This is a genomic window from Micromonospora sp. NPDC005161, from assembly GCF_053599855.1.
On the sequence record NZ_JBSFYQ010000006.1, the window covers coordinates 57,672 to 172,316 of the forward strand.

Genomic DNA, 114,645 nt, shown 5'->3' on the forward strand with positions numbered 1-114,645 from the left:
GGGTTCACGGTTCTCGCCGCGAGCTCGCGCCGCCCACCACCGGCGGAAATCGAGGACGTCACCGTCGAGTTCGACCGCGGATCAACCGCCGTGCCCCTGCGCGATATCGAGCCGGGCCGGTACTTCGGCATCGGCAACCTGTCCGGACCCGGCCTCGTACAGGTCACAGCGGTGATCCACCGCGGCGGAGCGCGCCTGACGGTGCCCCTCCAATGGTCGGTATCCGCACCGGCGGCCGCGCGGCCGCCGTCCCGCGACCGGCTCGCTCCGATCGCCAACGCTGCCGCGGCCGCCGTGCTCGGCCTACTGGCGGTGCTCGCCGGCTGGCGCCTGACGGCCGTGCGGCGCCGCCGGCCGGCAGCCATGCCCACCGGCGAAGTTGCGCAGAGGATCCGGGAGGATGCCCGATGAGGCGAACCGTTGTCGCCGCCGCTCTCGCCGTGGCCTTGATGGCCTCCGGGACGGCGAGCCCCAGAGCCGGGACGGCGTCCGCCGATGCCGGCCCGACGGCCTCCGCGGAACGTGCCGGCATGGTGCGGGCCATCGTCGTGCTCAGGTCCCAGGTCGACCCGAACACGGTCGTGGCGCCGAGCCGCCACCGGCGCACGGTCGCGCTCGTACGTGCCCTGCGCGCTCGGGCGGGCGCCGATCAGACCGGCATGCTCGGCCTGCTCGCCCGGCGACGCGGGCAGGGCCTGGTGGCCGACGTGCTGCCCCTGTGGGTGGTCAACGCGGTCGCGATAGTCGCCCAGCCGTCGGTGATCGCCGAACTCGCGGCACGGCCCGACGTGCGCGAGATCCGCCCCGACCGTACGGTCCAGGCCCCGCCGTCGACGGCCGGCCCGTCGACCACAGCCGCCCCCGTGGAGCCGAACATCGCCGCGGTCAACGCCCCGGCGCTGTGGAGCCTCGGCCTCACCGGCCAGGGAACGGTGGTGGCGACGATGGACACCGGAGTGGACGGCAGCCATGCGGAACTCACCGCGAGCTGGCGCGGCGGCAGCAACAGCTGGTACGACCCGAACGGCGAACACCCGGCGACGCCGACCGACGTCAACGGGCACGGGACGGCGACGATGGGCGTGCTGGTCGGAGGTTCCGCGGGGGGCACGTCGATCGGCGTCGCGCCGGGCGCGAAGTGGATCGCCGTCAAGATCTTCAACGACCACGGCAGCACCACCACCTCGCGGATCCATCTGGGCTTCCAGTGGCTGCTCGACCCCGACGGCAATCCGGCCACGCCGGACGCACCCGACGTGGTCAACAACTCCTGGAGCGGCAGCATCGGCGGGTGCAATCTCGACTTCCAGCCGGACCTGCGCAACCTGCGGGCGGCCGGCATCCTGCCGGTCTTCTCCGCCGGCAACTACGGGCCCGATCCCTCCACCGTGCTCAGCCCGGCCAACAACCCGGAGGCCCTCTCGGTGGGCGCCGTCGACGACGGCGGGGTCATCGACCCATCGAGCAGTCGCGGCCCGTCCGCGTGTGCCCAGGCGATCGCGCCGCGGCTCAGCGCGCCCGGCGTCGGCGTTCGGACCACCGACCTGTACGGCGGCTATCGTGACGTGTCCGGCACGTCGCTGGCCGCGCCGCACGTCGCCGGGGTGCTCGCCCTGCTGCTCGGCGCGTTCCCCGACCTCGGCGCGGACCGCCAGCAGAGCGCGCTGGAGAGCGCCGCGGTGGATCTGGGGGAGCCCGGACCGGACAACACGTACGGGCACGGCAGGGTGGACGCGCTCGCCGCCTACCAGTGGCTCGCCACGGCGCCCGACTTCAACGTGGCGGCGTCGCCTCCCGAAGCGACGACCGTCCCGGGCGGCACGGTCACGTACACCGTCGCCGTCTCGGGCGTGCACGGCTTCGCCGGGGACGTGGCGCTCGCGCTCGGCGGCCTCTCCGGCACACCGGCCACCTGGACGATCACCCCGGCCGTCATCGCGGGTGGAACGGGCTCCGCCCAGGTGGCCGTCACCACGGCGTCCACGATCGCGGCCGGGACCTACCCACTGACCCTCACCGCCACCAGCGGCGGACTGAGCCGGACGGCGGTGATGCTGCTGGTGGTGAGCCCGCCGCCCGACTTCGGCCTCGTCGCCGCGCCGACCTCCGCCGGCGTCGTCGCGGGCGGCAGCACCGGTTACACGATCGGCGTCACCGGCCTGAACGGGTTCACCGGCACAGTCGGGCTGAGCCTGAGCGGCCTGCCGGCCTCGGTCGGCACGGGATCCTTCTCGCCGTCGGTCGTCGTCAGACCGGGCAGCGCGAGCCTGCGCATCGCGACGTCGGGGTCGGCGCCGCCAGGGACGTACGCCTTGACGGTGACGGGTACGAGCAGCTCGAAGAGCCACTCCACCGGGATCACGCTGGTGGTCACCCCGGCACCGGACTTCTCGCTTACTGTCTCGCCGTCGGCGGCGACGGTGCAGCGGGGCCAGACCGCCACCTACGCCGTGTCGACCTCGGCGATCGGCGGATTCGCTGGCACCGTGGCATTGTCGGTAACCGGGCTGCCAACCGGCTCGTCGGCCAGCTTCACGCCGAACCCCGTCGGCGCCGCCGGCGCCTCCACCCTGCGGGTGAACACCGCCAGCCGGACCCCGCGCGGCACGTTCGCGATGGTCATCACCGGCACCAGCGGCTCGCTGGTCCACCAGGCCACCGCGACGCTGATTGTCCGCTAGCAGGAGGCCGACCACGCCAACCCGGAGCGTCGTGCACGTTCTCAACGCCGCCTATCCGAGCTGCGTCCCGGGTGCCGAGGGCGGCTGCAGCTCGTCGAGCGGCACGGCGGGGTCGGCCAGTCGGTCGAGGTCGACCGGCTGGGCTGTCGCGACGAGCCGCCGGATCGACGGGACGACGTCCCACACGTTGACGTTCATGCCGGCGAGCACCCGCCCGCCGGCGGTCCAGAAGGCGATGAACTCGCGCTTGGCGACGTCGCCCCGGACGACGACCCGGTCGAACGCCTCGGGCGGGGCGTGTCCGACGTACTCCATTCCCAGGTCGTACTGGTCGGTGTAGAAGTAGGGCAGGTCGTCGTAGCTGACGGGCTGCCCCAGCATGGCGCGGGCCGCCGCGGCGCCGCCGTGGAGTGCGTTGGCCCAGTGCTCGACGCGCAGGCGCCGGCGCAGCACGGGATGGTAGGCGTTGGCGACGTCACCGGCGGCGTAGATCTCCGGGTCGGCGGTGCGCAGGGACGCGTCGACGACGATTCCGTTCTCGACGGTGAGGCCGGCCGCGGTTGCCAGCTCGGTGTTCGGCTGTACGCCCACGGCGACCACCACGGAGTCGGCGGGCACCTCGGTTCCGTCGGCCAGCAGGACCGAGGAGACTCGACCGGTGCCGCGGATCTCGCGGACCTCGGCGCCGAAGTGGAAGGTGACGCCGTGGTCCCGGTGCAGGTTGGCGAACACCTGGGCGATCTCGTCGCCCAGCACCCGGCGCAACGGCAGCGTGGCCGTTTCGACGATGTCGACGGTGGCGCCGCGCTGCCGGGCGGCGGCGGCGACCTCCAGGCCGATCCACCCCGCTCCGATGATCACGACGTGCGCGCCGTCCACCAGCGCCGCGGCGATTCGACGGCTGTCGGCGAGGGTGCGCAGCCGCAGCACCCCGTCCAGGTGGACGCCGGATGCCGCGAGGTCGCGGGGTCTGGAGCCGGTCGCCAGCAGCAGTTTGTCGTAGCGGATCCGCTGGCCGTCGGCGAGCTGGACCTCCCCGTCGGAGCGATCGACGGCGACGGCACGCACGGCGGTGCGCAGGTCGACGTCGTGCTCCGCGTACCACCCGGCGTCGTGCACGTACACGCTATCGGGTTCGGCGCCTCCGGTCAGCAGACCCTTGGACAGTGGCGGCCGCTCGTACGGTCGCTCCGACTCGTCGCCGATCACGACGAGCCCGCCCTCGAAGCCCTCCTCCCGCAGCGTCTGCGCGGCCCGCGCGGCGGCGAGCCCGGCTCCCACGATCACGAACGTGCCGGTCTTCGACATCGGTCCAGCTCCTTTCGAGGTGCGTCGATCAGCGGGGGCCGACCCCGGCCAGGGTGAAGAACTCGGCGCGCGAGCGGTGGTCGTCGCGCAGGGTGCCGAGCAGGGTGGAGGTGATGGTGCTGCTGCCCACGGCCCGGACGCCGCGCAACGTCATGCACAGGTGTTCGGCTTCGATGACCACGCCGACGCCGCGCGGGCGCAGTTGGGTGGTCAGCCAGTCGGCGATCTGTTTGGTCAGGCGTTCCTGGACCTGCGGGCCGTGGGCGAACAGTTCGACCACCCGGGCCAGTTTGGACAGTCCCAGGATGCGTTCGCCGGGCAGGTAGCCGACGTGCGCGACGCCGACGAACGGCAGCAGGTGGTGTTCGCAGACCGACCGGATCGGGATGGCCCGGGCCAGCACCAGTTCGTCGTAGCCTTCGTCGTTGTCGAAGGTGGTCAGCTGGAACTCGCGCGGGGTGAGCAGCTCGGCGTAGGCGCGGGCCATCCGGCCCGGGGTGTCGGCGAGCCCGTTGGCGGACAGGTCGACGCCGAGCGCGGTCAGGAACTCCGCCGCCGCCCGTTCGGCGGCGGCCGGGTCGCGGCGGGGACGCTCGTGCTGCACCCGAAGGGCGGTGACACTCACCTCAGCGACCTCCCACGCCGGGGGCCGCGGGCGCGGTCAGGACCAGTCGGGGAGCCGTGCGTGATCCAGGTGCCGAGTGCGGCAATGCCCATCAGGAGTTCTCCTTGTCTGTGCTGTTGTGGCCCTGCGCCCGGATGGTCTCGTCGGCGACGTGCACGCCGTACCGGTGGACCAGTTCGCCGCCGAGGTGACCGGTGACGGTCAGCCTTGCGGAAGGTCGAAGGCGAAGCTGGATATTTTCACCAACGCTCATTGGTGTTATCGATCATGCTGCCCCTGCGCGGCAGGAATTTCAATAGCCTTCGCTGGTGATAATCTCGGCGCTGTGAGCACGGGCGAGCGCTGGAGCGCGATGGCCTCGCTCGTCGACCGGTCCCGACGGGCGCTGTACGACTACGTGTGCCGGGCCGACCACCCCGTCACCCGGGAGGAGGCGGCCGAGGCGCACGGCATGTCCCGCAACCTCACCGCGTTCCACCTCGACAAGCTCGTCGAGTCCGGTCTGCTGCGGGCCCACTACCAGGGGCCGACCGATCAGCCCCGGGGCCGCGGCCGGACGCCGAAGGTCTACGAGGCGGCCGGCGACGGCGTGGCGATCACCGTTCCCGAACGCCGCTACGAGCTCATCGCCGAGATCCTCGCCGACGCGGTCGCCGACGACCCGCACGACGCCCCCGAGGCGGCGCGACGGCACGCACGGCGACGCGGCCGGGACATCGGAGCACGGGTACGCGACTCCGGCGAGGATCTCATCCCCGTGCTCGCCGGACTCGGCTTCGAACCCGAGACGCTCAGCGACCATGTGCTGCTGCGCAACTGCCCGTTCCACGCCCTCGCCACCCGGCAGACCGCCCTGGTGTGCGGCCTCAACCACGCGTTCCTCACCGGCATGATCGACGGCGCGGGACGCACCGACCTGCTGCCCCGGCTCGCGCCGCGTCCCGGGGCCTGCTGCGTCCGGTTGGACGGCCCGCCGGAGCACCTCTGAGAACACGCCCCAGGCCTGAAACTGTCGGAGGTCGCCCGCACCGGCTCGGCTGCGCCGGCTCGGCTGCGCCGGCGCAGTGCAAGGTCATGCGAGGACGCGTGTGCGCGTGGACCCGGGGGCGTGGTCCTGCGCGTCGAGGTCACGCAGCGCGAAGCGGAGGTGTTCCCACTCCTCGTCGATGATCACCTGAAGGCAGTGCAGGACCGGCTCCTGGTGGTCGGGTGACCATGCGGTGGGCCGTGGTTCGGCGAGCAGCTCCGGAGTGATGGTCGCGAGGAAGTCCCGAACGCTGGCCTGCCGCTCGGCACGCACCTCAAGGAGCTCTGCGAACGTCGGCTGCTCCGTCGAGAACACCGACATGTCGAAGCCGTCGGTCTCGTACTCGACGTGCGGCTGGCCGAGCGGGTGGAAGGGCTGCGGCAGGCGCAGGATCGCCTTGCCCAGCCACGCGTCGGTGGCGAACGCGAGATGGCGCAACGTCTGCGCGAACGACCACTCGCCGCCGATCGAGACGTCGGCGGCACCCTCGGGCATGGACATCACCCGGTCGACTGCGGCCGCCCAGGCCCGTTCGGTCGCCGCCCGCGCCGCGCGGAGGCTGGTCGGGTCCGTGGCCTGCCTCAGCTCGCGCCCGGGGAACCGCCGGTTGAGTTCCGCCTGGACGAGCGGCGCGACGTCGACACCGTTGACCAGGAGCGCACCGTCGGCCAGCCACGGCGCATCGATGTCGAGCCCCCGCACGTCGACGCCGCGCATCACGGCGCCGGCCAGCGTCGACCTGGTGAACCTCGAACCCCGCAGGTCCCTGTCGACAAACGTCGCGGCGTCGTCCCGGGCCATGGCGTCCTCCTACCCTCTTGGCGATCGCGGCGATGCAAGCGCGCCTGTCCGACAACCCGTCGCCCTCCGGGCCGCGGTCGTCGGGGCGGCGCGCGTACCAGTAGTCGACGTTGGACGCCGCCGACGAGCCCTGCTCCGTCAGGCGTCCTTGACGAAGACGATCCCGTCGGTGCTGGCCACGTGGGCCGGGTCGAGCGGGGAGTAGCCGAACCAGGGGGACACCCGGGCAGCGGGCGTCACCGTGGCGAGGGCGGAGGCCAGTCGGCCGGCGTCGACGACGTGACGGTCCTCCGGCAGCGTGTACAGCAGTCCCTCGATGGTGTCCGGGGGCGGGGAGTCCACGCCATGGTGGCGGATCGTGCCGAGTGCTGTGGCGAGGAAGGCGTACCCCTGGCCCAGGTGGGCGTCGACGATCGCGCCAGCGCCCCACCATTGGACCGGCAGGTCGCCCATCCGCATGCTGCTCCTGTCCCGCTGAAGGTGGCCGTTGTGGGCGTTCACCAGCGCCGGGCCCCGCTCGGCGATGGCGAGCAGGTTGGCGGCCATCATGGAATCCCGTACGCCGAGCAGCCTCGCCATGCGGCTGGGTGACGTGTCGGCCATCGCGAAGTGGTAGCGCAGCAGGCCGATGGCGGTGCGCCCGTACAGGCGTGCCCGGTGCCAGTCCTCGCGTGCGGACGCCGCGATCAGGTGGGGCGTCTGCGCGTCGAGCAGCGCTACGAGCTCGTCGGTGAGCAGCCGCAGGTGTTCGGCGTCGGGCGTCCGCCCCACGGTCTGGGACGGGTCCATCATCGCGGCGGGGTTGGTCCACCGGTCGTCGGCGCCGAGCAGGCGATCGAGCGTCTCCGCGGTGCAGGGAAGAAGGTCGGCGTCGACCCAGGTGGTGACGTAGGCGTGAAGTGCGGTGAGGGCCTGCCGGGGGCTCGCGGCGCCGGTGATCTCCAGCGGGCCGTCGAAACCGGCGAAGCGCAACCGCTCTGCCACGGGCCGGCCGTCGTTGTGCGCGCGCATCCAGCGCACCAGCTCTCGGTTGCCCGCGAAGGCGCCCCATTCGTGGCTGAAGCCGTGCTCCATGGCCTCGTCGAGGTTGCCCGTGCCCGAGGTGACGTAGTCGTCCACGATCAGGCCCATCAGGCAGTCGCTCTCGATGGCGATCGTCCGGTAGCCCTCCTGCTCGACGAGTTGCCGGAAAAGATCGTTCCGCAGGTCGAGCAGACCTCCCGCGCCGTGGGTCGGCTCACCCAGGGCGAGCAGCCGTGGTCTGGCCGGAAACAACGCCATGACGGAAGAAGCGTCGACGGCGTGGACGGCGTCTGTGATGCCAGCAGTCATGCCTTGAACGGTATCGTTGAACCAACGGTGCAGACTTTTCAGCAGATGTCAGCAGCACGGCGAGGCAAAACCCTCAAAGCGGTAGCTGGCTGTTGGGGGCGTCCCGGATGGCGAGTGCGGCTTGGACGAGCGCGGCGTGGGTCAGCGTCTGGGGGTAGTTGCCAAGATGGGTGCCGGTTGCCGGGTCCAGCTCTTCGGGATAGAGGCCCAGTGGGCTGGCGTAGCCGAGCATGGTCTCGAACAACTCGACCGCCTCGGTGCGGCGCCCGGTGCGGGCGAGGGCTTGAACCAGCCAGAACGAGCAGGGCAGGAACGCGCCTTCGGTGCCCGGAAAGCCGTCAGACCCCGGCGGATAGCGGTAGAGCAGCGGGCCGCCGGCGGAGAGTTGGTCCCGAATGGCGTCGATGGTGCCCTGCACGTGGGGTGACTCGACGCTGTCCATGTTCAGCAGCGGCAGGACGAGCAGGGCCGCGTCGAGGTCCTCCGAGCCGTATCTGCGCATGTAGCTGCCCGCCGTGGGGTCGAAGCCGGATGCCCGGACCTCGGCGGCGATGGCGTCTCGTGCCTTCTGCCAGCGTCGACGTTGGCGGTCTGGCAGGGCGTGCGTGTCGGCGATGCGCAGCGCGCGGTCCAGTGCGAGCCAGCCCATGAGCTTGGAATGGACGTGTTGGGCAGGTTCGCGGACCTCCCAGATGCCGGCGTCGGGATCCTGCCAGCAACGGGCCACCACGTCGGCGAAGCCGCGCACCGCCCGCCACGTCTCGCTGGAGAGCCTCTGCCCTGCCTGTGCGAACGCCCAGGCGGCGTCGGTCACCCAGCCGTAACCGTCGAGCTGGTGTTGCCCGGCGGCGCCGTTGCCGATCCGTACCGGGACGCTGCCGAGGTAGCCGGGCCAGCCGGCCAGGTCCCGTTCCGCCGGCACGTGGCGCCCGTGCAGGGTGAGCACCGCCGGCAGGCGTGGCCGCTCCAGCCGGCTGGCGTGCAGCAGCCACGCGAGGAAACCGTGGGCCTCGTCGGGTTTGCCCACGCTGAGGAAGGCACTGACGCCGATGCTGGCGTCCCGGGGCCAGACATAGCGGTAGTCCCAGTTCCGTATCCCGCCGGGATCCTCGGGCAGAGACGTTGTGGGTGCGGCCACTGGGGCCCCCGAGGGCGAGTACGTCAGCAGCCGCAGGGTCAACAGACTTCGTACGACGTGTTCCCGGAAAGGCAGTGACCCGTCGATGTCGGCTGTCCAGGACCGCCAGCGGTCTTCGTCCTCGCTCAGCAGGTCCCAGGCCGATGCCGGCTCGACGTGGATCAGCGGTTCGCGATGGGCCACGGCCAGCACGAGTGTGACCGGACGGCCCGGCGTGACCCTGATCCGGGTAGGCCGGCCTGGTTCGATGGTGAGCCCGGGTGTGCTGCCCAGCGAGACCGCGAGGGACCCCCACTCACACACCAGGGCCTCGCGCCGGCGCTGGATCCGGGGCCGACGGTGCCGTACACCGAAGCGGGGATCGAACTCGATGACGGCGTCGACCGCCGCGTCAGCGGCCGACAGACGCCGCACGATCAGTGTCGTGGGCAGCAGGCGGCCGCTGACCTCGGTCACCATGGCCTCGGTGAGGGTGAGCCGGCCGCTGCCCACCGCCCATGTCGTCTCCAGGGTGGCGGTGTACTGCCGGTAGCGCCGTTCGATGACCGTGGCTGGCCCGGCCGGGCCGACCCGGAACGTTCCCGCGTCGGCGCCCCCGATCAGCCTGCCGAACAGGGGCTCGCCGTCGAAGCGAGGCACGCAGAGCCAGTCGATCCCGCCGTCACCGGCGACGAGGGCAGCGGTGCGCGTGTCACCGAGCAGCCCGTAGTCGCTGATCGGCGCCGGGTCCCGGGGACAGTTCGTGTCGTTCGCGCCGGTCATGGAGATCGCCGCCGGACGGGTCGTGCGGCGCGGGTCAGTCGGCCTGTAGGAGCAGCCCGAGGACCACCCCGTAGAGCACGTGGACGGCGGCCACGACCGCGGGAGTCTGGATGCCGTAGTTGACGGCGAACAGGCCGGGCGGCTCCAGCACGGCCGTGGTGGTCAGGCCCGCCCGCTGGGAGGCCATGCGCGGGTGTACGCCCGGAAGCAGCGGTAGGAGCACCGTCAGCGCGATCCCGACGTGGATGGTCCCGAGCAGCGCCCCGATCCACCAGGTGGCGCGGTGCAGCAGGGCGAACGTGGCCGCGTAGCCGAGGGCGAAGCCCTGACCGGCGCAGAGGTGGATGAAGAACCCGACGACTCGGGCCCGGTCGGGATCCTCGGTGACGAGGGTCCCGAGGACCAGCGGAAAGTCGAGGCGGGTGAGGCCGGCCAGTTGGGCAGTGGTCAGCGCCGCGGTGAGCACCGCGGTGGCGACCAGCCCGAACAAACCCCATCCGGCCCAGTCCATTTCAGCGGTGCGACCGGGCCTGAACGGCCGGACAGTGGTTCCGAGCCGTCGGCACGCGGCACCGTGACGTTCTCTCGGTCATCGGTCCGTCCTTCGGCTGAACAACGTGAAAGCTCTATGGTCCTGATCTGGACGCCCGCGTCGCACCACCTCGGACGACAGGGGCCGCGCCGGCTTTTCACCATAAGTCACCGGGATACGGCATGTTGCCTGCTCGCCGAGATGGCGCCGGGACGGCGCCCACGGACCGATTCGGGGTGCGACGTTCCCGCGTCGAGGACGCGGTGTTGATCAGGGGCGTCGTGTGGCGCGCACGACGACGTCGTGCAGCGGACCCGCGTGGCCGCCGGGGCCGGTGACCGTGCGGACGTGCTCCTCGGCGGTGGTGATGTCCCACGCGGTGCTGTCCAGGCCTGCGGTGATGTCCGCGAGGGTGACCGATGCCTCGGCGGGAGGGTGGTGCCCGTGCCCGGTGGCTCCCGGGGTGTGCAGGTGCCCGACGATCAGCAGGGTGCCGCCGGGGGCCACCCATGCGGAGAGGCGGTCGTAGAAGGCCAGTTGCGGCATCGCCGGGTGCGCGTAGTGCGTCGTGACTAGATCGAACCGCACGCCCGGGTCCCAGACGGTCAGGTCCGCTTCGACCCACTGCACGCGCTCGGACACCTCGCTGTTCGCCGCGCGCTCGGCGGCGCGGGCGAGGGCTTCGGGGGCGATGTCGACCGCGGTGACATGCCAGCCGTGCGAGGCGAGCCACATCGCGCCGGCGCCGGTGCCGCACCCGGCATCCAGCGCCGTGCCCGGGACCAGGCTGCTGGTCTCGCGGGCCAGGTACGGCTGCGGCGTACTCCCGGCCATCACCGCGGGTCCGTCCCGGTGCGCCTGGTGCCAGTGCCGCTCCCAGTAGTCCTTGTCGAATCCGTGCGTCATCGGGCCACCCCTTCACCGTCTTCGCGTGTCCTTGACGACTGTGGCCGGCAGTCGAGCGATACGCAAAACTTCTTGCCAAATGGCAAAATGGGGGTATGGGCAACGACCTGGACCGCACGCTCGACGCTGTCGGGCCGAGGCTGAAGCACCTGCGGCTCCGCCGCGGCCTCACGCTCACCGACCTCGCGGAGGAGACCGGCATCTCCGCCAGCACGCTGTCCAGGCTCGAGGCGGGCCTGCGACGCCCCACCCTCGAGCAGCTACTCCCGCTCGCTCGCGCCTACGGCGTCACTCTCGATGAGCTCGTCGACGCGCCACCAACCGGCGACCCCCGCATCAACCTGCGCCCCATCGCCGGCGGCGACGGGTCGACCATCCTGCCCCTGACCCGTAGGCCCGGAGGCATCCAGGCCTACAAGTTCGTCCTCCTGACCGGGGCCGACGACCGCGAACCCGACCTGCGCACCCACGAGGGCTACGACTGGGTCTACGTCCTCAACGGCACGCTGCGCCTGGTCCTCGGCGAGCACCATCTCATCCTCAAACCGGGGGAGGCCGCGGAGTTCGACACCCGAACCCCGCACTGGTTCGGGTCCACCAGCTCCGGTCCCGTCGAGTTCCTCAGCCTCATCGGCAAGCAGGGCGAACGCGCGCACGTCCGCGTAGCACCGGGATCAGGCCCCGAGTAGGGGTGCACGGGCGGCCCGAAGCTCGTCTGCCGTCAGGTTCGGCCGCCCGCCGGGATGTCGGACGGTTGCCCCGGCCGCGGCGACGGCGTATCGGGCGGCGACCGGGGGCGGGTCGCCCCGCAGTAGCGCCGCGGTCAGCGCGGCGACGAGAGCGTCGCCGGCTCCGGTGGTGTCCACCACCTTCTGAGCGGCCAGCGGGACGAGCAGGTGCCCGTCGCCCCACTGCTGGTCGCGCCAGACGAAGAGGTTCCCGGCGTCCACGCCGAAGGCGAGCAGCCGCGGCCCGGCCGCCAGGATGTCGCCGGCGGCGGTCAGCAGCCGGTCGATGTCGTCGGTCGGCGCTGCCGTCCACAAGCGTGCTTCGTGCGCGTCGGCGCGGACGACGTCGGCCGCGGCTAGCAACGCCGGGCCGTCGCTGTCGTTGGCCGGTGCACCGTCCAGCACCACAAGCCGACCAGCGTCGTGGGCCAGGCGCGCGGCGGTGAGGGCCGCCACGGGCGGCTGCTGCAACTGCACGAGTACGGCGTCCGCGGCGCACAGCAGCTCCGCGGAGGCTTCGACGTCGGCCGCGGTGAGGAGTACCTCGTCGGTCAGGTGTTGCAGGTACCGCCACCGCCCGGCTCCGTCGAGCGCCTCCACGATCAGCCCGGTGGAGGTGTCGGGCCGGCGGGCCACCTGAGTGACGTCCACCCCGTCCCGGGTGGCCTGCGCGAGCAGGTGGTCGCCGATGTCGTCGTCGCCCGCCACGGCGACCAGCGCCACCGTCACGCCGAGCTGGACGAGCGCTACCGCCTGGTTGGCGCCTTTGCCGCCCAGCATCTCGCGCCGCCCCCGGACGTCGGCCGCCTGGCCGACCTCCGGCCAGTGGTCGATCTCGAGGACGAGATCGCGGGCGAGTTGGCCGATCACCACCGCGCGGGGACTGCTCATGTCGCTGTTCTACCCCGTACCGGTCATGGCTACCGGTTTGCCGAGACGCGTGGCCGGCCCGACGCGGCCCTAGTCGGCGGGCGAGACGCGGCAGTGGGAACCGGTGGCATCGACACTCCAGTGTCGGCCGGCCACCGCCACACGGTGCAGGCCGACCCGTCCGAGTTCGTCGGGGACGTGGGCGTCGGCGAGGAGCCCGTCCTCGCCCGGCTCGAGGCCGAGCATCGTGCGCAGAAACAGCAGGGGCGCCCCGCTGGCCCAGGCCTGCGGGTTGCAGGCGGTGGGGTACGGCACGGGCTGGCGACCGAAGGACCGGTCGTAGCCGGAGAGCGCCTCGGGCAGCCGGTGATCGGAGTCCCGGGAGGCCTCCAGCATCGCCATCGCGATCCGGTTCGCTTCCTTCCGGTAGCCGTAACGGGCCAGCCCCGCGGCGATGATGGAGTTGTCGTGCGGCCACACCGTGCCGACGTGGTAGCCGATCGGGTTGTAGCCGATGTCCAGGGCCGACAGGGTGCGTACGCCCCATCCCGAGAACATCTCCGGAGACATGAGCTGTCGCGCGACCTGTCCGGCTCGATCCTCGGGGACGATGCCGCTCCACAGCAGGTGACCCATGTTCGAGGTCATCGAGTCGATGGGCCGTTTGTCGCCGTCCAGGCCGACGGCGTAGTGGCCGCCCCGTTCGGGGATCCAGTAGTCCCGGTTGAACCTCTCGCGCAGGCCTGCGGCCTCGGCGCGCAGGCGGTGGGCCATCGGGGGGTCGTGCCATGGCCCGTCGGCCAGTTCCGCCATGCGCAGTTTCGCGTCATAGGTGTAGCCCTGTGTCTCACAGGTGGCGATCGGCAGGACGGGAATCGTCCCGTCGGCGTACTGCACACCGTCGGGGGAGTCTCGCCAGCACTGGTTGCCGAGGCCCTGGGTGGAGCGGGTGGCGTACTCGACGTAGCCGTCGCCATCGCGATCACCGTGACGGTCGATCCACCGCAGCGCGGCCTCGGCGTTCTCGCGCAGCCGGCACACCAGCTCGGCGTCCCGGGTCCATCGCCAGTATTCGGACAGGAGGATCAGCCAGAGTGGCGTGGTGTCGGCGGCACCGTAGTAGGGACGGTAGGGCTTGATGCCCAGCTGGCTGAGCTCACCCGAGCGGTACTCGTGCAGGATCTTGCCCGGCTCCTGGTCGGTGAAGTCGTCGAACACTCTGGCCTGGTGGTCGGCCAGCACGATGAGTGCTCCCCGGGCAACCTCCGAGCCGCAGGTTATGGTCTGGTACGCCGTGATCAGCGTGTCGCGGCCGAAGGTGGTCAGAAACCACGGCAGACCCGCGGAGAAGAGGACGACCGATTCGCCGGCGATGGTCTTCTCGAGCCGCATGGACACCAGGTCGATCGCCGACCTGTGGTAGACGTCGCGCAACAGATCCGCCTCCGCGTGCAGACGCGGCTTCTCCGCCGCCCACCGCGTCGACGGGTCCTCCGGCCCATGATCGAACGTCTCGCCGAACCCGCGCACCACGGGCCGGCGGTCCTCCCCGCCGCACCACAGCGGCACACGCAACTCACAGCTCCACTTCTGTCCCCGCTCGAGGCGCAGGTTCCATACCAGGGCATCGCCGTCGACCAGGTCGGGAGGTGGGTCGGCTTCGACGCTCACCGAGGCGGCGTAGCTGCCGTTGCGGTAGTGGAACCCGAGTGCCGAGGCGTCCCGTCCGTCCTGGCGGGTGATGTCCGGGGTGCGGTCGCGGCCGGACTCCTTGATCTCGAACAGGTCGGCGAAGTCGGTGCCGACCGCCAGGCGCAGCCGGATCGATGTCGGCTCGATGCCGAAATAGCGCAGTTCGACGCGCTCATAGAGGCCGTCGCCGACGAAGCGCTGCCGCCGCACGCCGACCCGATTCGCGGGCAGGTGGGGCAGGTCGGCATTCGCCAGGAAGAACGCCGCCGAGTAGGCGTCGACGGTCCCGGAGGAGAGCACCAGCAGCGGTGCGTCGTCGATCGTCAGCTCCCACTGGTTGAGGAACCGGGTGTCGTCGTGGACGAGACCGCCGATCGAGCCCCTCGGCACGTTTCCCGCGGCGTCGGAGAACATGAACGTGCGGCCCTCCAGCACACCGACCGCGTCGGGGCCCAACTCCGGAGGCAGGTCTCGGGATGCGCCGCTGGACACCCGCCCCGCCGACATGTACGGCCACGGATCCACGGGCGTCGGCCGCCGTGATGTCGCGGTCACCCACACCTCCTCAGGTTGCCTGACGTCACCGCACCGGGTTCCCGGCCACACGCAAGTCATCCCGCCGCATTCGCTGCCAGTGGCGCCGCGCGAATGCGGACGTCGAGCGCCGGGTGGGCGGTACGGGCCCGACTGCCCGGTTCGGTCCGGTGACGTCCACCGAACGCCGCCGACATCCGACGATGAACGGGATGGCCCGGCCATCGGCGACCGACGATCATGCCTTCATGAATCCCGCTCCGGGCGCCGTCTCCGCCGATCCGCTCCGGCCCCGCCGAATCTGGTACGTCGTCGCGGCGCTGATCGCCGCCGGCGGTGTGCTGGCCGCCGCGGTGGCGCTGTTCCTCGTTCCGTTCGGGGGTGAACTCGGGCAGCCGGTCACGTCCGGACAGCCGTTCACGGTGCACCTTCCCGAGGGCGGGAAGGTGGTGTGGGCCAAGGCCAGCGGCCCGGACGCACCGGGTGTGAGTTGCGCACCGGCACGGGTGGAGGCCGAGGAGCTCGAGGAGTGGCAGATGGTCTCGATGCGTTTCGACGACCTCACCCTGGAGGCGGACGGCGAACGCTGGCAAGCGGTGGTGCTGGTGGGCGCCAGGCCGACCGGCACGTACACCCTGACCTGCACGGCCTCGGCGGCGGACGGGACGCCGTCGCTGTCGATCGGCGATCCTCCCCGCTTCTACGGCGCGCGTTCGGAGGCGCTGGCCGGGCTGGCCGCCTCGATCCTGGCGCCCCTCGGCGTGCTCGTCGGCGCCGCGTTGGCGGTGGTCGTCGCGGTCCGGCGGCGGGCAGAGCGGGAACGGGCTGGTCACGCTCGTGTTGGCCCGGTCGGCCCGTGACATGATTGCGCCCATGGGTAAGCAGCAGGACGTCGGCGGGCCCGACCGTCAGAGCGGTTCAGGCACCACCAACCATCCTGTGACCGGTGGCAGCGCGGACGCGCAGCTCGCGCTCGCGCAGGACCCCGCCACGCCACAGATGACCCTCATCGATCTGGCGTCGGACCCGTCGGCGGTGGTTCGTAAGGCGGTCGCGTCCCGGACCGACGCACCCGCGCAGGCGCTGCGATCGCTGACCCGGGACGCTGATCGTCAGGTCCGGGAGGCCGTTGCGAGAAACACGTCGACCTCGGTCGGCAATCTCCTGCGTCTCGTCAAGGACGCCGACCGGTGGGTCCGCTGGGCGGTCGCCGGCAACCCGGCCTGCGATGAGTCGGTTCGCCAGGTGATGGCGGCGGCGCCCGACAAGGAGCTTCGCGGTCTCCTCGCGGAGACCCGGGGGTTGGAGCCCGACCTGGCCGCAAGGTTGATCGACGACGTCTCACCCGAGGTACGGGAACGACTCGCCACCCACACCCACGACCCCGACGTGATCACCGCCCTGATGGCCGACCGCACCGCGCGCGTACGCAAGGGGGTCGCCCGCAACCCGCGGACCACCGCCGCGCAGCGCAGCGTGCTCGCCCAGGACCCGGTGGTCGACGTCCGCGCCGCGCTGGTGCGGGCGGTCGAGCTGGACGAGGCGGATCTGGAACGCCTGGTCGACGACCGTTCGGTGCAGGTCCGACTGGCGATGGCGAAGTCCGAGGTCATCCCGTCGCGGATCCGGCACGCTCTCGGGCGTGACCCTGACGAGACGGTGGCCGACGCGGCGCGGAGCTTCCGCCCGGGAGCGGGCAATTCGCCGGTGGTACGGGCGCCACGCGTCGGTCACCGGCGCTCCGGGACCGGCCCGGGTCGCCCGGGCGGCGCCACGCGTTGAGGAGCCGGCGGCCGCGCCGGACCGGTGACCACCGGGCCGAAGCGCGGCCAGCTACGGGCCGACCGGGACTGTTAACCTCCGGGGTTCCATCACGGGGGAGGTACACGATGGGTGGTCCGACGGAATCGCCGACCGAGCATCTCAGCGAGCTGCTCGCAGCGTCGCCGGTCCGGGGCGGCCGGCGTCGCCTGCCGTGGGCGCTGGGCAGCCTGCTGGTCCTGCTGCTGCTCCTCGGTGGCGGGCTGTACGCCGTCGCGCCGCTGCGCGACCCGCTGCCCGCCCCGACGGTCGAGCTGACCCTGCCGGCGTCGATGGCCATTCCCGGTACGGCGCCGCGACTGCCCTGGCCGCGTACGGGCCAGGCGATGATCTCGGTGGACGGGCTCGGGACGATGGGCGCCTTCGGCGGGTCGAAGCGGCTGCCGATCGCGAGCGTGACGAAGGTTATGACGGCCTACGTGATCCTCACCGAGCACCCTCTCGCTGTCGGTGAGCAGGGGCCGAAACTGACGGTCAGTGCCGCGCAGGCGGCCGCGTACCCGGCCGAGAATGCACGCGGCGAGTCGCTCGTGGAGGTGCGGGCCGGGGAGGTGATCACCGAGCGGCAGGCGTTGCAGGCGGTGCTCCTGCCCTCGGCGAACAACATGGCGCGGATCCTCGCGGCCTGGGACTCGGGCAGCGTCGCCGCCTTCGTCGAGAAGATGAACGCAGTGGCGGACGACCTCGGCATGTCCGACACCCACTACACCGACCCCTCCGGCCTCGACCCGGAGACCGTGAGTACGGCGCGGGACCAGGTGATCCTGGCGAGCCGGGCGATGGCGTTGCCGGCGTTCGCCGAGATCGTCAAGCAGAAGCAGGCGACCATTCCGGTGGCCGGCACGGTGCGGAACTACAACGAGCTGGTCGGCCGCGACGGTGTCGTGGGCATCAAGACCGGCTCCACCGACGAGGCCGGCGGCTGTCTCGTCTTCGCGGCGGTGGTCACCGTGGGCGGCCGGAAGCTCCGCGTCGTCGGTGCCGTCCTGGGCCAACCCGGCGCCAACACCCCGGTCCAGCTGGACCGGGTGTTCGCGGTGACCCGGTCGTTGCTGCGCTCGACAGCGGCCGCGCTCGCTGTCCACACGCTCGTCGAGGCCGGCGAGCAGGTTGCCACCGTGCGCGGCCCGCTGGGTGCCGGCAGCACCATCGGCGCCGGCGAGAAGGTCGAGGTGGTCGGCTGGCCCGGCCTGCGGGTACGGCTTGACGCGCAGATCCCCGAGGTGTCGTCGCGGATCGCCGCTGGCGCCGAGCACGGCCAGCTCACGGTCACCGCCGGCGTCGGCGAGCCGGTCGTCACGACGCTGCGGACCGGCGCCGCGATGGAACCGCCGACCAGCTGGGAACGCATTCGCCGCCACCGCTGAGCGTCGGACGAGACGTTCGACGCTCAGCGGTGGTGTGCCGCTGCCGTCAACCGACGGTGGCGGTGTAGAAGGCGCTCGGGGGTCGCCGGCGAGGGACGGCTTGACGTGGGCGCTCCGGAGGTGCAAGCCGTGTGGCCAGCGCCACAACCAGGGTGCGGGACGTGCGGATCGGTGAACTCGCCGCCAGGACCGGCGTGTCAGTGCGAGCCCTGCGCTACTACGAGGAGCAGGAGCTGCTGATCGGGGCGCGCAGTAGCGGCGGCCAGCGCCACTACCCCGACAGTGCCGTCGACCGGGTCAACCTGATCCAGATGCTGTACGGCGCCGGCCTGTCCAGCAGGACCATCCTGGACCTGCTGCCCTGCGTCGACGCGAACGTCAACACCCCGCAGTCCCGCGCCCTGCTCAACGCCGAACGCGACCGCGTCGAGCAGCAGATCACCCAACTGACTCAGGTCAGAGATCGGCTCGACGCCGTCATCGCGTCCAGCGAGAGCCCGGCCAGCGGCTGTACCCGGATGGAGGCCGAAGCGCCGTAGCGGGCCCGGGTCCTACGAGATGGTCTGTGGCGCGGCCTCCGGCTGCCCGCCGGACGGTGCCTGGTCGAGCGCGTGGCCACGGACGCCGCGCGTCAGCAGGTAGCCGATCATCCAGAACTCGCCAACCGTCGCCGGAAGGACGAGAGCGTCGGCGACGGACTGAGCGCCAGGAGCGAGGTATCCGACGAACGCGCTGAGCAGGTATCCGATGCCGCCGCCGACGAGGATGTACCCGAGCGGGCGTGGCATCCAGTTCGAGCGGAGCACGCAGCTGCCCATGGGGATGAGCCACAGGCCGAAGAACAGCCCCCCGACGGCCCACAGGTTTCCGCTGATCAGGTAGAGGAGCTGGACGGTGGCTGCCGCATCGCCGACGGGGTCGAGCGCGATGTCGAGCGCTGTGCCGAGCAGCGCCGCGCTGACGAGGACCACGACCGCGTTGATGAGGCCGAACGCGGCGATGGCGCTGGCGGCGCGTGCGTCCGCGGTGCGGAACAGCCGGTAGAACCAGACGGCGGCGAGGGCCTGGGTGACGACGATGAGCAGTTCGAACGCGACGCCGGCCCGGGCGAGTGCCTCGTGCTGGACCAGATTGTCGAGCGTCGCGCCGGGGTCGTCGGCGTTGAAGAGGCGCGGCCGGATGAGCAGAAAGCCGAGTGCGCCGGAGACGGCCAGGCCGAGGTAGAGCGTCCCGGCTGCGCGGGCGGTACGGGTCAGGGCGGGCATCGTGGCTCCTTCGGGGAGGCCGTACCGGATCGTGGAGTGGTGGTGACTCCCTTACAACGTAAGGCAACCATACGATGTAAGGTGCTGGCAAGAGTGGGGGGACAGATGGCAGCGAAGGCGGCTCGGCAGCCGCTCAACCGTGAGCGCGTACTGTCGGCGGCGGTCGCCCTGGCGGATGCGGAGGGAATCCCGGCCCTGACGATGCGCCGCCTCGCCGGCGACCTCGGTGTCGAGGCCATGTCGCTCTACCACCACCTGCCCGCCAAGGAGGCACTCCTCGACGGCGTCGTGGAGACCGTGATCGCGGAGATCGACGCCGCGGTTGGCCGCCTCTTCGCGAACGGTGACGACGGAGACTGGCGTACGCGACTGCGCGGGCAGTTCCTCGCGGCGCGGCAGATCATGCTGCGTCACCCGTGGATGCCAGAGCTGTTGGGCTCGCGCCGTGCCATCCCCGTCGGCCTGTACACGTACTACGACGGGGTCGTGGGAACCCTTCTCCGGGCCGGGTTCTCGCACCACCTCGCGCACCGCGCGTTGCACGCGTTCGGCAGCCTGCCGCTCGGGTTCGCGCAGGAGATCTTCAGCCCGGCGGCGGGCGCGAGCATGGAGGCCGACATGGCGGAAGCCGACCTGGCCGCGATGGCCTCGGCCCTGCCGCACCTGACGGCCATGGTGGCGACCGAGATGCACGACGGCACCGACCCCACGCTCGGCTGGTGTGACAGCCAGCTCGAATTCGAGTTCACCCTCGACCTGCTCCTGGACGGGCTCGAACGCCTCCGCGGCCAGGCCGCGACAAAGAGCTAATTCACGACAGACTCTGCGTGTCGGGCAATGGCCGAGGCCTGTGCAACGATCGTCGGGCGCCCTGTCGAACAGCCCTTCCCGCCGGCCCGTCCACACTGTCGTGGACCGACACGGGGGAGGGCGCCACACCTCGTACCCCTTGGAGAGCACGATGCCCCTCTCCCCGGCGCGGGTCTTCGCCGCGCTCAATGCCGTGCTGCCCCCCGACCAGGCGTCCCCGGTCATGGGCAAGGCCGTCGTGCTCGGCGGCAGCATCGCCGGACTGCTGGCCGCCCGGGTGTTGTCCGACTACGCGGAGAGCGTCGTCATCATCGACCGGGACGACCTGGAGGTGACGGGCGGGAGGCCCGGCGTGCCACAGGGGACGCAGCTGCACGCGCTGCTGCCCGGCGGCTTCGTCCAGTTCGAGCGCCTCTTCCCGGGATTCCGCGAGCAGGCCCTGGCCCAGGGAGCGATCGAGGCGCCGCCCGCGGCGAGGCGGAACTACCTCGACGGCCGTCTCAAGGTGATCGTCCCCGACGACGCCGACAGCCTGGCGGGCAGTCGCCCTCTCCTGGAGGGGCTGATCCGCCAGCAGGTGCTGCGGCTGCCGAACGTCAAGACGGTCACCGCCCGCGCCACCGGTCTCGTGTTCGACGGCGCCGTGGCGAGCGGTGTCCGCTGCGAGGTCGGCGGGGTTCCCGGGGTCGAGAGCGGCGACATCGTGGTGGACGCCATGGGGCGTTCGAGCAGGCTCTCCGACTGGCTGGAGCAGGCCGGTTGGGACCGACCCGCCACACGGCGGATGACCGTGCACCTGAACTACGCGACCGCCCTGTTCCGACGTCCCGAGGCGGACCCGGCCTCGACGGTCGTGCTGGCGCTGCACACGCCGAAGATGTCGCTGGACGTGGTCGGTGCCGCGTTCTTCGCGATCGAGGGCGGCCGGTGGATGGCCATGATGGCCGGTTACGGGGACAGCCGCCCGGGAAGTACGGCGGAGGACTTCGTCCGTCGGCTGCGGGAGCAGTTCCCACCGGAGTTCGGTGCGGTCGCCGGAAACGAGATGCTGGGCGACGTCCAGACCTACCACCATGCCGACAGTCGCCGGCGGGACTTCCACGCGGTGCAGCGTTTCCCGGCGGGCCTGGTCAGCGTCGGTGACGCCGTCGCGTCGTTCAACCCGGTGTACGGGCAGGGGATGACCGCGGCGGCTCTGCACGCGGCCTGCCTGTCGACGTACCTGCGGTCCGGCCCGGATCTGAGCGCGCCCGCGCGCCGGTACCTCGCCCTGCAGAAGGTCGTGGTCGACGCCGCCTGGTCGACGTCGACCTCCGCCGACCTGGCGTTGCCGCACGTCGACGGCCCCTACCCGCGTGGCTACCGGTTCTCCAACTGGGCCAGCGATCAGATCGTCAGGGCGACCGTCACGGACGTGGCGACCGCGCGACGGTTCAATGAGGTCGTCTCCATGCGCAAGCACCCGCTCGCGCTGGCCGCACCCCGCGTGATCCTGGGCGCCCTGCGCGCCAACCGGCGGGCGCGCTGATCGGTCCGCCCGAGGTGGCGTCACGCGGCCGCCGCGCGCGACTACTGCTGCTGAATCTTGCGCAGGATGTCGACGACGAAGCGGTGGTCGTCCAGCTGCGGAAGGCCGGACACGCCCATCCAGCCGACCACGCCGGTGCCGCGAACACGCAGTGGCACCGCGCCCCCGGCGGCCGCGTAGCGGGAGGCCGGCAGGCCGTACTTCTCCGCCAGCGTCACCTGCTTGTCCTGGCAGAGCCGGGCCATGTACAGCGACGAGTGCTCGAACCGCATCACCACGCGCCCCTTGCGGCGCAGCCACACGTCGTTGTCCGCGGTGGAGCCGGGCAGGCCGCTGTGGAACAGCTGGCGCCCGGCCCGCCACACACCCACCGCGATCGGGAGCCGCTGCTCGCTCGCGGCGGCAACGGCGAGCGTCCCCAGCTCGTACGCGTCCGTCTCCGACAGGCCCGCGAGCTCCAGCTCGCTCTCCTCGCGCAGCAGCTCGTCCAGCGTGGGCCACGGGTCGTGGTCAGATGGCATGCGTACCTTCTCCTCGTCGAGTGGGCGTACCTGCTGATTGTCGCAAACCCGCTGGTAGTGGGTTCGAGGAGGCAGCGCAGCGGACCGTCGTGACCGACGTGGCGGTCACCAGGCGCAGGGGGCGTAGTCCTTCAGGAAGCAGCCGTACAGGTCTTCGCCCTGCTCGCCGCGGACGATCGGGTCGTACACCCGTGCCGCACCGTCGACGAGGTCCAGCGGGGCGTGGAAGCCCTCGTCCGCCAGTCGCATCTTCGTCGGGTGCGGCCGCTCGTCGGTGATCCAGCCGGTGTCGACGCTGGTCATCAGGATGCCGTCGGTCAACATCTCCTGTGCGCTGGTCCGGGTCAGCATGTTCAGCGCGGCCTTGGCCATGTTGGTGTGCGGGTGCCCCGGCCCCTTGTAGCCACGGCCGAACTGGCCCTCCATCGCCGACACGTTCACCACGTACTTGCGGCGGGCCTTCGCGGCGGCCATCACCGGTCGCAGTCGGCTGACCAGCACGAATGGCGCGGTAACGTTGCACAGCTGCACTTCGAGAAGCTCGACTGGGTCCACCTCCTGCACCCGCTGGACCCAGCTGTTGACCGAGTCGAGGTCGGGTACCAGACCGCCGGCGTCGATGGCCGTGGACGCCGCGATCCGCTCCGGCGAGGCGGAGCCGCTGGTCAGCGCCAGCGCGGTCAGCGCGTGCGGGGTGAGCGCGGTCGACTGCGGCCCGGCGGTCAGGCTGCCCGCCGGGGTGCCCTGGCCGCCCGACTTGGCGAAGGTGATCAGCTCCGGCAGCGGGCCCTCCGGCAGGGCGGCGGCCTCCGCCGCGACGAGCTGCGAGTATGCCCCGGGCGAGCGCCGTACGGTCTGCGCCGCGTTGTTGATCAGGATGTCGAGTGGTCCCTGTGCGGCGACCGAGTCGGCGAGGGCGATCACCTGGGCCGGGTCGCGCAGGTCGATCCCGACGATCCGCAGCCGGTGCAGCCAGTCCGCGCTGTCCGGCATCGCGGCGAACCTGCGGACCGCGTCGTGCGGGAACCGCGTCGTCACGGTGGTGTGCGCGCCGTCACGCAGCAGCCGCAGCGCGATGTACATGCCGATCTTCGCCCGGCCGCCGGTGAGCAGCGCGCGCCGGCCGGTCAGGTCGGTGCGGGCGTCCCGGCGCTCCCGGTTGAGCGCGGCGCAGGACGGGCAGAGCTGGTGGTAGAACGCGTCCACCTCGCGGTAGCGCTGCTTGCAGACGTAGCAGCCGCGCGGATTGTGCAGGACGCCAGCCGTGGCGCCCGCGGTGGGCGAGGCGAGCGGGATGCCCTGCGTCTCATCGTCGATCCGGCCGGGGGCGCCCGTGGCGGTGGCCGCCGTCACCGCGCGGTCGGCCGTCACGATGGCGTCGCGCCGCTCCTCGCGTCGCCGCTGCTTGATCACCTTGTAGAGCTTCGCAGTGGCGCGCTGCACCCGCACCACGTCGGGATGATCGGACGGCAGAGCTTCCAACGCCTCGAAGACACCGAGACAGGTCTCCAGCTGGCTCCGGTCAATCCCGGGTTGACCGATTTCCGTACCGTTGTCCGCCGTCATGCGTGTCTGTCTCGTCCCGTTCCCTGCGCCGGATCCAGCCGGCCCACCCCAAGTCCGACCCGGAACTGTACGCACCGCAGGGCCTCCGCTGCACCCCACACACCCTGCTCGCCCCGAAGCCGCCCGGGGTCAGCTCTCCGGGTGGCGCCGGACGAAGTCCTGGTAGGTCTCGTTGGCCAGCTCCTGCTCCCGAACACGGGCGGTCAGCTCCGCCTGGCGCAGCTCGACCGCCGACCGGGCCTGAGCGAGGCGCAGCTCGTGTCGCCGGTCGCGTGCCCGGGCCAAGGCGCGGACCACGGCCCACGCGATCCAGCCACCGCAGGCCACCAGTCCGGTCAACGCGAAGGCAAGGAGGAAGTCCATCTCGACATCCTTTCCGATCAGTTGACGTCCCGGCGTGCCGCGAGCCAGATCCCCAGGCCGAACATCAGCACCACGTATCCCGCCAGGACGGCGGCGGGCAGCCCGGCGCCGGTCGACTCGATCACCCCTGGCGTGCCCCCGTCGAACTGCGATGGGGCTCCCAGCGCGCCCGCCAGCGCGCCGGAGCTGGGGGCGAGCAGAAGCTTCTGGACCGTCTCCAGCGGGCTCAGTACCAGGGCGAGGCCGCTGATCGCGTTCTCCAGCACCAGCGTCCACACCAGGCCGACGGCGATGGCCGTGGCGGTGCTGCGGAACACGATCGCGAGGAAGTAACCCACGCTGGCGTGCGCGCTGCAGATCAGCCAGGCGGCCCCCACGGCCCCCGCCAGGTCACTCGTCGCCGGCCAGTCCAGGCCGCGTCCCTCGATCAGCGCGAGCAGCGCGGTGACCCCGGCCATCGCGGCGAAGGTGAGCGCGACGAGCAGCAGGGTCAGGGCACAGAGCGCGACGGCGTGCCCGGCGAGCACCTGCGCCCGCCGGGGACGCTGGGTGAAGATCAGGTTGAGCGTGCCCCAGCGGTACTCGTTGCCCACGACCAGAGCGCCGAGGATCACCACGATCGCCCCACCGAAGAGCGGGAACAGCCCGATTCCGGTGGTGACCAGCTGGCCGGGCAGCACGGCGTCCAGCAGGGACGCGGCCGAGGCCGCCTGCTCCGGATCGCCGGCCAGCGCCAGGTGCACCAGGTACGGGACGCCGACGCCGAAGGCGAGCGCCAACACGATCCAGGTGAGGGTGACGGTCCAGACCGCCGGCCGTTTCCGGTCCGCGAACCAGGCCGCGCGTACCGAGGCGATCACCGGTTGCCCCCCGTCATGGTCGTCGACTCCTCCCGACCGGCCCGGTCCGGCCCGGTCAGCTCCAGGAACGCCTCTTCCAGCGAGTGGCGCACCGGCCGCAGCTCCCGTACGTCGATGCCCGCCTCGACCAGCCGCCGGTTGAGCTCCGCGGCCAGCGCCGGATCCGCGCTGACCCGTAGCCGGCCGTCGACCGTCTCCACCCCGCGGACGCTCCGGTGGTCACGCAGGCACGCGGCGGCCTTGTCGACCGGATCGGCGGCGATGAGCAGCTCCCCGGCGCCGAGCGCGGCGCGCAGCTCGTCCGAGGTGCCGTCAGCGACGAGGTGGCCGCGGTTGATCACGGCGATCCGGTCGCAGACCTGCTCCACCTCACCGAGCACGTGGCTGGAGAGCAGCACGGTGCGCCCGCGTTGCCCGAGCGACCGGAGCAGCTCCCGGATCTCCGACACGCCGGCCGGGTCGAGCCCGTTGGTGGGTTCGTCGAGGATCAGCAGGCTCGGGTCCTTGAGCAACGCGGCCGCCACCCCGAGCCGCTGCTTCATGCCCAGCGAGTACGTCCGGAACGCCGAGCGTGCGCGTCCGGTCAGGCCCACCTCGGCCAGCACCCGGTCGGCGGCGCTGTCGGGCACTCCCGCGTAGCGGGCGGCCAACCGCAGATTGTCCACACCGGACAGATGGGGATAGAACGCCGGTGACTCGATCAGGGCACCGACCCGGGCCAGCTGGTCCGGGGTGCCAGGCGGCTGGCCCAGCACCCGGATCCGGCCGGAGGTCGGTCGGACGAGCCCCACCAGCATCCGCATGGTCGTCGTCTTGCCGGCGCCGTTCGGGCCGAGGAAGCCGAAGACCGTCCCCTCGGGCACCCGCAGGTCGAGGCGGTCGACCGCGGTGACGTCGCCGGGATAACGCTTGGTGACGTCGTGCAATTCGATGGCGAATCGGTCATTCCCCAACGGATTGCCGCAATCGTCGGACGGTGTGGCGGATGCCGCCGAGGAGATTTTCCATCGTCTTCATCTGACGGTCCTCACTGATTCCCGACCCACAACACACGGTTAATTGTGCACAGTCAACTAACTGACCGTTAAGGCACGGTCGCGGTGGCGGTGGGGCACCGCCAGCCTCGGGATCGCGCCACCGGCCCGCCTTTGCCTGGAACGATGTAAAAGTCTCTGACCTGCGGAGGTGCCGATGACGCCCACAGAGTAGCGGAGGTTGATCGGTGCCGGAAGGCCCGCAGCGGTGGGGTGCGGAAAAATTTCCCCTAGCCGCAGCTCAGTGCACTCCAATTGACTCCCGCCGCTGCCCTCGACGAAACAATCTGTTGACGAATGAATTGACCATGGGCAGCATGTAGACACTTTCGAGTCGATGGTGATCGCTGGCATAGGAGCCCGGATGAGCCTGCCGCGGGACGGTGCGGAGAACCTGGAAGTGCGACCCAAGCTGCGACACGACGTGGTCTTCCTGGACGCGCCGGCCGGCGCCTACCTGCGCGGGCCGGACACCGCCTTCCTGATCAAAGGAAGGTCCGCCTTCCGTTGGCTGACCTCGTTGAGCCCGTACCTGACCGGGGAGCACACCCTGGGACAGCTCACCGCGTCCCTGGACCAGGGCCAGCGGCAGACGGTGCTCACCCTGGTCCGCGCGTTGCTCGCCCGTGGCTTCGCGAAGGACGCCGGCGACCGTACGGAGCTGGCCGAGGCGGTGGGCCGGCGGTTCGCCCCGCAGATCGAGTTCATCGACCACTTCGCCGACGATCCCACCGGCCGTTTCCTGCGCCTGCACACCGCCCGCGTGGCGCTGGTCGGTGGGGGAGCGACCCTGCTGGCCGCGGCGAGCGGCCTACTCCGCAACGGGTGCCTCCACCTTGACCTGTACCCGTACGACGACCCGTCGCGCTACGCCGAGGCGTTGCGGCCGGAGGTGGAGGAGCTGCGCGACGACGGTCTGGCGGCCGCGCTGCGAGTGCACGACGGCCCGGTCGAGCTGAGCGGAGCGGACGCGGTGGTGTACTGCGCCGACCGGACGGACCTGGCCGGCCTGGCCGAGCTGGCTCGCACCTGTCACCGCGACGGCCCGCTGTTGGTTCCGGTGGTCTGGGACGACGAGCGGGCGGTGGTGGGGCCGACGGTCGAACCGGGCGGGACCCCCTGCTGGCTCTGTGCCCAGCTGCGGCTCACCGCCGCCGCCGATGCCGCCGTCGCCGCCGAGTTCTGGCGGCAGCTCGCCGTCGGCCCCGGCGCCGACGCGCCCGCGCCGCTGCCGGAGGTGACCGCGCGGATGGTCGGCAACGCCGCCGCGTTCGAGCTGTTCCGGGTCCTCACCGGCGCGCTGGCGCCGGACACGGCCGACGGCGTGCTGCTACTGGACCGGTCCACCTTGGAGGCCGCCCGGGAACGGGTGCTGCCGCATCCGGCCTGCCCGGTCTGTCGGGACGTCGACGTGCCCGAGCCGGCCGGGGCGGGCAGCTCCGACGACGAGACCTACCAGCGTGCCCAGGCGTTGGTGTCACCGAACGCCGGCGTCTTCACCCGGTTCGTGGACGACCCGCTGGAGCAGGCGCCGCTGAAGACGGCCCGGTTGCGGCTGCCCGGCCGGCGTGGGCCACGCGAGGTGACTGCGTTCGACGTGCACACCGTGCTGAGTGCCCGGCTGGCCGCCTACCGGGTGGCGGTGTGTGACCACGCCGCCCGGTACGCCGACCCACGCGCCGGCGTCCTGGCCTCGGCCGAGCAACTGCGTGAGCGTGGCGGGCAACCGGTGCCGTGGACCGAGCTGCACAGCGCGACCGGCGCGGTGCCGTACGACCCGCGCCGAGCGGTCCGCTGGCTGCCGGCGACCGTGCTGGGCCGTCCGGAGAGGGTGTGGGTTCCGGCGGCACTGGCCCTGCCCACCTCCGCTGCCAACGGCGAGGGCCTCGCCGAGCGGACCCACGCCGGCGCGGCGGCCGCCGACAGTCTCGACGGCGTCATCGATCAGGGCCTCGCGGACGCGCTGGCGTACCACGCCCTGACCGCGGCGATGCGGGGCGACGGTGGTCTCGCCGCGCTCGGCGAGGAGGAGCTGGTCGCCGACGAGGACACCGCGTTCGTGGTGAAGGCGGCCCACCGCTTCGGCCACCAGCTCGCGGTCTTCGCTCTTCCCGGCGCGGCACCGGCGCACGCCGTGCTCGCCGTCAGCGAGGCACCAGGCGGTGGGGACCGCGACTGGCGGCTCGCCGGCGGTTTCGACCCGGTCGCCACGCGGCTCAGCGCCCTCCGCGACCTGGTCGGACGAATCCAGGTGCGGCACTTCGAGGGGACCGACGCCGACCTCGGCGATCCGGTGCTCGCGGACCTCGATCCGGCGACCCTCACCGGCCGCGCCGCCAACGGCACCGCGGCGGTCGGCGGCACCGACCGGCACGCGGTGCTCGCCGCCCTGGCCGAGCGGGGGATCAGCGCGCTGCTGGTCGAGACCACCACCCGGGACCTGCGGGCCAGCGGCGCGTTCCGCAGCGGCGTGGTCCTGCTGCGGCACGACGGCCTGGCGGCCGATTGAACCACCACACCAGTGGTCCGAGCGAGGCACGCACCGTGGAAGGAGGTGGAAACATGCCGATCACCCTGAACGACGAGCTCCGCGAGCTGGAGACCGAGACCTTCGAGATCGAGGAGGTTGAGGACGGCGGCGAGGCGCTCGCCGCTACCAGCTCCAGCTGCTCCTGCTCGAGCTGCTGCAGTTGCAGCACGTCGAGCTGCTGCAGCACCAGCACCAGCACCTCCAGCTGCGGCTGACCGGGTGAACGGGGTTGATCCCCACAGCGCTGACGCAGTCCAGTCCCCGGTGGGACGTCGCATCTGAACGCACCAACCGCCGCCGGCCGACACCGGCGAGTAGCCCCTGCGTGCCTCCGCTGGCTCCACCGTGGTGGTGCGGACGCAGACCCACCACGACTGGCGCCGACCGCGGCTCAAGGAGAGGCCCGTGACACAACCCCTGTCATCCGCCGCGCTGTCCGAATCGGTCCGCGGCGAACTGCGGGACCTGCAGACCGAGACGTTCGAGGTCGAGGACATCGCCGATCTGTCCGCTGACCACATGGACATCTGCAGCAGCAGCACCAGTACGTCGAGCTGCTCCAGCTGCAGCACGTCCAGTTGTTGCAGCTGCACCTCGTCGAGTTGCAGCAGCACCAGCTGAGCCTCGGCGCCACCGGCCGCTCCGGACGGTCGGACGACGCAGAGGCCCGCATACGCCCCGAGGGGAGGTAGAGGGAAATGCCGGATCTGACGGAGGAACTCCGCGCGTTGGAGACCGAGACGTTCGAGATCGAGGACGTCGACGCGATCGACGCGATGGTCATGGACTGGTCCAGCTCCAGCTGTTCCTGCTCCAGCTGCTGCAGTTGCAGCACATCCAGTTGCTGCAGCAGCAGCACCAGCACCGGATGCGGCGGCGGGTAACCGCACCGCAGTCGTCCCCGCCGGCGAGCCACGCCGGCGGGGAGCCCCGGTCCCGACACCAGACCCGCAGCGACCGCAGACAGGTGAACCGCATGATCGTCGATGTCCGGACCACCTCCACCGGGTGGGACGCCAGCCTCAAGCAGCTCGGCGAGGCGTTCCACGAGCGGCTCCAGAACCACGCTGGCCAGCCGGCCGGCGACGGCCCGTCACCCGCCGGGATCACCGTCCGCATCGCCGCCCTCGGCCTGACCGACGCGTACGCCGACGGCGGCGAGGGGCTCACCGGCGACGTGGTGCCGATCTGGCTGCACGGCGCCACCGCGCTGGTCGGCCCCCGCTGGACCGGCGCCGGTGACCCGGTGCCGACCCGACCCGGGCCGTGCCCGCTCTGCGTCCAACGGCGCTGGCAGGCCATCCGGCTCCGGGAGGAGCGGCACGCCCTGGAGCACGGCGCTCAGGTCGGGACGGTGGCGCCCCTGCCGCACCTCACGCCGTTCGCGGTCGACGCTCTCTGGCAGCTGTTCCGGCAGGCGTGCCGCTCCCGGGCCGACCGCCCCGGTGTGGCGCGGCTGCACCAGCTGCGGATGGACACCCTGGAGGCGACGCTGGTCGAGGTGCTCGCCGACTCCGAATGCCCCGCCTGCGCGACCACCCGTGCGGACACCGCCGAGGCGGCGGTGATCCCGCTGACCCGCCGGCCCAAGCCGGACCCGACCGCGTACCGGCTGCGTGCGGCCGGCGAGCTGGACCTGCCGGTCGCTGCGCTGGCCAACCCGGTCGCCGGGGCGCTGGGCGGCAACGCGCTGCGGGTGTACAACGCCACCGCCACCGCACCGGTCACCGGCTACTTCCGGGTCCGCAGCCGGTACGACCTGCACGAGATGTGGTGGAGCGGGCACGACAACAGCTACGGCGGCAGTGAGACGTACGCGCTGCTGGAGGGGCTGGAACGCTACGCCGGCCAGTTCCCGCGGGCCAAGCGCACCGAGGTCTTCGACAGCTACGCCAACCTCGCCCCCGACGCGCTCGACCCGGCCGGCCTGGGCTACCACCCGGCCTTCTACCAGGGGCACGGGCTCTACTACACCCCGTACTCGCCGGACGAGCCGATGCACTGGGTCTGGGGGTGGTCGCTGCGCGACAGCACGCCCCGCCTCGTTCCCGAACAGATCGTCTACTACCTGGACCGCCGCACCGACCAACGCAAGTTCGTTCAGGAGTGCTCCAACGGCTGCGCCAGCGGCAGCTGCCCGGAGGAAGCGTTGCTGCACGGCATGCTCGAACTCATCGAGCGGGACGCCTTCCTGCTCGCCTGGTACGGCTCGGCCCGGCTGGCCGAGATCGACCCGGCGACCTGCCGCGACGAGCGGGTGCACTTCATGCTCGACCGGGTCGACCTGCTCGGCTACGACATCCGGCTCTTCGACACCCGCGCCGACCTGCCGGTCCCGGTGGTCACCGCGGTCGCGGTCAAGCGCGGCGACGGGCTCGGCCAGCTCTGCTTCGCCGCCGGCGCGAGCCTCGACCCGGACGACGCGGTCCGGGCGGCGCTCTGCGAGACCGCCTCCTACGTCCCCGGCTTCGACGAGCGGGTCGCCGCCAGCGAACCCGAGCTGCGCGAGATGGTCCGCGACTACACCCGGGTCACCGAGCTGAGCCACCACGCGCTGCTCTACGGCCTGCCGGAGATGGCGCGACACGCGGCGTTCCTCCTGGACGACCCGCCGCTGCGGACCATGTCGGAGCTGTACGGCGACTGGCTCGCCGTCCGACCTGACCACGACGACCTGCGCGCGGACATGACGTACCTCGCCGGCCTGATCGCCAGCCTCGGCGGTGACGTCGTCGCCGTCGACCAGACCTGCCCGGAGCAGGAGGTCGCCGGGGTGCACACGATGGCCGTCGTGGCTCCGGCCCTGGTCCCCATCGACTTCGGCTGGCAGCGGCAGCGGGTGCTGTGGAGCGACCGGCTGGAGCGGTACCTGGCCCGGGGCCGGCACGGACCGGACGGGCTCGGCGCCACCGGCCGCAACCCCCACCCGCACCCCTTTCCGTAGGAGCAGCGACATGCAGCAGGAGGCCCGCGAGGTCGTCCGGGACTACACCGAGGCGGTGTTCCGCCGGGCCCGGACCCCGATGGAACCGCTCAACCACGAGGTGGACTGGGCCGACCAGCCGTCCCGGCACAAGAGCTACCCCGGCGCGTCCCGGCTGCCGCTGCCCGCCGAGCTGCCCGAGCTGCCCACCCTGAGCGACCTGCACACCGGGGAGAACCTGCCGGCGACCACCCGCTGGTCGCTGGCCGGGCTGGCCGCCCTGCTGCGCCTGTCGTACGGGGTGCTGGACCGGCGGATGACGGTCAACTGGAACCAGGACGTCGCCAAGCGGGCGCACCTCGAGCACGCGGTGTGGGGACGCGGCACCGCGTCCGGGGGCGGGATGTACCCGGTGGAGCTGTACCTGGTGGTGGGGGCGGGTGGGCCGCTGCTGCCGGGCGTCTACCACTACCACACCGGAGCGCACGTGCTGGAGCGGCTGCTGCTCGGCGACGTCACCGGCACCGTCCGCGCCGCCCTCGGCGCCGACGGCCCGGGGACCGCCGGCGACAGCTACCTGCTGGCCGGTATCCGGTTCTGGAAGAACTCGTTCAAGTACAACAGCTTCTGCTATCACGTGGTCACCCAGGACCTCGGGGCTCTGCTCGGCTCCTGGGACCTGCTGGCACCGGCGCTGGGCGTACCCCTGCGGCGGTTGCTCTGTTTCGATCCGGCGCCCCTGGACCGGCTGCTCGACCTGGACAGCGACGCGGAGAGCATCTTCGCGGTCGTGCCGATGGACTGGACCGGCGCCGACACGCGCCCACCGGTGGTGCCGGCGGACGCCGTCGCGCGGGTGCGCGCCCGGTACCCCGCCTTCGAACGGTCCCGTCGGGTGCGGGACTTCTCCGCGGTCACCGCGGTCCACCGGGCGGCGGCCACGTCGGCCGTTCCCGCCCCCGACACCGTCGGTTCCGCCGCTCCCCGGGACCTGCCGGGCGAGCCGGTCGCGCTGCCCGAGCCGGAGCTGGACCGGCTCAACCGTCCACTGTCGGCGGTGTTGGCCAGCCGGTCCAGCAGCTTCGGCCGGTTCCGTCGGCCGCCTGAGCTGACCGCCGCCGACCTCGGCACCACGCTCGCCTTCGCCGCCGCCGCCCGGCGTTACCCGGCGGACATCAAGCGAACCGACGGCGGGCCCGAGCTGACCCGGCTCTGGGTCTTCGCCAACCACGTCGACGGGCTGCCCGGCGGCGGCTACGCCTACTGCGAGCGGCGGCACGCCTTGTTGCCGGCCGGCCCCGAACCCGAGGACGGGATGTCCGCCTTCCTGCAGCAGCAGTACTTCCTCACCAACTACACGATGGGTCAGGTCGGCGCGGTGCTGGCCATCTCCGGCCGGCCGGACGCGGTCCTCGACGTGTTCGGCCCCCGTGGCTACCGGATGCTGAACGCCGAGGTCGGCACCGTCGCCCAGCGGGCGTACTGCGCGGCCACCGCGCAACGCCTGGGCTGCGGCGCGGTGCTCGGCTTCGACAACGTCGCCATGAACACCGCCCTCGGGCTGGACGGCACCGACGAACGCACCGTGCTCTTCCTGCTCCTCGGGCGGCATCCCGAGGCCACCGCCGACCTGGCGTACCGACTGTGACGACCCCGTCCCGCGCCGCTCCGCCGACGCCAGCGGCGGACGCCCGATCCGTGACCATCCGTCGACGAAGGAGAAACCCGTGACGGTGTCCCTGCCCGCACCCCCGGTGACCCCGGTCTCCTGGCGGATGCCCGGGGTGTTCATGCTGCGCACCGCCGGACTGCCCATCGAGGTCGCCGACCAGCTCGCCTTCGACCGGACCGCCGACTGGTCCCGCCGCGTGCTCGACCTGGAGGACCGGCTCCGGGTGACCGGCCGGGACCTGGCCGACGCGCTCCAGGTCGCGGTGGGCCGGAACCTGACCGATGACGGGCTGCGGCAGCGGCTGATCCGGCTGCGCCGGGACGTGTTCAACCTCCGCCCGCCCCGACCGGCCGACCCGTCGGCCTGGCCGGTCGCCGCGTTGGGGCCGGACACCCACCGGGACCTGGCCCACTGGCTGGAGACCTTCGCCGCGTACCGCCGGGAGTTGGCCGCCGGCCCGGCGGTGCTGGACGACGAGTTGGGGCGGCGGCGGACCGTGCTGCGTGCCCTCGCCGACGACCCGAACCTGCGCGGTGGCATCCTGCTCGCCTCCCCGTCGCTGGACCGGTACCTCACCGGCTACCTCACCGGGACCGGCCCGCTCGGCAAACGGGCCCGCCGGGTGGAGCGGTCGCTGCTGGAGTACGCCTACCGCGCTGCCGCGAAGACCAGCCCGTTCAGCACCCTGACCACCGTTAACGTCGGCACCCTCGAAACCGGCGCCGGCCGGCTCCTCGACGTCGCGCCGAGCACCGACGCGCCGAGCACCGACGCGCCGAGCACCGACGAGGCGGTCACGGCGACGCGGGGCAGCGCCCGGCTCAACCTGGCGGCGCTGGGTCGCCTGTCGAGCATCGTGCTCGCCGACGAGACGCTCCGCGCCGACCTTCCGGTGACCGTGACCAGCGGTTGGCGCATCGCCCACGGCCGGCTGCGCTACCTGCGCCGCCGCCGGACCAGCTCGGAGGACGGCGACGCCGCGATCACCCTGGAGTCGATCCACGAGTCGCTCTTCGTGCTCCCCACCGGCCGGGTGCTGCACGACATCCTGGACGCGCTCGACGGCGGACTGGTACGACGGATGGACGACCTGGTCACCGAGCTGACCAGCGACGGACGCCCGGCCGAGGAGATCGCCCAGTACCTGCACCACCTGCTCCGGGTCGGTCTGCTGGTGGTGCCGAACCTGCAACTGGACATCCACGCCGACGACCCGGTCCAGGGGTACGCGGCGGCGCTGCGGCGGATCGGCCGGGACTGGTCCGACCGGCTCGCCGAGCGGGTGGCGACGGCGAACCGTCTGGCCACCGCCTATCCGGTGGCGGACCTGCCCGGGCGTCGCCGGGCGCTCGACGGGATCCGTGACGAGCTGATCGCCGCCCACACCGACCTCGGCCGCCCCGATGTCCCGGCCCCCCGCACCCTGGTCTACGAGGATGCCACGCGGCACACCGGCGCCCCGGTGACCGCCGACCGCGAGCGCTGGGAGCGGGAGGTCCTACCCGGCCTGCGGGCGCTCGCCCGGATCATGCCGGTGTTCGACATCAACCTGCCCCGCCGGCTGGCCACCAAGGGCTTCTTCCGGGCCCGGTACGGCGCCGGCGGTCGCTGCGACGACCTGCTCACCTTCGCCCACGAGTTCCAGCAGGACTTCTTCGAGCACTACAGCGGCCGGATGATGCGCCGCCGGGCGTTCGACGCGGAGAACCGCTACGTGCGGCAGGAGAACTGGTTCCGGCAGGAGGAGATCACCGCGCTGGACGACGCCCGGCTGGAGGTGGCCCGGCGGATGAACGACGCGTACGACCGGCTGCCGGCCGGCGCCGAGGAGTTGGCCCTGGACGACGCGTTCATGACCGACGTCGCCGCCATGGTGCCGCAGACACTCGGCACGCTGGACCCCCGGTCCTTCTTCCTCCAGCTCGCCGACCAGGGTGGACGGCACCGGGTGGTGGTGAACCGGGTCTACTCCGGCATGACGCTGCTCTTCTCCCGCTTCGCGCACCTCTTCGCCGAGCAGGACCTCGCCGGCGCGCTCCGCGCCGAACTCGTCCGGCTCCAGCCGCCCGGCGCGGTGCTCGCCGAGCTCAAGGGCGGGTACGACGCGACCAACCTCAACCTGCACCCCGTGGTCACGCCGTACGAGCTGGTCTGCCCGGGGGAGATCAGCCACCGGCCGGCGGCCGAGCAGATCGACATGGACGACCTCAGCGTGGAGCACGACCCGGTCGCCGACCGGCTGCTGCTGCGTTCGCGGCGGCTCGACGCCGAGGTCATCCCGGTCTACCTCGGGTTCCTGCTGCCGATGGCGCTGCCGGAGGTGCAACAGGTGCTGCTCACCTTCGCCTACCTGGGCATGGCCCAACCCGACCTGTGGGCCGGTACGACCGTGCCGCTGCCCGGCCGGGGCATCGCCGGATACCCCCGCATCGTGCACGGCGACCTGGTGCTGCAACGGCGGATGTGGAAGCTGCACCCGGATCACCTGCCGCCGCGTACGGCCGGGCAGAGCGACGCGGAGTGGTTCCTCGGGTGGCAGCGGTGGCGGCGCGACAACGGCCTGCCGCGCCGCGTGTTCGCCACCCCGGAGGGCAGCCGGCTCGCCCCGGCGGTCGGGGACGACGCCGCCGGGCCGGCCGCGCAGGGTGGGGCCCGGCCGGACCACAAGCCGCTCTACGTGGACTTCGACAGCCACTTCTCCCTGCACCTGCTGGACGCGACGGCCCGTGCCGCCGGCAGCCGGCTGGTGCTGACCGAGATGCTGCCGGGCCGCGACGAGCAGGTGCTGCGCGACGGCACCGGCACGTACGTCACCGAACTGACCGTCGAACTCAACGGTGTCCGAGTTGGAGCAGACCATGACTGACCACCCCGCGCCGACCGCCCACGGCTGGCTCAGCGTGCACGTCTTCTACGCCAGCAACGCCAACCCCATGCTGGTCGAGGGGGTTCGTCCGCTGGTGGACGAGCTGCGCGCCGAGGGCCTGATCAGCCGGTACTTCTTCATCAAGTACTGGATGGAGGGCCCGCACGTACGGTTGCGGGTGCTGCCCGCCCCCGGCGTCGACCCGGCGGTGGTCCGCGCCCGGGTGGACGCGGCCATCGGCGCGTTCCTGCGCCGCCGGCCCGCGCTCTACGAGGTGGACAGCGCGGGGCTGGGTGACCTGTACAAGCAGATGTTCCTCGCCGAGTACGGCGCACAGCGGTGGGACGAGGAGTACGGCCCGGACGGCGTCATGCCGATGCGGGCGAACAACAGCTACCACCACATCCCGTACGAACGGGAGTACGGCCGGTACGGCGGTCCCGCCGGCGTCGAGCTGGCCGAGTGGCACTTCGAGCAGTCCAGTGACGTGGTGCTCGACCTGCTGGCCACCACGAACGTGCACGTCCGTCCGGTGCTGCTGGGGCTCTCCGCCCAGCTCGCCATGATGATGTGCGCCGTCTTCCTCGACGACGACCGGCGGATTGCCGGCTTCCTCGACGAGTACCGGCGGTTCTGGGAGGTCTCCTACTCGGAGCCGAGCGACGACTACCACGCGAGCTTCGACACCAGCTACCGGCGGATGGACGCCGCGCTGCGGGGTCGGCTCGCCGACATCCGCGTGGCGGCCCGGGAGCAGTCGACCGCGCGTGTGGGTGGGGTCGAGGGCCGCTGGCTGGCGCACTGTCGCGCGCTGCGCGAGCGGGTCGTGGCGTTGGCCCGAGACGGCGAGCTGGTCTTCCAGCGCGGCGGTGGTGAGCCCACCCCGCTCACGGATCTCGACGCCGCGCTGCCCATCCAGCTCAGCTCGTACGTGCACATGACCAACAACCGGCTCGGAGTGAGCATCCTGGACGAGATCTACCTGTCGTACCTGATGCGTGCCGCGCTGCTCGACGACGCACCGGCCGGCGCGCGATGACGACGGTCGACGCCACCTGGGCCCGCCCCCGTCTGCGCGCCACGGTCGTGCTCGGCCCCGGCCAGTGGCGGGGCGAGAAGCTCGTGCACCACGTCAAGGACGGCGAGACCGGCTGGTACTACCGGGTCGGGCCGCGGGAGCACTTCCTGCTCTCCCGGATGGACGGCACCCGCACGCTCGACGATCTCGCCGCCGAGTACGCCGCGACGTACCGTCGCCGGCTCGGGCCGGAGAACTGGCAGCAGCTCTTCGGCATGCTGCACCGCCGTCAGTTGCTCGCCGACGCCACCGACCCGGAGACGATCGCCCGCCTGACCGCCTCGGCTGCCGAGGGCGCCGCGAAGGCCCGGCGCGGGCCGTTGTCGGCCCGGTGGCCGCTCTTCGACCCGGACCGGCTCTTCACCCGGCTGCTTCCTCGGCTGGGCGCGCTGTTCAGCTGGGGGTTCGTGCTGCCCGCCCTGCTGGCCGTGCTCGCCGTGACCGGCTATGTCGCGGTGCACCTGCGGGACCTGATGGACGGGGTGGGTGGCGGACACCGCCCGCTCGCCGCGATCGTGGCGGCGGTGGTGATCACCTGGGTGATCGTCTTCCTGCATGAGTGCGCGCACGGGCTGACCTGCCGGCACTTCGGCGGGCGGGTCACCGAGATCGGGGTGATGTGGCGGTTCCCGCTGCTGGCGCCGTACTGCAAGGTCGACGACATCGTGCTCTTCACCCCCCGGCGGCGGGTGGCCACCGCGTTCGCCGGCGTGTTCGTCAGCATGCTGGCCCTGGTGCCGTTCGCCGCGATCCGGGCCTGGGTGGGGCCCGGCGCGCTGCGCGACCTGGCCGGCACCATGCTGCTCTTCGGTGCCGCGACCGCCGCGCTCAACCTGGTGCCGTTCCTGCGCCTGGATGGTTACCACATGCTCAGCCACGCCCTCAACCTGGCTGACCTGCGGGCCGACACCTACCGGTTCTGGGGTCGGTTGCTGCGCGGCGGCCCTGCCACGGTCGCCGGTTACCGCCGCCGGGAACGGTTGATCTACACCGGATACGGCCTGGCATCGGCGGCTTTCGCGGTGACCGTGCTGACGCTGCTGGTGCGGTTCTGGTATGTCTCGCTGTCCGGCTGGCTCGGGCCTGGCCGGGCGGTCGTCGTGCTGCTCGCCGAGGCCCTGTTGCTGCTGGTGTTCGCCGGTTACCTGGCCCGCCGTCGACGCGCCGCGGGCGGTGACGCTTCGACGGCGGGCGGGGGCGCTTCGGCGGCGGGCACGGCGACGACTCAGACCGGGTCGGCGCGGCCGAGCCGCCAGTAGCCCATGAAGGCCACGGCCCGTCGGTCGAGACCCCGCTCCGCGACCAGGTGCCGGCGCAGGGTCCGGATGACGCCGGCTTCCCCGGCCAGCCACGCGTACAGCGGAACCGGTGGCACCTCGTCCGGGACCTCCCACAGGATCTCGGTGTCGACGTCCACGTCCGCGACGGGCTGGGCGGCCCCCGTCGCGTCGCCGGCCAGCAGTTCCCCCGCTGCGGCGGCAACGGCCGGCACCAGCCTGCTGCCGTGCCCGTCCGCGCCTCGGACCAGCCAGCGGACCTCGACTCGCGGCGGGGCCGCCAGCGGCAGCACGTCGTCGATGTCGGGCACCTCCAGCACGACCGTGCCACGCGTATCGCGTGGAAGCCGTTCGCAGATGCCGCTGATGGCCGGTACGGCGGTCTCGTCGCCGGCCAGCAACAGGCTTCCCGCCGCTGACGGCTGGAACTCGATCCCGCCGTGGTCACCGTCGTAGCCGGCGTCCGGCCCGAGGATGGCGATCTCGTCGCCGGCGCGCACCCTCGCGGCCCAGCGGGTCGCCGGGCCGCTGTCGCCGTGCAGCACCAGGTCGACGTCGACCTCGGCCAGGTCCGGCCGGACCGCCCGTACGGTGTAGGTGCGTACGGGATTGCGCAGGTGCTCGGGCAGGGCTCGCCATTTCGCGTACCAGTCCGGTCCCTCCGGTAGACGCACCTCGCGCTGGCCGGGCAGCGGCAGCGCCAGCTTGATCCGCTGGTCGTAACCGTTGTCGGCGAAGCGGTCGAGGTCCGACCCGGTGAAGGTCACCCGGACGAACGACGGGCTCAGCCGGCGTACCGCGCGGACCTCGACGGTGAACAGGCGCCACGGGGTGATGGGCATGGTCTCGGTCATGGTGCCTCTCTGGGGCTCGGGCCGGCGTGTTATCGGGGGTGGTTCGCCACGGCGCGGGAGCGCCACAGCAGCCAGACGAAGTACGGGGTGCCGATCATGGCGGTGACCAGGCCGGCGGGGATCTGGGCCGGAGCGATGAACGTCCGGCCGAGGGTGTCGGCGATGCTGACCAGCGCCGCGCCGAGCAGGGCGGTCACCGGAAGCACCCGGGAGTGGCGGCCGCCGACGAGCGCCCGGGCGGCGTGCGGGGCGACCAGGCCGACGAAGCCGATGACCCCGACGGCGGAGACCGCGGTGGAGGTGAGCAGCGCCGCCGCGCCGAGCGCGACCAGCCGGGTGCGCTCCAGCCGGACGCCCAGCACCCGGGGGGTGTCGTCGTCCAGCGTCATCAGGTCGAGTTCGCGCCGGGCGGCGACCACCGCCGGCGTGAGCACCAGCAGGGCGATCAGCACCGGAAGCACCTGTGTGGACGTGCGGCCGTAGGTGGAACCGGACAGCCAGGTCAGCGCCTTCCCGGTGTTCCACGGGTCGAAGGCGACGATCAGGTACGTGATCACCGCGGTGCCGCCCTGCCAGGCGCCGAAGCCGATCAGCACGAGCCGGTCGGAGCTGAGCCCGCCGCCCCGCCAGGCGAGGCCGTAGACCAGGGCGAACGCCAGCATCGCGCCGAGCCCGGCGACGCCGGAGACAGCCCACACGCCGGCCAGCGGCACGAACGTGAGCAGCGCGACCGCGCCGAGTCCGGCGCCGGCGGTGATGCCGAGGATGCCGGGTTCGGCGAGCGGATTGCGACAGACCGCCTGCACGGTGGTGCCGGCGACCGCGAGCGCCGCGCCGGCCAGGACCGCCGCCGCGACGCGCGGCCACCGCTGGTCCAGCACGAAGGTGTACGCGGGCCCGGTGGTGCCGTTGACCCAGTTGACGAGGTCACCGAGGAGCACCCAGGTGTCGCCGGCGAGCATGCCGACCGTCACGGCGGCGACGGTGACCACGGCGGTGACGGCGACGACGGTGCGGTGGACGGCCGGGGACCGGACGGCCGCGTGCCCGCCGGGCGGGCGGCGGGTGGGGCCGGCGTCGCGGTGCCGGCGGGCCAACCAGATGAGGATCGCCGCGCCGAAGAGGGTGGTGACCACGCCGGTGGGAACCTCCACCCCGGCCTGCCCGCCCATGATGGCGCGCAGCAGCACGTCGGAGCCGAGCACGATGACCACCCCGGCGATGCCGGACAGCGGCAGCAGGACGCGGTGCCGGTGCACCCCGGGCACCACGGGTGCGAGCAGCCGGACGATCACCGGGGCGCACAGGCCGACGAAGCCGACCGGGCCGGTGAGGGTCACCGCCGCGGCGGACAGCAGCACCGCCAGCACGGTGACGGTGAGTCGCGTACGCCGGACGTCGAGGCCGAGCACGGTGGCGGTGTCGTCGCCGAGGGCGAGGATGTCCAGGCGGTGGCCGAGCAGCACCAGCACGATGAGCGCGCCGACGATCACCGGGGCGAGCTGGGTCAGCGCGACCAGGTCGCTCTGCACCAGAGAACCGTTGCCCCAGGCGAACATACCGATGGTGGCCTGCTCGAACAGGAGCAGCAGCAGGGTGGTCACCGAGCTGAGCGCCAGCGCGGTCGCCGAGCCGGCGAGGATGAGTCGGGTGGTGCCCGCCTGTCCACCGGCGGACATCGCCATCACCAGGCCGGCGGCGGCCAGTCCTCCACAGAAGGCCAGTGCGCCGGCCGGCAGTGCGGGCAGCGAGACGCCGAACGCGGCGACCGAGACGATCGCCAGGTGGGCGCCCGCGTTGACGGCGAGTGTGTCGGGGGAGGCGAGTGGGTTGCGGGCGATCGACTGCAGCGCGGCTCCGGCGACATCGAGCGCGACGCCGATGGCCAGCCCGGCGAGCAGTCGGGGCAGCCGGGAGGCGACCAGGACGCGGGCCGCCTCGTCGTCCGCGCCGGCGGCGAGCCGCAGCAGGTCCAGGGCGCCGACGGTGGAGGTGCCCTGGGTGAGGTGCACCGCGCCGACCACGAGCAGCAGTAGGGTCGCGGCGAGGAAGACGGCGACGACGCGGGGCACGGCCAGCCGCCCGCCCGGAGCTGGCCGGGTGGCCGGCTCCGGGCGCGGGGGTGCGATCAGCACGGTCACACCGTGTAGGTCTTGACGAGCTGGTCGATGTACTGCTTGCCGGACAGCGGACCGCCGAAGGTCCAGACGCCGTCGGGCATCTTGTGCAGGTTGCCCCGCTGCACGAAGGGCAGCGACTTCCAGATGGCGTTGCCGGCGAGACCGTCGGCGAACACGTCGTCGCCGTCGGAGGCGTTGTAGAAGAGGTGCAGGTTCGGGCCCTTGAGGACGGTCATGCCTTCGACGTCGGTCTGGCCGAGGCCCCACACCTCGTCGGTCTTGCCGGTCCAGGCGTTGGTGAGGCCGAGCTGGATGCCGATCTGGGAGACGAGCGCGCCCTGGCCGAACATCCGGATGCTGACGGTGCTGCCCTCCTTCCAGCCGTCGGCGATGGCGAACGGGCGGCCGGCGGCACCAGCGTCGGCGATTTTCTTCTTGCCGTCGGCGATGGCCGCGTCGAAGTCGGCGAGCAGCTTCTGCGCCTCGGTGGTCCTGCCGACCGCCTTGGCGATCATGGTGAGCTCCGTGCGCATCCGGCCGAGGTTGTCCTTGGCGTCGCTGCCCTTGGCGACCACGACGGGGACGTACTTCTCAAGCTGGCTGACCAGGGTGCCACCCCGGTCGTCCTCCATCACCACCAGGTCGGGCTGGAGGGCGACGATCGAGTCGACGCTCGGCTCGCCGCGCGTGCCGACGTCCTTGACACCCGGGTCGAGCTTGGCGGCGCTGACCCAGGTGCCGTAGCCCTTGGGGTCGGCGACGCCGACGGGCTGGACGCCCAGGCTGACCAGCATCTCGACCTCACCCCACTCCAGGCCGACGACCTTGGTCGCCGGGGCCTTGAGGGTGACGTCCTTGCCGCGGCTGTCCGTGACGGTGACCGGCCCGCCGGCCGCCGAGGCCGCGGCCTCGGGGGTGGCGGTGTTCTCGGTGGTGCCGCAGGCGCTAAGCGACAGTGCGGCCACCACGGCGATGAGGGCGGTGAAACGGGTACGGGTCATGACGATCTTTCTCTGGTACGGAGCGGGGCGGTCGTTCAGACCGGGGTGCGGGTCAGGTGCCGTCCCACGGGGCGGGTGGTGACCAGCCCGCTGAGCGGGTCGGTGCTCACCTCGATCCGGATCCCGTAGGTCTCGGTCAGGGCGTTCTCGGTGAACACCGCGGCCGGGGTGCCGGTGGCGCGGACCCGGCCGTTGTGCAGCAGGACCACCTCGTCGGCCACGGCGGCTGCCTGGTTGAGGTCGTGCAGCACGACGCCGACGGCGACGCCGTGGTCGTCGGCGAGGTCACGGACCAGGTCGAGGATCTCCACCTGGTAGCGCAGGTCGAGGAAGGTTGTGGGCTCGTCGAGGAGCAGGACCGGGGTGTCCTGGGCCAGACAGGTGGCCAGCCACACCCGCTGCAACTCGCCGCCGGAGAGTTCGTCGACCGGACGGTCCGCCATCGCGGTGACGCCGGTGACGTCCATGGCCCGGGCGATGGCGACGGGACCGTTCGGATCCTCTGCCCGCCAGCGTCCCCGGTAGGGGTGACGCCCGTACCCCACCACGTCCCGGACGGTGACCCCGCTGGGTACCGGCCGGCTCTGGGCGAGCAGGGTGACCCGACGGGCGAACTCCCTGGCCGGCAGGCTTGCCGCCGCGCCGCCGTCGGCGAGGTGAACCATGCCGGCCTCGATCGGGTGCAGCCGGGCCAGGGCGCGCAGCAGGGTGGACTTGCCGCTGCCGTTGGGCCCGACGAGCGCGGTCACCGCACCCCGGCGGAGGCCGATCGCCGCGCCGTGCACCACGGTCACGCCGTGGTAACCCAGGCGGAGGCCGACGCCCGACAGGCGGTGTTCCCCGGTGGCCGACGCCAACTCCTTCTGCATGAGGTTAGGCTAACCTAACCATCGGATGATCTGTCAAGACGAGTCCCGACCTGCGTTTCCCGCCGCCTCCCGCGCATCGACGTCGTTGAGCGCGGTCCGTGTCCGGTGGCGGACGGCAGCTCGGTGAATACCAACGAGAAAATGCGGGTCCGCTGCCACTGACTGCGGCGGGTCTGGTGGTTACGGTCGTGGATGCCGAGGTTTCCCGACCACCCGAGGAGCGACCGTATGCCCCCCTCGCCGTCCCGGCTCTTCTCGGAGATAGCGACAGCGGAACGCCCGGCCGAGACCAGGGTGATCATGCGGCGGGCGGTGGTGCTCGGTGGCAGCATCGCCGGGCTCATGGCGGCTCGGGTGTTGAGTGACCATGCCGACGAAGTGCTCGTCATCGAGCGTGATTCGTCCGATGTGGATGACGGGCCGCGCCCCGGTGTGCCGCAGGGCAGCCAGGTGCACGCGCTGCTGCCCTCCGGTCAGATCCAGTTGGAACGCTGGTTTCCCGGCATCGTCGACGAGGCGCTCGCGCTCGGCGCCCCACCGCCGCCGACCGACCAGGGCGCGGCGAAGATCTTCGTGAACGGCGTGCTGGGGCTGCCGCCGGCGCCATCCGGCACCGGCCCGATGCTGATCACCACACGTCCGTTCCTGGAGGCGCTGGTCCGGCGGCGGACCCTCGCGGTCGACAACATCCGGATGGTGTACGGCCGGGCGGACGGCTTGGTCTTCGCCGACCGGCGCGTCACCGGCGCACGGTACGTGCCGGACGGCGGGACCGAGCCGATTGTCGAACCGGCGGACCTCGTGGTCGACGCGATGGGCCGATCCAGCCGGCTCAGCGACTGGCTGGCCGACAACGGGTGGCCACGCCCGCCGATGCGGCGGATGCCGATCAAACTGAACTACGCGACGGCGCTCTACAAGCAGGACCCGACGGTCAGCGACACCTGGGTGGTGGTCTACCACACCATGGCCGGCAAGGGCCGTTCCGCCCGGATCGGTGGGATCAACTCGGTCGAGGGTGGCCGTTGGATCATGCTGGTCGCCGGCTACGACGAGGACCGGCCCAGCCGCGACGTCGCCGACTTCACCGCCCGCTGCCGCCAGCACTATCCGCACATGTTCGGCGACATCGCCGAACGTGGCGAGATGCTCGGCGGGGTGGTCACGTACCACCAGGCGGACAGCCGACGCCGGGACTTCCACAAGCTCGACCGGATGCCCGCCGGACTGGTCGCGGCCGGAGACGCGATCGCGTCCTTCAACCCGGTGTACGGCCAGGGCATGACCTCCGCGATGCTGCACGCGTCCTGCCTGTCGGCGTACCTGCGCTCCGGCCCGAAACTGCACGAGGAGGCGGCGCGGACGTACTTCGACCAGGTGCGGGTGATCGTCGACGCCGCCTGGCAGATCTCCACCTCGGCCGACATCGAGCTCCCACACGTCGACGGCCCGTACCCACCCGGGTACAAGGTCACCAAATGGTTCGGTGACCTGGTCTTCCGGACGTCGCTGGCCGATCCGGTGCTCAACGCCCGGCTGGGCCGGGTCACCACCATGCTCGATCACCCGGCGACGCTGAGCCGGCCCGGCACCCTGCTCCGGGCGCTCCGGCTCGGCCTGTTCCGCGGCCGGCCCGCCGCCACCTCGGCGCACACCCCCTAGCCCTGCCGCATGGCGGCCGATGACCACCAGCGGGTTGCCGGCGGCTCGATGGACGAGGTGGGGGATGCTGGGTCCGTGCAGATCACCATCCTCGGGCCACTCGCCGTCGACGGCCGGCCGGTCCGGGGGGAGCGGCTCGCCGCGGTGGTCCGCGCGCTCGTCGACGCGCGGGGGCGGGCGGTCTCCACCACCCTGCTCGTGGACGCCGTGTGGGACGGCACGCCGCCCGACGACGCGACCGGCGCCGTCCAGGCGCTCGTCTCCCGGGTACGCCGTCTCGGGCTGCCCGTGGTCGCGGTTCCGGGGGGATACCGCCTGCCCGCCGAGGAGATCTCCGTCGACGCGGTCGAGGCACGGACGCTCGTCGAGCGGGGGCGTGCCGTGCTCCGTACCGGTGACGCCCCGGGCGCCCGCCACTCGGCCGACCAGGCCCGCGCACTGTTCCCCGAGGTCCCCGAACTCGTCACCGCCGAGGAAGCGCGCCTGTTCGCGGACGTCGCCGCGCTGCGCGCACAGGCCGCCCTCGCCGGTGCGGGGCCGTTCGACGAGGCCGACCTGCGCCGGCTCGTCGCGCGTACGCCGCCGGACGAGCCGTCGGCGGCCCTGCTCGTCCGGGTGCTCGCCGCCCAGGGCCGGGACGCGGACGCGCTGGAGGTGGTCGAGCGACTCCGCGCCGAACTGGCGGACCGCTACGGCACCGACCCGTCGCCCGTGATCACACAGGTCCACCTGGCGCTGCTGCGCGGCGAACTCACCAGCCCGGCCGTCGTGGCGCCACCCCGGCCTCCGGCGCGGATCGCCCTGCCCGCCGCGTGGCGGCGGCCGGTGACCGCCCTCGTCGGCCGGGAGCGGGACGTCGAGACCGTCGGCGGAGCGCTGACGGAGGCGCCGCTGGTGACGATCGTGGCGACCGGCGGCGCGGGCAAGACCCGGCTCGCGGCCGAGGTGGCGCGGCGCGCGGCGGCGGCCGGGCAGACGGTACGGGTGATCGAACTCGCCGGCCTGCGCTCGCCCGACGCTGTGCTGCCCACGGTGCTCGCGGCACTCGGCGGAGCGGACACCTCGGCGACCGGCGGCAACCTGGGCCTCGAACGGCGGGTGCTCAGCCCCGAGGAACGGTTGCGCGCCGTGGCGCCGGACCTCGACGGGCTGATCGTGCTCGACAACTGCGAGCATGTTCTCGACGCGGCGGCCACCGTCGTCGCGGACCTGATCGCGGTGGTCCCGCCCGAGGTCGCCGTCCTCGCGACGAGCCGGGCCCCGCTCGGCCTCGCCGGCGAGCTGGTCCACCGCCTGACCGTGTTGTCCGACGACGACGCACTCGGGCTGGTGGAGGCCCGGGCGAGGGCCGGAGGCGCGGTGCCCACCTGGGACACCGAACGGGCGCTCGCGCTGTGCCACCGACTCGACAACCTGCCGCTGGCTCTCGAACTGGCCGCCGCGCGACTGCGGCACATGCCGATCGACGACGTGCTCGCCGGGCTGACCGACCGGTTCGCGCTGCTCGACGACGCGTTGCGGGGCCTGCCGGAACGGCACGCGAGCCTGTGGGCGATGGTCGACTGGAGCCGGGAACTGCTCGCGCCCGACGACCGCGAACTGCTCCAACGGCTCGCGTACATTCCCGCGGCGTTCACCGCGGACCTCGCCGCCGCGGTCGCGCGGGCCCCGGACGTACGACGGGGCCTGGCGACGCTCGTCGAACAGTCTCTGCTGACCCTGGTCGAGGGGGACGACCCGCCCCGCTACCGGATGCTCGAAACCGTCCGCGAGTACGGTGAGGCCCGGCTCGACGCGGCCGGTGACCGGGATCCGGCCATAGCCGGCCTGGTCGGTTGGGCCCGGGAGCAGGCGGTCGCGGTCGCGGACCGGTTCGTCGGGCCCGGCCAGATCGAGGCGCTCGCCCGCTGCGCCGCCGAGCAGGAGAACCTGATCGCGGGCCTGCGCTGGGCTCTCGGGTCCGGTGACGAGCCGGCCACGGTCGATATCGCCACCGCGCTGTTCCACCTCTGGTCGGTGCGCGGCCTGCACCTCGAGGTCGTCGGCTGGGCGCGGGGTCTGCTGCACGTCGAGGACCCGGACCGGAGGCGGGCATCGGCGATCCTGCGCGGACGGGCCGCCGGCCGGCCGCTGCCCGACGCCGACCGGCTGGCCTGGATGTGCCTGGTGATCGGCGTCAACGCCGGTATCGGCGGCGAGCTCCGGCTCGCCGTACTCGCCCGACGGGCCCTGCGAACGCTCCTCGCCGAGCGGCCCGCGGAGATGTCGCCCCGGCAGATCGTTCTCGCGTCGGCGTTGCCCGCGTTCGACGCCTCCGACACGGACCGGGGCATGAAGGGCGCCGCCGAGATGATCGCGCACCCGGACCCGTACGTGCAGGGCCTCGGCCACTTCGCCCGCGCCGCCATCCAGGAGAACGGCGGCATGGCCGAGCCGTCGGTGATCGACGCCGAGCAGGCGTACCGCCGCTTCGAGGTGGCCGGTGACCACTGGGGCATGGCCATGGCGGCGGGGGCCATCGGGCAGTTCCTGATTCCACGCGGGGGCGCCGACTCGGCCGAGTGGTTGGCGCGCAGCATCCGGCACATGGAACTGATCGGCGCGGCGCAGGACGCCCGGTCGACCCGGGTACGGCTGGACGCGCAGCTTGCCCTGACCGGCGACCCGGAAGCCGAGCGGCGGCTGGGCGAGGCGGCGACGCCGGGCGAGGCCGAGGACATGGACTCCGCGCTGGCACGCCTCGGGCTGGCCCACCTCGCGTGGCAACGCGAGCGGTACGACGAGGCGCTCGCCCACGCCGACGGGGTGACCCGGAGGCTGGCCGGCTGGGCCGGCGGGCCACCGCAGCCCCGCGTCATCCTCCGGGTCGCGGTGGCGGTCCTCCAGCTGCGGGTGGCCCAGGTGCGACCTGGCTCCGGGGAGGACGCCGACACCACCGCGACCACGTTGCTGAGGCTCGCCCGGGAGGAGGCGCTGTCGACGAGGGACCTGCCGGTGATCGGGTCGTGGGCGCTGGGTGGTGCCGAACTGGCGGCGTACCGGGGTGACATCGCGACCGTGCGGGAACTGTTCGCGCTCGGGGCGCGCGTCGGCGCCACCTTCGGGTTTCTCGCCCCGCCCGGTGACGCCGAACGGCTCACTGCCGCCCTCGGGGACGAGGAGCAGCGTGAGCCGTTGCTGGCCGTGTGGCGCGAGCGGCCGGCCGCCGCGGTCATCGCCCGGGTCCGTGAGCTGATGGACGACCTGCTCGCCTAGCTAGATCTTCTTGCGGTACGCGCGCAACGCCAGCGGCATGAACACCGCCACGAAGCCGGCACACCAGGCGAGCGTCCACCACACGTGTGAGCCGACCGGTGTGCCGAGGAACAGCCCGCGCACCGCGGCCACCAGGTGGGTCATCGGGTTGACGTCCACGAACGCCTGCATCCAGCCCGGCAGGGTGTCGGCGCTGACGAACACGTTCGACGCGAAACTCAGCGGCATGATCAACGCGAACATCAGGCCCTGCACGGCGCCCGGGGTACGCACCTTCATCGAGACGAACACCGGCAGCCAGCTCAGGCAGAGCGCGAACAGCACCGCGAGCAGGCAACCGGCGACCGCCCGGAGCGGGTCGGAGTCGATCCGGAAACCGAGCACGTAACCGATCGCGAGGGTCGAGATCGTGACGATCACGTACCGTACGACGTCGCCCAGGACCGCGCCGACCAACGGCGCCGAGCGGGGGATCGGCAGCGACCGGAACCGGTCGAAGATGCCCTTGGCGATGTCGGTGTTCAGGTTGACGCCGATCGCGATGGCGCCGGTGGCGATGGTCTGCGCCAGGATGCCGGGCAACAGGAACTGCAGGTAGTCATGGGTGGACCCGGCGACCGCGCCGCCGAAGATGTACACGAAGATGACCAGGAACAGCACCGGTTGCAGCGTGACGTCGATGAGTGCCTCGGGGGTACGCCAGGTCTTGATGAGGCTGCGTTTGGCGAGCGCCAGGGAGTGCCGGACGAGCCGGAACGGTCGCGGGTTCGGAACGGCCGTCGAGAGCGCCGGGCTCTTCGCGGGTGCTGCGCCGACCAGGGTGCTCATGCGGCGACCTCCTTCAGGCTGGTGGTGTCGTCCTCGGATGCGGTACGCCCGGTGAGGGTGAAGAACACCTCGTCGAGGCTCGGCAGGTGCAGGGAGAGTTCGGTGACCGCGATGCCGGCGGCGGCGAACCGCGCGACGCTCTCGATCAGGGCCTCGTCGTCGGTGACCGGCACCGCGAGCACGCCCTTGCGGATCTCGTCGGCCTGCGCGCCGGAGCCGACCTCGGACAGGATCGCCGCGACCCGCCGCAGGTGCGCGGGGTCGGACGGCCGGACCTCGAGGGTCTGGCCGCCGACCACCCGCTTGAGCCCCTCGGGTGTGTCGTACGCGATGACCCGGCCGTGGTCGATCACCGTGATCGCGTCCGCCAGCGCGTCGGCCTCCTCCAGGTACTGCGTGGTGAGCAGCACGGTCGAGCCGTTCGTGACCAACGACCGGACCACGTCCCACATGTCCTCGCGCTTGGCCGGGTCGAGCCCCGTGGTCGGCTCGTCCAGGAAGATCACATCCGGCGAGCCGACGAGGCTCGCGGCCAGGTCCAGGCGCCGCCGCATACCGCCGGAGTAGGTCTTGGCCTGCCGGTCTGCGGCGGCGGTCAGATCGAACCATTCGAGCAGTTCGGCGGCCCGCCGTCGGGAGCCGTTGCGCCCCAGCTCCAGCAGCGTGCCGAACAGCTCCAGGTTCTGCCGTCCGGTCAGGTCCTCGTCGACCGAGGCGTACTGGCCGGTGAGGCCGATCGTCTGCCGGACCCGCTCGGCGTCGCGTACGACGTCGAAGCCGCTGATCCGGGCGCTGCCGCCGTCCGGGGCCAGGAGCGTGGAGAGGATGCGTACGGCGGTGGTCTTGCCGGCGCCGTTGGGGCCGAGCACCCCGAGCACCGTCCCCCGGGGCACGGCGAGGTCCACGCCCTGAAGCGCTCTCGTCCGCCCGAAGGTCTTGACGAGGCCCTCGGCCTCGATCACCAGGTCAGTTGTCATGTCGTAGAGCCTGCGCGGGTCGCCTGACACCGCCCTGACACGCCGCCGACACGGGTGCCGACACGCCACCGACACCGAGGCCCGACGCGTCGCCGAGGCGGTGGCGGCCTCGCCGCCGCGCGCCGGCGGGCTGCCACTGAACGCACCACGGCGCGCGGTCGGCGCGCCGGGGTGTACGGAACGGCACGGCAGCGACGAGAATGCCGACCAACGTGAATGTCTCTCCGGCAACGACGTCTGGGGGACGCGACGGGGGGAGGACGCGGTGACAGCAGCACAACGCCTCGGCGCGGCGGGGGTGGTCCTGGGCCTGGTCATGGCCGGGTTGACGACACCCCCGGCCGGCGCGCACCAGCGCGATCGCGGCTACTCGGCCGAGATCCGCCGCGCGTCCTACGGCGTCCCGCACATCACCGCCACCAGCTACGCCAACCTCGGCTTCGGGGTGGGGTACGTGCAGGCGGAGGACAACCTCTGCGTGATCGCCGAGAAGGTGGTGACGGTCAACGGCGAGCGCTCCCGCTACTTCGGCGCGACCGGCCCGACCGACGCGAACGTGCGCAGCGACCTGTTCTTCCGCAAGGCCATCGACGACCGGACGGTGCAGCGGCTGCTCGACGGCCGCCGCGACGGCGTGCACTCGCCGTCCAACGACGTCCGCGACCAGATCCGCGGCTTCGTCGCCGGCTACAACTCCTACCTGCGCCGCACCGGTGCGGCGAAGCTCACCGACCCGGCGTGCCGGGCCAAGCCGTGGGTGCGCCCGCTCACCGAGCTGGACATCTGGCGTACCACCTGGGCCAGCATGGTCCGGGCCGGCTCCCGGGCGGTGCTCGACGGGATCGTCGCCGCCGCACCGCCCACCGCCACCGGCCCGGCCGCCGCCCAGGACGCGCCCGGCGCGGCCGCGGTGCTCGCCGCGAAAGACGGCGCGCCCGCCGGGGTGGGCAGCAACGCCTACGGGCTCGGCGAGGCGGCGACCGCCAACCGGGGCGGCATGGTGCTGGCCAACCCGCACTTTCCATGGGACGGCGCGGAACGCTTCTACCGGATGCACCTCAAGGTGCCGGGTCGGTACGACGTCGAGGGCGCCGCGCTGATCGGCGACCCGATCGTCGAGATCGGGCACAACCGCACCATGGCGTGGAGCCACACCGTCTCCACCGCCCGGCGGTTCGTGTGGCACCGCCTCGCGCTGGTTCCTGGCGACCCCACGTCGTACTACGTGGACGGCAAGCCGCGAAAGATGACCACCCGCACGGTCACCGTCCAGGTGCCCGGCCCGAGCGGTGGCACGGTACCGGTCAGCCGGACCTTCCACGACACCCACTTCGGGCCGGTCGTGGTGGTGCCCGGCACCTTCGACTGGACCGCCGGCACCGCGTACGCCATCACCGACATCAACGCCACCAACAACCGGGCCTTCGACGGCTGGTTGCAGATGGGCCGCGCCGAGACGGTCCGCGACCTGAAGCGGGTGCTCGACCGCTACCAGTTCCTGCCCTGGGTCAACGTGATCGCCGCCGACGCCCGCGGTGAGGCGCTCTACGCCGACCACTCGGTGGTGCCCCGGGTGACCGACGCCCTCGCCGCCGCCTGCATCCCGGCGCCGTTCCAGCCGCTCTACGCCAGCAGCGGCCAGGCCGTCCTGGACGGCTCCCGGTCGGCCTGCGCGCTCGGCGCCGACCCGGACGCCGCCGTGCCCGGCATCCTCGGCCCGGCGAACCTGCCGGTCCGCTTCCGCACCGACTACGTCACCAACTCCAACGACAGCTACTGGTTGGCCAACCCGCAGGCCCCGCTGGAGGGCTACGCGCGGATCATCGGCGACGAACGCACCCCGCGCAGCCTGCGGACCCGTCTCGGCCTCGACCAGGTGCAGCAGCGCCTCGCCGGCACCGACGGTCTGCCGGGGCGCGGGTTCACCGCCGACCGGCTGTGGCGGACGGTCTTCGGCAACCGGGTGTACGGCGGTGAGCTGGTCCGCGACGACCTGGTGGCGCTCTGCACCGCCCAGCCCACCGGCACCGCGTCGAACGGCGCGACCGTCGACCTGCGTGCCGCCTGCACCGCACTGGCCCGCTGGGACCTGCACGCCGACCTGAACAGCCGCGGCGCGCACCTGTTCACCGAGTTCGTCCTGGCCAACGGGCTGCGCTTCGCCGACACCTTCGCCGTCAGCGACCCGGTGCGCACGCCGCGCCGGCTCGACACCACCAACCCGGGCGTCCGCACCGCGCTCGCCGACGCCGTGCAGCGCCTCGCCGGCATCCCGCTCGACGCCCGTCTCGGCGACATCCAGACCGAGCCGCGCGGCGACCGGCGTATCCCGATCCATGGTGGACGCGCCGAGGCCGGCATCTTCAACATGATCATCAACAACCGGGTGCCGGGCGTCGGCTACCCGAAGGTGGTGCACGGCTCGTCGTTCGTGATGGCCGTCGAGTTGGGCCCGCACGGGCCGTCCGGGCGGCAGATCCTGACCTACTCCCAGTCGACCAACCCGAACTCCCCCTGGTACGGCGACCAGACCGCGCTCTACTCCGGCAAGGGCTGGGACACGATCAAGTACACCGAGGCGCAGATCAAGGCCGACCCGAACCTGCGCACGTACCGGGTGAGCGAGGGCCGCCACCACTGAGACGCGGCCCGGCCGGGCTCCCTGGCGGGGAGCCCGGCCGGTTCGGTCGGCGCCTCCGTAGAGCTGTCCGGCTCAGCGGGGGGCGTGCTGTGCGGAGGCGGGTGCGCGAAGACCACGGAGTCCCGGTTGGCGGCTCCGATCAACAGCAGGCAGCGTGCCCCGGCGGGTATGGTGACGTCCCCCAGGGTGACCTGTCGGCGGGTCACCCTGAGCCAGCCGTCGATGGCGGGTGCGAACCGGAGCGTCTCGGCCACGAACGCGGGGACGGACAGCGGGTCGGCGGCGATCGCCCGCCACCGCTGCGGGCTGGACAGCGCCTGGTCGAGGGCGTGGGAGAGCAGCCCGGCGGTGGTCTCGTGGCCGGCGACCAGGAGGTTGAAGGCGAGGCTCGCCACCTCGGTCACGGTCAACACGTCGTCGCGGTAGGTCAGGGCCCGGCTGATGAAGTCGTCGCCGAGGTGCCCACCGTCGGCCCGTTGGCGGACCAGTTCCTGGCAGTAGTGCCAGAACTCGAGCAGACCCTGCGCCAGGCGTACCTGTTCCTCCGGATCGGGCCGCCCCCAGATGAGGGCGATCTGGCCGTCCGCCCAACTCCGAATCCGCCTGATGTCGGCGTCGGGCACTCCGAGGATGTCCAGGACGACCAGCAGGGGAAGCGCGGTGGCGAATTCCGGGACGAGATCGACCTGCCGGCCCTGGCGGGCGACCAGCCGGGACACCAGCCGGGACACCAGTTGGTCGACCCGGCGACGGACGATCGGGCCGTACTGGGCCTCGACCCGGTCCGGGGTGTTCGCGAAGGTCGCGCGCAGGGCCCGACGGGTGCGGGGGTGTACGGGCGGATCCGCGGCGGCGGTGGTGGGCGGCGCGTCGATCTGCATGATGACGCTCATCGCCTCCGGGCAGACCTCGTAGACCGGAGCGAGTGTGAGGGCGTTGCCGAAGGTCCCGGCATCGGCGAGCGCGGGCCGGACGTGCTCGTGCCTGCTGATCAACCACAGGCCCAGATCCTCGGCGTAGTGCACCCCGGCGGGATCGTCGAGAATGCGTCGCCACACGCTGGCCGGATCGCTGAGATAGGTCCCGGTGAACGGATTCAACCGCATGTAACGCCTCCTGTTGCGCGCGGCGTGAAATCGGCAGCGCCCCCATTCAGCGAACCGCGTCAGTCGGGCCGATAATGGCGCGCATCTGCCTCTTACTCTTCACGGTGCGCTGACGAGCTGCACAAGTCAAGATTGGCAGTCGTCTATTTATTGGACGTCGTAATTGCGTGGTGCAACGGACGGGTCAATGCCGGCCGGATGCAAGTTGCGAGCCGGTCCTTGCCTGCGTCAGCGCAGTTGAGCGGCCCGGATCGGGGTGCCCGGGAGCCGGCGCCGAGCGCCGTGCCGGTCCTGGTTGGCCGCGACGTTGCGGCCAACCGAACGGAGACGGACCCGATCGGACCGACCACGACGGACGGTGGGGATAACCGGTCGCCGCATTTCCCTCATGACCGGGGAAACGACCACCACGACGGCAGGTGACGCCGCATCGGTTGCCCGCCGCGTGGTGGGAGCGAGGGGCCGCGACGCGCGGTTCCGGTGGGCGAGCGACAGCGCCGAAAGCGGACCAGACCCACGTTTCCACAACTGCGAAACGCGGTGTACGGGTACCGCCCTGCCGCCGGGGTCAGTCGACCGTCACCGGGTGCCGGACGATGCCGTCGAACACGTACCCCAGGGCATTGAGACGGGCCTGTTCCGACTGGCCGGCCCCGGTGACGTCCGTGGCCCGCGCGCGCACGGTCCACCGGCCCGGCCCCGGCGGGCGCCAGACGGCCGTCCACCGCTGCCAGGCCCCGCCCTCGTCGTGGCGTTCCAGGGTGGCTGGCTGCCAGTCGTCGCGATCACCCGTGCTGATCTCGACGGACCGGATCGGCCCGTTTCCGGACCAGGATCGTCCCCGCAGCAGCACGTCCACGCCTGCCGGCAGGCGTGCGTCCCAGGGCAGTTCGAAGGCGCTCTTGACTGTCTGGGTCGTCAGAGGGTCGCCGTCGGCGGGATGACCGGGGCCGAACATGCGGTAGAACTGGGTGTTCCACGGTGAGAAGAGGGCTGTGGCGGAGACCTCCACGGGGCCGACCCACTTGATCGAGGCGATACCGATCCAGCCCGGCACCACCAACCGCACCGGGAAGCCGTGGTCGGCCGGCAGTGTCGTCCCGTTCATCTCGTACGCCAGCAACACGTCGTCGAGGGCCTTGCCGACGGGAAGTGGTCGGCGCACCCGGCCGAGGTTCACCCCGCCGGTCACGTAGTCCGGATCCAGGCCCTCGGGCTGCACGTCGACCGCGGCGTCGGTCAGGCCGGCGTGGCGGAGCACGGTCGAGAGTCGTACGCCCCGCCAGCGCGCCACCCCGACCGCGCCGAGACCCCACGCGACCCCCGGCGTCTCGTGGGCCTGCTGGGAGGCGAAGTGGCGGCGGCCGTTGCCCGCGCACTCCAGCAGGGCCGTGGTCTCCTCGGCGGGCATGGTCCGCAGGTCGTCGTAGTCGAACTCGACCGCGTCGTCCCGCGTCGGGCTGCCCCGCAGGCCGGTGCCGAACAGACGCAACCGCCACGTGTCGACATCCACCCGCGGGGTGCTTGTGTGGTTGCGGACGAAGAACCGGTCAATCGGGACCACGTGGCCCTGCCCCGCCATGGCCTCCCACCGCATCTCGGCGTTGCTGTCGTGGTGGGTGAGCAGGCCCGGGGGGAGCGGCTTGACGATCGCCGCACCAGCGGTCGGCTCGGGCGCGACACCGGCGGGGCGAGGTTCGTCGGCGGCGGCGGCGAGCGCGCCCATCGCGGTGCCCAGCTCGATCAGCTGCCGGCGGTCCACGCCTTCGCCTCGGGCGTGCCCGGACAACCACTGCCGTGCGCGGCGGGCGTCGTGCGCGGCCTCGCCCGACGGGAGGGAGGCTGTCACGCATGGGCCCCTAATGGCTCGACGGCTGGTAATCCAATTCAAGCAGTAGGAGTACCCGCCGGGTCACCGGGGTCAGGCCGAGCCGACGAACTGGCTGACGTGGTAGGCGTTGCTGCGGCCGTCCGGCGTACGAGTCCATTTCGAGACCATCAGGTGCAGGTCGTTGGCGTCGCGGCTCGACCAGGGATGGATGAACCCACCGTAGAGGGCAGGCTCCTGCCAGCTCGTGACCTGGATCTTCTCCGCCGTCCACACCTGGTCCGGCCCCGGAGCGGTCCGGGTGACCAGACACCCCGTCTGGCAGTTCAGGTACGACATGACCCAGGTGCCGTCGCCCAGGCGGCGTACGGACGGCTCGCCGAAGCGGCCGGTGAGGATGGGTGTGCAGGGCCGTCCCCAGCCCCAGTTCGTGCCGTTCCAACCCCACCCCTCATACGATTCGGGGTAGAAGAGGCGGTCCCACCGGACGCGACGCAGCATCATCGGGCCGTTCTGGCGGCCTGCTCGTACGGAGATGACGTAGACGTGATCACCGGCGCGCTGCATGGTCCACATCTGGAACGGATCCTTGTTGTCCGAGCTGTTCCACCACTTCAGGGGCGTACGGATGAAGTCGTTGCCGTTGTCGGAGTAGGCCAGCCCCGCGTAGCGCGACTTCCAGTGGGGTCCCGCCGGGCCGGCCGAGTTCCAGTTCTCGATGCTCATGTACGAGATGAGCTGCCGGCCGGTCTCGGGGAAGCTGATGCCGTCGTTGGGGATGACGGTCACCTCCGGGAGACCGTCGATGCCGATGCCGTGGTGGCCGTTGTGCATCAGCTCGGGAGCCCGGCCGTTGCCCGCGACCCGCGCTGCGCTGTCGAAGACCACTCCGTCCGGCGCGCCCGGGTGGACGGCGGAGCGCAACATGACCGGTGACCGCCAGTCGTTCGGCAGGGGTGGGCCCTCCGGCCACGGCGTGTCGAAGGTGTCACCGAAGAGGTAGCCGATCGACCCGTTCTCCAGCACGTAGGGGATGCCGAGGTCGGTGCCGGCGACCCGCCACCGGCTGTTGGTGTCGAGGTCCGCGCCGGTCAACCGCTTCTTCCACACGGCGGCCTGGGCCGGCCCGGGCGCCGTCAGGACGGCCCCGGCGCCCCCGAGGGCGCTGGCGGCGCCAACCGCGGCGACGCGACCGATGAACGAGCGGCGACGCATACCCATGGCGGGTCCTCTGCTGGTGAGCGGCCGGACATCGATTACCGGCGAGTAAACCTGCAACCACCATCGATGTCAATACCTGCCCGCTGCCGCCCGCATGGTGAAGGAAATCTTCGGAACGCATTGACAGGAATCATCGCCCTGATGGCACACTCGGCAATCGATATCAGCGCCGGAGACCGGTACGCGAAGCCCCGAGCTGACCCCCCCGACCCTGCGAGGAGCACCGTGCGACGTACTCTCCTGGCCCTGCTGGTCGCCCTCGGCGTGGCCGCGGCGACGGTCACCGCGACGCCGGCCGACGCCGACCCGATCGGCATCCTGGCCTGCCCCTCCATCCCCGCCAACCGCGACCCCGCCGTGACCCTGGTGGTCTACCGGGTCGCGCGGGCCCACAACGCCAACGACAAGGTGACGCTGTCCGCCTTCGAGGCGGGCTGGGTCGAGTCGCACATGAACAACCTGCCGTGTGGCGACAAGTCGTCGCTCGGGGTGTTCCAGCAGCGCTGGGACTACGGCTGGGGCACTCCGGAGCAGATCATGGACCCGGTCTACGCCAGCACCCAGTACGTGACCAGGGCGATCGTCTGCGACCGCAACAACCCCGGCTACAGCGCGGGTCAGGTCGCCCAGTGCGTTCAACGGTCGGGCTTCCCCGACCGGTACGACCAGGTGGCGGCCACCGCCCGAACCCAGCTCAACGAGGCGGCCCGTACCCACGCCATCGCCGGTGGATCCACCACCGACGTCACCGGCGACGGCCGCGATGATGTCGTCACCTTCACCCAGAACACTCTCGCCGACGTCTACGTGGGCACGTCCACCGGCGGTTCCTTCACCGGCACCTCCGTGAAGTGGAACGACTTCTTCTCCATCGGTGGCGAGACCGCCTCGACCGGCGACGTCAACGGCGACGGCCGGGACGACATCGTCACCTTCGCCCACAGCAACACCGGCGACGTCTACGTCGCGCTGTCCAACGGCACCTCGTTCGGCGGTGGCCTGAAGTGGCACGACTGGTTCGCGCCGGGCGCGGAGATCGGCGCGGTCGGTGACGTCAACGGCGACGGCCGTGCCGACATCGTGGCGTTCACCCACGATCCCGCCGGCGACGTGTACGTCGCCCTCTCCACCGGCGCCTCGTTCGGACCCGGCCTGAAATGGCACGAGTACTTCAGCCCGTTCGGCGAGTTCCCGGCCCTCGGTGACGTCAACGGCGACGGCGCGGACGACATCATCACGTTCACCCAGGGCCCCGCCGCGGCCAGTGACGTCATCGTCGCCCTGTCGACCGGCGGCTCGTTCGGCGCCCCGCAGAAGTGGCACGACCTGTTCGCCGTCGGCGCCGAGCAGCCGCGTGTCGGGGACATCAACGGTGACGGTCGGGACGACATCGTGACGTTCACCTGCAACGCCGACGCCGACGTCTACGCGGCGGTCTCCACCGGAACCTCGTTCGCGGGCACCACGGTGAAGTGGAACGACTTCTTCTGCCTGGCCGGCGAGTTCCCCTACCTCGGCGACGCCAACGGCGACGGCAGGGACGACATCATCGTCTTCACCAGGGGCGCCACCAACGACGTCTTTGTCGGGCTCTCCACGGGCACCGGCTTCCTCGGCGGCACCAAGTGGCACGACTACTTCGGCCTCAACGGCGAGACGACGCTGTGACCGGCGAACTGGAGGCTCCCATGCGACTGACCAGACTCTCGCGGCGCGCCTGCGCCCTGCTCCTGACGGCGGCACTCGCCGGCCAGATGACGGCCGCGCCGGCGGCGGCCTCCCAACCCGTCGCCCCCGGTCCACTCGCCTCGGCGTTCGACCGCGCAGCCAGCGAGCACGACGTGCCACGGGACCTGCTGATCGCCGTCGCCTACGGTGAGTCGCGGCTGGAGGAGCACGGCGGACTGCCCAGCCAGGCCAACGGCTACGGCGTCATGCACCTCGTCAGCAACCCCACCCAGCACAGTCTCGAACGGGCGGCCACGCTCACCGGTGAGCCGGTCGACCGGTTGCGCTCGGTCACCTCCGCCAACGTCCGGGGCGGCGCCGCGGTGCTCCGCGACCTGGCCGACAGCGAAGGCCTGACGGCGGGTGCGCGCGGCCGGCTCTCCGCCTGGTATCCGGTCGTGGCGCGGTACAGCGCCGCCGTCAACGACGCGACGGCCCGGCTCTACGCCGACCACGTATACGACCTCCTGCGAACCGGCATCGTGACCGGCTCGGTACGGATCGCGCCGTACCCGGTCCGACCCGAGCTGGGCCGCTACGCGCGGGTCGCCCCCGCGGGCGCCACCGGCCCGAACGTCGCCGCCGCCGCGGCGGTACCGGAGTACGGACCGGCCCGCTGGGTCCCCGCCTACGGCGGCAACTACCAGGCGGGCCGGTCGTCGCGGATCACCACGGTGGTGGTGCACGTGACCCAGGGGTCGTACGCGGGCACGGTGAGCTGGTTCCAGAACCCGTCGGCGGGTGTGAGCGCGCACTATGTCGTGAAGTCCAGCAACGGTGAGATCACCCAGATGGTCCGCGAGGGCGACACGGCCTACCACGCGCGCTCGGCGAATCCGTATTCCGTCGGTATCGAGCACGAGGGGTTCGTGGACAACCCGGCCTGGTTCACCGACGCCATGTACCGGTCGTCGGCCGCGCTGACCCGCTACCTCTGCGACAGGTACGGGCTGCCGAAGAACCGCAACGCGATCAAGGGGCACAACGAGATGCCCGGCAACGACCACACCGATCCCGGGCCGAACTGGAACTGGAACTACTACATCTCCCTGGTCAACGCCGGTGGGTCGGGGGGCCGGTACCTGGCGGGATCACCGACCGACTTCACCGGTGACGGCCGGGACGACGTGGTCACCTTCACGCAGGGCAGCCTCAACGACGTCTACGTGGCCACCTCCACCGGGAGTTCCTTCGCCGGCACCTCCGTCAAGTGGAACGACTTCTTCGGTCTCACCGGTGAAACCCTGCTCCCCGGAGACGTGAACGGCGACGGCAAAGACGACGTCATCGCCTTCACCCACGGCACCCTCGCCGACGTGTACGTGGCCCTCTCCACCGGCACGAGCTTCGGCGGTGGACTGAAGTGGCACGACTGGTTCGCGCCGGGGGCCGAGGTCGCCGCCGTCGGCGACGTCAACGGGGACGGTCGCGACGACATCATCGCCTTCACCCACGACACCAACGCCGACGTGTACGTGGCGCTGTCCACCGGCACCGGCTTCGGGCCCGGCGTGAAGTGGCACGAGTACTTCTCGATCCCCGGGGAGTTCCCGGCGATCGGTGACGTCAACGGCGACGGCAGGGACGACATCATCACGTTCACCCAGGGGCCGGTCGCCGCGAGCGACGTCATCGTCGCGCTGTCGACCGGCGGCTCGTTCGGCGCGCCGCAGAAGTGGCACGACCTGTTCGCCGTCGGCGCGGAGCAGCCGCGTGTCGGGGACATCAACGGTGACGGTCGGGACGACATCGTGACGTTCACCTGCAACGCCGACGGCGACGTCTACGCGGCGGTCTCCACCGGCACGTCGTTCGCGGGCACCACGGTGAAGTGGAACGACTTCTTCTGCCTGGCCGGCGAGTTCCCCTACCTCGGCGACGCCAACGGCGACGGCAGGGACGACATCATCGTCTTCACCAGGGGCGCCACCAACGACGTCTTTGTCGGGCTCTCCACCGGCACCAGCTTCCTCGGCGCCACCAAGTGGCACGACTACTTCGGCCTCAACGGCGAAACGACCCTCTGAGCCCCGACAGGAGTCACGCCATGATCCGGCATTCGCGTACCCCCGCGCGTAGCGCCCTGGTCGCGCTTCTCACCCTGGCCGCGGCGGTCCTGGCCGCCGTGGTGGCGCCGCCCTCGCCCGCGTTCGCCGCACCGACCTTCAAGGCGCCGTTCCCCTGCGGGCAGCGGTGGACGTACGACCACCACAGCGCCGAGGTCCGACAGGCGCTGGACTTCGTCCGCGCCGACGGCGCCACCACCGGAGGCACCCCGCAGGTCGCCTCCGCCGCGGGGGTGGCGCGGCACTACTCGCAGCCCAGCGGAGCCGGCAACTATCTCGTCATCGACCACGGCGGCGGCTGGACCACCTACCACTTCCACCTCAGCGCCTACTCCGTGCCCAACGGCGCGTACGTCCAGCAGGGCCAGCAGATCGGCATCACGGGCAGCACGGGAAACTCCTCCGGGCCGCACGTCCACTACGAGCAGCTCTACAACGGTGTCGGGCAGACGATCGCCATCAACGGCGTCTCGCTCGCCCCCTACCCGTCGCAGTACAACCAGAAGTACCTGGTCAGTGACAACTGCGGCGGGTCGCCCGGCAGCCGGTACCTGGCCGGCTCGCCGACCGACTTCACCGGGGACGGCCGCGACGACATCGTCGCGTTCACCCGTGGGTCGCTGAACGACGTGTACGTGTCGCCGTCCACCGGGACCTCGTTCGCCGGGACGTCGGTGAAGTGGAACGACTTCTTCGGGCTGAGCGACGAGACGCTGCTGTCCGGGGACTTCAACGGCGACGGGCGCGACGACGTCGTGGCGTTCACCCACGGCTCGCTCGCCGACGTGTACGTGGCACTGTCGACCGGGTCGTCGTTCGCGGGCGCCACGAAGTGGCACGACTGGTTCGCGCCGAACACCGAGGTCGCCGCGGTGGGGGACGTCAACGGCGACGGCCGCGACGACATCATCGCCTTCACGCACGACGGCGCCGGGGACGTGTACGTCGCGCTGTCCGCCGGGTCGTCGTTCACCGGTACGGCGCTGAAGTGGCACGAGTACTTCTCGATCGCCGGCGAGTATCCGGCCCTCGGCGACGTCAACGGCGACGGCAGGGACGACATCATCACCTTCACCCAGGGGCCGGCCACGGCCTCGGACGTGATCGTCGCCCTGTCCACGGGATCCTCGTTCGGCGCCGCGCAGACGTGGCATGACCTGTTCGCCGTCGGGACGGAACAGCCGCGAGTCGGGGACATCAACGGTGACGGTCGCGACGACATCGTGACGTTCACCTGCAACGCCGACGCCGACGTCTACGCGGCCGTCTCCACCGGCACCTCCTTCGCCGGCACCACCGTCAAGTGGAACGACTTCTTCTGCCTGGCCGGCGAGTTCCCCTACCTCGGTGACTACGACGGCGACGGCAGGGACGACATCATCGCCTTCACCAGGGGCAGCCTCAACGACGTCTACGTCGGCCTCTCGGCCGGCACCGCCTTCCTCGGCGGCGTCAAGTGGCACGACTTCTTCGGCCTGCCCAACGAGACGACCCTCTGACCGCCGCGCGCGGGTGGCCGGCTGACCGGGGGGTCCGGCAAGGCCGGACCCCCCGGTCAGCGGAGGCCGCGACGACCCTGTCGCGGCCTCTGGCCGGTCAGGGCGCCCAGGGGGCGGCAATCGTCCAGGTGCTGTCGGCGGCCCACAGCGTTGGCGTGTTGTACGGGTCGCCGCCGGCGCCGTTGCTGAGCCATACCTCCGAGTTGTAGTGCCGCAGGTACCTGCCCCGGAAGTTGTACGACCCCAGCGACACGCCGGTGCCGGTCAAGCCCACCCGTGCGCACCAGGTGGCGTCGGCGCGGGTGAGCGCGGAGCCGTCGTTCGGCGAGTTGCGTACCCGCGAGTTCTGGTGCCGCAGGTACTGCCCGGGAGAGTTGACCGACTCGAACGAGTAGCCCCGGACGCGGTGTTCGGCTACAACGACCTGGTCGCCGTCGGCGCGCTGCGGGCGTTGACCGAGGCCGGCCACCGGGTGCCGGAGGACGTCGCATTCATCGGCATCGACGACATCGAGGAGGGACGCTTCAGCACACCGACCCTCACCACCATCGCGCCGGACAAGGAAGCGATCGGCCGTCTCGCGGTACGCCGCCTCGTCGCCCGGATCGAGGGTACCGAGGTCACGGCGCCGCTGACCGTGCAGACGCCGTTCCGGCTGATCCGCCGAGAGAGCACCGGCACGCCTCACCAACGTCCGTGAGCGTGCACCCGCGGGGAGAAAACTCGGGTGCTGTCGCCCTGTCGGTCCGCTATCGTCCGCCGGATGGATCTTGAAATCGTGACGGTCGCGCAGCGCCCCGAGCTCGCGCCGCTGCTGGACGACTTCGACGGCGCCTGGCCGGAGTTCATGGGCTGGGATCCGATGGCTTCGCTGTACTACGCGGTGGCCAACGAGCTGTACCCGGAGTTCGTCCTGCTCGCCATCGACCCCGCTGAGCCCGGCCGGGCGCTGGCACGGGCCTACAGCGTGCCGCTGTCCTGGACCGAGGAGGGACTGCCGCCGGGCGGATGGGACCGGGTCGTGCAGCGGGCGACGATCAACCGCCTCGCCGGCATGCCGACGAACACGGTGTCCGCGTTGGAGATCTGCATCCGCCCCGAGGCTCGCGGTCGGGGACTGTCCGCCCGGATGCTCGACGCGATGCGCGAGAACGCCCGCCGGCTCGGCTACCACACCCTGGTCGCGCCGGTACGCCCCAGCGGCAAGCACGCGGTTCCCGATGAGCCGATGGACCGGTACGCCTTCCGGGTCCGCGACGACGGCCTGCCGGTGGACCCGTGGTTGCGTACGCACGTCCGTGCTGGCGGGGTGATCGAGTCCGTGGCGCCCCGGTCGATGACCATCCCGGGCACGTTGCAGGAGTGGCGGCGGTGGACCGGCCTGCCGTTCGACCGCACCGGCCCGGTGCGCGTGCCGGGCGCGCTCGTCCCGGTCCGCTGCGACGTCGAGCATGACCACGGCGTCTACGTCGAACCGAACGTGTGGGTCCGCCACCGGCTCTGACCGGAGTTGTGGATGGATCGGAGCGGCCGGCCCCGCCGGGATCCATAGCGCCGGCGGTACGACCCAGAGAGGATGTCCTATTCGATCCATTGATCTCAATATGATGACCGCATCGTGAATCAGGTGCGCTCACGAGGCGTGCCGTCCTGATGCGGAGGAATGCATGGTCCGTTGGCGTACCCTCACCGGCCTCCTGGCCACCGTGTTGGCCGCGGTGACCGCGGGCAGCCTCACTGTCGCGGCCCCGGCGGCCGCGGCCGACGTCACTCCGACGCCCAACGTCGTCGGTGGCACCCGGGCCGCCCAGGGCGAGTTCCCCTTCATGGTCCGGCTCTCGATGGGGTGCGGCGGGGCCCTGTACAGCTCGCGGTTGGTGCTCACCGCGGCGCACTGCGTGGGCGCCACCGGCACCAACACCAGCATCACCGCGACGCTCGGCGTGGTCGACCTCCAGTCGTCCAGCCGGATCACCGTCCGGTCGAACTACGTCTACCGGGCTCCCGGCTACAACGGCAACGGCAGGGACTGGGCGCTGATCCGGCTGGCCACCCCCGTCACCGGGCTGAGCACGTTGAAGATCGCGAACACCACCGCGTACGACAGCGGCACCTTCACCGTCGCCGGCTGGGGCGCCGCCCGCGAGGGTGGCTCGCAACAGCGGTACCTGCTCAAGGCGACCGTCCCGTTCGTCAGCGACTCCACCTGCAACTCCTACTACGGCGGGGACATCATCCCCGCACAGGAGATCTGCGCCGGCTACGCCAGCGGTGGCGTGGACACCTGCCAGGGAGACTCGGGCGGCCCGATGTTCCGCCGCGACGCCAGCAACGCCTGGGTCCAGGTCGGGATCGTCAGCTGGGGCAACGGCTGCCTCCGGCCCAACTACCCGGGCGTCTACACCCAGGTGAGCTACTTCGCCTCGACGATCGCCTCGGCCGCCGCGAGTCTCGGCGGCTGACCGTACGCCGAGCGGGTGGCCCGGCCGGCGACGGCCGGGCCACCCGCGTGCGCCGTCACCGCCCTGGCTGCCGGCCGGGAAACGCGTGGCGATGGACGCTGCTCCGCGCGTTCGTGGGACACACGCCGGGGCAGCGGCGGTGCGCCGGTGGTGATCAGCGACCCTCGGGGACGGCCATCTCGCCGAGCAGCGACCAGTCCTGCTGCGGCACGGTGGCGTTCACGATGCGCGGCGTCTCGGCCAGGTGGGGCGGCAGGTCCTGCTGTGCCTTGCGGAAGTGGGCGGACTGCACGTGCGCCGCGCCGGCCTCGTCGTCGCGAAACGCCTCGACCAGCACGTACTCGGTCGGGTCGTCCAGGCTGCGGGACCAGTCGAACCATAGACAGCCCGGCTCGGCCCTGGTCGCCCCGGTGAACTCGGCGGCGATCTGCGGCCACCGGTCAGCGTGCTCGGGCAGAACCCGGAACTTGGCGGTAATGAAGATCATGGCGTCCAGGCTACCCAGACCACCGGGGATCGGCAGCCGCCATCCCGTGCGCCCGTGCCCGGTCCGTGCGGTGGTTCGCCTCGGGAATTAGTAAGGATTGTGAACAGTAGGTGTTACAGTCACTCCTGTCGATGTACTGCCGAGTCATCGGCACGTGGTATCCCAGGAAGGAGTGATCCCATGTCGAGACTGCGGGCCCTGGTCGCACTTGCGGCACTGGTCGTCGCCGGCGGACTGGTGGCAATCATCCCGGCGACCGCCGCATCCGCTGCGGCCTGCGCAGCGTCGTGGCAGGCCTCGGCCGTCTACACGGGAGGCGCCCAGGTCTCCCACAACGGCCGCAACTACCAGGCGAAGTGGTGGACGCAGAACGAGGCGCCGCCGGGCACCACCGGCGTATGGCAGGACCTCGGCGCCTGCGGGGGCGGCACCACACCGCCGCCCACGGGCAGCTGCAACCACCCGAACTGGGTCGCCGGCACCTGGTACGCCACCGGCAGCATCGTGCGGTACACCAACGGTCTGTACTACATCGCCGAGCACGACAATCCCGGCTACGACCCCGTCATCAGCACCTGGTACTGGGAGCCCTACACCTGCAGCGGGACGCCGCCCACCAACCCGCCCACCAACCCCGGCGGCTTCGTGGTCAGCGAGGCCCAGTTCAACCAGATGTTCCCAGGTCGCAACTCCTTCTACACGTACTCCGGGCTCGTCGCCGCCCTCAGCGCCTACTCGGCGTTCACCAGGACCGGCAGCGCGACCGTCCAGCGCCAGGAGGCGGCGGCCTTCCTGGCGAACGTGCACCACGAGACCGGCGGACTCGTCCATGTGGTGGAGCAGAACACCGCGAACTACCCGCACTACTGCGACCCCGGCCAGCCGTACGGCTGCCCGGCGGGGCAGGCCGCCTACTACGGGCGCGGGCCGATCCAGCTGAGCTGGAACTTCAACTACAACGCCGCCGGAAACGCCCTCGGACTGCCCCTGCTGACCAACCCGTGGCTGGTGCAGAACGATGCCGCGGTGGCCTGGAAGACCGCCATCTGGTACTGGATGACCCAGAACGGGCCGGGCAGCATGACCGCCCACAACGCGATGGTCAACGGCGCCGGTTTCGGCGAGACCATCCGCAGCATCAACGGCTCGATCGAGTGCAACGGCGGAAACCCCGGCCAGGTGCAGAGCCGGGTCACCAGGTACCAGCAGTTCGTGGGCATCCTGGGCGTGCCGGCCGGAGCCAACCTCTACTGCTGACACGCGGGCGGGCCTCGTCGCCGCGCGGCGACGAGGCCCGCCCGCGTGTCAGCAGTAGAGGTTGGCTCCGGCCGGCACGCCCAGGATGCCCACGAACTGCTGGTACCTGGTGACCCGGCTCTGCACCTGGCCGGGGTTTCCGCCGTTGCACTCGATCGAGCCGTTGATGCTGCGGATGGTCTCGCCGAAACCGGCGCCGTTGACCATCGCGTTGTGGGCGGTCATGCTGCCCGGCCCGTTCTGGGTCATCCAGTACCAGATGGCGGTCTTCCAGGCCACCGCGGCATCGTTCTGCACCAGCCACGGGTTGGTCAGCAGGGGCAGTCCGAGGGCGTTTCCGGCGGCGTTGTAGTTGAAGTTCCAGCTCAGCTGGATCGGCCCGCGCCCGTAGTAGGCGGCCTGCCCCGCCGGGCAGCCGTACGGCTGGCCGGGGTCGCAGTAGTGCGGGTAGTTCGCGGTGTTCTGCTCCACCACATGGACGAGTCCGCCGGTCTCGTGGTGCACGTTCGCCAGGAAGGCCGCCGCCTCCTGGCGCTGGACGGTCGCGCTGCCGGTCCTGGTGAACGCCGAGTAGGCGCTGAGGGCGGCGACGAGCCCGGAGTACGTGTAGAAGGAGTTGCGACCTGGGAACATCTGGTTGAACTGGGCCTCGCTGACCACGAAGCCGCCGGGGTTGGTGGGCGGGTTGGTGGGCGGCGTCCCGCTGCAGGTGTAGGGCTCCCAGTACCAGGTGCTGATGACGGGGTCGTAGCCGGGATTGTCGTGCTCGGCGATGTAGTACAGACCGTTGGTGTACCGCACGATGCTGCCGGTGGCGTACCAGGTGCCGGCGACCCAGTTCGGGTGGTTGCAGCTGCCCGTGGGCGGCGGTGTGGTGCCGCCCCCGCAGGCGCCGAGGTCCTGCCATACGCCGGTGGTGCCCGGCGGCGCCTCGTTCTGCGTCCACCACTTCGCCTGGTAGTTGCGGCCGTTGTGGGAGACCTGGGCGCCTCCCGTGTAGACGGCCGAGGCCTGCCACGACGCTGCGCAGGCCGCAGCGGATGCGGCGGTCGCCGGGATGATTGCCACCAGTCCGCCGGCGACGACCAGTGCCGCAAGTGCGACCAGGGCCCGCAGTCTCGACATGGGATCACTCCTTCCTGGGATACCACGTGCCGATGACTCGGCAGTACATCGACAGGAGTGACTGTAACACCTACTGTTCACAATCCTTACTAATTCCCGAGGCGAACCACCGCACGGACCGGGCACGGGCGCACGGGATGGCGGCTGCCGATCCCCGGTGGTCTGGGTAGCCTGGACGCCATGATCTTCATTACCGCCAAGTTCCGGGTTCTGCCCGAGCACGCTGACCGGTGGCCGCAGATCGCCGCCGAGTTCACCGGGGCGACCAGGGCCGAGCCGGGCTGTCTATGGTTCGACTGGTCCCGCAGCCTGGACGACCCGACCGAGTACGTGCTGGTCGAGGCGTTTCGCGACGACGAGGCCGGCGCGGCGCACGTGCAGTCCGCCCACTTCCGCAAGGCACAGCAGGACCTGCCGCCCCACCTGGCCGAGACGCCGCGCATCGTGAACGCCACCGTGCCGCAGCAGGACTGGTCGCTGCTCGGCGAGATGGCCGTCCCCGAGGGTCGCTGATCACCACCGGCGCACCGCCGCTGCCCCGGCGTGTGTCCCACGAACGCGCGGAGCAGCGTCCATCGCCACGCGTTTCCCGGCCGGCAGCCAGGGCGGTGACGGCGCACGCGGGTGGCCCGGCCGTCGCCGGCCGGGCCACCCGCTCGGCGTACGGTCAGCCGCCGAGACTCGCGGCGGCCGAGGCGATCGTCGAGGCGAAGTAGCTCACCTGGGTGTAGACGCCCGGGTAGTTGGGCCGGAGGCAGCCGTTGCCCCAGCTGACGATCCCGACCTGGACCCAGGCGTTGCTGGCGTCGCGGCGGAACATCGGGCCGCCCGAGTCTCCCTGGCAGGTGTCCACGCCACCGCTGGCGTAGCCGGCGCAGATCTCCTGTGCGGGGATGATGTCCCCGCCGTAGTAGGAGTTGCAGGTGGAGTCGCTGACGAACGGGACGGTCGCCTTGAGCAGGTACCGCTGTTGCGAGCCACCCTCGCGGGCGGCGCCCCAGCCGGCGACGGTGAAGGTGCCGCTGTCGTACGCGGTGGTGTTCGCGATCTTCAACGTGCTCAGCCCGGTGACGGGGGTGGCCAGCCGGATCAGCGCCCAGTCCCTGCCGTTGCCGTTGTAGCCGGGAGCCCGGTAGACGTAGTTCGACCGGACGGTGATCCGGCTGGACGACTGGAGGTCGACCACGCCGAGCGTCGCGGTGATGCTGGTGTTGGTGCCGGTGGCGCCCACGCAGTGCGCCGCGGTGAGCACCAACCGCGAGCTGTACAGGGCCCCGCCGCACCCCATCGAGAGCCGGACCATGAAGGGGAACTCGCCCTGGGCGGCCCGGGTGCCACCGACGACGTTGGGCGTCGGAGTGACGTCGGCCGCGGCCGCCGGGGCCGCGACAGTGAGGCTGCCCGCGGTCACCGCGGCCAACACGGTGGCCAGGAGGCCGGTGAGGGTACGCCAACGGACCATGCATTCCTCCGCATCAGGACGGCACGCCTCGTGAGCGCACCTGATTCACGATGCGGTCATCATATTGAGATCAATGGATCGAATAGGACATCCTCTCTGGGTCGTACCGCCGGCGCTATGGATCCCGGCGGGGCCGGCCGCTCCGATCCATCCACAACTCCGGTCAGAGCCGGTGGCGGACCCACACGTTCGGTTCGACGTAGACGCCGTGGTCATGCTCGACGTCGCAGCGGACCGGGACGAGCGCGCCCGGCACGCGCACCGGGCCGGTGCGGTCGAACGGCAGGCCGGTCCACCGCCGCCACTCCTGCAACGTGCCCGGGATGGTCATCGACCGGGGCGCCACGGACTCGATCACCCCGCCAGCACGGACGTGCGTACGCAACCACGGGTCCACCGGCAGGCCGTCGTCGCGGACCCGGAAGGCGTACCGGTCCATCGGCTCATCGGGAACCGCGTGCTTGCCGCTGGGGCGTACCGGCGCGACCAGGGTGTGGTAGCCGAGCCGGCGGGCGTTCTCGCGCATCGCGTCGAGCATCCGGGCGGACAGTCCCCGACCGCGAGCCTCGGGGCGGATGCAGATCTCCAACGCGGACACCGTGTTCGTCGGCATGCCGGCGAGGCGGTTGATCGTCGCCCGCTGCACGACCCGGTCCCATCCGCCCGGCGGCAGTCCCTCCTCGGTCCAGGACAGCGGCACGCTGTAGGCCCGTGCCAGCGCCCGGCCGGGCTCAGCGGGGTCGATGGCGAGCAGGACGAACTCCGGGTACAGCTCGTTGGCCACCGCGTAGTACAGCGAAGCCATCGGATCCCAGCCCATGAACTCCGGCCAGGCGCCGTCGAAGTCGTCCAGCAGCGGCGCGAGCTCGGGGCGCTGCGCGACCGTCACGATTTCAAGATCCATCCGGCGGACGATAGCGGACCGACAGGGCGACAGCACCCGAGTTTTCTCCCCGCGGGTGCACGCTCACGGACGTTGGTGAGGCGTGCCGGTGCTCTCTCGGCGGATCAGCCGGAACGGCGTCTGCACGGTCAGCGGCGCCGTGACCTCGGTACCCTCGATCCGGGCGACGAGGCGGCGTACCGCGAGACGGCCGATCGCTTCCTTGTCCGGCGCGATGGTGGTGAGGGTCGGTGTGCTGAAGCGTCCCTCCTCGATGTCGTCGATGCCGATGAATGCGACGTCCTCCGGCACCCGGTGGCCGGCCTCGGTCAACGCCCGCAGCGCGCCGACGGCGACCAGGTCGTTGTAGCCGAACACCGCGTCCGGGGCTACTCGTTCGAGTCGGTCAACTCTCCCGGGCAGTACCTGCGGCACCAGAACTCGCGGGTACGCAACTCGCCGAACGACGGCTCCGCGCTCACCCGCGCCGACGCCACCTGGTGCGCACGGGTGGGCTTGACCGGCACCGGCGTGTCGCTGGGGTCGTACAACTTCCGGGGCAGGTACCTGCGGCACTACAACTCGGAGGTATGGCTCAGCAACGGCGCCGGCGGCGACCCGTACAACACGCCAACGCTGTGGGCCGCCGACAGCACCTGGACGATTGCCGCCCCCTGGGCGCCCTGACCGGCCAGAGGCCGCGACAGGGTCGTCGCGGCCTCCGCTGACCGGGGGGTCCGGCCTTGCCGGACCCCCCGGTCAGCCGGCCACCCGCGCGCGGCGGTCAGAGGGTCGTCTCGTTGGGCAGGCCGAAGAAGTCGTGCCACTTGACGCCGCCGAGGAAGGCGGTGCCGGCCGAGAGGCCGACGTAGACGTCGTTGAGGCTGCCCCTGGTGAAGGCGATGATGTCGTCCCTGCCGTCGCCGTCGTAGTCACCGAGGTAGGGGAACTCGCCGGCCAGGCAGAAGAAGTCGTTCCACTTGACGGTGGTGCCGGCGAAGGAGGTGCCGGTGGAGACGGCCGCGTAGACGTCGGCGTCGGCGTTGCAGGTGAACGTCACGATGTCGTCGCGACCGTCACCGTTGATGTCCCCGACTCGCGGCTGTTCCGTCCCGACGGCGAACAGGTCATGCCACGTCTGCGCGGCGCCGAACGAGGATCCCGTGGACAGGGCGACGATCACGTCCGAGGCCGTGGCCGGCCCCTGGGTGAAGGTGATGATGTCGTCCCTGCCGTCGCCGTTGACGTCGCCGAGGGCCGGATACTCGCCGGCGATCGAGAAGTACTCGTGCCACTTCAGCGCCGTACCGGTGAACGACGACCCGGCGGACAGCGCGACGTACACGTCCCCGGCGCCGTCGTGCGTGAAGGCGATGATGTCGTCGCGGCCGTCGCCGTTGACGTCCCCCACCGCGGCGACCTCGGTGTTCGGCGCGAACCAGTCGTGCCACTTCGTGGCGCCCGCGAACGACGACCCGGTCGACAGTGCCACGTACACGTCGGCGAGCGAGCCGTGGGTGAACGCCACGACGTCGTCGCGCCCGTCGCCGTTGAAGTCCCCGGACAGCAGCGTCTCGTCGCTCAGCCCGAAGAAGTCGTTCCACTTCACCGACGTCCCGGCGAACGAGGTCCCGGTGGACGGCGACACGTACACGTCGTTCAGCGACCCACGGGTGAACGCGACGATGTCGTCGCGGCCGTCCCCGGTGAAGTCGGTCGGCGAGCCGGCCAGGTACCGGCTGCCGGGCGACCCGCCGCAGTTGTCACTGACCAGGTACTTCTGGTTGTACTGCGACGGGTAGGGGGCGAGCGAGACGCCGTTGATGGCGATCGTCTGCCCGACACCGTTGTAGAGCTGCTCGTAGTGGACGTGCGGCCCGGAGGAGTTTCCCGTGCTGCCCGTGATGCCGATCTGCTGGCCCTGCTGGACGTACGCGCCGTTGGGCACGGAGTAGGCGCTGAGGTGGAAGTGGTAGGTGGTCCAGCCGCCGCCGTGGTCGATGACGAGATAGTTGCCGGCTCCGCTGGGCTGCGAGTAGTGCCGCGCCACCCCCGCGGCGGAGGCGACCTGCGGGGTGCCTCCGGTGGTGGCGCCGTCGGCGCGGACGAAGTCCAGCGCCTGTCGGACCTCGGCGCTGTGGTGGTCGTACGTCCACCGCTGCCCGCAGGGGAACGGCGCCTTGAAGGTCGGTGCGGCGAACGCGGGCGAGGGCGGCGCCACCACGGCGGCCAGGACCGCCGCGGCCAGGGTGAGAAGCGCGACCAGGGCGCTACGCGCGGGGGTACGCGAATGCCGGATCATGGCGTGACTCCTGTCGGGGCTCAGAGGGTCGTTTCGCCGTTGAGGCCGAAGTAGTCGTGCCACTTGGTGGCGCCGAGGAAGCTGGTGCCGGTGGAGAGCCCGACAAAGACGTCGTTGGTGGCGCCCCTGGTGAAGACGATGATGTCGTCCCTGCCGTCGCCGTTGGCGTCGCCGAGGTAGGGGAACTCGCCGGCCAGGCAGAAGAAGTCGTTCCACTTCACCGTGGTGCCCGCGAACGACGTGCCGGTGGAGACCGCCGCGTAGACGTCGCCGTCGGCGTTGCAGGTGAACGTCACGATGTCGTCCCGACCGTCACCGTTGATGTCCCCGACACGCGGCTGCTCCGCGCCGACGGCGAACAGGTCGTGCCACTTCTGCGGCGCGCCGAACGAGCCGCCGGTCGACAGCGCGACGATGACGTCGCTCGCGGCGACCGGCCCCTGGGTGAACGTGATGATGTCGTCCCTGCCGTCGCCGTTGACGTCACCGATCGCCGGGAACTCCCCGGGGATCGAGAAGTACTCGTGCCACTTCACGCCGGGCCCGAAGCCGGTGCCGGTGGACAGCGCCACGTACACGTCGGCGTTGGTGTCGTGGGTGAAGGCGATGATGTCGTCGCGACCGTCCCCGTTGACGTCGCCGACGGCGGCGACCTCGGCCCCCGGCGCGAACCAGTCGTGCCACTTCAGTCCACCGCCGAAGCTCGTGCCGGTGGAGAGGGCCACGTACACGTCGGCGAGGGTGCCGTGGGTGAAGGCGATGACGTCGTCTTTGCCGTCGCCGTTCACGTCTCCGGGGAGCAGGGTTTCACCGGTGAGACCGAAGAAGTCGTTCCACTTGACGGAGGTGCCGGCGAAGGAACTCCCGGTGGAGGTGGCCACGTAGACGTCGTTGAGGCTGCCCTGCGTGAAGGTGACCACGTCGTCCCGGCCGTCACCGGTGAAGTCGGTCGGTGATCCCGCCAGGTACCGGCCCCCCGACCCACCGGCGTTGACCAGGGAGATGTAGTAGTTCCAGTTCCAGTTCGGCCCGGGATCGGTGTGGTCGTTGCCGGGCATCTCGTTGTGCCCCTTGATCGCGTTGCGGTTCTTCGGCAGCCCGTACCTGTCGCAGAGGTAGCGGGTCAGCGCGGCCGACGACCGGTACATGGCGTCGGTGAACCAGGCCGGGTTGTCCACGAACCCCTCGTGCTCGATACCGACGGAATACGGATTCGCCGAGCGCGCGTGGTAGGCCGTGTCGCCCTCGCGGACCATCTGGGTGATCTCACCGTTGCTGGACTTCACGACATAGTGCGCGCTCACACCCGCCGACGGGTTCTGGAACCAGCTCACCGTGCCCGCGTACGACCCCTGGGTCACGTGCACCACCACCGTGGTGATCCGCGACGACCGGCCCGCCTGGTAGTTGCCGCCGTAGGCGGGGACCCAGCGGGCCGGTCCGTACTCCGGTACCGCCGCGGCGGCGGCGACGTTCGGGCCGGTGGCGCCCGCGGGGGCGACCCGCGCGTAGCGGCCCAGCTCGGGTCGGACCGGGTACGGCGCGATCCGTACCGAGCCGGTCACGATGCCGGTTCGCAGGAGGTCGTATACGTGGTCGGCGTAGAGCCGGGCCGTCGCGTCGTTGACGGCGGCGCTGTACCGCGCCACGACCGGATACCAGGCGGAGAGCCGGCCGCGCGCACCCGCCGTCAGGCCTTCGCTGTCGGCCAGGTCGCGGAGCACCGCGGCGCCGCCCCGGACGTTGGCGGAGGTGACCGAGCGCAACCGGTCGACCGGCTCACCGGTGAGCGTGGCCGCCCGTTCGAGACTGTGCTGGGTGGGGTTGCTGACGAGGTGCATGACGCCGTAGCCGTTGGCCTGGCTGGGCAGTCCGCCGTGCTCCTCCAGCCGCGACTCACCGTAGGCGACGGCGATCAGCAGGTCCCGTGGCACGTCGTGCTCGCTGGCTGCGCGGTCGAACGCCGAGGCGAGTGGACCGGGGGCGACGGGTTGGGAGGCCGCCGCCGGCGCGGCCGTCATCTGGCCGGCGAGTGCCGCCGTCAGGAGCAGGGCGCAGGCGCGCCGCGAGAGTCTGGTCAGTCGCATGGGAGCCTCCAGTTCGCCGGTCACAGCGTCGTCTCGCCGTTGAGGCCGAAGTAGTCGTGCCACTTGGTGCCGCCGAGGAAGCCGGTGCCCGTGGAGAGCCCGACAAAGACGTCGTTGGTGGCGCCCCTGGTGAAGACGATGATGTCGTCCCTGCCGTCGCCGTTGGCGTCGCCGAGGTAGGGGAACTCGCCGGCCAGGCAGAAGAAGTCGTTCCACTTCACCGTGGTGCCCGCGAACGAGGTTCCGGTGGAGACCGCCGCGTAGACGTCGGCGTCGGCGTTGCAGGTGAACGTCACGATGTCGTCCCGACCGTCACCGTTGATGTCCCCGACACGCGGCTGCTCGGCGCCGACGGCGAACAGGTCGTGCCACTTCTGCGGGGCGCCGAACGAGCCGCCGGTCGACAGGGCGACGATGACGTCACTGGCCGCGGCGGGGCCCTGGGTGAACGTGATGATGTCGTCCGCGCCGTCGCCGTTGACGTCACCGAGGGCCGGGAACTCGCCGAACGGGCTGAAGTACTCGTGCCATTTCAGGCCGGGTCCGAACGAGGCGCCGGTGGAGAGGGCGACGTACACGTCGCCGGCGGGATCGTGGGTGAACGCCACGATGTCGGCACGGCCGTCGCCGTTGACGTCACCGACCGCGCCGATCTCCGCGCCCGGCGCGAACCAGTCGTGCCACTTCAGGCCACCGCCGAACGAGGTGCCGTTGGACAGCGCGACGTAGACGTCGCCGGTGTTGCTGTGGGCGAAGGTGACGATGTCGTCCCGGCCGTCGCCGTTGACGTCGCCGGTCGAGGCGGTCTCGCCACCGATGGAGAAGAAGTCGTTCCACTTCACGGAGGTGCCGGTGAAGGAACCGCCGGTGGACGTGCCCACGTAGACGTCGGCGAGAGTGTTCTGGGTGAAGGTGACGACATCATCGCGGCCGTCGCCGGTGACGTCGGTGGTGGATCCACCGGCGATGGCGTGGGTACGGGCCGCCTCGTTGAGCTGGGTTCGGGCGGTGGCCGCCACCTGGTCGTACCGGTCGGGGAAGCCCGACCGTTGAACGCACTGGGCGACCTGACCCGCGCTGTAGCCGGGGTTGTTGCGGTCGCAGACGATCGCCCTGGTCACGTACTGGGTGCTGGCGTAGACCGGGTCCATGATCTGCTCCGGAGTGCCCCAGCCGTAGTCCCAGCGCTGCTGGAACACCCCGAGCGACGACTTGTCGCCACACGGCAGGTTGTTCATGTGCGACTCGACCCAGCCCGCCTCGAAGGCGGACAGCGTCACCTTGTCGTTGGCGTTGTGGGCCCGCGCGACCCGGTAGACCACCAGGGTCACGGCGGGGTCGCGGTTGGCGGGGATGGAGGGGCAGGCCAGGATGCCGATCGGGTCGGCGTCGGCCGGCGTCGCGGTGACCGTCGCCGCGGCCACGCCGAGGGCGACCAGCAGGGCCAGGAGAGTACGTCGCACGGTGCTCCTCGCAGGGTCGGGGGGGTCAGCTCGGGGCTTCGCGTACCGGTCTCCGGCGCTGATATCGATTGCCGAGTGTGCCATCAGGGCGATGATTCCTGTCAATGCGTTCCGAAGATTTCCTTCACCATGCGGGCGGCAGCGGGCAGGTATTGACATCGATGGTGGTTGCAGGTTTACTCGCCGGTAATCGATGTCCGGCCGCTCACCAGCAGAGGACCCGCCATGGGTATGCGTCGCCGCTCGTTCATCGGTCGCGTCGCCGCGGTTGGCGCCGCCAGCGCCCTCGGGGGCGCCGGGGCCGTCCTGACGGCGCCCGGGCCGGCCCAGGCCGCCGTGTGGAAGAAGCGGTTGACCGGCGCGGACCTCGACACCAACAGCCGGTGGCGGGTCGCCGGCACCGACCTCGGCATCCCCTACGTGCTGGAGAACGGGTCGATCGGCTACCTCTTCGGTGACACCTTCGACACGCCGTGGCCGGAGGGCCCACCCCTGCCGAACGACTGGCGGTCACCGGTCATGTTGCGCTCCGCCGTCCACCCGGGCGCGCCGGACGGAGTGGTCTTCGACAGCGCAGCGCGGGTCGCGGGCAACGGCCGGGCTCCCGAGCTGATGCACAACGGCCACCACGGCATCGGCATCGACGGTCTCCCGGAGGTGACCGTCATCCCCAACGACGGCATCAGCTTCCCCGAGACCGGCCGGCAGCTCATCTCGTACATGAGCATCGAGAACTGGAACTCGGCCGGCCCGGCGGGACCCCACTGGAAGTCGCGCTACGCGGGGCTGGCCTACTCCGACAACGGCAACGACTTCATCCGTACGCCCCTGAAGTGGTGGAACAGCTCGGACAACAAGGATCCGTTCCAGATGTGGACCATGCAGCGCGCCGGTGATCACGTCTACGTCATCTCCGTACGAGCAGGCCGCCAGAACGGCCCGATGATGCTGCGTCGCGTCCGGTGGGACCGCCTCTTCTACCCCGAATCGTATGAGGGGTGGGGTTGGAACGGCACGAACTGGGGCTGGGGACGGCCCTGCACACCCATCCTCACCGGCCGCTTCGGCGAGCCGTCCGTACGCCGCCTGGGCGACGGCACCTGGGTCATGTCGTACCTGAACTGCCAGACGGGGTGTCTGGTCACCCGGACCGCTCCGGGGCCGGACCAGGTGTGGACGGCGGAGAAGATCCAGGTCACGAGCTGGCAGGAGCCTGCCCTCTACGGTGGGTTCATCCATCCCTGGTCGAGCCGCGACGCCAACGACCTGCACCTGATGGTCTCGAAATGGACTCGTACGCCGGACGGCCGCAGCAACGCCTACCACGTCAGCCAGTTCGTCGGCTCGGCCTGACCCCGGTGACCCGGCGGGTACTCCTACTGCTTGAATTGGATTACCAGCCGTCGAGCCATTAGGGGCCCATGCGTGACAGCCTCCCTCCCGTCGGGCGAGGCCGCGCACGACGCCCGCCGCGCACGGCAGTGGTTGTCCGGGCACGCCCGAGGCGAAGGCGTGGACCGCCGGCAGCTGATCGAGCTGGGCACCGCGATGGGCGCGCTCGCCGCCGCCGCCGACGAACCTCGCCCCGCCGGTGTCGCGCCCGAGCCGACCGCTGGTGCGGCGATCGTCAAGCCGCTCCCCCCGGGCCTGCTCACCCACCACGACAGCAACGCCGAGATGCGGTGGGAGGCCATGGCGGGGCAGGGCCACGTGGTCCCGATTGACCGGTTCTTCGTCCGCAACCACACAAGCACCCCGCGGGTGGATGTCGACACGTGGCGGTTGCGTCTGTTCGGCACCGGCCTGCGGGGCAGCCCGACGCGGGACGACGCGGTCGAGTTCGACTACGACGACCTGCGGACCATGCCCGCCGAGGAGACCACGGCCCTGCTGGAGTGCGCGGGCAACGGCCGCCGCCACTTCGCCTCCCAGCAGGCCCACGAGACGCCGGGGGTCGCGTGGGGTCTCGGCGCGGTCGGGGTGGCGCGCTGGCGGGGCGTACGACTCTCGACCGTGCTCCGCCACGCCGGCCTGACCGACGCCGCGGTCGACGTGCAGCCCGAGGGCCTGGATCCGGACTACGTGACCGGCGGGGTGAACCTCGGCCGGGTGCGCCGACCACTTCCCGTCGGCAAGGCCCTCGACGACGTGTTGCTGGCGTACGAGATGAACGGGACGACACTGCCGGCCGACCACGGCTTCCCGGTGCGGTTGGTGGTGCCGGGCTGGATCGGTATCGCCTCGATCAAGTGGGTCGGCCCCGTGGAGGTCTCCGCCACAGCCCTCTTCTCACCGTGGAACACCCAGTTCTACCGCATGTTCGGCCCCGGTCATCCCGCCGACGGCGACCCTCTGACGACCCAGACAGTCAAGAGCGCCTTCGAACTGCCCTGGGACGCACGCCTGCCGGCAGGCGTGGACGTGCTGCTGCGGGGACGATCCTGGTCCGGAAACGGGCCGATCCGGTCCGTCGAGATCAGCACGGGTGATCGCGACGACTGGCAGCCAGCCACCCTGGAACGCCACGACGAGGGCGGGGCCTGGCAGCGGTGGACGGCCGTCTGGCGCCCGCCGGGGCCGGGCCGGTGGACCGTGCGCGCGCGGGCCACGGACGTCACCGGGGCCGGCCAGTCGGAACAGGCCCGTCTCAATGCCCTGGGGTACGTGTTCGACGGCATCGTCCGGCACCCGGTGACGGTCGACTGACCCCGGCGGCAGGGCGGTACCCGTACACCGCGTTTCGCAGTTGTGGAAACGTGGGTCTGGTCCGCTTTCGGCGCTGTCGCTCGCCCACCGGAACCGCGCGTCGCGGCCCCTCGCTCCCACCACGCGGCGGGCAACCGATGCGGCGTCACCTGCCGTCGTGGTGGTCGTTTCCCCGGTCATGAGGGAAATGCGGCGACCGGTTATCCCCACCGTCCGTCGTGGTCGGTCCGATCGGGTCCGTCTCCGTTCGGTTGGCCGCAACGTCGCGGCCAACCAGGACCGGCACGGCGCTCGGCGCCGGCTCCCGGGCACCCCGATCCGGGCCGCTCAACTGCGCTGACGCAGGCAAGGACCGGCTCGCAACTTGCATCCGGCCGGCATTGACCCGTCCGTTGCACCACGCAATTACGACGTCCAATAAATAGACGACTGCCAATCTTGACTTGTGCAGCTCGTCAGCGCACCGTGAAGAGTAAGAGGCAGATGCGCGCCATTATCGGCCCGACTGACGCGGTTCGCTGAATGGGGGCGCTGCCGATTTCACGCCGCGCGCAACAGGAGGCGTTACATGCGGTTGAATCCGTTCACCGGGACCTATCTCAGCGATCCGGCCAGCGTGTGGCGACGCATTCTCGACGATCCCGCCGGGGTGCACTACGCCGAGGATCTGGGCCTGTGGTTGATCAGCAGGCACGAGCACGTCCGGCCCGCGCTCGCCGATGCCGGGACCTTCGGCAACGCCCTCACACTCGCTCCGGTCTACGAGGTCTGCCCGGAGGCGATGAGCGTCATCATGCAGATCGACGCGCCGCCCACCACCGCCGCCGCGGATCCGCCCGTACACCCCCGCACCCGTCGGGCCCTGCGCGCGACCTTCGCGAACACCCCGGACCGGGTCGAGGCCCAGTACGGCCCGATCGTCCGTCGCCGGGTCGACCAACTGGTGTCCCGGCTGGTGTCCCGGCTGGTCGCCCGCCAGGGCCGGCAGGTCGATCTCGTCCCGGAATTCGCCACCGCGCTTCCCCTGCTGGTCGTCCTGGACATCCTCGGAGTGCCCGACGCCGACATCAGGCGGATTCGGAGTTGGGCGGACGGCCAGATCGCCCTCATCTGGGGGCGGCCCGATCCGGAGGAACAGGTACGCCTGGCGCAGGGTCTGCTCGAGTTCTGGCACTACTGCCAGGAACTGGTCCGCCAACGGGCCGACGGTGGGCACCTCGGCGACGACTTCATCAGCCGGGCCCTGACCTACCGCGACGACGTGTTGACCGTGACCGAGGTGGCGAGCCTCGCCTTCAACCTCCTGGTCGCCGGCCACGAGACCACCGCCGGGCTGCTCTCCCACGCCCTCGACCAGGCGCTGTCCAGCCCGCAGCGGTGGCGGGCGATCGCCGCCGACCCGCTGTCCGTCCCCGCGTTCGTGGCCGAGACGCTCCGGTTCGCACCCGCCATCGACGGCTGGCTCAGGGTGACCCGCCGACAGGTCACCCTGGGGGACGTCACCATACCCGCCGGGGCACGCTGCCTGCTGTTGATCGGAGCCGCCAACCGGGACTCCGTGGTCTTCGCGCACCCGCCTCCGCACAGCACGCCCCCCGCTGAGCCGGACAGCTCTACGGAGGCGCCGACCGAACCGGCCGGGCTCCCCGCCAGGGAGCCCGGCCGGGCCGCGTCTCAGTGGTGGCGGCCCTCGCTCACCCGGTACGTGCGCAGGTTCGGGTCGGCCTTGATCTGCGCCTCGGTGTACTTGATCGTGTCCCAGCCCTTGCCGGAGTAGAGCGCGGTCTGGTCGCCGTACCAGGGGGAGTTCGGGTTGGTCGACTGGGAGTAGGTCAGGATCTGCCGCCCGGACGGCCCGTGCGGGCCCAACTCGACGGCCATCACGAACGACGAGCCGTGCACCACCTTCGGGTAGCCGACGCCCGGCACCCGGTTGTTGATGATCATGTTGAAGATGCCGGCCTCGGCGCGTCCACCATGGATCGGGATACGCCGGTCGCCGCGCGGCTCGGTCTGGATGTCGCCGAGACGGGCGTCGAGCGGGATGCCGGCGAGGCGCTGCACGGCGTCGGCGAGCGCGGTGCGGACGCCCGGGTTGGTGGTGTCGAGCCGGCGCGGCGTGCGCACCGGGTCGCTGACGGCGAAGGTGTCGGCGAAGCGCAGCCCGTTGGCCAGGACGAACTCGGTGAACAGGTGCGCGCCGCGGCTGTTCAGGTCGGCGTGCAGGTCCCAGCGGGCCAGTGCGGTGCAGGCGGCACGCAGGTCGACGGTCGCGCCGTTCGACGCGGTGCCGGTGGGCTGGGCGGTGCAGAGCGCCACCAGGTCGTCGCGGACCAGCTCACCGCCGTACACCCGGTTGCCGAAGACCGTCCGCCACAGCCGGTCGGCGGTGAACCCGCGCCCCGGCAGACCGTCGGTGCCGGCGAGGCGCTGCTGCACCTGGTCGAGGCCGAGACGGGTCCGCAGGCTGCGCGGGGTGCGTTCGTCGCCGATGATCCGCGCGTAGCCCTCCAGCGGGGCCTGCGGGTTGGCCAACCAGTAGCTGTCGTTGGAGTTGGTGACGTAGTCGGTGCGGAAGCGGACCGGCAGGTTCGCCGGGCCGAGGATGCCGGGCACGGCGGCGTCCGGGTCGGCGCCGAGCGCGCAGGCCGACCGGGAGCCGTCCAGGACGGCCTGGCCGCTGCTGGCGTAGAGCGGCTGGAACGGCGCCGGGATGCAGGCGGCGGCGAGGGCGTCGGTCACCCGGGGCACCACCGAGTGGTCGGCGTAGAGCGCCTCACCGCGGGCGTCGGCGGCGATCACGTTGACCCAGGGCAGGAACTGGTAGCGGTCGAGCACCCGCTTCAGGTCGCGGACCGTCTCGGCGCGGCCCATCTGCAACCAGCCGTCGAAGGCCCGGTTGTTGGTGGCGTTGATGTCGGTGATGGCGTACGCGGTGCCGGCGGTCCAGTCGAAGGTGCCGGGCACCACCACGACCGGCCCGAAGTGGGTGTCGTGGAAGGTCCGGCTGACCGGTACCGTGCCACCGCTCGGGCCGGGCACCTGGACGGTGACCGTGCGGGTGGTCATCTTTCGCGGCTTGCCGTCCACGTAGTACGACGTGGGGTCGCCAGGAACCAGCGCGAGGCGGTGCCACACGAACCGCCGGGCGGTGGAGACGGTGTGGCTCCACGCCATGGTGCGGTTGTGCCCGATCTCGACGATCGGGTCGCCGATCAGCGCGGCGCCCTCGACGTCGTACCGACCCGGCACCTTGAGGTGCATCCGGTAGAAGCGTTCCGCGCCGTCCCATGGAAAGTGCGGGTTGGCCAGCACCATGCCGCCCCGGTTGGCGGTCGCCGCCTCGCCGAGCCCGTAGGCGTTGCTGCCCACCCCGGCGGGCGCGCCGTCTTTCGCGGCGAGCACCGCGGCCGCGCCGGGCGCGTCCTGGGCGGCGGCCGGGCCGGTGGCGGTGGGCGGTGCGGCGGCGACGATCCCGTCGAGCACCGCCCGGGAGCCGGCCCGGACCATGCTGGCCCAGGTGGTACGCCAGATGTCCAGCTCGGTGAGCGGGCGCACCCACGGCTTGGCCCGGCACGCCGGGTCGGTGAGCTTCGCCGCACCGGTGCGGCGCAGGTAGGAGTTGTAGCCGGCGACGAAGCCGCGGATCTGGTCGCGGACGTCGTTGGACGGCGAGTGCACGCCGTCGCGGCGGCCGTCGAGCAGCCGCTGCACCGTCCGGTCGTCGATGGCCTTGCGGAAGAACAGGTCGCTGCGCACGTTCGCGTCGGTCGGGCCGGTCGCGCCGAAGTAGCGGGAGCGCTCGCCGTTGACCGTCACCACCTTCTCGGCGATCACGCAGAGGTTGTCCTCCGCCTGCACGTACCCCACCCCGAAGCCGAGGTTGGCGTAGCTGGTGGCGGTGATGTGCGGGACGCCGTAGGACGCGCGGCGGATCTCGGCCGAGTAGCCGCGATCGCGCTGGTGCGCGCCGGCCGGGGGTGTCGTCAACCCGGCCATGACCAGGCCCAGGACCACCCCCGCCGCGCCGAGGCGTTGTGCTGCTGTCACCGCGTCCTCCCCCCGTCGCGTCCCCCAGACGTCGTTGCCGGAGAGACATTCACGTTGGTCGGCATTCTCGTCGCTGCCGTGCCGTTCCGTACACCCCGGCGCGCCGACCGCGCGCCGTGGTGCGTTCAGTGGCAGCCCGCCGGCGCGCGGCGGCGAGGCCGCCACCGCCTCGGCGACGCGTCGGGCCTCGGTGTCGGTGGCGTGTCGGCACCCGTGTCGGCGGCGTGTCAGGGCGGTGTCAGGCGACCCGCGCAGGCTCTACGACATGACAACTGACCTGGTGATCGAGGCCGAGGGCCTCGTCAAGACCTTCGGGCGGACGAGAGCGCTTCAGGGCGTGGACCTCGCCGTGCCCCGGGGGACGGTGCTCGGGGTGCTCGGCCCCAACGGCGCCGGCAAGACCACCGCCGTACGCATCCTCTCCACGCTCCTGGCCCCGGACGGCGGCAGCGCCCGGATCAGCGGCTTCGACGTCGTACGCGACGCCGAGCGGGTCCGGCAGACGATCGGCCTCACCGGCCAGTACGCCTCGGTCGACGAGGACCTGACCGGACGGCAGAACCTGGAGCTGTTCGGCACGCTGCTGGAGCTGGGGCGCAACGGCTCCCGACGGCGGGCCGCCGAACTGCTCGAATGGTTCGATCTGACCGCCGCCGCAGACCGGCAGGCCAAGACCTACTCCGGCGGTATGCGGCGGCGCCTGGACCTGGCCGCGAGCCTCGTCGGCTCGCCGGATGTGATCTTCCTGGACGAGCCGACCACGGGGCTCGACCCGGCCAAGCGCGAGGACATGTGGGACGTGGTCCGGTCGTTGGTCACGAACGGCTCGACCGTGCTGCTCACCACGCAGTACCTGGAGGAGGCCGACGCGCTGGCGGACGCGATCACGGTGATCGACCACGGCCGGGTCATCGCGTACGACACACCCGAGGGGCTCAAGCGGGTGGTCGGCGGCCAGACCCTCGAGGTCCGGCCGTCCGACCCCGCGCACCTGCGGCGGGTCGCGGCGATCCTGTCCGAGGTCGGCTCCGGCGCGCAGGCCGACGAGATCCGCAAGGGCGTGCTCGCGGTGCCGGTCACCGACGACGAGGCCCTGATCGAGAGCGTCGCGCGGTTCGCCGCCGCCGGCATCGCGGTCACCGAACTCTCCCTGCACCTGCCGAGCCTCGACGAGGTGTTCTTCACCCTCACCGGGCGTACCGCATCCGAGGACGACACCACCAGCCTGAAGGAGGTCGCCGCATGAGCACCCTGGTCGGCGCAGCACCCGCGAAGAGCCCGGCGCTCTCGACGGCCGTTCCGAACCCGCGACCGTTCCGGCTCGTCCGGCACTCCCTGGCGCTCGCCAAACGCAGCCTCATCAAGACCTGGCGTACCCCCGAGGCACTCATCGACGTCACGCTGCAACCGGTGCTGTTCCTGGTCATCTTCGTGTACATCTTCGGCGGCGCGGTCGCCGGGTCCACCCATGACTACCTGCAGTTCCTGTTGCCCGGCATCCTGGCGCAGACCATCGCCACCGGCGCCATCGCGATCGGCGTCAACCTGAACACCGACATCGCCAAGGGCATCTTCGACCGGTTCCGGTCGCTGCCGATCCCCCGCTCGGCGCCGTTGGTCGGCGCGGTCCTGGGCGACGTCGTACGGTACGTGATCGTCACGATCTCGACCCTCGCGATCGGTTACGTGCTCGGTTTCCGGATCGACTCCGACCCGCTCCGGGCGGTCGCCGGTTGCCTGCTCGCGGTGCTGTTCGCGCTCTGCCTGAGCTGGCTGCCGGTGTTCGTCTCGATGAAGGTGCGTACCCCGGGCGCCGTGCAGGGCCTGATGTTCGCGTTGATCATGCCGCTGAGTTTCGCGTCGAACGTGTTCGTCAGCGCCGACACCCTGCCGGGCTGGATGCAGGCGTTCGTGGACGTCAACCCGATGACCCACCTGGTGGCCGCGGTGCGCGGGCTGTTCCTCGGCACACCGGTCGGCTCACACGTGTGGTGGACGCTCGCCTGGTGTGCCGGCTTCGTGGCGGTGTTCATGCCGCTGGCGTTGCGCGCGTACCGCAAGAAGATCTAGCTAGGCGAGCAGGTCGTCCATCAGCTCACGGACCCGGGCGATGACCGCGGCGGCCGGCCGCTCGCGCCACACGGCCAGCAACGGCTCACGCTGCTCCTCGTCCCCGAGGGCGGCAGTGAGCCGTTCGGCGTCACCGGGCGGGGCGAGAAACCCGAAGGTGGCGCCGACGCGCGCCCCGAGCGCGAACAGTTCCCGCACGGTCGCGATGTCACCCCGGTACGCCGCCAGTTCGGCACCACCCAGCGCCCACGACCCGATCACCGGCAGGTCCCTCGTCGACAGCGCCTCCTCCCGGGCGAGCCTCAGCAACGTGGTCGCGGTGGTGTCGGCGTCCTCCCCGGAGCCAGGTCGCACCTGGGCCACCCGCAGCTGGAGGACCGCCACCGCGACCCGGAGGATGACGCGGGGCTGCGGTGGCCCGCCGGCCCAGCCGGCCAGCCTCCGGGTCACCCCGTCGGCGTGGGCGAGCGCCTCGTCGTACCGCTCGCGTTGCCACGCGAGGTGGGCCAGCCCGAGGCGTGCCAGCGCGGAGTCCATGTCCTCGGCCTCGCCCGGCGTCGCCGCCTCGCCCAGCCGCCGCTCGGCTTCCGGGTCGCCGGTCAGGGCAAGCTGCGCGTCCAGCCGTACCCGGGTCGACCGGGCGTCCTGCGCCGCGCCGATCAGTTCCATGTGCCGGATGCTGCGCGCCAACCACTCGGCCGAGTCGGCGCCCCCGCGTGGAATCAGGAACTGCCCGATGGCCCCCGCCGCCATGGCCATGCCCCAGTGGTCACCGGCCACCTCGAAGCGGCGGTACGCCTGCTCGGCGTCGATCACCGACGGCTCGGCCATGCCGCCGTTCTCCTGGATGGCGGCGCGGGCGAAGTGGCCGAGGCCCTGCACGTACGGGTCCGGGTGCGCGATCATCTCGGCGGCGCCCTTCATGCCCCGGTCCGTGTCGGAGGCGTCGAACGCGGGCAACGCCGACGCGAGAACGATCTGCCGGGGCGACATCTCCGCGGGCCGCTCGGCGAGGAGCGTTCGCAGGGCCCGTCGGGCGAGTACGGCGAGCCGGAGCTCGCCGCCGATACCGGCGTTGACGCCGATCACCAGGCACATCCAGGCCAGCCGGTCGGCGTCGGGCAGCGGCCGGCCGGCGGCCCGTCCGCGCAGGATCGCCGATGCCCGCCTCCGGTCCGGGTCCTCGACGTGCAGCAGACCCCGCGCCCAGCCGACGACCTCGAGGTGCAGGCCGCGCACCGACCAGAGGTGGAACAGCGCGGTGGCGATATCGACCGTGGCCGGCTCGTCACCGGACCCGAGAGCCCAGCGCAGGCCCGCGATCAGGTTCTCCTGCTCGGCGGCGCAGCGGGCGAGCGCCTCGATCTGGCCGGGCCCGACGAACCGGTCCGCGACCGCGACCGCCTGCTCCCGGGCCCAACCGACCAGGCCGGCTATGGCCGGATCCCGGTCACCGGCCGCGTCGAGCCGGGCCTCACCGTACTCGCGGACGGTTTCGAGCATCCGGTAGCGGGGCGGGTCGTCCCCCTCGACCAGGGTCAGCAGAGACTGTTCGACGAGCGTCGCCAGGCCCCGTCGTACGTCCGGGGCCCGCGCGACCGCGGCGGCGAGGTCCGCGGTGAACGCCGCGGGAATGTACGCGAGCCGTTGGAGCAGTTCGCGGTCGTCGGGCGCGAGCAGTTCCCGGCTCCAGTCGACCATCGCCCACAGGCTCGCGTGCCGTTCCGGCAGGCCCCGCAACGCGTCGTCGAGCAGCGCGAACCGGTCGGTCAGCCCGGCGAGCACGTCGTCGATCGGCATGTGCCGCAGTCGCGCGGCGGCCAGTTCGAGAGCCAGCGGCAGGTTGTCGAGTCGGTGGCACAGCGCGAGCGCCCGTTCGGTGTCCCAGGTGGGCACCGCGCCTCCGGCCCTCGCCCGGGCCTCCACCAGCCCGAGTGCGTCGTCGTCGGACAACACGGTCAGGCGGTGGACCAGCTCGCCGGCGAGGCCGAGCGGGGCCCGGCTCGTCGCGAGGACGGCGACCTCGGGCGGGACCACCGCGATCAGGTCCGCGACGACGGTGGCCGCCGCGTCGAGAACATGCTCGCAGTTGTCGAGCACGATCAGCCCGTCGAGGTCCGGCGCCACGGCGCGCAACCGTTCCTCGGGGCTGAGCACCCGCCGTTCGAGGCCCAGGTTGCCGCCGGTCGCCGAGGTGTCCGCTCCGCCGAGTGCCGCGAGCACCGTGGGCAGCACAGCGTCGGGCGAGCGCAGGCCGGCGAGTTCGATCACCCGTACCGTCTGCCCGGCCGCCGCCGCGCGCCGCGCCACCTCGGCCGCGAGCCGGGTCTTGCCCGCGCCGCCGGTCGCCACGATCGTCACCAGCGGCGCCTCCGTCAGCGCTCCGCCGACGGTCTCGACGTCCCGCTCCCGGCCGACGAGGGCGGTCACCGGCCGCCGCCACGCGGCGGGCAGGGCGATCCGCGCCGGAGGCCGGGGTGGCGCCACGACGGCCGGGCTGGTGAGTTCGCCGCGCAGCAGCGCCAGGTGGACCTGTGTGATCACGGGCGACGGGTCGGTGCCGTAGCGGTCCGCCAGTTCGGCGCGGAGTCGCTCGACCACCTCCAGCGCGTCCGCGTCCCGGCCCTGGGCGGCGAGCACCCGGACGAGCAGGGCCGCCGACGGCTCGTCCGGCGGCGTACGCGCGACGAGCCGGCGCAGGTCGGCCTCGTCGAACGGCCCCGCACCGGCGAGGGCGGCCTGTGCGCGCAGCGCGGCGACGTCCGCGAACAGGCGCGCTTCCTCGGCGGTGACGAGTTCGGGGACCTCGGGGAACAGTGCGCGGGCCTGGTCGGCCGAGTGGCGGGCGCCCGGGGCGTCACCGGTACGGAGCACGGCACGCCCCCGCTCGACGAGCGTCCGTGCCTCGACCGCGTCGACGGAGATCTCCTCGGCGGGCAGGCGGTATCCCCCCGGAACCGCGACCACGGGCAGCCCGAGACGGCGTACCCGGGAGACGAGCGCCTGGACGGCGCCGGTCGCGTCGTCGGGCGGCGTGCCGTCCCACACGGCGTCCACGAGCAGGGTGGTGGAGACCGCCCGCCCCCGCGCGTCGACGAGCGCGCGGACCACCGCGGCGAGCCGCTCCCCCCGGACCGGCCGGCCGTCGACGGCGAGTGGCCCGAGGATGGTGATCTGCACGGACCCAGCATCCCCCACCTCGTCCATCGAGCCGCCGGCAACCCGCTGGTGGTCATCGGCCGCCATGCGGCAGGGCTAGGGGGTGTGCGCCGAGGTGGCGGCGGGCCGGCCGCGGAACAGGCCGAGCCGGAGCGCCCGGAGCAGGGTGCCGGGCCGGCTCAGCGTCGCCGGGTGATCGAGCATGGTGGTGACCCGGCCCAGCCGGGCGTTGAGCACCGGATCGGCCAGCGACGTCCGGAAGACCAGGTCACCGAACCATTTGGTGACCTTGTACCCGGGTGGGTACGGGCCGTCGACGTGTGGGAGCTCGATGTCGGCCGAGGTGGAGATCTGCCAGGCGGCGTCGACGATCACCCGCACCTGGTCGAAGTACGTCCGCGCCGCCTCCTCGTGCAGTTTCGGGCCGGAGCGCAGGTACGCCGACAGGCAGGACGCGTGCAGCATCGCGGAGGTCATGCCCTGGCCGTACACCGGGTTGAAGGACGCGATCGCGTCTCCGGCCGCGACCAGTCCGGCGGGCATCCGGTCGAGCTTGTGGAAGTCCCGGCGTCGGCTGTCCGCCTGGTGGTACGTGACCACCCCGCCGAGCATCTCGCCACGTTCGGCGATGTCGCCGAACATGTGCGGATAGTGCTGGCGGCAGCGGGCGGTGAAGTCGGCGACGTCGCGGCTGGGCCGGTCCTCGTCGTAGCCGGCGACCAGCATGATCCAACGGCCACCCTCGACCGAGTTGATCCCACCGATCCGGGCGGAACGGCCCTTGCCGGCCATGGTGTGGTAGACCACCACCCAGGTGTCGCTGACCGTCGGGTCCTGCTTGTAGAGCGCCGTCGCGTAGTTCAGTTTGATCGGCATCCGCCGCATCGGCGGGCGTGGCCACCCGTTGTCGGCCAGCCAGTCGCTGAGCCGGCTGGATCGGCCCATCGCGTCGACCACGAGGTCCGCCGGTTCGACAATCGGCTCGGTCCCGCCGTCCGGCACGTACCGTGCGCCGGTGACGCGCCGGTCGGCGAAGACCAAGCCGTCCGCCCGGCCGTACACCATCCGGATGTTGTCGACCGCGAGGGTCCGCCGCCGGACCAGCGCCTCCAGGAACGGACGTGTGGTGATCAGCATCGGGCCGGTGCCGGATGGCGCCGGCGGCAGCCCCAGCACGCCGTTCACGAAGATCTTCGCCGCGCCCTGGTCGGTCGGCGGCGGTGGGGCGCCGAGCGCGAGCGCCTCGTCGACGATGCCGGGAAACCAGCGTTCCAACTGGATCTGACCGGAGGGCAGCAGCGCGTGCACCTGGCTGCCCTGCGGCACACCGGGGCGCGGCCCGTCATCCACATCGGACGAATCACGCTCGATGACGAGCACTTCGTCGGCATGGTCACTCAACACCCGAGCCGCCATGAGCCCGGCGATGCTGCCACCGAGCACCACCGCCCGCCGCATGATCACCCTGGTCTCGGCCGGGCGTTCCGCTGTCGCTATCTCCGAGAAGAGCCGGGACGGCGAGGGGGGCATACGGTCGCTCCTCGGGTGGTCGGGAAACCTCGGCATCCACGACCGTAACCACCAGACCCGCCGCAGTCAGTGGCAGCGGACCCGCATTTTCTCGTTGGTATTCACCGAGCTGCCGTCCGCCACCGGACACGGACCGCGCTCAACGACGTCGATGCGCGGGAGGCGGCGGGAAACGCAGGTCGGGACTCGTCTTGACAGATCATCCGATGGTTAGGTTAGCCTAACCTCATGCAGAAGGAGTTGGCGTCGGCCACCGGGGAACACCGCCTGTCGGGCGTCGGCCTCCGCCTGGGTTACCACGGCGTGACCGTGGTGCACGGCGCGGCGATCGGCCTCCGCCGGGGTGCGGTGACCGCGCTCGTCGGGCCCAACGGCAGCGGCAAGTCCACCCTGCTGCGCGCCCTGGCCCGGCTGCACCCGATCGAGGCCGGCATGGTTCACCTCGCCGACGGCGGCGCGGCGGCAAGCCTGCCGGCCAGGGAGTTCGCCCGTCGGGTCACCCTGCTCGCCCAGAGCCGGCCGGTACCCAGCGGGGTCACCGTCCGGGACGTGGTGGGGTACGGGCGTCACCCCTACCGGGGACGCTGGCGGGCAGAGGATCCGAACGGTCCCGTCGCCATCGCCCGGGCCATGGACGTCACCGGCGTCACCGCGATGGCGGACCGTCCGGTCGACGAACTCTCCGGCGGCGAGTTGCAGCGGGTGTGGCTGGCCACCTGTCTGGCCCAGGACACCCCGGTCCTGCTCCTCGACGAGCCCACAACCTTCCTCGACCTGCGCTACCAGGTGGAGATCCTCGACCTGGTCCGTGACCTCGCCGACGACCACGGCGTCGCCGTCGGCGTCGTGCTGCACGACCTCAACCAGGCAGCCGCCGTGGCCGACGAGGTGGTCCTGCTGCACAACGGCCGGGTCCGCGCCACCGGCACCCCGGCCGCGGTGTTCACCGAGAACGCCCTGACCGAGACCTACGGGATCCGGATCGAGGTGAGCACCGACCCGCTCAGCGGGCTGGTCACCACCCGCCCCGTGGGACGGCACCTGACCCGCACCCCGGTCTGAACGACCGCCCCGCTCCGTACCAGAGAAAGATCGTCATGACCCGTACCCGTTTCACCGCCCTCATCGCCGTGGTGGCCGCACTGTCGCTTAGCGCCTGCGGCACCACCGAGAACACCGCCACCCCCGAGGCCGCGGCCTCGGCGGCCGGCGGGCCGGTCACCGTCACGGACAGCCGCGGCAAGGACGTCACCCTCAAGGCCCCGGCGACCAAGGTCGTCGGCCTGGAGTGGGGTGAGGTCGAGATGCTGGTCAGCCTGGGCGTCCAGCCCGTCGGCGTCGCCGACCCCAAGGGCTACGGCACCTGGGTCAGCGCCGCCAAGCTCGACCCGGGTGTCAAGGACGTCGGCACGCGCGGCGAGCCGAGCGTCGACTCGATCGTCGCCCTCCAGCCCGACCTGGTGGTGATGGAGGACGACCGGGGTGGCACCCTGGTCAGCCAGCTTGAGAAGTACGTCCCCGTCGTGGTCGCCAAGGGCAGCGACGCCAAGGACAACCTCGGCCGGATGCGCACGGAGCTCACCATGATCGCCAAGGCGGTCGGCAGGACCACCGAGGCGCAGAAGCTGCTCGCCGACTTCGACGCGGCCATCGCCGACGGCAAGAAGAAAATCGCCGACGCTGGTGCCGCCGGCCGCCCGTTCGCCATCGCCGACGGCTGGAAGGAGGGCAGCACCGTCAGCATCCGGATGTTCGGCCAGGGCGCGCTCGTCTCCCAGATCGGCATCCAGCTCGGCCTCACCAACGCCTGGACCGGCAAGACCGACGAGGTGTGGGGCCTCGGCCAGACCGACGTCGAAGGCATGACCGTCCTCAAGGGCCCGAACCTGCACCTCTTCTACAACGCCTCCGACGGCGACGACGTGTTCGCCGACGGTCTCGCCGGCAACGCCATCTGGAAGTCGCTGCCCTTCGTGCAGCGGGGCAACCTGCACAAGATGCCCGACGGCGTCTGGACCTTCGGCGGTCCGCTGTCCGGCAAGCAGTACATCGACCAGCTCGTCAAGACCTACACGGTGTGACCGTGCTGATCGCACCCCCGCGCCCGGAGCCGGCCACCCGGCCAGCTCCGGGCGGGCGGCTGGCCGTGCCCCGCGTCGTCGCCGTCTTCCTCGCCGCGACCCTACTGCTGCTCGTGGTCGGCGCGGTGCACCTCACCCAGGGCACCTCCACCGTCGGCGCCCTGGACCTGCTGCGGCTCGCCGCCGGCGCGGACGACGAGGCGGCCCGCGTCCTGGTCGCCTCCCGGCTGCCCCGACTGCTCGCCGGGCTGGCCATCGGCGTCGCGCTCGATGTCGCCGGAGCCGCGCTGCAGTCGATCGCCCGCAACCCACTCGCCTCCCCCGACACACTCGCCGTCAACGCGGGCGCCCACCTGGCGATCGTCTCGGTCGCCGCGTTCGGCGTCTCGCTGCCCGCACTGCCGGCCGGCGCACTGGCCTTCTGTGGAGGACTGGCCGCCGCCGGCCTGGTGATGGCGATGTCCGCCGGTGGACAGGCGGGCACCACCCGACTCATCCTCGCCGGCTCGGCGACCGCGCTGGCGCTCAGCTCGGTGACCACCCTGCTGCTGCTCCTGTTCGAGCAGGCCACCATCGGTATGTTCGCCTGGGGCAACGGTTCTCTGGTGCAGAGCGACCTGGTCGCGCTGACCCAGCTCGCCCCGGTGATCGTCGGCGCGCTCATCGTGCTGGTGCTGCTCGGCCACCGCCTGGACATCCTCGCCCTCGGCGACGACACCGCCACCGTGCTCGGCCTCGACGTCCGGCGTACGCGACTCACCGTCACCGTGCTGGCGGTGCTGCTGTCCGCCGCGGCGGTGACCCTCACCGGCCCGGTCGGCTTCGTCGGCCTGTGCGCCCCGGTGATCGTCCGGCTGCTCGCACCCGTGGTGCCCGGGGTGCACCGGCACCGCGTCCTGCTGCCGCTGTCCGGCATCGCCGGGGTGGTCATCGTGCTCGGCTCCGACGTGCTGCTGCGCGCCATCATGGGCGGGCAGGCCGGGGTGGAGGTTCCCACCGGCGTGGTCACCACCCTCTTCGGCGCGGCGATCCTCATCTGGTTGGCCCGCCGGCACCGCGACGCCGGCCCCACCCGCCGCCCGCCCGGCGGGCACGCGGCCGTCCGGTCCCCGGCCGTCCACCGCACCGTCGTCGCCGTCACCGCCGTGGTCACCGTCGCCGCCGTGACGGTCGGCATGCTCGCCGGCGACACCTGGGTGCTCCTCGGTGACCTCGTCAACTGGGTCAACGGCACCACCGGGCCCGCGTACACCTTCGTGCTGGACCAGCGGTGGCCGCGCGTCGCGGCGGCGGTCCTGGCCGGCGCGGCGCTCGCGGTCGCCGGCACCACCGTGCAGGCGGTCTGTCGCAATCCGCTCGCCGAACCCGGCATCCTCGGCATCACCGCCGGCGCCGGACTCGGCGCGGTCGCGCTGCTCACGTTCGTGCCGCTGGCCGGCGTGTGGGCTGTCTCCGGCGTCGCCGGGCTCGGCGCGATGCTGGCGTTCGCCCTGGTCTACGGCCTCGCCTGGCGGGGCGGCGGGCTCAGCTCCGACCGGCTCGTGCTGATCGGCTTCGGCGCCTGGCAGGGCGGCACCGCGGTGATCACGTACCTGATCGTCGCCTTCGACCCGTGGAACACCGGGAAGGCGCTGACCTGGCTGTCCGGTTCCACCTACGGCCGCACGTCCACACAGGTGCTTCCGGTGCTGATCGCCCTGCTGGTGCTCACGCCGGCGGTGGTCGCCGCCCGGCGCGAACTCGACCTGATGACGCTGGACGACGACACCCCCCGGGTGCTGGGCGTCCGGCTGGAGCGCACCCGGCTGGTCGCGCTCGGCGCGGCGGCGCTGCTCACCTCCACCGCGGTCTCCGCCGTCGGGGTCATCGGCTTCGTCGGCCTGGTCGCCCCGCACGCCGCCCGGGCGCTCGTCGGCGGCCGCCACTCCCGGGTGCTTCCGGTGACCGCCCTGCTCGGCGCGGCGCTGGTCAGCATCGCCGACACCCTCGGCCGGACGTTCATCGCTCCGGCCCAGATCCCCGCCGGCCTGGTCACCGCCATGATCGGCACCCCGTACTTCGTCTGGCTGCTGTGGCGCTCCCGCGCCGTGGCGAACCACCCCCGATAACACGCCGGCCCGAGCCCCAGAGAGGCACCATGACCGAGACCATGCCCATCACCCCGTGGCGCCTGTTCACCGTCGAGGTCCGCGCGGTACGCCGGCTGAGCCCGTCGTTCGTCCGGGTGACCTTCACCGGGTCGGACCTCGACCGCTTCGCCGACAACGGTTACGACCAGCGGATCAAGCTGGCGCTGCCGCTGCCCGGCCAGCGCGAGGTGCGTCTACCGGAGGGACCGGACTGGTACGCGAAATGGCGAGCCCTGCCCGAGCACCTGCGCAATCCCGTACGCACCTACACCGTACGGGCGGTCCGGCCGGACCTGGCCGAGGTCGACGTCGACCTGGTGCTGCACGGCGACAGCGGCCCGGCGACCCGCTGGGCCGCGAGGGTGCGCGCCGGCGACGAGATCGCCATCCTCGGGCCGGACGCCGGCTACGACGGTGACCACGGCGGGATCGAGTTCCAGCCGTCAGCGGCGGGAAGCCTGTTGCTGGCCGGCGACGAGACCGCCGTACCGGCCATCAGCGGCATCTGCGAACGGCTTCCACGCGATACGCGTGGCACGGTCGTGCTGGAGGTGCCCGACATCGACGACGTGCTGCCGCTGGCGGCCCCGCCGCGAGTCGAGGTCCGCTGGCTGGTCCGAGGCGCGGACGGGCACGGCAGCAGGCTGGTGCCGGCCGTTGCCGCCGCAGCGGGGGAACTGCTGGCCGGCGACGCGACGGGGGCCGCCCAGCCCGTCGCGGACGTGGACGTCGACACCGAGATCCTGTGGGAGGTCCCGGACGAGGTGCCACCGGTTCCGCTGTACGCGTGGCTGGCCGGGGAAGCCGGCGTCATCCGGACCCTGCGCCGGCACCTGGTCGCGGAGCGGGGTCTCGACCGACGGGCCGTGGCCTTCATGGGCTACTGGCGGCTCGGCCGCGCCGACCCGGTCTGAGTCGTCGCCGTGCCCGCCGCCGAAGCGCCCCCGCCCGCCGTCGAAGCGTCACCGCCCGCGGCGCGTCGACGGCGGGCCAGGTAACCGGCGAACACCAGCAGCAACAGGGCCTCGGCGAGCAGCACGACGACCGCCCGGCCAGGCCCGAGCCAGCCGGACAGCGAGACATACCAGAACCGCACCAGCAGCGTCAGCACGGTCACCGCGAAAGCCGCCGATGCCAGGCCGTATCCGGTGTAGATCAACCGTTCCCGGCGGCGGTAACCGGCGACCGTGGCAGGGCCGCCGCGCAGCAACCGACCCCAGAACCGGTAGGTGTCGGCCCGCAGGTCAGCCAGGTTGAGGGCGTGGCTGAGCATGTGGTAACCATCCAGGCGCAGGAACGGCACCAGGTTGAGCGCGGCGGTCGCGGCACCGAAGAGCAGCATGGTGCCGGCCAGGTCGCGCAGCGCGCCGGGCCCCACCCAGGCCCGGATCGCGGCGAACGGCACCAGGGCCAGCATGCTGACGAACACGCCGGCGAACGCGGTGGCCACCCGCCGCCGGGGGGTGAAGAGCACGATGTCGTCGACCTTGCAGTACGGCGCCAGCAGCGGGAACCGCCACATCACCCCGATCTCGGTGACCCGCCCGCCGAAGTGCCGGCAGGTCAGCCCGTGCGCGCACTCATGCAGGAAGACGATCACCCAGGTGATCACCACCGCCGCCACGATCGCGGCGAGCGGGCGGTGTCCGCCACCCACCCCGTCCATCAGGTCCCGCAGGTGCACCGCGACATAGCCGGTCACGGCGAGCACGGCCAGCAGGGCGGGCAGCACGAACCCCCAGCTGAACAGCGCGCCCAGCCGAGGAAGCAGCCGGGTGAAGAGCCGGTCCGGGTCGAAGAGCGGCCACCGGGCCGACAACGGCCCGCGCCGGGCCTTCGCGGCGCCCTCGGCAGCCGAGGCGGTCAGGCGGGCGATCGTCTCCGGGTCGGTGGCGTCGGCGAGCAACTGACGGCGGTGCAGCATGCCGAAGAGCTGCTGCCAGTTCTCCGGCCCGAGCCGGCGACGGTACGTCGCGGCGTACTCGGCGGCGAGATCGTCGAGCGTGCGGGTGCCGTCCATCCGGGAGAGCAGGAAGTGCTCCCGCGGCCCGACCCGGTAGTACCAGCCGGTCTCGCCGTCCTTGACGTGGTGCACGAGCTTCTCGCCCCGCCACTGGCCGGGGCCGAGCACGACCGTGGCGCGCAGACGGGGGCGGGCCCAGGTGGCGTCGACCGTCGTCATCGCGCGCCGGCCGGTGCGTCGTCGAGCAGCGCGGCACGCATCAGGTACGACAGGTAGATCTCGTCCAGGATGCTCACTCCGAGCCGGTTGTTGGTCATGTGCACGTACGAGCTGAGCTGGATGGGCAGCGCGGCGTCGAGATCCGTGAGCGGGGTGGGCTCACCACCGCCGCGCTGGAAGACCAGCTCGCCGTCTCGGGCCAACGCCACGACCCGCTCGCGCAGCGCGCGACAGTGCGCCAGCCAGCGGCCCTCGACCCCACCCACACGCGCGGTCGACTGCTCCCGGGCCGCCACGCGGATGTCGGCGAGCCGACCCCGCAGCGCGGCGTCCATCCGCCGGTAGCTGGTGTCGAAGCTCGCGTGGTAGTCGTCGCTCGGCTCCGAGTAGGAGACCTCCCAGAACCGCCGGTACTCGTCGAGGAAGCCGGCAATCCGCCGGTCGTCGTCGAGGAAGACGGCGCACATCATCATGGCGAGCTGGGCGGAGAGCCCCAGCAGCACCGGACGGACGTGCACGTTCGTGGTGGCCAGCAGGTCGAGCACCACGTCACTGGACTGCTCGAAGTGCCACTCGGCCAGCTCGACGCCGGCGGGACCGCCGTACCGGCCGTACTCCCGTTCGTACGGGATGTGGTGGTAGCTGTTGTTCGCCCGCATCGGCATGACGCCGTCCGGGCCGTACTCCTCGTCCCACCGCTGTGCGCCGTACTCGGCGAGGAACATCTGCTTGTACAGGTCACCCAGCCCCGCGCTGTCCACCTCGTAGAGCGCGGGCCGGCGGCGCAGGAACGCGCCGATGGCCGCGTCCACCCGGGCGCGGACCACCGCCGGGTCGACGCCGGGGGCGGGCAGCACCCGCAACCGTACGTGCGGGCCCTCCATCCAGTACTTGATGAAGAAGTACCGGCTGATCAGGCCCTCGGCGCGCAGCTCGTCCACCAGCGGACGAACCCCCTCGACCAGCATGGGGTTGGCGTTGCTGGCGTAGAAGACGTGCACGCTGAGCCAGCCGTGGGCGGTCGGCGCGGGGTGGTCAGTCATGGTCTGCTCCAACTCGGACACCGTTGAGTTCGACGGTCAGTTCGGTGACGTACGTGCCGGTGCCGTCGCGCAGCACCTGCTCGTCGCGGCCCGGCAGCATCTCGGTCAGCACCAGCCGGCTGCCGGCGGCACGGGCCGTCGCGTCCAGCAGGTGCAGGGAGAAGTGGCTGTCGAAGTCCACGTAGAGCGGCTTGTGGTCCGGCCGGGCCCCACCCTGCGCGGCCGGCCCGGCGGCGTCGTCCCCGACCGCCGGGGCGAGCCGGCTGCCCTCCGGGGTGGCGAACACGCGGCGCGGCAGGCCGTTGTCGCGCCGCCACCGCTGCCACCCGAGGAACCACTCCGCGTCGCTCTGCCCGGCCGTACGCGGCGGCAGGTGATCCGGGTGCAGCTTCCACATCCGCCGTTGCAGCACCAGGTCGCCGTGCACGATGCGGGGGTATCCGGCGATGCCCCGGCCGGGCAGCGGCACGGTCGTACCGGCCCACAGGTCGGGTTGGGCCATGCCCAGGTAGGCGAAGGTGAGCAGCACCTGTTGCACCTCCGGCAGCGCCATCGGCAGCAGGAACCCGAGGTAGACCGGGATGACCTCGGCGTCGAGCCGCCGCGAACGCAGCAGCAGCCGGTCGGCGACCGGGTCGTGCTCCACGCTGAGGTCGTCCATGTCGATCTGCTCGGCCGCCGGCCGGTGGCTGATCTCCCCCGGGCAGACCAGCTCGTACGGCGTGACCACGGGGTGCAGGTTGAGGTTGGTCGCGTCGTACCCGCCCTTGAGCTCGGCGAGCACCGCGCCGGGCGGCTGGAGCCGGACGAGTTCGGCGCGGAGCGCGCCGGCGAGGTCCTGCTCGGCGAAGAGGTGCGCGAAGCGGGAGAAGAGCAGCGTCATGCCGGAGTAGACCCGGTTCACCACCACCCGGTGCCGTCCACCCTGGTCGGCGAGCTGGAGGAAGAAGGACCGGGGGTCCAGCGTGCCGAGTGTCTGCGGCACCATGGCGGCGACGTCGGTCATGAACGCGTCGTCCAGGGCCAACTCCTCGGCGCCGGCCGGCAGCCGGTCGTACGCGTCGTTCATCCGCCGGGCCACCTCCAGCCGGGCGTCGTCCAGCGCGGTGATCTCCTCCTGCCGGAACCAGTTCTCCTGCCGCACGTAGCGGTTCTCCGCGTCGAACGCCCGGCGGCGCATCATCCGGCCGCTGTAGTGCTCGAAGAAGTCCTGCTGGAACTCGTGGGCGAAGGTGAGCAGGTCGTCGCAGCGACCGCCGGCGCCGTACCGGGCCCGGAAGAAGCCCTTGGTGGCCAGCCGGCGGGGCAGGTTGATGTCGAACACCGGCATGATCCGGGCGAGCGCCCGCAGGCCGGGTAGGACCTCCCGCTCCCAGCGCTCGCGGTCGGCGGTCACCGGGGCGCCGGTGTGCCGCGTGGCATCCTCGTAGACCAGGGTGCGGGGGGCCGGGACATCGGGGCGGCCGAGGTCGGTGTGGGCGGCGATCAGCTCGTCACGGATCCCGTCGAGCGCCCGGCGACGCCCGGGCAGGTCCGCCACCGGATAGGCGGTGGCCAGACGGTTCGCCGTCGCCACCCGCTCGGCGAGCCGGTCGGACCAGTCCCGGCCGATCCGCCGCAGCGCCGCCGCGTACCCCTGGACCGGGTCGTCGGCGTGGATGTCCAGTTGCAGGTTCGGCACCACCAGCAGACCGACCCGGAGCAGGTGGTGCAGGTACTGGGCGATCTCCTCGGCCGGGCGTCCGTCGCTGGTCAGCTCGGTGACCAGGTCGTCCATCCGTCGTACCAGTCCGCCGTCGAGCGCGTCCAGGATGTCGTGCAGCACCCGGCCGGTGGGGAGCACGAAGAGCGACTCGTGGATCGACTCCAGGGTGATCGCGGCGTCGCCGTCCTCCGAGCTGGTCCGGCGGCGGCGCAGGTAGCGCAGCCGGCCGTGGGCGATGCGCCAACCGCTGGTCACGGTCACCGGAAGGTCGGCGCGGAGCGTCTCGTCGGCGAGCACGATGCTCGACAGGCGACCCAGCGCCGCCAGGTTGAGCCGGGCGCTGCCCCGCGTCGCCGTGACCGCCTCGTCGGTGCTCGGCGCGTCGGTGCTCGGCGCGTCGGTGCTCGGCGCGACGTCGAGGAGCCGGCCGGCGCCGGTTTCGAGGGTGCCGACGTTAACGGTGGTCAGGGTGCTGAACGGGCTGGTCTTCGCGGCAGCGCGGTAGGCGTACTCCAGCAGCGACCGCTCCACCCGGCGGGCCCGTTTGCCGAGCGGGCCGGTCCCGGTGAGGTAGCCGGTGAGGTACCGGTCCAGCGACGGGGAGGCGAGCAGGATGCCACCGCGCAGGTTCGGGTCGTCGGCGAGGGCACGCAGCACGGTCCGCCGCCGCCCCAACTCGTCGTCCAGCACCGCCGGGCCGGCGGCCAACTCCCGGCGGTACGCGGCGAAGGTCTCCAGCCAGTGGGCCAGGTCCCGGTGGGTGTCCGGCCCCAACGCGGCGACCGGCCAGGCCGACGGGTCGGCCGGTCGGGGCGGGCGGAGGTTGAACACGTCCCGGCGCAGCCGGATCAGCCGCTGCCGCAGCCCGTCATCGGTCAGGTTCCGGCCCACCGCGACCTGGAGCGCGTCGGCCAGGTCCCGGCCGGTCACCCGGAGCCGGTCCTCCAGGTCGAGCACGCGGCGGGACCAGTCGGCGGTCCGGTCGAAGGCGAGCTGGTCGGCGACCTCGATGGGCAGTCCGGCGGTGCGCAGCATGAACACCCCGGGCATCCGCCAGGAGACCGGGGTCACCGGGGGTGCGGGCAGGGACACCGTCACGGGTTTCTCCTTCGTCGACGGATGGTCACGGATCGGGCGTCCGCCGCTGGCGTCGGCGGAGCGGCGCGGGACGGGGTCGTCACAGTCGGTACGCCAGGTCGGCGGTGGCCTCGGGATGCCGCCCGAGGAGCAGGAAGAGCACGGTGCGTTCGTCGGTGCCGTCCAGCCCGAGGGCGGTGTTCATGGCGACGTTGTCGAAGCCGAGCACCGCGCCGCAGCCCAGGCGTTGCGCGGTGGCCGCGCAGTACGCCCGCTGGGCGACGGTGCCGACCTCGGCGTTCAGCATCCGGTAGCCACGGGGGCCGAACACGTCGAGGACCGCGTCCGGCCGGCCGGAGATGGCCAGCACCGCGCCGACCTGACCCATCGTGTAGTTGGTGAGGAAGTACTGCTGCTGCAGGAAGGCGGACATCCCGTCCTCGGGTTCGGGGCCGGCCGGCAACAAGGCGTGCCGCCGCTCGCAGTAGGCGTAGCCGCCGCCGGGCAGCCCGTCGACGTGGTTGGCGAAGACCCAGAGCCGGGTCAGCTCGGGCCCGCCGTCGGTTCGCTTGATGTCCGCCGGGTAACGCCGGGCGGCGGCGGCGAAGGCGAGCGTGGTGCCGAGGTCGGCGGCGGTCAGCTCAGGCGGCCGACGGAACCGGCCGAAGCTGCTGGACCGGCTGGCCAACACCGCCGACAGTGGACGGTTGAGCCGGTCCAGCTCCGGCTCGGGCAGCGCGACCGGCTCGCCCGGCAGGTCCCGGGGAGCGGCGGAACCGACGGTGTCGGGGGCGGGAACGGCCGACGTGGCCGCCGCCCGGTGGACCGCGGTGACCGCGGAGAAGTCCCGCACCCGACGGGACCGTTCGAAGGCGGGGTACCGGGCGCGCACCCGCGCGACGGCGTCCGCCGGCACCACCGGTGGGCGCGTGTCGGCGCCGGTCCAGTCCATCGGCACGACCGCGAAGATGCTCTCCGCGTCGCTGTCCAGGTCGAGCAGCCGGTCCAGGGGCGCCGGATCGAAACAGAGCAACCGCCGCAGGGGTACGCCCAGCGCCGGTGCCAGCAGGTCCCAGGAGCCGAGCAGAGCCCCGAGGTCCTGGGTGACCACGTGATAGCAGAAGCTGTTGTACTTGAACGAGTTCTTCCAGAACCGGATACCGGCCAGCAGGTAGCTGTCGCCGGCGGTCCCCGGGCCGTCGGCGCCGAGGGCGGCGCGGACGGTGCCGGTGACGTCGCCGAGCAGCAGCCGCTCCAGCACGTGCGCTCCGGTGTGGTAGTGGTAGACGCCCGGCAGCAGCGGCCCACCCGCCCCCACCACCAGGTACAGCTCCACCGGGTACATCCCGCCCCCGGACGCGGTGCCGCGTCCCCACACCGCGTGCTCGAGGTGCGCCCGCTTGGCGACGTCCTGGTTCCAGTTGACCGTCATCCGCCGGTCCAGCACCCCGTACGACAGGCGCAGCAGGGCGGCCAGCCCGGCCAGCGACCAGCGGGTGGTCGCCGGCAGGTTCTCCCCGGTGTGCAGGTCGCTCAGGGTGGGCAGCTCGGGCAGCTCGGCGGGCAGCGGCAGCCGGGACGCGCCGGGGTAGCTCTTGTGCCGGGACGGCTGGTCGGCCCAGTCCACCTCGTGGTTGAGCGGTTCCATCGGGGTCCGGGCCCGGCGGAACACCGCCTCGGTGTAGTCCCGGACGACCTCGCGGGCCTCCTGCTGCATGTCGCTGCTCCTACGGAAAGGGGTGCGGGTGGGGGTTGCGGCCGGTGGCGCCGAGCCCGTCCGGTCCGTGCCGGCCCCGGGCCAGGTACCGCTCCAGCCGGTCGCTCCACAGCACCCGCTGCCGCTGCCAGCCGAAGTCGATGGGGACCAGGGCCGGAGCCACGACGGCCATCGTGTGCACCCCGGCGACCTCCTGCTCCGGGCAGGTCTGGTCGACGGCGACGACGTCACCGCCGAGGCTGGCGATCAGGCCGGCGAGGTACGTCATGTCCGCGCGCAGGTCGTCGTGGTCAGGTCGGACGGCGAGCCAGTCGCCGTACAGCTCCGACATGGTCCGCAGCGGCGGGTCGTCCAGGAGGAACGCCGCGTGTCGCGCCATCTCCGGCAGGCCGTAGAGCAGCGCGTGGTGGCTCAGCTCGGTGACCCGGGTGTAGTCGCGGACCATCTCGCGCAGCTCGGGTTCGCTGGCGGCGACCCGCTCGTCGAAGCCGGGGACGTAGGAGGCGGTCTCGCAGAGCGCCGCCCGGACCGCGTCGTCCGGGTCGAGGCTCGCGCCGGCGGCGAAGCAGAGCTGGCCGAGCCCGTCGCCGCGCTTGACCGCGACCGCGGTGACCACCGGGACCGGCAGGTCGGCGCGGGTGTCGAAGAGCCGGATGTCGTAGCCGAGCAGGTCGACCCGGTCGAGCATGAAGTGCACCCGCTCGTCGCGGCAGGTCGCCGGGTCGATCTCGGCCAGCCGGGCCGAGCCGTACCAGGCGAGCAGGAAGGCGTCCCGCTCGATGAGTTCGAGCATGCCGTGCAGCAACGCTTCCTCCGGGCAGCTGCCGCTGGCGCAGCCGTTGGAGCACTCCTGAACGAACTTGCGTTGGTCGGTGCGGCGGTCCAGGTAGTAGACGATCTGTTCGGGAACGAGGCGGGGCGTGCTGTCGCGCAGCGACCACCCCCAGACCCAGTGCATCGGCTCGTCCGGCGAGTACGGGGTGTAGTAGAGCCCGTGCCCCTGGTAGAAGGCCGGGTGGTAGCCCAGGCCGGCCGGGTCGAGCGCGTCGGGGGCGAGGTTGGCGTAGCTGTCGAAGACCTCGGTGCGCTTGGCCCGCGGGAACTGGCCGGCGTAGCGTTCCAGCCCCTCCAGCAGCGCGTACGTCTCACTGCCGCCGTAGCTGTTGTCGTGCCCGCTCCACCACATCTCGTGCAGGTCGTACCGGCTGCGGACCCGGAAGTAGCCGGTGACCGGTGCGGTGGCGGTGGCGTTGTACACCCGCAGCGCGTTGCCGCCCAGCGCCCCGGCGACCGGGTTGGCCAGCGCAGCGACCGGCAGGTCCAGCTCGCCGGCCGCACGCAGCCGGTACGCGGTCGGGTCCGGCTTGGGCCGGCGGGTCAGCGGGATCACCGCCGCCTCGGCGGTGTCCGCACGGGTGGTCGCGCAGGCGGGGCATTCGGAGTCGGCGAGCACCTCGACCAGCGTCGCCTCCAGGGTGTCCATCCGCAGCTGGTGCAGCCGCGCCACACCGGGGCGGTCGGCCCGGGAGCGGCACGCCTGCCGGAACAGCTGCCAGAGAGCGTCGACCGCGAACGGCGTGAGGTGCGGCAGGGGCGCCACCGTCCCGACCTGAGCGCCGTGCTCCAGGGCGTGCCGCTCCTCCCGGAGCCGGATGGCCTGCCAGCGCCGTTGGACGCAGAGCGGGCACGGCCCGGGTCGGGTCGGCACCGGGTCACCGGCGCCGGTCCAGCGGGGGCCGACCAGCGCGGTGGCGCCGTGCAGCCAGATCGGCACCACGTCGCCGGTGAGCCCCTCGCCGCCGTCGGCGTACGCGTCGGTCAGGCCGAGGGCGGCGATGCGGACGGTGATCCCGGCGGGTGACGGGCCGTCGCCGGCCGGCTGGCCAGCGTGGTTCTGGAGCCGCTCGTGGAACGCCTCGCCGAGCTGCTTGAGGCTGGCGTCCCACCCGGTGGAGGTGGTCCGGACATCGACGATCATGCGGTTCACCTGTCTGCGGTCGCTGCGGGTCTGGTGTCGGGACCGGGGCTCCCCGCCGGCGTGGCTCGCCGGCGGGGACGACTGCGGTGCGGTTACCCGCCGCCGCATCCGGTGCTGGTGCTGCTGCTGCAGCAACTGGATGTGCTGCAACTGCAGCAGCTGGAGCAGGAACAGCTGGAGCTGGACCAGTCCATGACCATCGCGTCGATCGCGTCGACGTCCTCGATCTCGAACGTCTCGGTCTCCAACGCGCGGAGTTCCTCCGTCAGATCCGGCATTTCCCTCTACCTCCCCTCGGGGCGTATGCGGGCCTCTGCGTCGTCCGACCGTCCGGAGCGGCCGGTGGCGCCGAGGCTCAGCTGGTGCTGCTGCAACTCGACGAGGTGCAGCTGCAACAACTGGACGTGCTGCAGCTGGAGCAGCTCGACGTACTGGTGCTGCTGCTGCAGATGTCCATGTGGTCAGCGGACAGATCGGCGATGTCCTCGACCTCGAACGTCTCGGTCTGCAGGTCCCGCAGTTCGCCGCGGACCGATTCGGACAGCGCGGCGGATGACAGGGGTTGTGTCACGGGCCTCTCCTTGAGCCGCGGTCGGCGCCAGTCGTGGTGGGTCTGCGTCCGCACCACCACGGTGGAGCCAGCGGAGGCACGCAGGGGCTACTCGCCGGTGTCGGCCGGCGGCGGTTGGTGCGTTCAGATGCGACGTCCCACCGGGGACTGGACTGCGTCAGCGCTGTGGGGATCAACCCCGTTCACCCGGTCAGCCGCAGCTGGAGGTGCTGGTGCTGGTGCTGCAGCAGCTCGACGTGCTGCAACTGCAGCAGCTCGAGCAGGAGCAGCTGGAGCTGGTAGCGGCGAGCGCCTCGCCGCCGTCCTCAACCTCCTCGATCTCGAAGGTCTCGGTCTCCAGCTCGCGGAGCTCGTCGTTCAGGGTGATCGGCATGTTTCCACCTCCTTCCACGGTGCGTGCCTCGCTCGGACCACTGGTGTGGTGGTTCAATCGGCCGCCAGGCCGTCGTGCCGCAGCAGGACCACGCCGCTGCGGAACGCGCCGCTGGCCCGCAGGTCCCGGGTGGTGGTCTCGACCAGCAGCGCGCTGATCCCCCGCTCGGCCAGGGCGGCGAGCACCGCGTGCCGGTCGGTGCCGCCGACCGCCGCGGTGCCGTTGGCGGCGCGGCCGGTGAGGGTCGCCGGATCGAGGTCCGCGAGCACCGGATCGCCGAGGTCGGCGTCGGTCCCCTCGAAGTGCCGCACCTGGATTCGTCCGACCAGGTCGCGGAGGGCGCTGAGCCGCGTGGCGACCGGGTCGAAACCGCCGGCGAGCCGCCAGTCGCGGTCCCCACCGCCTGGTGCCTCGCTGACGGCGAGCACGGCGTGCGCCGGTGCCGCGCCGGGAAGAGCGAAGACCGCGAGCTGGTGGCCGAAGCGGTGGGCCGCCTTCACCACGAACGCGGTGTCCTCGTCGGCGACCAGCTCCTCCTCGCCGAGCGCGGCGAGACCACCGTCGCCCCGCATCGCCGCGGTCAGGGCGTGGTACGCCAGCGCGTCCGCGAGGCCCTGATCGATGACGCCGTCGAGACTGTCGGCGGCCGCCGCGCCGGCGTGGGTCCGCTCGGCGAGGCCCTCGCCGTTGGCAGCGGAGGTGGGCAGGGCCAGTGCCGCCGGAACCCACACCCTCTCCGGACGGCCCAGCACGGTCGCCGGCAGCCAGCGGACCGCTCGGCGCGGGTCGTACGGCACCGCGCCGGTCGCGCTGTGCAGCTCGGTCCACGGCACCGGTTGCCCGCCACGCTCACGCAGTTGCTCGGCCGAGGCCAGGACGCCGGCGCGTGGGTCGGCGTACCGGGCGGCGTGGTCACACACCGCCACCCGGTAGGCGGCCAGCCGGGCACTCAGCACGGTGTGCACGTCGAACGCAGTCACCTCGCGTGGCCCACGCCGGCCGGGCAGCCGCAACCGGGCCGTCTTCAGCGGCGCCTGCTCCAGCGGGTCGTCCACGAACCGGGTGAAGACGCCGGCGTTCGGTGACACCAACGCCTGGGCACGCTGGTAGGTCTCGTCGTCGGAGCTGCCCGCCCCGGCCGGCTCGGGCACGTCGACGTCCCGACAGACCGGGCAGGCCGGATGCGGCAGCACCCGTTCCCGGGCGGCCTCCAAGGTGGACCGGTCCAGTAGCAGCACGCCGTCGGCCGTGTCCGGCGCCAGCGCGCCGGTGAGGACCCGGAACAGCTCGAACGCGGCGGCGTTGCCGACCATCCGCGCGGTCACCTCCGGCAGCGGCGCGGGCGCGTCGGCGCCGGGGCCGACGGCGAGCTGCCGCCAGAACTCGGCGGCGACGGCGGCATCGGCGGCGGCGGTGAGCCGCAGCTGGGCACAGAGCCAGCAGGGGGTCCCGCCCGGTTCGACCGTCGGCCCCACCACCGCCCGCTCGTCGTCCCAGACCACCGGAACCAACAGCGGGCCGTCGCGGTGACAGGTGCGAGCCAGCTCGGCCAGGCCGGCCAGGTCCGTCCGGTCGGCGCAGTACACCACCGCGTCCGCTCCGCTCAGCTCGACCGGGCCGTCGTGCACTCGCAGCGCGGCCGCCAGACCGTCGTCGCGCAGCTCCTCCACCTCCGGCCGCAACGCCTCGGCGTAGCGCGACGGGTCGTCGTACGGGTACAGGTCAAGGTGGAGGCACCCGTTGCGGAGTAGGCCGCTCGCCGCGGCCAGCAGGGTCGCTCCCCCACCGACCAGCGCCACGCGGGCGGTGTGCAGGCGCAGGAAACGGCCGGTGGGATCGTCGGCGAAGTGGTCGATGAACTCGATCTGCGGGGCGAACCGCCGGCCCACCGCCTCGGCCAGCTCCGTACGGTCGCCGGCGTCCTTCGCGAAGCCACGGGCGAGCAACGCGCGGACCAGGGTGAGCACCGTCTGCCGCTGGCCCTGGTCCAGGGACGCGGTGAGCTGTCCCAGGGTGTGCTCCCCGGTCAGGTACGGGCTCAACGAGGTCAGCCAACGGAAGGCGGACCTTCCTTTGATCAGGAAGGCGGTGTCCGGCCCGCGCAGGTAGGCGCCGGCCGGCGCGTCCAGGAAGACCACGTCGTGTCGCAGCTTGGGTCGCACTTCCAGGTTCTCCGCACCGTCCCGCGGCAGGCTCATCCGGGCTCCTATGCCAGCGATCACCATCGACTCGAAAGTGTCTACATGCTGCCCATGGTCAATTCATTCGTCAACAGATTGTTTCGTCGAGGGCAGCGGCGGGAGTCAATTGGAGTGCACTGAGCTGCGGCTAGGGGAAATTTTTCCGCACCCCACCGCTGCGGGCCTTCCGGCACCGATCAACCTCCGCTACTCTGTGGGCGTCATCGGCACCTCCGCAGGTCAGAGACTTTTACATCGTTCCAGGCAAAGGCGGGCCGGTGGCGCGATCCCGAGGCTGGCGGTGCCCCACCGCCACCGCGACCGTGCCTTAACGGTCAGTTAGTTGACTGTGCACAATTAACCGTGTGTTGTGGGTCGGGAATCAGTGAGGACCGTCAGATGAAGACGATGGAAAATCTCCTCGGCGGCATCCGCCACACCGTCCGACGATTGCGGCAATCCGTTGGGGAATGACCGATTCGCCATCGAATTGCACGACGTCACCAAGCGTTATCCCGGCGACGTCACCGCGGTCGACCGCCTCGACCTGCGGGTGCCCGAGGGGACGGTCTTCGGCTTCCTCGGCCCGAACGGCGCCGGCAAGACGACGACCATGCGGATGCTGGTGGGGCTCGTCCGACCGACCTCCGGCCGGATCCGGGTGCTGGGCCAGCCGCCTGGCACCCCGGACCAGCTGGCCCGGGTCGGTGCCCTGATCGAGTCACCGGCGTTCTATCCCCATCTGTCCGGTGTGGACAATCTGCGGTTGGCCGCCCGCTACGCGGGAGTGCCCGACAGCGCCGCCGACCGGGTGCTGGCCGAGGTGGGCCTGACCGGACGCGCACGCTCGGCGTTCCGGACGTACTCGCTGGGCATGAAGCAGCGGCTCGGGGTGGCGGCCGCGTTGCTCAAGGACCCGAGCCTGCTGATCCTCGACGAACCCACCAACGGGCTCGACCCGGCCGGCGTGTCGGAGATCCGGGAGCTGCTCCGGTCGCTCGGGCAACGCGGGCGCACCGTGCTGCTCTCCAGCCACGTGCTCGGTGAGGTGGAGCAGGTCTGCGACCGGATCGCCGTGATCAACCGCGGCCACCTCGTCGCTGACGGCACCTCGGACGAGCTGCGCGCCGCGCTCGGCGCCGGGGAGCTGCTCATCGCCGCCGATCCGGTCGACAAGGCCGCCGCGTGCCTGCGTGACCACCGGAGCGTCCGCGGGGTGGAGACGGTCGACGGCCGGCTACGGGTCAGCGCGGATCCGGCGCTGGCCGCGGAGCTCAACCGGCGGCTGGTCGAGGCGGGCATCGACGTACGGGAGCTGCGGCCGGTGCGCCACTCGCTGGAAGAGGCGTTCCTGGAGCTGACCGGGCCGGACCGGGCCGGTCGGGAGGAGTCGACGACCATGACGGGGGGCAACCGGTGATCGCCTCGGTACGCGCGGCCTGGTTCGCGGACCGGAAACGGCCGGCGGTCTGGACCGTCACCCTCACCTGGATCGTGTTGGCGCTCGCCTTCGGCGTCGGCGTCCCGTACCTGGTGCACCTGGCGCTGGCCGGCGATCCGGAGCAGGCGGCCTCGGCCGCGTCCCTGCTGGACGCCGTGCTGCCCGGCCAGCTGGTCACCACCGGAATCGGGCTGTTCCCGCTCTTCGGTGGGGCGATCGTGGTGATCCTCGGCGCTCTGGTCGTGGGCAACGAGTACCGCTGGGGCACGCTCAACCTGATCTTCACCCAGCGTCCCCGGCGGGCGCAGGTGCTCGCCGGGCACGCCGTCGCGCTCTGTGCCCTGACCCTGCTGCTCGTCGCGCTCACCTTCGCCGCGATGGCCGGGGTCACCGCGCTGCTCGCGCTGATCGAGGGACGCGGCCTGGACTGGCCGGCGACGAGTGACCTGGCGGGGGCCGTGGGGGCCGCCTGGCTGATCTGCAGCGCGCACGCCAGCGTGGGTTACTTCCTCGCGATCGTGTTCCGCAGCACCGCCACGGCCATCGCCGTCGGCCTGGTGTGGACGCTGGTGCTGGAGAACGCGATCAGCGGCCTCGCCCTGGTACTGAGCCCGCTGGAGACGGTCCAGAAGCTTCTGCTCGCCCCCAGCTCCGGCGCGCTGGCGGGCGCGCTGGGAGCCCCATCGCAGTTCGACGGGGGCACGCCAGGGGTGATCGAGTCGACCGGCGCCGGGCTGCCCGCCGCCGTCCTGGCGGGATACGTGGTGCTGATGTTCGGCCTGGGGATCTGGCTCGCGGCACGCCGGGACGTCAACTGATCGGAAAGGATGTCGAGATGGACTTCCTCCTTGCCTTCGCGTTGACCGGACTGGTGGCCTGCGGTGGCTGGATCGCGTGGGCCGTGGTCCGCGCCTTGGCCCGGGCACGCGACCGGCGACACGAGCTGCGCCTCGCTCAGGCCCGGTCGGCGGTCGAGCTGCGCCAGGCGGAGCTGACCGCCCGTGTTCGGGAGCAGGAGCTGGCCAACGAGACCTACCAGGACTTCGTCCGGCGCCACCCGGAGAGCTGACCCCGGGCGGCTTCGGGGCGAGCAGGGTGTGTGGGGTGCAGCGGAGGCCCTGCGGTGCGTACAGTTCCGGGTCGGACTTGGGGTGGGCCGGCTGGATCCGGCGCAGGGAACGGGACGAGACAGACACGCATGACGGCGGACAACGGTACGGAAATCGGTCAACCCGGGATTGACCGGAGCCAGCTGGAGACCTGTCTCGGTGTCTTCGAGGCGTTGGAAGCTCTGCCGTCCGATCATCCCGACGTGGTGCGGGTGCAGCGCGCCACTGCGAAGCTCTACAAGGTGATCAAGCAGCGGCGACGCGAGGAGCGGCGCGACGCCATCGTGACGGCCGACCGCGCGGTGACGGCGGCCACCGCCACGGGCGCCCCCGGCCGGATCGACGATGAGACGCAGGGCATCCCGCTCGCCTCGCCCACCGCGGGCGCCACGGCTGGCGTCCTGCACAATCCGCGCGGCTGCTACGTCTGCAAGCAGCGCTACCGCGAGGTGGACGCGTTCTACCACCAGCTCTGCCCGTCCTGCGCCGCGCTCAACCGGGAGCGCCGGGACGCCCGCACCGACCTGACCGGCCGGCGCGCGCTGCTCACCGGCGGCCGGGCGAAGATCGGCATGTACATCGCGCTGCGGCTGCTGCGTGACGGCGCGCACACCACCGTGACGACGCGGTTCCCGCACGACGCGGTCCGCAGGTTCGCCGCGATGCCGGACAGCGCGGACTGGCTGCACCGGCTGCGGATCGTCGGGATCGACCTGCGCGACCCGGCCCAGGTGATCGCCCTCGCCGACTCGGTCGCCGCACAGGGACCACTCGACATCCTGATCAACAACGCGGCGCAGACCGTACGGCGCTCGCCCGGGGCATACTCGCAGCTCGTCGCGGCGGAGGCCGCCGCCCTGCCGGAGGGCCCGCTGCCGGAGCTGATCACCTTCGCCAAGTCGGGCGGCCAGGGCACCCCGGCGGGCAGCCTGACCGCCGGGCCGCAGTCGACCGCGCTCACCCCGCACGCGCTGACCGCGCTGGCGCTGACCAGCGGCTCCGCCTCGCCGGAGCGGATCGCGGCGTCCACGGCCATCGACGCCGGCGGTCTGGTACCCGACCTCGACTCGGTCAACAGCTGGGTCCAGCGGGTGCAGGAGGTGGACCCAGTCGAGCTTCTCGAAGTGCAGCTGTGCAACGTTACCGCGCCATTCGTGCTGGTCAGCCGACTGCGACCGGTGATGGCCGCCGCGAAGGCCCGCCGCAAGTACGTGGTGAACGTGTCGGCGATGGAGGGCCAGTTCGGCCGTGGCTACAAGGGGCCGGGGCACCCGCACACCAACATGGCCAAGGCCGCGCTGAACATGCTGACCCGGACCAGCGCACAGGAGATGTTGACCGACGGCATCCTGATGACCAGCGTCGACACCGGCTGGATCACCGACGAGCGGCCGCACCCGACGAAGATGCGACTGGCGGACGAGGGCTTCCACGCCCCGCTGGACCTCGTCGACGGTGCGGCACGGGTGTACGACCCGATCGTCCGCGGCGAGCAGGGCGAAGACCTGTACGGCTGCTTCCTGAAGGACTACGCCCCCTGCGCCTGGTGACCGCCACGTCGGTCACGACGGTCCGCTGCGCTGCCTCCTCGAACCCACTACCAGCGGGTTTGCGACAATCAGCAGGTACGCCCACTCGACGAGGAGAAGGTACGCATGCCATCTGACCACGACCCGTGGCCCACGCTGGACGAGCTGCTGCGCGAGGAGAGCGAGCTGGAGCTCGCGGGCCTGTCGGAGACGGACGCGTACGAGCTGGGGACGCTCGCCGTTGCCGCCGCGAGCGAGCAGCGGCTCCCGATCGCGGTGGGTGTGTGGCGGGCCGGGCGCCAGCTGTTCCACAGCGGCCTGCCCGGCTCCACCGCGGACAACGACGTGTGGCTGCGCCGCAAGGGGCGCGTGGTGATGCGGTTCGAGCACTCGTCGCTGTACATGGCCCGGCTCTGCCAGGACAAGCAGGTGACGCTGGCGGAGAAGTACGGCCTGCCGGCCTCCCGCTACGCGGCCGCCGGGGGCGCGGTGCCACTGCGTGTTCGCGGCACCGGCGTGGTCGGCTGGATGGGCGTGTCCGGCCTTCCGCAGCTGGACGACCACCGCTTCGTCGTCGACATCCTGCGCAAGATTCAGCAGCAGTAGTCGCGCGCGGCGGCCGCGTGACGCCACCTCGGGCGGACCGATCAGCGCGCCCGCCGGTTGGCGCGCAGGGCGCCCAGGATCACGCGGGGTGCGGCCAGCGCGAGCGGGTGCTTGCGCATGGAGACGACCTCATTGAACCGTCGCGCGGTCGCCACGTCCGTGACGGTCGCCCTGACGATCTGATCGCTGGCCCAGTTGGAGAACCGGTAGCCACGCGGGTAGGGGCCGTCGACGTGCGGCAACGCCAGGTCGGCGGAGGTCGACGTCGACCAGGCGGCGTCGACCACGACCTTCTGCAGGGCGAGGTACCGGCGCGCGGGCGCGCTCAGATCCGGGCCGGACCGCAGGTACGTCGACAGGCAGGCCGCGTGCAGAGCCGCCGCGGTCATCCCCTGCCCGTACACCGGGTTGAACGACGCGACGGCGTCACCGACGCTGACCAGGCCCGCCGGGAAACGCTGCACCGCGTGGAAGTCCCGCCGGCGACTGTCGGCATGGTGGTAGGTCTGGACGTCGCCCAGCATCTCGTTTCCGGCGACCGCACCGAACTCCGGTGGGAACTGCTCCCGCAGCCGACGGACGAAGTCCTCCGCCGTACTTCCCGGGCGGCTGTCCCCGTAACCGGCCATCATGGCCATCCACCGGCCGCCCTCGATCGCGAAGAACGCGGCACCGACCACGTCCAGCGACATCTTCGGCGTGTGCAGCGCCAGCACGACCGTCGAGGCCGGGTCCGCCTCGGGACGTCGGAACAGGGCGGTCGCGTAGTTCAGGTGCACGGTCATCCGCCGTGTGGCGGGTCGGTCCCAACCGGCCTGCTCCAGCCAGTCGGAGAGCCTGCTCGAACGCCCCATGGCGTCCACCACGATGTCGCCGCTCTCGACCCCGGGAACCCCGCCGACCTCGCAGCGGACACCGCTCGCCACGGCGCCGTCGAACACGAGACCGGTGGCGCGGGCGGTGACCGTCTTGACGTTCGGCAGCCGCAGCACCTGCTGGCGGATCAGCCCCTCCAGGAGAGGGCGACTGCCCGCCAGGCTGTCGGCGTCGTCGGGGACGATCACCTTGAGACGGCCGTCGAGGTAGTTCCGCCTCGCCGCGGGCGGCGCCTCGATCGCTCCCTGGGCCAGGGCCTGCTCGCGGAATCCCGGGAAGAGGCGCTCGAACTGGACGAAGCCGCCGGGCAGCAGCGCGTGCAGCTGCGTCCCCTGTGGCACGCCGGGCCTCCCGCCCGTCACCTCCAGGTCGTCCCGGTCGATGATGACGACGCTCTCCGCGTAGTCGGACAACACCCGGGCGGCCAGCAGTCCGGCGATGCTGCCGCCGAGCACGACGGCCTTGCCCATGACCGGGGACGCCTGGTCGGGGGGCAGCACGGCATTGAGCGCGGCGAAGACCCGCGCCGGGGAGAGGGGCATCGTGCTCTCCAAGGGGTACGAGGTGTGGCGCCCTCCCCCGTGTCGGTCCACGACAGTGTGGACGGGCCGGCGGGAAGGGCTGTTCGACAGGGCGCCCGACGATCGTTGCACAGGCCTCGGCCATTGCCCGACACGCAGAGTCTGTCGTGAATTAGCTCTTTGTCGCGGCCTGGCCGCGGAGGCGTTCGAGCCCGTCCAGGAGCAGGTCGAGGGTGAACTCGAATTCGAGCTGGCTGTCACACCAGCCGAGCGTGGGGTCGGTGCCGTCGTGCATCTCGGTCGCCACCATGGCCGTCAGGTGCGGCAGGGCCGAGGCCATCGCGGCCAGGTCGGCTTCCGCCATGTCGGCCTCCATGCTCGCGCCCGCCGCCGGGCTGAAGATCTCCTGCGCGAACCCGAGCGGCAGGCTGCCGAACGCGTGCAACGCGCGGTGCGCGAGGTGGTGCGAGAACCCGGCCCGGAGAAGGGTTCCCACGACCCCGTCGTAGTACGTGTACAGGCCGACGGGGATGGCACGGCGCGAGCCCAACAGCTCTGGCATCCACGGGTGACGCAGCATGATCTGCCGCGCCGCGAGGAACTGCCCGCGCAGTCGCGTACGCCAGTCTCCGTCGTCACCGTTCGCGAAGAGGCGGCCAACCGCGGCGTCGATCTCCGCGATCACGGTCTCCACGACGCCGTCGAGGAGTGCCTCCTTGGCGGGCAGGTGGTGGTAGAGCGACATGGCCTCGACACCGAGGTCGCCGGCGAGGCGGCGCATCGTCAGGGCCGGGATTCCCTCCGCATCCGCCAGGGCGACCGCCGCCGACAGTACGCGCTCACGGTTGAGCGGCTGCCGAGCCGCCTTCGCTGCCATCTGTCCCCCCACTCTTGCCAGCACCTTACATCGTATGGTTGCCTTACGTTGTAAGGGAGTCACCACCACTCCACGATCCGGTACGGCCTCCCCGAAGGAGCCACGATGCCCGCCCTGACCCGTACCGCCCGCGCAGCCGGGACGCTCTACCTCGGCCTGGCCGTCTCCGGCGCACTCGGCTTTCTGCTCATCCGGCCGCGCCTCTTCAACGCCGACGACCCCGGCGCGACGCTCGACAATCTGGTCCAGCACGAGGCACTCGCCCGGGCCGGCGTCGCGTTCGAACTGCTCATCGTCGTCACCCAGGCCCTCGCCGCCGTCTGGTTCTACCGGCTGTTCCGCACCGCGGACGCACGCGCCGCCAGCGCCATCGCCGCGTTCGGCCTCATCAACGCGGTCGTGGTCCTCGTCAGCGCGGCGCTGCTCGGCACAGCGCTCGACATCGCGCTCGACCCCGTCGGCGATGCGGCAGCCACCGTCCAGCTCCTCTACCTGATCAGCGGAAACCTGTGGGCCGTCGGGGGGCTGTTCTTCGGCCTGTGGCTCATCCCCATGGGCAGCTGCGTGCTCCGCTCGAACTGGATGCCACGCCCGCTCGGGTACATCCTCGTCGGCGGCGGCATCGGATACCTGCTCAGCGCGTTCGTCGGATACCTCGCTCCTGGCGCTCAGTCCGTCGCCGACGCTCTCGTCCTTCCGGCGACGGTTGGCGAGTTCTGGATGATCGGCTACCTGCTGACGCGCGGCGTCCGTGGCCACGCGCTCGACCAGGCACCGTCCGGCGGGCAGCCGGAGGCCGCGCCACAGACCATCTCGTAGGACCCGGGCCCGCTACGGCGCTTCGGCCTCCATCCGGGTACAGCCGCTGGCCGGGCTCTCGCTGGACGCGATGACGGCGTCGAGCCGATCTCTGACCTGAGTCAGTTGGGTGATCTGCTGCTCGACGCGGTCGCGTTCGGCGTTGAGCAGGGCGCGGGACTGCGGGGTGTTGACGTTCGCGTCGACGCAGGGCAGCAGGTCCAGGATGGTCCTGCTGGACAGGCCGGCGCCGTACAGCATCTGGATCAGGTTGACCCGGTCGACGGCACTGTCGGGGTAGTGGCGCTGGCCGCCGCTACTGCGCGCCCCGATCAGCAGCTCCTGCTCCTCGTAGTAGCGCAGGGCTCGCACTGACACGCCGGTCCTGGCGGCGAGTTCACCGATCCGCACGTCCCGCACCCTGGTTGTGGCGCTGGCCACACGGCTTGCACCTCCGGAGCGCCCACGTCAAGCCGTCCCTCGCCGGCGACCCCCGAGCGCCTTCTACACCGCCACCGTCGGTTGACGGCAGCGGCACACCACCGCTGAGCGTCGAACGTCTCGTCCGACGCTCAGCGGTGGCGGCGAATGCGTTCCCAGCTGGTCGGCGGTTCCATCGCGGCGCCGGTCCGCAGCGTCGTGACGACCGGCTCGCCGACGCCGGCGGTGACCGTGAGCTGGCCGTGCTCGGCGCCAGCGGCGATCCGCGACGACACCTCGGGGATCTGCGCGTCAAG

Annotated in this window: 96 protein-coding genes (2 of these 96 running past the window's edge); 46 read left to right on the forward strand and 50 right to left on the reverse strand. The window is 71.8% G+C overall.

Going from position 1 to position 114,645, the window contains the following annotated elements; translation table 11 throughout:
• On the forward strand, positions 1–411 hold the 3' end of the coding sequence (locus tag ACWD5O_RS08110) for a copper resistance CopC/CopD family protein (protein ID WP_450084922.1). The gene continues 1,488 nt to the left of window position 1, outside the view; the window shows 411 of its 1,899 coding nt (coding positions 1,489–1,899); its start codon lies off the left edge, out of view; the stop codon is at positions 409–411.
• Positions 408–2,681, forward strand: a complete 2,274-nt coding sequence (locus ACWD5O_RS08115; protein ID WP_450084923.1) for a S8 family serine peptidase — start codon at positions 408–410, stop codon at positions 2,679–2,681. The genes ACWD5O_RS08110 and ACWD5O_RS08115 overlap by 4 nt, the downstream gene beginning before the upstream one ends.
• Before the next feature lie 51 nt (positions 2,682–2,732).
• On the opposite strand, the gene ACWD5O_RS08120 is transcribed toward ACWD5O_RS08115, so the two are convergent.
• From ACWD5O_RS08120 to ACWD5O_RS08130, 3 genes are all read right to left on the reverse strand, one after another.
• A complete protein-coding gene (locus ACWD5O_RS08120; RefSeq protein WP_450084924.1) occupies positions 2,733–3,989 on the reverse strand; it encodes an NAD(P)/FAD-dependent oxidoreductase in 1,257 nt (418 codons plus the stop codon).
• Between the two features lie 28 nt (positions 3,990–4,017).
• Positions 4,018–4,614: a GTP cyclohydrolase I FolE gene (folE, locus tag ACWD5O_RS08125; RefSeq protein ID WP_450084925.1), complete on the reverse strand. Its 597-nt coding sequence runs from the start codon at positions 4,612–4,614 to the stop codon at positions 4,018–4,020.
• 91 nt (positions 4,615–4,705) lie between these two features.
• Positions 4,706–4,867, reverse strand: a complete 162-nt coding sequence (locus ACWD5O_RS08130; RefSeq protein WP_450084926.1) for a hypothetical protein — start codon at positions 4,865–4,867, stop codon at positions 4,706–4,708.
• 72 nt (positions 4,868–4,939) lie between these two features.
• Between ACWD5O_RS08130 and ACWD5O_RS08135 the strand changes: the two genes are divergently transcribed.
• Positions 4,940–5,602 (forward strand): helix-turn-helix transcriptional regulator, encoded by a 663-nt coding sequence (locus ACWD5O_RS08135; RefSeq protein WP_354966830.1) that lies wholly within the window; start codon positions 4,940–4,942, stop codon positions 5,600–5,602.
• A gap of 84 nt (positions 5,603–5,686) precedes the next feature.
• On the opposite strand, the gene ACWD5O_RS08140 is transcribed toward ACWD5O_RS08135, so the two are convergent.
• The 5 genes from ACWD5O_RS08140 to ACWD5O_RS08160 all read right to left on the reverse strand — a co-directional run bounded on the left by ACWD5O_RS08140 (position 5,687) and on the right by ACWD5O_RS08160 (position 11,112).
• Positions 5,687–6,442 (reverse strand): DinB family protein, encoded by a 756-nt coding sequence (locus ACWD5O_RS08140; RefSeq protein ID WP_450084927.1) that lies wholly within the window; start codon positions 6,440–6,442, stop codon positions 5,687–5,689.
• Between the two features lie 138 nt (positions 6,443–6,580).
• The gene (locus tag ACWD5O_RS08145) at positions 6,581–7,774 is read right to left on the reverse strand and encodes an erythromycin esterase family protein (RefSeq protein ID WP_450084928.1); all 1,194 of its coding nucleotides are present in this window, start codon (positions 7,772–7,774) and stop codon (positions 6,581–6,583) included.
• 73 nt (positions 7,775–7,847) lie between these two features.
• Complete coding sequence (locus tag ACWD5O_RS08150) at positions 7,848–9,674, reverse strand: glycoside hydrolase family 15 protein (protein ID WP_450084929.1); 1,827 nt, start codon at positions 9,672–9,674, stop codon at positions 7,848–7,850.
• 34 nt (positions 9,675–9,708) lie between these two features.
• Positions 9,709–10,185 carry a hypothetical protein gene (locus ACWD5O_RS08155; RefSeq protein WP_450084930.1) on the reverse strand — a complete coding sequence of 159 codons (477 nt, stop codon included), beginning with the start codon at positions 10,183–10,185 and terminating at the stop codon, positions 9,709–9,711.
• Between the two features lie 291 nt (positions 10,186–10,476).
• Complete coding sequence (locus ACWD5O_RS08160) at positions 10,477–11,112, reverse strand: class I SAM-dependent methyltransferase (RefSeq protein ID WP_450084931.1); 636 nt, start codon at positions 11,110–11,112, stop codon at positions 10,477–10,479.
• Between the two features lie 95 nt (positions 11,113–11,207).
• Between ACWD5O_RS08160 and ACWD5O_RS08165 the strand changes: the two genes are divergently transcribed.
• On the forward strand, positions 11,208–11,801 hold the full coding sequence (locus ACWD5O_RS08165; protein ID WP_450084932.1) for a helix-turn-helix domain-containing protein: 594 nt from the start codon (positions 11,208–11,210) through the stop codon (positions 11,799–11,801).
• Here the strand turns inward: ACWD5O_RS08165 and ACWD5O_RS08170 are convergent.
• Together ACWD5O_RS08170 and ACWD5O_RS08175 are read right to left on the reverse strand one after the other, a co-directional pair.
• Positions 11,787–12,731, reverse strand: a complete 945-nt coding sequence (locus ACWD5O_RS08170; RefSeq protein WP_450084933.1) for a PfkB family carbohydrate kinase — start codon at positions 12,729–12,731, stop codon at positions 11,787–11,789. The genes ACWD5O_RS08165 and ACWD5O_RS08170 overlap by 15 nt on opposite strands.
• A gap of 69 nt (positions 12,732–12,800) precedes the next feature.
• Positions 12,801–14,957, reverse strand: coding sequence for an amylo-alpha-1,6-glucosidase (locus ACWD5O_RS08175; protein WP_450084934.1), 2,157 nt, complete (start codon positions 14,955–14,957; stop codon positions 12,801–12,803).
• Positions 14,958–15,184: 227 nt separating this feature from the next.
• On the opposite strand from ACWD5O_RS08175, the gene ACWD5O_RS08180 reads away from it, so the two are divergent.
• The 4 genes from ACWD5O_RS08180 (at position 15,185) to ACWD5O_RS08195 (ending at position 18,663) form a co-directional block, all read left to right on the forward strand.
• Entirely contained in the window at positions 15,185–15,796 is a 612-nt protein-coding gene (locus tag ACWD5O_RS08180; protein ID WP_450084935.1) for a hypothetical protein, read from the forward strand.
• Positions 15,797–15,809: 13 nt separating this feature from the next.
• Positions 15,810–16,718, forward strand: coding sequence for a hypothetical protein (locus ACWD5O_RS08185; protein ID WP_354966820.1), 909 nt, complete (start codon positions 15,810–15,812; stop codon positions 16,716–16,718).
• A gap of 107 nt (positions 16,719–16,825) precedes the next feature.
• On the forward strand, positions 16,826–18,124 hold the full coding sequence (locus ACWD5O_RS08190; RefSeq protein ID WP_450084936.1) for a D-alanyl-D-alanine carboxypeptidase family protein: 1,299 nt from the start codon (positions 16,826–16,828) through the stop codon (positions 18,122–18,124).
• 161 nt (positions 18,125–18,285) lie between these two features.
• The gene (locus ACWD5O_RS08195) at positions 18,286–18,663 is read left to right on the forward strand and encodes a MerR family transcriptional regulator (protein WP_354966904.1); all 378 of its coding nucleotides are present in this window, start codon (positions 18,286–18,288) and stop codon (positions 18,661–18,663) included.
• Between the two features lie 12 nt (positions 18,664–18,675).
• Here the strand turns inward: ACWD5O_RS08195 and ACWD5O_RS08200 are convergent, their stop codons facing one another.
• Entirely contained in the window at positions 18,676–19,389 is a 714-nt protein-coding gene (locus tag ACWD5O_RS08200; RefSeq protein WP_354966818.1) for a DUF4386 domain-containing protein, read from the reverse strand.
• A 105-nt stretch (positions 19,390–19,494) separates the two neighbouring features.
• Here ACWD5O_RS08200 and ACWD5O_RS08205 point away from each other — a divergent pair, with 105 nt between their 5' ends.
• Positions 19,495–20,199 carry a TetR/AcrR family transcriptional regulator C-terminal domain-containing protein gene (locus ACWD5O_RS08205; protein ID WP_354966817.1) on the forward strand — a complete coding sequence of 235 codons (705 nt, stop codon included), beginning with the start codon at positions 19,495–19,497 and terminating at the stop codon, positions 20,197–20,199.
• Between the two features lie 151 nt (positions 20,200–20,350).
• Positions 20,351–21,727 carry an FAD-dependent oxidoreductase gene (locus tag ACWD5O_RS08210; protein WP_387326450.1) on the forward strand — a complete coding sequence of 459 codons (1,377 nt, stop codon included), beginning with the start codon at positions 20,351–20,353 and terminating at the stop codon, positions 21,725–21,727.
• Positions 21,728–21,768: 41 nt separating this feature from the next.
• Here ACWD5O_RS08210 and ACWD5O_RS08215 read toward each other — a convergent pair whose 3' ends face one another.
• The 5 genes from ACWD5O_RS08215 to ACWD5O_RS08235 form a co-directional block, all read right to left on the reverse strand.
• A complete protein-coding gene (locus ACWD5O_RS08215; RefSeq protein WP_354966815.1) occupies positions 21,769–22,248 on the reverse strand; it encodes a heme-degrading domain-containing protein in 480 nt (159 codons plus the stop codon).
• Positions 22,249–22,353: 105 nt separating this feature from the next.
• On the reverse strand, positions 22,354–23,814 hold the full coding sequence (locus ACWD5O_RS08220; RefSeq protein WP_387326454.1) for an SDR family NAD(P)-dependent oxidoreductase: 1,461 nt from the start codon (positions 23,812–23,814) through the stop codon (positions 22,354–22,356).
• Between the two features lie 129 nt (positions 23,815–23,943).
• Positions 23,944–24,177, reverse strand: coding sequence for a hypothetical protein (locus ACWD5O_RS08225; RefSeq protein ID WP_354966813.1), 234 nt, complete (start codon positions 24,175–24,177; stop codon positions 23,944–23,946).
• A gap of 17 nt (positions 24,178–24,194) precedes the next feature.
• Positions 24,195–25,037, reverse strand: a complete 843-nt coding sequence (locus ACWD5O_RS08230) for an ABC transporter permease (protein ID WP_354966812.1) — start codon at positions 25,035–25,037, stop codon at positions 24,195–24,197.
• Positions 25,034–25,990 (reverse strand): ATP-binding cassette domain-containing protein, encoded by a 957-nt coding sequence (locus ACWD5O_RS08235; RefSeq protein ID WP_450084937.1) that lies wholly within the window; start codon positions 25,988–25,990, stop codon positions 25,034–25,036. Before ACWD5O_RS08235 ends, ACWD5O_RS08230 begins: the two co-directional genes overlap by 4 nt.
• A 445-nt stretch (positions 25,991–26,435) precedes the next feature.
• On the opposite strand from ACWD5O_RS08235, the gene ACWD5O_RS08240 reads away from it, so the two are divergent.
• The 9 genes from ACWD5O_RS08240 to ACWD5O_RS08280 all read left to right on the forward strand — a co-directional run bounded on the left by ACWD5O_RS08240 (position 26,436) and on the right by ACWD5O_RS08280 (position 38,399).
• A complete protein-coding gene (locus ACWD5O_RS08240) occupies positions 26,436–28,580 on the forward strand; it encodes a TOMM precursor leader peptide-binding protein (RefSeq protein WP_450084938.1) in 2,145 nt (714 codons plus the stop codon).
• A gap of 53 nt (positions 28,581–28,633) precedes the next feature.
• The gene (locus tag ACWD5O_RS08245; RefSeq protein WP_046564715.1) at positions 28,634–28,816 is read left to right on the forward strand and encodes a hypothetical protein; all 183 of its coding nucleotides are present in this window, start codon (positions 28,634–28,636) and stop codon (positions 28,814–28,816) included.
• 190 nt (positions 28,817–29,006) lie between these two features.
• Positions 29,007–29,222 carry a hypothetical protein gene (locus ACWD5O_RS08250; RefSeq protein WP_307871652.1) on the forward strand — a complete coding sequence of 72 codons (216 nt, stop codon included), beginning with the start codon at positions 29,007–29,009 and terminating at the stop codon, positions 29,220–29,222.
• A gap of 77 nt (positions 29,223–29,299) precedes the next feature.
• Positions 29,300–29,485 (forward strand): thiazolylpeptide-type bacteriocin, encoded by a 186-nt coding sequence (locus ACWD5O_RS08255; protein WP_089021435.1) that lies wholly within the window; start codon positions 29,300–29,302, stop codon positions 29,483–29,485.
• A gap of 92 nt (positions 29,486–29,577) precedes the next feature.
• A complete protein-coding gene (locus tag ACWD5O_RS08260) occupies positions 29,578–31,545 on the forward strand; it encodes a TOMM precursor leader peptide-binding protein (protein WP_450084939.1) in 1,968 nt (655 codons plus the stop codon).
• A gap of 10 nt (positions 31,546–31,555) precedes the next feature.
• A complete protein-coding gene (locus ACWD5O_RS08265; RefSeq protein WP_387326465.1) occupies positions 31,556–33,172 on the forward strand; it encodes a SagB family peptide dehydrogenase in 1,617 nt (538 codons plus the stop codon).
• A gap of 79 nt (positions 33,173–33,251) precedes the next feature.
• Positions 33,252–36,062, forward strand: coding sequence for a lantibiotic dehydratase (locus tag ACWD5O_RS08270; protein ID WP_450084940.1), 2,811 nt, complete (start codon positions 33,252–33,254; stop codon positions 36,060–36,062).
• A complete protein-coding gene (locus ACWD5O_RS08275) occupies positions 36,055–37,101 on the forward strand; it encodes a lantibiotic dehydratase C-terminal domain-containing protein (protein WP_450084941.1) in 1,047 nt (348 codons plus the stop codon). Before ACWD5O_RS08270 ends, ACWD5O_RS08275 begins: the two co-directional genes overlap by 8 nt.
• Positions 37,098–38,399 carry a metalloprotease gene (locus ACWD5O_RS08280; RefSeq protein ID WP_450084942.1) on the forward strand — a complete coding sequence of 434 codons (1,302 nt, stop codon included), beginning with the start codon at positions 37,098–37,100 and terminating at the stop codon, positions 38,397–38,399. The genes ACWD5O_RS08275 and ACWD5O_RS08280 overlap by 4 nt, the downstream gene beginning before the upstream one ends.
• Here ACWD5O_RS08280 and ACWD5O_RS08285 read toward each other — a convergent pair.
• Genes ACWD5O_RS08285 through ACWD5O_RS08300 form a run of 4 tightly spaced genes read right to left on the reverse strand, consistent with a single transcriptional unit; the run spans position 38,366 to position 43,261 of the window.
• Positions 38,366–39,271 (reverse strand): siderophore-interacting protein, encoded by a 906-nt coding sequence (locus tag ACWD5O_RS08285; RefSeq protein WP_450084943.1) that lies wholly within the window; start codon positions 39,269–39,271, stop codon positions 38,366–38,368. The two genes, ACWD5O_RS08280 and ACWD5O_RS08285, sit on opposite strands and share 34 nt — an antisense overlap.
• Positions 39,272–39,300: 29 nt before the next feature.
• Positions 39,301–41,403 (reverse strand): iron ABC transporter permease, encoded by a 2,103-nt coding sequence (locus ACWD5O_RS08290; RefSeq protein WP_450084959.1) that lies wholly within the window; start codon positions 41,401–41,403, stop codon positions 39,301–39,303.
• Between the two features lie 5 nt (positions 41,404–41,408).
• Positions 41,409–42,392, reverse strand: a complete 984-nt coding sequence (locus ACWD5O_RS08295; protein WP_450084944.1) for an ABC transporter substrate-binding protein — start codon at positions 42,390–42,392, stop codon at positions 41,409–41,411.
• A gap of 35 nt (positions 42,393–42,427) precedes the next feature.
• Positions 42,428–43,261 (reverse strand): ABC transporter ATP-binding protein, encoded by an 834-nt coding sequence (locus ACWD5O_RS08300; protein WP_354966802.1) that lies wholly within the window; start codon positions 43,259–43,261, stop codon positions 42,428–42,430.
• A gap of 228 nt (positions 43,262–43,489) precedes the next feature.
• On the opposite strand from ACWD5O_RS08300, the gene ACWD5O_RS08305 reads away from it, so the two are divergent.
• Together ACWD5O_RS08305 and ACWD5O_RS08310 are read left to right on the forward strand one after the other, a co-directional pair.
• A complete protein-coding gene (locus ACWD5O_RS08305) occupies positions 43,490–44,923 on the forward strand; it encodes an FAD-dependent oxidoreductase (RefSeq protein WP_450084945.1) in 1,434 nt (477 codons plus the stop codon).
• Positions 44,924–44,932: 9 nt separating this feature from the next.
• A complete protein-coding gene (locus ACWD5O_RS08310) occupies positions 44,933–48,178 on the forward strand; it encodes a BTAD domain-containing putative transcriptional regulator (RefSeq protein ID WP_450084946.1) in 3,246 nt (1,081 codons plus the stop codon).
• Here the strand turns inward: ACWD5O_RS08310 and ACWD5O_RS08315 are convergent, their stop codons facing one another.
• Complete coding sequence (locus ACWD5O_RS08315) at positions 48,179–49,006, reverse strand: ABC transporter permease (RefSeq protein ID WP_450084947.1); 828 nt, start codon at positions 49,004–49,006, stop codon at positions 48,179–48,181.
• Positions 49,003–50,301: an ATP-binding cassette domain-containing protein gene (locus tag ACWD5O_RS08320; RefSeq protein WP_450084948.1), complete on the reverse strand. Its 1,299-nt coding sequence runs from the start codon at positions 50,299–50,301 to the stop codon at positions 49,003–49,005. The genes ACWD5O_RS08315 and ACWD5O_RS08320 overlap by 4 nt, the downstream gene beginning before the upstream one ends.
• Between ACWD5O_RS08320 and ACWD5O_RS08325 the strand changes: the two genes are divergently transcribed.
• On the forward strand, positions 50,300–52,624 hold the full coding sequence (locus tag ACWD5O_RS08325; protein WP_450084960.1) for an acylase: 2,325 nt from the start codon (positions 50,300–50,302) through the stop codon (positions 52,622–52,624). The genes ACWD5O_RS08320 and ACWD5O_RS08325 overlap by 2 nt on opposite strands.
• Here ACWD5O_RS08325 and ACWD5O_RS08330 read toward each other — a convergent pair.
• The 3 genes from ACWD5O_RS08330 to ACWD5O_RS08340 all read right to left on the reverse strand — a co-directional run bounded on the left by ACWD5O_RS08330 (position 52,522) and on the right by ACWD5O_RS08340 (position 56,773).
• Positions 52,522–53,730, reverse strand: coding sequence for a cytochrome P450 (locus tag ACWD5O_RS08330; protein ID WP_450084949.1), 1,209 nt, complete (start codon positions 53,728–53,730; stop codon positions 52,522–52,524). The two genes, ACWD5O_RS08325 and ACWD5O_RS08330, sit on opposite strands and share 103 nt — an antisense overlap.
• Before the next feature lie 568 nt (positions 53,731–54,298).
• Positions 54,299–55,579: a sulfite oxidase gene (locus tag ACWD5O_RS08335; RefSeq protein WP_450084950.1), complete on the reverse strand. Its 1,281-nt coding sequence runs from the start codon at positions 55,577–55,579 to the stop codon at positions 54,299–54,301.
• Between the two features lie 72 nt (positions 55,580–55,651).
• Positions 55,652–56,773, reverse strand: coding sequence for a DUF4185 domain-containing protein (locus tag ACWD5O_RS08340; protein WP_450084961.1), 1,122 nt, complete (start codon positions 56,771–56,773; stop codon positions 55,652–55,654).
• A 231-nt stretch (positions 56,774–57,004) separates the two neighbouring features.
• Here ACWD5O_RS08340 and ACWD5O_RS08345 point away from each other — a divergent pair, with 231 nt between their 5' ends.
• From ACWD5O_RS08345 to ACWD5O_RS08355, 3 genes are read left to right on the forward strand one after another with little or no spacing between them, the layout of a single operon-like run.
• Positions 57,005–58,447 carry an FG-GAP repeat domain-containing protein gene (locus ACWD5O_RS08345; RefSeq protein WP_450084951.1) on the forward strand — a complete coding sequence of 481 codons (1,443 nt, stop codon included), beginning with the start codon at positions 57,005–57,007 and terminating at the stop codon, positions 58,445–58,447.
• Between the two features lie 20 nt (positions 58,448–58,467).
• On the forward strand, positions 58,468–60,534 hold the full coding sequence (locus tag ACWD5O_RS08350) for an N-acetylmuramoyl-L-alanine amidase (protein ID WP_450084952.1): 2,067 nt from the start codon (positions 58,468–58,470) through the stop codon (positions 60,532–60,534).
• Between the two features lie 20 nt (positions 60,535–60,554).
• On the forward strand, positions 60,555–62,072 hold the full coding sequence (locus ACWD5O_RS08355; RefSeq protein ID WP_450084953.1) for an FG-GAP-like repeat-containing protein: 1,518 nt from the start codon (positions 60,555–60,557) through the stop codon (positions 62,070–62,072).
• 97 nt (positions 62,073–62,169) lie between these two features.
• On the opposite strand, the gene ACWD5O_RS08360 is transcribed toward ACWD5O_RS08355, so the two are convergent.
• Entirely contained in the window at positions 62,170–62,541 is a 372-nt protein-coding gene (locus ACWD5O_RS08360) for an AbfB domain-containing protein (protein ID WP_354966791.1), read from the reverse strand.
• Here ACWD5O_RS08360 and ACWD5O_RS08365 point away from each other — a divergent pair.
• The 3 genes from ACWD5O_RS08365 (at position 62,479) to ACWD5O_RS08375 (ending at position 64,534) form a co-directional block, all read left to right on the forward strand.
• Positions 62,479–62,772 carry a substrate-binding domain-containing protein gene (locus tag ACWD5O_RS08365; RefSeq protein WP_354966790.1) on the forward strand — a complete coding sequence of 98 codons (294 nt, stop codon included), beginning with the start codon at positions 62,479–62,481 and terminating at the stop codon, positions 62,770–62,772. The genes ACWD5O_RS08360 and ACWD5O_RS08365 overlap by 63 nt on opposite strands.
• Positions 62,773–62,835: 63 nt before the next feature.
• Positions 62,836–63,576, forward strand: a complete 741-nt coding sequence (locus ACWD5O_RS08370; protein WP_354966789.1) for a GNAT family N-acetyltransferase — start codon at positions 62,836–62,838, stop codon at positions 63,574–63,576.
• Positions 63,577–63,739: 163 nt separating this feature from the next.
• Positions 63,740–64,534, forward strand: coding sequence for a S1 family peptidase (locus tag ACWD5O_RS08375; RefSeq protein WP_450084954.1), 795 nt, complete (start codon positions 63,740–63,742; stop codon positions 64,532–64,534).
• 154 nt (positions 64,535–64,688) lie between these two features.
• Here the strand turns inward: ACWD5O_RS08375 and ACWD5O_RS08380 are convergent, their stop codons facing one another.
• Positions 64,689–65,021 carry a putative quinol monooxygenase gene (locus ACWD5O_RS08380; RefSeq protein WP_354966787.1) on the reverse strand — a complete coding sequence of 111 codons (333 nt, stop codon included), beginning with the start codon at positions 65,019–65,021 and terminating at the stop codon, positions 64,689–64,691.
• A 180-nt stretch (positions 65,022–65,201) separates the two neighbouring features.
• Between ACWD5O_RS08380 and ACWD5O_RS08385 the strand changes: the two genes are divergently transcribed.
• Positions 65,202–66,278, forward strand: coding sequence for a glycoside hydrolase family 19 protein (locus ACWD5O_RS08385; RefSeq protein ID WP_450084955.1), 1,077 nt, complete (start codon positions 65,202–65,204; stop codon positions 66,276–66,278).
• A gap of 48 nt (positions 66,279–66,326) precedes the next feature.
• Here the strand turns inward: ACWD5O_RS08385 and ACWD5O_RS08390 are convergent, their stop codons facing one another.
• Positions 66,327–67,403, reverse strand: coding sequence for a glycoside hydrolase family 19 protein (locus ACWD5O_RS08390; RefSeq protein WP_450084955.1), 1,077 nt, complete (start codon positions 67,401–67,403; stop codon positions 66,327–66,329).
• Positions 67,404–67,583: 180 nt separating this feature from the next.
• On the opposite strand from ACWD5O_RS08390, the gene ACWD5O_RS08395 reads away from it, so the two are divergent.
• Positions 67,584–67,916, forward strand: coding sequence for a putative quinol monooxygenase (locus ACWD5O_RS08395; RefSeq protein WP_354966787.1), 333 nt, complete (start codon positions 67,584–67,586; stop codon positions 67,914–67,916).
• Positions 67,917–68,070: 154 nt separating this feature from the next.
• Here ACWD5O_RS08395 and ACWD5O_RS08400 read toward each other — a convergent pair whose 3' ends face one another.
• From ACWD5O_RS08400 to ACWD5O_RS08410, 3 genes are all read right to left on the reverse strand, one after another.
• Positions 68,071–68,865, reverse strand: a complete 795-nt coding sequence (locus tag ACWD5O_RS08400) for a S1 family peptidase (protein ID WP_450084954.1) — start codon at positions 68,863–68,865, stop codon at positions 68,071–68,073.
• Positions 68,866–69,028: 163 nt separating this feature from the next.
• Positions 69,029–69,769, reverse strand: coding sequence for a GNAT family N-acetyltransferase (locus ACWD5O_RS08405; RefSeq protein ID WP_354966789.1), 741 nt, complete (start codon positions 69,767–69,769; stop codon positions 69,029–69,031).
• 63 nt (positions 69,770–69,832) lie between these two features.
• Complete coding sequence (locus ACWD5O_RS08410) at positions 69,833–70,126, reverse strand: substrate-binding domain-containing protein (protein ID WP_354966790.1); 294 nt, start codon at positions 70,124–70,126, stop codon at positions 69,833–69,835.
• Here ACWD5O_RS08410 and ACWD5O_RS08415 point away from each other — a divergent pair.
• Positions 70,064–70,435 (forward strand): AbfB domain-containing protein, encoded by a 372-nt coding sequence (locus tag ACWD5O_RS08415; RefSeq protein ID WP_354966791.1) that lies wholly within the window; start codon positions 70,064–70,066, stop codon positions 70,433–70,435. The genes ACWD5O_RS08410 and ACWD5O_RS08415 overlap by 63 nt on opposite strands.
• Before the next feature lie 97 nt (positions 70,436–70,532).
• Here the strand turns inward: ACWD5O_RS08415 and ACWD5O_RS08420 are convergent, their stop codons facing one another.
• The 3 genes from ACWD5O_RS08420 to ACWD5O_RS08430 are packed head-to-tail and all read right to left on the reverse strand — an operon-like array spanning position 70,533 to position 75,600.
• Positions 70,533–72,050, reverse strand: a complete 1,518-nt coding sequence (locus tag ACWD5O_RS08420) for an FG-GAP-like repeat-containing protein (protein ID WP_450084953.1) — start codon at positions 72,048–72,050, stop codon at positions 70,533–70,535.
• Between the two features lie 20 nt (positions 72,051–72,070).
• Complete coding sequence (locus ACWD5O_RS08425) at positions 72,071–74,137, reverse strand: N-acetylmuramoyl-L-alanine amidase (RefSeq protein ID WP_450084952.1); 2,067 nt, start codon at positions 74,135–74,137, stop codon at positions 72,071–72,073.
• 20 nt (positions 74,138–74,157) lie between these two features.
• On the reverse strand, positions 74,158–75,600 hold the full coding sequence (locus ACWD5O_RS08430) for an FG-GAP repeat domain-containing protein (protein ID WP_450084951.1): 1,443 nt from the start codon (positions 75,598–75,600) through the stop codon (positions 74,158–74,160).
• 231 nt (positions 75,601–75,831) lie between these two features.
• Here ACWD5O_RS08430 and ACWD5O_RS08435 point away from each other — a divergent pair, with 231 nt between their 5' ends.
• The 3 genes from ACWD5O_RS08435 (at position 75,832) to ACWD5O_RS08445 (ending at position 80,083) form a co-directional block, all read left to right on the forward strand.
• Positions 75,832–76,953 (forward strand): DUF4185 domain-containing protein, encoded by a 1,122-nt coding sequence (locus ACWD5O_RS08435; protein WP_450084961.1) that lies wholly within the window; start codon positions 75,832–75,834, stop codon positions 76,951–76,953.
• Positions 76,954–77,025: 72 nt separating this feature from the next.
• Entirely contained in the window at positions 77,026–78,306 is a 1,281-nt protein-coding gene (locus ACWD5O_RS08440; RefSeq protein WP_450084950.1) for a sulfite oxidase, read from the forward strand.
• A gap of 568 nt (positions 78,307–78,874) precedes the next feature.
• On the forward strand, positions 78,875–80,083 hold the full coding sequence (locus tag ACWD5O_RS08445) for a cytochrome P450 (RefSeq protein WP_450084949.1): 1,209 nt from the start codon (positions 78,875–78,877) through the stop codon (positions 80,081–80,083).
• On the opposite strand, the gene ACWD5O_RS08450 is transcribed toward ACWD5O_RS08445, so the two are convergent.
• Complete coding sequence (locus tag ACWD5O_RS08450; RefSeq protein WP_450084960.1) at positions 79,981–82,305, reverse strand: acylase; 2,325 nt, start codon at positions 82,303–82,305, stop codon at positions 79,981–79,983. The two genes, ACWD5O_RS08445 and ACWD5O_RS08450, sit on opposite strands and share 103 nt — an antisense overlap.
• Positions 82,306–82,621: 316 nt before the next feature.
• Here ACWD5O_RS08450 and ACWD5O_RS08455 point away from each other — a divergent pair, with 316 nt between their 5' ends.
• Together ACWD5O_RS08455 and ACWD5O_RS08460 are read left to right on the forward strand one after the other, a co-directional pair.
• Positions 82,622–83,602 (forward strand): ATP-binding cassette domain-containing protein, encoded by a 981-nt coding sequence (locus ACWD5O_RS08455; RefSeq protein ID WP_450084956.1) that lies wholly within the window; start codon positions 82,622–82,624, stop codon positions 83,600–83,602.
• Complete coding sequence (locus tag ACWD5O_RS08460; protein WP_450084947.1) at positions 83,599–84,426, forward strand: ABC transporter permease; 828 nt, start codon at positions 83,599–83,601, stop codon at positions 84,424–84,426. The genes ACWD5O_RS08455 and ACWD5O_RS08460 overlap by 4 nt, the downstream gene beginning before the upstream one ends.
• Here the strand turns inward: ACWD5O_RS08460 and ACWD5O_RS08465 are convergent, their stop codons facing one another.
• Both ACWD5O_RS08465 and ACWD5O_RS08470 read right to left on the reverse strand, forming a co-directional pair.
• A complete protein-coding gene (locus tag ACWD5O_RS08465) occupies positions 84,427–87,672 on the reverse strand; it encodes a BTAD domain-containing putative transcriptional regulator (RefSeq protein WP_450084946.1) in 3,246 nt (1,081 codons plus the stop codon).
• A 9-nt stretch (positions 87,673–87,681) separates the two neighbouring features.
• A complete protein-coding gene (locus tag ACWD5O_RS08470; protein WP_450084945.1) occupies positions 87,682–89,115 on the reverse strand; it encodes an FAD-dependent oxidoreductase in 1,434 nt (477 codons plus the stop codon).
• Between the two features lie 228 nt (positions 89,116–89,343).
• On the opposite strand from ACWD5O_RS08470, the gene ACWD5O_RS08475 reads away from it, so the two are divergent.
• From ACWD5O_RS08475 to ACWD5O_RS08490, 4 genes are read left to right on the forward strand one after another with little or no spacing between them, the layout of a single operon-like run.
• Complete coding sequence (locus ACWD5O_RS08475; RefSeq protein ID WP_354966802.1) at positions 89,344–90,177, forward strand: ABC transporter ATP-binding protein; 834 nt, start codon at positions 89,344–89,346, stop codon at positions 90,175–90,177.
• Positions 90,178–90,212: 35 nt separating this feature from the next.
• The gene (locus tag ACWD5O_RS08480; RefSeq protein ID WP_450084944.1) at positions 90,213–91,196 is read left to right on the forward strand and encodes an ABC transporter substrate-binding protein; all 984 of its coding nucleotides are present in this window, start codon (positions 90,213–90,215) and stop codon (positions 91,194–91,196) included.
• Between the two features lie 5 nt (positions 91,197–91,201).
• The gene (locus tag ACWD5O_RS08485) at positions 91,202–93,304 is read left to right on the forward strand and encodes an iron ABC transporter permease (RefSeq protein WP_450084959.1); all 2,103 of its coding nucleotides are present in this window, start codon (positions 91,202–91,204) and stop codon (positions 93,302–93,304) included.
• Between the two features lie 29 nt (positions 93,305–93,333).
• Entirely contained in the window at positions 93,334–94,239 is a 906-nt protein-coding gene (locus ACWD5O_RS08490; RefSeq protein WP_450084943.1) for a siderophore-interacting protein, read from the forward strand.
• Here the strand turns inward: ACWD5O_RS08490 and ACWD5O_RS08495 are convergent.
• The 9 genes from ACWD5O_RS08495 to ACWD5O_RS08535 form a co-directional block, all read right to left on the reverse strand.
• Positions 94,206–95,507: a metalloprotease gene (locus tag ACWD5O_RS08495; RefSeq protein WP_450084942.1), complete on the reverse strand. Its 1,302-nt coding sequence runs from the start codon at positions 95,505–95,507 to the stop codon at positions 94,206–94,208. The two genes, ACWD5O_RS08490 and ACWD5O_RS08495, sit on opposite strands and share 34 nt — an antisense overlap.
• Entirely contained in the window at positions 95,504–96,550 is a 1,047-nt protein-coding gene (locus ACWD5O_RS08500; protein ID WP_450084941.1) for a lantibiotic dehydratase C-terminal domain-containing protein, read from the reverse strand. Before ACWD5O_RS08500 ends, ACWD5O_RS08495 begins: the two co-directional genes overlap by 4 nt.
• The gene (locus ACWD5O_RS08505) at positions 96,543–99,353 is read right to left on the reverse strand and encodes a lantibiotic dehydratase (RefSeq protein ID WP_450084940.1); all 2,811 of its coding nucleotides are present in this window, start codon (positions 99,351–99,353) and stop codon (positions 96,543–96,545) included. The genes ACWD5O_RS08500 and ACWD5O_RS08505 overlap by 8 nt, the downstream gene beginning before the upstream one ends.
• Positions 99,354–99,432: 79 nt before the next feature.
• Positions 99,433–101,049 (reverse strand): SagB family peptide dehydrogenase, encoded by a 1,617-nt coding sequence (locus ACWD5O_RS08510; protein ID WP_387326465.1) that lies wholly within the window; start codon positions 101,047–101,049, stop codon positions 99,433–99,435.
• Positions 101,050–101,059: 10 nt separating this feature from the next.
• Positions 101,060–103,027, reverse strand: coding sequence for a TOMM precursor leader peptide-binding protein (locus tag ACWD5O_RS08515; RefSeq protein ID WP_450084939.1), 1,968 nt, complete (start codon positions 103,025–103,027; stop codon positions 101,060–101,062).
• Positions 103,028–103,119: 92 nt separating this feature from the next.
• A complete protein-coding gene (locus ACWD5O_RS08520; RefSeq protein WP_089021435.1) occupies positions 103,120–103,305 on the reverse strand; it encodes a thiazolylpeptide-type bacteriocin in 186 nt (61 codons plus the stop codon).
• A 77-nt stretch (positions 103,306–103,382) separates the two neighbouring features.
• Positions 103,383–103,598 carry a hypothetical protein gene (locus tag ACWD5O_RS08525; RefSeq protein WP_307871652.1) on the reverse strand — a complete coding sequence of 72 codons (216 nt, stop codon included), beginning with the start codon at positions 103,596–103,598 and terminating at the stop codon, positions 103,383–103,385.
• A 190-nt stretch (positions 103,599–103,788) separates the two neighbouring features.
• Positions 103,789–103,971, reverse strand: a complete 183-nt coding sequence (locus tag ACWD5O_RS08530; RefSeq protein ID WP_046564715.1) for a hypothetical protein — start codon at positions 103,969–103,971, stop codon at positions 103,789–103,791.
• 53 nt (positions 103,972–104,024) lie between these two features.
• The gene (locus ACWD5O_RS08535; RefSeq protein ID WP_450084938.1) at positions 104,025–106,169 is read right to left on the reverse strand and encodes a TOMM precursor leader peptide-binding protein; all 2,145 of its coding nucleotides are present in this window, start codon (positions 106,167–106,169) and stop codon (positions 104,025–104,027) included.
• A gap of 445 nt (positions 106,170–106,614) precedes the next feature.
• On the opposite strand from ACWD5O_RS08535, the gene ACWD5O_RS08540 reads away from it, so the two are divergent.
• The 5 genes from ACWD5O_RS08540 (at position 106,615) to ACWD5O_RS08560 (ending at position 110,836) form a co-directional block, all read left to right on the forward strand.
• Positions 106,615–107,571, forward strand: a complete 957-nt coding sequence (locus tag ACWD5O_RS08540; protein ID WP_450084937.1) for an ATP-binding cassette domain-containing protein — start codon at positions 106,615–106,617, stop codon at positions 107,569–107,571.
• Positions 107,568–108,410 (forward strand): ABC transporter permease, encoded by an 843-nt coding sequence (locus ACWD5O_RS08545; RefSeq protein ID WP_354966812.1) that lies wholly within the window; start codon positions 107,568–107,570, stop codon positions 108,408–108,410. The genes ACWD5O_RS08540 and ACWD5O_RS08545 overlap by 4 nt, the downstream gene beginning before the upstream one ends.
• 17 nt (positions 108,411–108,427) lie before the next feature.
• Positions 108,428–108,661 carry a hypothetical protein gene (locus ACWD5O_RS08550; RefSeq protein ID WP_354966813.1) on the forward strand — a complete coding sequence of 78 codons (234 nt, stop codon included), beginning with the start codon at positions 108,428–108,430 and terminating at the stop codon, positions 108,659–108,661.
• 129 nt (positions 108,662–108,790) lie between these two features.
• Positions 108,791–110,251: an SDR family NAD(P)-dependent oxidoreductase gene (locus ACWD5O_RS08555; RefSeq protein ID WP_387326454.1), complete on the forward strand. Its 1,461-nt coding sequence runs from the start codon at positions 108,791–108,793 to the stop codon at positions 110,249–110,251.
• A gap of 105 nt (positions 110,252–110,356) precedes the next feature.
• Positions 110,357–110,836 carry a heme-degrading domain-containing protein gene (locus ACWD5O_RS08560; RefSeq protein WP_354966815.1) on the forward strand — a complete coding sequence of 160 codons (480 nt, stop codon included), beginning with the start codon at positions 110,357–110,359 and terminating at the stop codon, positions 110,834–110,836.
• Positions 110,837–110,877: 41 nt separating this feature from the next.
• On the opposite strand, the gene ACWD5O_RS08565 is transcribed toward ACWD5O_RS08560, so the two are convergent.
• Both ACWD5O_RS08565 and ACWD5O_RS08570 read right to left on the reverse strand, forming a co-directional pair.
• Positions 110,878–112,254, reverse strand: a complete 1,377-nt coding sequence (locus ACWD5O_RS08565) for an FAD-dependent oxidoreductase (RefSeq protein WP_387326450.1) — start codon at positions 112,252–112,254, stop codon at positions 110,878–110,880.
• Between the two features lie 151 nt (positions 112,255–112,405).
• A complete protein-coding gene (locus tag ACWD5O_RS08570; RefSeq protein WP_354966817.1) occupies positions 112,406–113,110 on the reverse strand; it encodes a TetR/AcrR family transcriptional regulator C-terminal domain-containing protein in 705 nt (234 codons plus the stop codon).
• Positions 113,111–113,215: 105 nt separating this feature from the next.
• Between ACWD5O_RS08570 and ACWD5O_RS08575 the strand changes: the two genes are divergently transcribed.
• Positions 113,216–113,929 carry a DUF4386 domain-containing protein gene (locus ACWD5O_RS08575; protein ID WP_354966818.1) on the forward strand — a complete coding sequence of 238 codons (714 nt, stop codon included), beginning with the start codon at positions 113,216–113,218 and terminating at the stop codon, positions 113,927–113,929.
• 12 nt (positions 113,930–113,941) lie between these two features.
• Here ACWD5O_RS08575 and ACWD5O_RS08580 read toward each other — a convergent pair whose 3' ends face one another.
• The gene (locus ACWD5O_RS08580; RefSeq protein ID WP_354966904.1) at positions 113,942–114,319 is read right to left on the reverse strand and encodes a MerR family transcriptional regulator; all 378 of its coding nucleotides are present in this window, start codon (positions 114,317–114,319) and stop codon (positions 113,942–113,944) included.
• A gap of 161 nt (positions 114,320–114,480) precedes the next feature.
• Positions 114,481–114,645, reverse strand: partial view of a D-alanyl-D-alanine carboxypeptidase family protein gene (locus ACWD5O_RS08585; protein WP_450084936.1) — the final stretch only. Its footprint extends 1,134 nt past the window's final position; the window shows 165 of its 1,299 coding nt (coding positions 1,135–1,299); its start codon lies beyond the right edge, outside the window — the gene reads right to left on this strand; it ends in the stop codon at positions 114,481–114,483.

Excerpts from the sequence above, each read along its gene's own strand:
- ACWD5O_RS08115 (WP_450084923.1), top strand. The coding sequence starts at position 408 with ATGAGGCGAACCGTTGTCGCCGCCGCTCTCGCCGTGGCCTTGATGGCC.
- ACWD5O_RS08120 (WP_450084924.1), bottom strand. The coding sequence starts at position 3,989 with ATGTCGAAGACCGGCACGTTCGTGATCGTGGGAGCCGGGCTCGCCGCC.
- ACWD5O_RS08130 (WP_450084926.1), bottom strand. The coding sequence starts at position 4,867 with ATGAGCGTTGGTGAAAATATCCAGCTTCGCCTTCGACCTTCCGCAAGG.
- ACWD5O_RS08140 (WP_450084927.1), bottom strand. The coding sequence starts at position 6,442 with ATGGCCCGGGACGACGCCGCGACGTTTGTCGACAGGGACCTGCGGGGT.
- ACWD5O_RS08145 (WP_450084928.1), bottom strand. The coding sequence starts at position 7,774 with ATGACTGCTGGCATCACAGACGCCGTCCACGCCGTCGACGCTTCTTCC.
- ACWD5O_RS08150 (WP_450084929.1), bottom strand. The coding sequence starts at position 9,674 with ATGACCGGCGCGAACGACACGAACTGTCCCCGGGACCCGGCGCCGATC.
- ACWD5O_RS08155 (WP_450084930.1), bottom strand. The coding sequence starts at position 10,185 with ATGGACTGGGCCGGATGGGGTTTGTTCGGGCTGGTCGCCACCGCGGTG.
- ACWD5O_RS08160 (WP_450084931.1), bottom strand. The coding sequence starts at position 11,112 with ATGACGCACGGATTCGACAAGGACTACTGGGAGCGGCACTGGCACCAG.
- ACWD5O_RS08165 (WP_450084932.1), top strand. The coding sequence starts at position 11,208 with ATGGGCAACGACCTGGACCGCACGCTCGACGCTGTCGGGCCGAGGCTG.
- ACWD5O_RS08170 (WP_450084933.1), bottom strand. The coding sequence starts at position 12,731 with ATGAGCAGTCCCCGCGCGGTGGTGATCGGCCAACTCGCCCGCGATCTC.
- ACWD5O_RS08180 (WP_450084935.1), top strand. The coding sequence starts at position 15,185 with ATGAATCCCGCTCCGGGCGCCGTCTCCGCCGATCCGCTCCGGCCCCGC.
- ACWD5O_RS08185 (WP_354966820.1), top strand. The coding sequence starts at position 15,810 with ATGGGTAAGCAGCAGGACGTCGGCGGGCCCGACCGTCAGAGCGGTTCA.
- ACWD5O_RS08190 (WP_450084936.1), top strand. The coding sequence starts at position 16,826 with ATGGGTGGTCCGACGGAATCGCCGACCGAGCATCTCAGCGAGCTGCTC.
- ACWD5O_RS08200 (WP_354966818.1), bottom strand. The coding sequence starts at position 19,389 with ATGCCCGCCCTGACCCGTACCGCCCGCGCAGCCGGGACGCTCTACCTC.
- ACWD5O_RS08205 (WP_354966817.1), top strand. The coding sequence starts at position 19,495 with ATGGCAGCGAAGGCGGCTCGGCAGCCGCTCAACCGTGAGCGCGTACTG.
- ACWD5O_RS08210 (WP_387326450.1), top strand. The coding sequence starts at position 20,351 with ATGCCCCTCTCCCCGGCGCGGGTCTTCGCCGCGCTCAATGCCGTGCTG.
- ACWD5O_RS08215 (WP_354966815.1), bottom strand. The coding sequence starts at position 22,248 with ATGCCATCTGACCACGACCCGTGGCCCACGCTGGACGAGCTGCTGCGC.
- ACWD5O_RS08220 (WP_387326454.1), bottom strand. The coding sequence starts at position 23,814 with ATGACGGCGGACAACGGTACGGAAATCGGTCAACCCGGGATTGACCGG.
- ACWD5O_RS08225 (WP_354966813.1), bottom strand. The coding sequence starts at position 24,177 with ATGGACTTCCTCCTTGCCTTCGCGTTGACCGGACTGGTGGCCTGCGGT.
- ACWD5O_RS08240 (WP_450084938.1), top strand. The coding sequence starts at position 26,436 with ATGAGCCTGCCGCGGGACGGTGCGGAGAACCTGGAAGTGCGACCCAAG.
- ACWD5O_RS08245 (WP_046564715.1), top strand. The coding sequence starts at position 28,634 with ATGCCGATCACCCTGAACGACGAGCTCCGCGAGCTGGAGACCGAGACC.
- ACWD5O_RS08255 (WP_089021435.1), top strand. The coding sequence starts at position 29,300 with ATGCCGGATCTGACGGAGGAACTCCGCGCGTTGGAGACCGAGACGTTC.
- ACWD5O_RS08260 (WP_450084939.1), top strand. The coding sequence starts at position 29,578 with ATGATCGTCGATGTCCGGACCACCTCCACCGGGTGGGACGCCAGCCTC.
- ACWD5O_RS08265 (WP_387326465.1), top strand. The coding sequence starts at position 31,556 with ATGCAGCAGGAGGCCCGCGAGGTCGTCCGGGACTACACCGAGGCGGTG.
- ACWD5O_RS08275 (WP_450084941.1), top strand. The coding sequence starts at position 36,055 with ATGACTGACCACCCCGCGCCGACCGCCCACGGCTGGCTCAGCGTGCAC.
- ACWD5O_RS08280 (WP_450084942.1), top strand. The coding sequence starts at position 37,098 with ATGACGACGGTCGACGCCACCTGGGCCCGCCCCCGTCTGCGCGCCACG.
- ACWD5O_RS08285 (WP_450084943.1), bottom strand. The coding sequence starts at position 39,271 with ATGACCGAGACCATGCCCATCACCCCGTGGCGCCTGTTCACCGTCGAG.
- ACWD5O_RS08295 (WP_450084944.1), bottom strand. The coding sequence starts at position 42,392 with ATGACCCGTACCCGTTTCACCGCCCTCATCGCCGTGGTGGCCGCACTG.
- ACWD5O_RS08300 (WP_354966802.1), bottom strand. The coding sequence starts at position 43,261 with ATGCAGAAGGAGTTGGCGTCGGCCACCGGGGAACACCGCCTGTCGGGC.
- ACWD5O_RS08305 (WP_450084945.1), top strand. The coding sequence starts at position 43,490 with ATGCCCCCCTCGCCGTCCCGGCTCTTCTCGGAGATAGCGACAGCGGAA.
- ACWD5O_RS08310 (WP_450084946.1), top strand. The coding sequence starts at position 44,933 with ATGGCGGCCGATGACCACCAGCGGGTTGCCGGCGGCTCGATGGACGAG.
- ACWD5O_RS08315 (WP_450084947.1), bottom strand. The coding sequence starts at position 49,006 with ATGAGCACCCTGGTCGGCGCAGCACCCGCGAAGAGCCCGGCGCTCTCG.
- ACWD5O_RS08325 (WP_450084960.1), top strand. The coding sequence starts at position 50,300 with ATGGCCGGGTTGACGACACCCCCGGCCGGCGCGCACCAGCGCGATCGC.
- ACWD5O_RS08320 (WP_450084948.1), bottom strand. The coding sequence starts at position 50,301 with ATGACCAGGCCCAGGACCACCCCCGCCGCGCCGAGGCGTTGTGCTGCT.
- ACWD5O_RS08330 (WP_450084949.1), bottom strand. The coding sequence starts at position 53,730 with ATGCGGTTGAATCCGTTCACCGGGACCTATCTCAGCGATCCGGCCAGC.
- ACWD5O_RS08340 (WP_450084961.1), bottom strand. The coding sequence starts at position 56,773 with ATGCGTCGCCGCTCGTTCATCGGTCGCGTCGCCGCGGTTGGCGCCGCC.
- ACWD5O_RS08350 (WP_450084952.1), top strand. The coding sequence starts at position 58,468 with ATGCGACTGACCAGACTCTCGCGGCGCGCCTGCGCCCTGCTCCTGACG.
- ACWD5O_RS08355 (WP_450084953.1), top strand. The coding sequence starts at position 60,555 with ATGATCCGGCATTCGCGTACCCCCGCGCGTAGCGCCCTGGTCGCGCTT.
- ACWD5O_RS08370 (WP_354966789.1), top strand. The coding sequence starts at position 62,836 with ATGGATCTTGAAATCGTGACGGTCGCGCAGCGCCCCGAGCTCGCGCCG.
- ACWD5O_RS08375 (WP_450084954.1), top strand. The coding sequence starts at position 63,740 with ATGGTCCGTTGGCGTACCCTCACCGGCCTCCTGGCCACCGTGTTGGCC.
- ACWD5O_RS08380 (WP_354966787.1), bottom strand. The coding sequence starts at position 65,021 with ATGATCTTCATTACCGCCAAGTTCCGGGTTCTGCCCGAGCACGCTGAC.
- ACWD5O_RS08385 (WP_450084955.1), top strand. The coding sequence starts at position 65,202 with ATGTCGAGACTGCGGGCCCTGGTCGCACTTGCGGCACTGGTCGTCGCC.
- ACWD5O_RS08390 (WP_450084955.1), bottom strand. The coding sequence starts at position 67,403 with ATGTCGAGACTGCGGGCCCTGGTCGCACTTGCGGCACTGGTCGTCGCC.
- ACWD5O_RS08395 (WP_354966787.1), top strand. The coding sequence starts at position 67,584 with ATGATCTTCATTACCGCCAAGTTCCGGGTTCTGCCCGAGCACGCTGAC.
- ACWD5O_RS08400 (WP_450084954.1), bottom strand. The coding sequence starts at position 68,865 with ATGGTCCGTTGGCGTACCCTCACCGGCCTCCTGGCCACCGTGTTGGCC.
- ACWD5O_RS08405 (WP_354966789.1), bottom strand. The coding sequence starts at position 69,769 with ATGGATCTTGAAATCGTGACGGTCGCGCAGCGCCCCGAGCTCGCGCCG.
- ACWD5O_RS08420 (WP_450084953.1), bottom strand. The coding sequence starts at position 72,050 with ATGATCCGGCATTCGCGTACCCCCGCGCGTAGCGCCCTGGTCGCGCTT.
- ACWD5O_RS08425 (WP_450084952.1), bottom strand. The coding sequence starts at position 74,137 with ATGCGACTGACCAGACTCTCGCGGCGCGCCTGCGCCCTGCTCCTGACG.
- ACWD5O_RS08435 (WP_450084961.1), top strand. The coding sequence starts at position 75,832 with ATGCGTCGCCGCTCGTTCATCGGTCGCGTCGCCGCGGTTGGCGCCGCC.
- ACWD5O_RS08445 (WP_450084949.1), top strand. The coding sequence starts at position 78,875 with ATGCGGTTGAATCCGTTCACCGGGACCTATCTCAGCGATCCGGCCAGC.
- ACWD5O_RS08450 (WP_450084960.1), bottom strand. The coding sequence starts at position 82,305 with ATGGCCGGGTTGACGACACCCCCGGCCGGCGCGCACCAGCGCGATCGC.
- ACWD5O_RS08455 (WP_450084956.1), top strand. The coding sequence starts at position 82,622 with ATGACAACTGACCTGGTGATCGAGGCCGAGGGCCTCGTCAAGACCTTC.
- ACWD5O_RS08460 (WP_450084947.1), top strand. The coding sequence starts at position 83,599 with ATGAGCACCCTGGTCGGCGCAGCACCCGCGAAGAGCCCGGCGCTCTCG.
- ACWD5O_RS08465 (WP_450084946.1), bottom strand. The coding sequence starts at position 87,672 with ATGGCGGCCGATGACCACCAGCGGGTTGCCGGCGGCTCGATGGACGAG.
- ACWD5O_RS08470 (WP_450084945.1), bottom strand. The coding sequence starts at position 89,115 with ATGCCCCCCTCGCCGTCCCGGCTCTTCTCGGAGATAGCGACAGCGGAA.
- ACWD5O_RS08475 (WP_354966802.1), top strand. The coding sequence starts at position 89,344 with ATGCAGAAGGAGTTGGCGTCGGCCACCGGGGAACACCGCCTGTCGGGC.
- ACWD5O_RS08480 (WP_450084944.1), top strand. The coding sequence starts at position 90,213 with ATGACCCGTACCCGTTTCACCGCCCTCATCGCCGTGGTGGCCGCACTG.
- ACWD5O_RS08490 (WP_450084943.1), top strand. The coding sequence starts at position 93,334 with ATGACCGAGACCATGCCCATCACCCCGTGGCGCCTGTTCACCGTCGAG.
- ACWD5O_RS08495 (WP_450084942.1), bottom strand. The coding sequence starts at position 95,507 with ATGACGACGGTCGACGCCACCTGGGCCCGCCCCCGTCTGCGCGCCACG.
- ACWD5O_RS08500 (WP_450084941.1), bottom strand. The coding sequence starts at position 96,550 with ATGACTGACCACCCCGCGCCGACCGCCCACGGCTGGCTCAGCGTGCAC.
- ACWD5O_RS08510 (WP_387326465.1), bottom strand. The coding sequence starts at position 101,049 with ATGCAGCAGGAGGCCCGCGAGGTCGTCCGGGACTACACCGAGGCGGTG.
- ACWD5O_RS08515 (WP_450084939.1), bottom strand. The coding sequence starts at position 103,027 with ATGATCGTCGATGTCCGGACCACCTCCACCGGGTGGGACGCCAGCCTC.
- ACWD5O_RS08520 (WP_089021435.1), bottom strand. The coding sequence starts at position 103,305 with ATGCCGGATCTGACGGAGGAACTCCGCGCGTTGGAGACCGAGACGTTC.
- ACWD5O_RS08530 (WP_046564715.1), bottom strand. The coding sequence starts at position 103,971 with ATGCCGATCACCCTGAACGACGAGCTCCGCGAGCTGGAGACCGAGACC.
- ACWD5O_RS08535 (WP_450084938.1), bottom strand. The coding sequence starts at position 106,169 with ATGAGCCTGCCGCGGGACGGTGCGGAGAACCTGGAAGTGCGACCCAAG.
- ACWD5O_RS08550 (WP_354966813.1), top strand. The coding sequence starts at position 108,428 with ATGGACTTCCTCCTTGCCTTCGCGTTGACCGGACTGGTGGCCTGCGGT.
- ACWD5O_RS08555 (WP_387326454.1), top strand. The coding sequence starts at position 108,791 with ATGACGGCGGACAACGGTACGGAAATCGGTCAACCCGGGATTGACCGG.
- ACWD5O_RS08560 (WP_354966815.1), top strand. The coding sequence starts at position 110,357 with ATGCCATCTGACCACGACCCGTGGCCCACGCTGGACGAGCTGCTGCGC.
- ACWD5O_RS08565 (WP_387326450.1), bottom strand. The coding sequence starts at position 112,254 with ATGCCCCTCTCCCCGGCGCGGGTCTTCGCCGCGCTCAATGCCGTGCTG.
- ACWD5O_RS08570 (WP_354966817.1), bottom strand. The coding sequence starts at position 113,110 with ATGGCAGCGAAGGCGGCTCGGCAGCCGCTCAACCGTGAGCGCGTACTG.
- ACWD5O_RS08575 (WP_354966818.1), top strand. The coding sequence starts at position 113,216 with ATGCCCGCCCTGACCCGTACCGCCCGCGCAGCCGGGACGCTCTACCTC.